Source organism: Streptomyces sp. CC0208, from assembly GCF_003443735.1.
Taxonomy (GTDB): domain Bacteria; phylum Actinomycetota; class Actinomycetes; order Streptomycetales; family Streptomycetaceae; genus Streptomyces; species Streptomyces sviceus.
Genome location: NZ_CP031969.1, coordinates 2,916,191 through 3,028,725 on the forward strand (window position 1 = coordinate 2,916,191; position 112,535 = coordinate 3,028,725).

Annotated in this window: 107 protein-coding genes, 2 tRNA genes, 1 pseudogene and 1 riboswitch (2 of these 111 running past the window's edge); of the genes and pseudogenes, 53 read left to right on the forward strand and 57 right to left on the reverse strand. The window is 70.5% G+C overall.

Annotated elements, in window-relative coordinates; genetic code table 11:
- Positions 1–2,622, reverse strand: partial view of a sensor histidine kinase gene (locus D1369_RS13085; RefSeq protein ID WP_037901419.1) — the 5' portion only. The gene continues 90 nt to the left of window position 1, outside the view; 2,622 of the gene's 2,712 nt are visible here — the first part of the coding sequence; it begins with the start codon at positions 2,620–2,622; its stop codon lies beyond the left edge, outside the window.
- A gap of 372 nt (positions 2,623–2,994) precedes the next feature.
- Here D1369_RS13085 and D1369_RS13090 point away from each other — a divergent pair, with 372 nt between their 5' ends.
- Positions 2,995–3,783, forward strand: coding sequence for a protein phosphatase 2C domain-containing protein (locus tag D1369_RS13090; protein ID WP_118082456.1), 789 nt, complete (start codon positions 2,995–2,997; stop codon positions 3,781–3,783).
- Positions 3,784–4,400: 617 nt separating this feature from the next.
- On the opposite strand, the gene D1369_RS13095 is transcribed toward D1369_RS13090, so the two are convergent.
- Positions 4,401–4,895 carry a MarR family transcriptional regulator gene (locus D1369_RS13095; protein ID WP_118082457.1) on the reverse strand — a complete coding sequence of 165 codons (495 nt, stop codon included), beginning with the start codon at positions 4,893–4,895 and terminating at the stop codon, positions 4,401–4,403.
- A gap of 233 nt (positions 4,896–5,128) precedes the next feature.
- On the opposite strand from D1369_RS13095, the gene D1369_RS13100 reads away from it, so the two are divergent.
- On the forward strand, positions 5,129–5,962 hold the full coding sequence (locus D1369_RS13100) for a lysozyme (protein ID WP_037901417.1): 834 nt from the start codon (positions 5,129–5,131) through the stop codon (positions 5,960–5,962).
- 101 nt (positions 5,963–6,063) lie between these two features.
- Here the strand turns inward: D1369_RS13100 and lon are convergent, their stop codons facing one another.
- Entirely contained in the window at positions 6,064–8,478 is a 2,415-nt protein-coding gene (lon, locus tag D1369_RS13105; RefSeq protein WP_007384668.1) for an endopeptidase La, read from the reverse strand.
- 180 nt (positions 8,479–8,658) lie between these two features.
- On the opposite strand from lon, the gene D1369_RS13110 reads away from it, so the two are divergent.
- A complete protein-coding gene (locus D1369_RS13110) occupies positions 8,659–9,318 on the forward strand; it encodes a GNAT family N-acetyltransferase (RefSeq protein ID WP_007384667.1) in 660 nt (219 codons plus the stop codon).
- A gap of 314 nt (positions 9,319–9,632) precedes the next feature.
- Positions 9,633–10,433, forward strand: coding sequence for a GNAT family N-acetyltransferase (locus D1369_RS13115; RefSeq protein ID WP_007384666.1), 801 nt, complete (start codon positions 9,633–9,635; stop codon positions 10,431–10,433).
- Positions 10,434–10,477: 44 nt separating this feature from the next.
- Here D1369_RS13115 and D1369_RS13120 read toward each other — a convergent pair whose 3' ends face one another.
- Positions 10,478–11,221: a rhomboid-like protein gene (locus D1369_RS13120; RefSeq protein WP_106433534.1), complete on the reverse strand. Its 744-nt coding sequence runs from the start codon at positions 11,219–11,221 to the stop codon at positions 10,478–10,480.
- A gap of 229 nt (positions 11,222–11,450) precedes the next feature.
- Between D1369_RS13120 and D1369_RS13125 the strand changes: the two genes are divergently transcribed.
- From D1369_RS13125 to D1369_RS13145, 5 genes are all read left to right on the forward strand, one after another.
- A complete protein-coding gene (locus D1369_RS13125) occupies positions 11,451–12,131 on the forward strand; it encodes a spermidine synthase (protein ID WP_007384664.1) in 681 nt (226 codons plus the stop codon).
- 123 nt (positions 12,132–12,254) lie between these two features.
- Entirely contained in the window at positions 12,255–12,992 is a 738-nt protein-coding gene (locus D1369_RS13130; protein WP_007384663.1) for a response regulator transcription factor, read from the forward strand.
- Positions 12,989–14,095: an ATP-binding protein gene (locus D1369_RS13135; RefSeq protein ID WP_007384662.1), complete on the forward strand. Its 1,107-nt coding sequence runs from the start codon at positions 12,989–12,991 to the stop codon at positions 14,093–14,095. Before D1369_RS13130 ends, D1369_RS13135 begins: the two co-directional genes overlap by 4 nt.
- Positions 14,096–14,389: 294 nt before the next feature.
- Complete coding sequence (locus D1369_RS13140) at positions 14,390–18,223, forward strand: multifunctional oxoglutarate decarboxylase/oxoglutarate dehydrogenase thiamine pyrophosphate-binding subunit/dihydrolipoyllysine-residue succinyltransferase subunit (RefSeq protein WP_118082458.1); 3,834 nt, start codon at positions 14,390–14,392, stop codon at positions 18,221–18,223.
- 87 nt (positions 18,224–18,310) lie between these two features.
- Positions 18,311–18,490 carry a DUF6104 family protein gene (locus D1369_RS13145; protein ID WP_003992906.1) on the forward strand — a complete coding sequence of 60 codons (180 nt, stop codon included), beginning with the start codon at positions 18,311–18,313 and terminating at the stop codon, positions 18,488–18,490.
- Between the two features lie 398 nt (positions 18,491–18,888).
- On the opposite strand, the gene D1369_RS13150 is transcribed toward D1369_RS13145, so the two are convergent.
- Complete coding sequence (locus tag D1369_RS13150) at positions 18,889–19,734, reverse strand: hypothetical protein (RefSeq protein WP_007384660.1); 846 nt, start codon at positions 19,732–19,734, stop codon at positions 18,889–18,891.
- Between the two features lie 146 nt (positions 19,735–19,880).
- Here D1369_RS13150 and D1369_RS13155 point away from each other — a divergent pair, with 146 nt between their 5' ends.
- Complete coding sequence (locus D1369_RS13155) at positions 19,881–20,915, forward strand: DUF4097 family beta strand repeat-containing protein (RefSeq protein WP_037903640.1); 1,035 nt, start codon at positions 19,881–19,883, stop codon at positions 20,913–20,915.
- A 1-nt stretch (position 20,916) separates the two neighbouring features.
- On the forward strand, positions 20,917–21,999 hold the full coding sequence (locus tag D1369_RS13160; RefSeq protein WP_007384658.1) for a PadR family transcriptional regulator: 1,083 nt from the start codon (positions 20,917–20,919) through the stop codon (positions 21,997–21,999).
- Positions 22,000–22,091: 92 nt separating this feature from the next.
- On the opposite strand, the gene D1369_RS13165 is transcribed toward D1369_RS13160, so the two are convergent.
- From D1369_RS13165 to D1369_RS13180, 4 genes are all read right to left on the reverse strand, one after another.
- Entirely contained in the window at positions 22,092–22,655 is a 564-nt protein-coding gene (locus D1369_RS13165; protein WP_037901416.1) for a Clp protease N-terminal domain-containing protein, read from the reverse strand.
- Entirely contained in the window at positions 22,655–22,864 is a 210-nt protein-coding gene (locus tag D1369_RS13170) for an HTH domain-containing protein (protein ID WP_007384656.1), read from the reverse strand. The genes D1369_RS13165 and D1369_RS13170 overlap by 1 nt, the downstream gene beginning before the upstream one ends.
- A 104-nt stretch (positions 22,865–22,968) precedes the next feature.
- Positions 22,969–23,934: a zinc-binding dehydrogenase gene (locus tag D1369_RS13175; RefSeq protein ID WP_007384655.1), complete on the reverse strand. Its 966-nt coding sequence runs from the start codon at positions 23,932–23,934 to the stop codon at positions 22,969–22,971.
- 604 nt (positions 23,935–24,538) lie between these two features.
- Positions 24,539–25,762: an NADP-dependent malic enzyme gene (locus D1369_RS13180; RefSeq protein ID WP_007384654.1), complete on the reverse strand. Its 1,224-nt coding sequence runs from the start codon at positions 25,760–25,762 to the stop codon at positions 24,539–24,541.
- A 645-nt stretch (positions 25,763–26,407) separates the two neighbouring features.
- Here D1369_RS13180 and D1369_RS13190 point away from each other — a divergent pair.
- From D1369_RS13190 to D1369_RS13200, 3 genes are read left to right on the forward strand one after another with little or no spacing between them, the layout of a single operon-like run.
- Positions 26,408–27,367, forward strand: coding sequence for an ABC transporter substrate-binding protein (locus tag D1369_RS13190; RefSeq protein WP_007384652.1), 960 nt, complete (start codon positions 26,408–26,410; stop codon positions 27,365–27,367).
- 30 nt (positions 27,368–27,397) lie between these two features.
- Positions 27,398–28,336, forward strand: a complete 939-nt coding sequence (locus D1369_RS13195; protein WP_007384651.1) for an amino acid ABC transporter permease — start codon at positions 27,398–27,400, stop codon at positions 28,334–28,336.
- 1 nt (position 28,337) lies between these two features.
- On the forward strand, positions 28,338–29,099 hold the full coding sequence (locus D1369_RS13200; RefSeq protein WP_007384650.1) for an amino acid ABC transporter ATP-binding protein: 762 nt from the start codon (positions 28,338–28,340) through the stop codon (positions 29,097–29,099).
- A 99-nt stretch (positions 29,100–29,198) separates the two neighbouring features.
- Here D1369_RS13200 and D1369_RS13205 read toward each other — a convergent pair whose 3' ends face one another.
- Positions 29,199–29,957, reverse strand: coding sequence for a class I SAM-dependent methyltransferase (locus D1369_RS13205; RefSeq protein WP_037901414.1), 759 nt, complete (start codon positions 29,955–29,957; stop codon positions 29,199–29,201).
- 99 nt (positions 29,958–30,056) lie between these two features.
- Between D1369_RS13205 and D1369_RS13210 the strand changes: the two genes are divergently transcribed.
- Positions 30,057–30,686: a CGNR zinc finger domain-containing protein gene (locus tag D1369_RS13210; protein ID WP_007384648.1), complete on the forward strand. Its 630-nt coding sequence runs from the start codon at positions 30,057–30,059 to the stop codon at positions 30,684–30,686.
- Here the strand turns inward: D1369_RS13210 and sodX are convergent.
- On the reverse strand, positions 30,590–31,027 hold the full coding sequence (gene sodX, locus D1369_RS13215) for a nickel-type superoxide dismutase maturation protease (protein ID WP_007384647.1): 438 nt from the start codon (positions 31,025–31,027) through the stop codon (positions 30,590–30,592). The genes D1369_RS13210 and sodX overlap by 97 nt on opposite strands.
- Before the next feature lie 145 nt (positions 31,028–31,172).
- Here sodX and sodN point away from each other — a divergent pair, with 145 nt between their 5' ends.
- Entirely contained in the window at positions 31,173–31,568 is a 396-nt protein-coding gene (gene sodN, locus D1369_RS13220) for a superoxide dismutase, Ni (protein WP_007384646.1), read from the forward strand.
- 75 nt (positions 31,569–31,643) lie between these two features.
- On the opposite strand, the gene D1369_RS13225 is transcribed toward sodN, so the two are convergent.
- The 5 genes from D1369_RS13225 to D1369_RS13245 form a co-directional block, all read right to left on the reverse strand.
- Positions 31,644–32,447: a phosphatidate cytidylyltransferase gene (locus D1369_RS13225; protein ID WP_202477087.1), complete on the reverse strand. Its 804-nt coding sequence runs from the start codon at positions 32,445–32,447 to the stop codon at positions 31,644–31,646.
- Positions 32,444–34,189 (reverse strand): histidinol-phosphate aminotransferase family protein, encoded by a 1,746-nt coding sequence (locus D1369_RS13230; protein ID WP_007384644.1) that lies wholly within the window; start codon positions 34,187–34,189, stop codon positions 32,444–32,446. The genes D1369_RS13225 and D1369_RS13230 overlap by 4 nt, the downstream gene beginning before the upstream one ends.
- A 141-nt stretch (positions 34,190–34,330) precedes the next feature.
- On the reverse strand, positions 34,331–35,203 hold the full coding sequence (gene ppk2 / locus D1369_RS13235) for a polyphosphate kinase 2 (protein WP_007384643.1): 873 nt from the start codon (positions 35,201–35,203) through the stop codon (positions 34,331–34,333).
- A gap of 25 nt (positions 35,204–35,228) precedes the next feature.
- A complete protein-coding gene (locus D1369_RS13240; protein WP_007384642.1) occupies positions 35,229–35,465 on the reverse strand; it encodes a hypothetical protein in 237 nt (78 codons plus the stop codon).
- 21 nt (positions 35,466–35,486) lie between these two features.
- A complete protein-coding gene (locus D1369_RS13245; protein ID WP_037901412.1) occupies positions 35,487–36,641 on the reverse strand; it encodes an inorganic phosphate transporter in 1,155 nt (384 codons plus the stop codon).
- A 103-nt stretch (positions 36,642–36,744) separates the two neighbouring features.
- On the opposite strand from D1369_RS13245, the gene D1369_RS13250 reads away from it, so the two are divergent.
- The 3 genes from D1369_RS13250 to D1369_RS13265 all read left to right on the forward strand — a co-directional run bounded on the left by D1369_RS13250 (position 36,745) and on the right by D1369_RS13265 (position 38,401).
- Complete coding sequence (locus tag D1369_RS13250; protein ID WP_037901409.1) at positions 36,745–37,140, forward strand: helix-turn-helix transcriptional regulator; 396 nt, start codon at positions 36,745–36,747, stop codon at positions 37,138–37,140.
- 9 nt (positions 37,141–37,149) lie between these two features.
- Positions 37,150–37,563, forward strand: a complete 414-nt coding sequence (locus tag D1369_RS13255) for a VOC family protein (protein WP_007384639.1) — start codon at positions 37,150–37,152, stop codon at positions 37,561–37,563.
- Between the two features lie 91 nt (positions 37,564–37,654).
- Positions 37,655–38,401: a VOC family protein gene (locus D1369_RS13265; RefSeq protein WP_007384638.1), complete on the forward strand. Its 747-nt coding sequence runs from the start codon at positions 37,655–37,657 to the stop codon at positions 38,399–38,401.
- 222 nt (positions 38,402–38,623) lie between these two features.
- Here D1369_RS13265 and D1369_RS43800 read toward each other — a convergent pair whose 3' ends face one another.
- From D1369_RS43800 to D1369_RS13300, 7 genes and pseudogenes are all read right to left on the reverse strand, one after another.
- Entirely contained in the window at positions 38,624–38,956 is a 333-nt protein-coding gene (locus D1369_RS43800; RefSeq protein ID WP_237557973.1) for a DUF952 domain-containing protein, read from the reverse strand.
- Between the two features lie 12 nt (positions 38,957–38,968).
- Positions 38,969–40,180, reverse strand: a pseudogene (locus tag D1369_RS13275) (sigma-70 family RNA polymerase sigma factor); the annotation flags it as partial.
- A complete protein-coding gene (locus D1369_RS13280) occupies positions 40,177–40,590 on the reverse strand; it encodes a YciI family protein (protein WP_007384635.1) in 414 nt (137 codons plus the stop codon). The pseudogene D1369_RS13275 and the gene D1369_RS13280, both read right to left, overlap by 4 nt.
- Positions 40,591–40,697: 107 nt before the next feature.
- A complete protein-coding gene (locus D1369_RS13285; protein WP_007384634.1) occupies positions 40,698–40,895 on the reverse strand; it encodes a hypothetical protein in 198 nt (65 codons plus the stop codon).
- Positions 40,896–41,144: 249 nt separating this feature from the next.
- Positions 41,145–41,750, reverse strand: coding sequence for a GNAT family N-acetyltransferase (locus tag D1369_RS13290; RefSeq protein WP_007384633.1), 606 nt, complete (start codon positions 41,748–41,750; stop codon positions 41,145–41,147).
- Positions 41,751–41,918: 168 nt separating this feature from the next.
- Entirely contained in the window at positions 41,919–43,001 is a 1,083-nt protein-coding gene (locus D1369_RS13295; RefSeq protein WP_240436177.1) for a family 2 encapsulin nanocompartment cargo protein polyprenyl transferase, read from the reverse strand.
- 596 nt (positions 43,002–43,597) lie between these two features.
- Complete coding sequence (locus D1369_RS13300) at positions 43,598–45,004, reverse strand: family 2B encapsulin nanocompartment shell protein (RefSeq protein ID WP_007384631.1); 1,407 nt, start codon at positions 45,002–45,004, stop codon at positions 43,598–43,600.
- A gap of 313 nt (positions 45,005–45,317) precedes the next feature.
- On the opposite strand from D1369_RS13300, the gene D1369_RS13305 reads away from it, so the two are divergent.
- A complete protein-coding gene (locus tag D1369_RS13305) occupies positions 45,318–45,908 on the forward strand; it encodes an N-acetylmuramoyl-L-alanine amidase (RefSeq protein ID WP_037901405.1) in 591 nt (196 codons plus the stop codon).
- Positions 45,909–45,930: 22 nt separating this feature from the next.
- Positions 45,931–46,824, forward strand: a complete 894-nt coding sequence (locus tag D1369_RS13310) for a pyridoxal-phosphate dependent enzyme (RefSeq protein WP_007384628.1) — start codon at positions 45,931–45,933, stop codon at positions 46,822–46,824.
- 44 nt (positions 46,825–46,868) lie between these two features.
- Here D1369_RS13310 and D1369_RS13315 read toward each other — a convergent pair whose 3' ends face one another.
- Positions 46,869–48,467, reverse strand: a complete 1,599-nt coding sequence (locus tag D1369_RS13315; protein WP_007384627.1) for a Na+/H+ antiporter — start codon at positions 48,465–48,467, stop codon at positions 46,869–46,871.
- Between the two features lie 86 nt (positions 48,468–48,553).
- Here D1369_RS13315 and D1369_RS13320 point away from each other — a divergent pair, with 86 nt between their 5' ends.
- The 3 genes from D1369_RS13320 (at position 48,554) to D1369_RS13330 (ending at position 50,651) form a co-directional block, all read left to right on the forward strand.
- A complete protein-coding gene (locus D1369_RS13320; RefSeq protein ID WP_007384626.1) occupies positions 48,554–48,814 on the forward strand; it encodes a UBP-type zinc finger domain-containing protein in 261 nt (86 codons plus the stop codon).
- A 260-nt stretch (positions 48,815–49,074) separates the two neighbouring features.
- Positions 49,075–49,488 carry an anti-sigma regulatory factor gene (locus D1369_RS13325; protein WP_004925829.1) on the forward strand — a complete coding sequence of 138 codons (414 nt, stop codon included), beginning with the start codon at positions 49,075–49,077 and terminating at the stop codon, positions 49,486–49,488.
- A 17-nt stretch (positions 49,489–49,505) separates the two neighbouring features.
- On the forward strand, positions 49,506–50,651 hold the full coding sequence (locus D1369_RS13330) for an RNA polymerase sigma factor SigF (protein ID WP_007384625.1): 1,146 nt from the start codon (positions 49,506–49,508) through the stop codon (positions 50,649–50,651).
- A gap of 248 nt (positions 50,652–50,899) precedes the next feature.
- Here the strand turns inward: D1369_RS13330 and D1369_RS13335 are convergent, their stop codons facing one another.
- Entirely contained in the window at positions 50,900–51,361 is a 462-nt protein-coding gene (locus D1369_RS13335) for a hypothetical protein (RefSeq protein WP_007384624.1), read from the reverse strand.
- A 170-nt stretch (positions 51,362–51,531) separates the two neighbouring features.
- Between D1369_RS13335 and D1369_RS13340 the strand changes: the two genes are divergently transcribed.
- Both D1369_RS13340 and D1369_RS13345 read left to right on the forward strand, forming a co-directional pair.
- The gene (locus D1369_RS13340; RefSeq protein WP_007384623.1) at positions 51,532–52,500 is read left to right on the forward strand and encodes a diacylglycerol kinase family protein; all 969 of its coding nucleotides are present in this window, start codon (positions 51,532–51,534) and stop codon (positions 52,498–52,500) included.
- A gap of 321 nt (positions 52,501–52,821) precedes the next feature.
- Positions 52,822–53,079, forward strand: coding sequence for a WhiB family transcriptional regulator (locus D1369_RS13345; protein WP_006142322.1), 258 nt, complete (start codon positions 52,822–52,824; stop codon positions 53,077–53,079).
- Between the two features lie 225 nt (positions 53,080–53,304).
- Here the strand turns inward: D1369_RS13345 and D1369_RS13350 are convergent, their stop codons facing one another.
- Together D1369_RS13350 and D1369_RS13355 are read right to left on the reverse strand one after the other, a co-directional pair.
- A complete protein-coding gene (locus D1369_RS13350; RefSeq protein WP_037901402.1) occupies positions 53,305–54,771 on the reverse strand; it encodes a PAS domain-containing sensor histidine kinase in 1,467 nt (488 codons plus the stop codon).
- Between the two features lie 392 nt (positions 54,772–55,163).
- Positions 55,164–55,805 (reverse strand): TetR/AcrR family transcriptional regulator, encoded by a 642-nt coding sequence (locus D1369_RS13355; RefSeq protein WP_007384621.1) that lies wholly within the window; start codon positions 55,803–55,805, stop codon positions 55,164–55,166.
- 93 nt (positions 55,806–55,898) lie between these two features.
- Here D1369_RS13355 and D1369_RS13360 point away from each other — a divergent pair, with 93 nt between their 5' ends.
- Together D1369_RS13360 and nagB are read left to right on the forward strand one after the other, a co-directional pair.
- Positions 55,899–56,651 (forward strand): SDR family oxidoreductase, encoded by a 753-nt coding sequence (locus D1369_RS13360; RefSeq protein ID WP_037901401.1) that lies wholly within the window; start codon positions 55,899–55,901, stop codon positions 56,649–56,651.
- A 251-nt stretch (positions 56,652–56,902) separates the two neighbouring features.
- Entirely contained in the window at positions 56,903–57,688 is a 786-nt protein-coding gene (nagB, locus tag D1369_RS13365; protein WP_007384619.1) for a glucosamine-6-phosphate deaminase, read from the forward strand.
- Between the two features lie 137 nt (positions 57,689–57,825).
- Here the strand turns inward: nagB and D1369_RS13370 are convergent, their stop codons facing one another.
- From D1369_RS13370 to D1369_RS13385, 4 genes are all read right to left on the reverse strand, one after another.
- Positions 57,826–59,310 (reverse strand): glycoside hydrolase family 3 protein, encoded by a 1,485-nt coding sequence (locus D1369_RS13370; RefSeq protein ID WP_007384618.1) that lies wholly within the window; start codon positions 59,308–59,310, stop codon positions 57,826–57,828.
- An 8-nt stretch (positions 59,311–59,318) separates the two neighbouring features.
- Complete coding sequence (locus tag D1369_RS13375; protein ID WP_007384617.1) at positions 59,319–60,170, reverse strand: carbohydrate ABC transporter permease; 852 nt, start codon at positions 60,168–60,170, stop codon at positions 59,319–59,321.
- Positions 60,167–61,147 carry a sugar ABC transporter permease gene (locus D1369_RS13380; RefSeq protein ID WP_007384616.1) on the reverse strand — a complete coding sequence of 327 codons (981 nt, stop codon included), beginning with the start codon at positions 61,145–61,147 and terminating at the stop codon, positions 60,167–60,169. The genes D1369_RS13375 and D1369_RS13380 overlap by 4 nt, the downstream gene beginning before the upstream one ends.
- A gap of 173 nt (positions 61,148–61,320) precedes the next feature.
- Positions 61,321–62,604: an extracellular solute-binding protein gene (locus tag D1369_RS13385; protein WP_007384615.1), complete on the reverse strand. Its 1,284-nt coding sequence runs from the start codon at positions 62,602–62,604 to the stop codon at positions 61,321–61,323.
- A gap of 306 nt (positions 62,605–62,910) precedes the next feature.
- Here D1369_RS13385 and D1369_RS13390 point away from each other — a divergent pair, with 306 nt between their 5' ends.
- The 9 genes from D1369_RS13390 to D1369_RS13430 all read left to right on the forward strand — a co-directional run bounded on the left by D1369_RS13390 (position 62,911) and on the right by D1369_RS13430 (position 72,907).
- On the forward strand, positions 62,911–63,675 hold the full coding sequence (locus D1369_RS13390) for a GntR family transcriptional regulator (protein ID WP_007384614.1): 765 nt from the start codon (positions 62,911–62,913) through the stop codon (positions 63,673–63,675).
- Positions 63,676–63,749: 74 nt separating this feature from the next.
- Positions 63,750–65,885, forward strand: a complete 2,136-nt coding sequence (locus D1369_RS13395; protein WP_007384613.1) for a carbon starvation CstA family protein — start codon at positions 63,750–63,752, stop codon at positions 65,883–65,885.
- The gene (locus tag D1369_RS13400; RefSeq protein WP_007384612.1) at positions 65,860–66,057 is read left to right on the forward strand and encodes a YbdD/YjiX family protein; all 198 of its coding nucleotides are present in this window, start codon (positions 65,860–65,862) and stop codon (positions 66,055–66,057) included. The genes D1369_RS13395 and D1369_RS13400 overlap by 26 nt, the downstream gene beginning before the upstream one ends.
- Positions 66,058–66,193: 136 nt before the next feature.
- Positions 66,194–66,445 (forward strand): DUF3311 domain-containing protein, encoded by a 252-nt coding sequence (locus D1369_RS13405; protein ID WP_007384611.1) that lies wholly within the window; start codon positions 66,194–66,196, stop codon positions 66,443–66,445.
- Positions 66,442–68,052, forward strand: coding sequence for a sodium:solute symporter family protein (locus D1369_RS13410; protein WP_007384610.1), 1,611 nt, complete (start codon positions 66,442–66,444; stop codon positions 68,050–68,052). The genes D1369_RS13405 and D1369_RS13410 overlap by 4 nt, the downstream gene beginning before the upstream one ends.
- Positions 68,053–68,124: 72 nt before the next feature.
- Positions 68,125–68,625 carry a GNAT family N-acetyltransferase gene (locus D1369_RS13415; protein ID WP_037901399.1) on the forward strand — a complete coding sequence of 167 codons (501 nt, stop codon included), beginning with the start codon at positions 68,125–68,127 and terminating at the stop codon, positions 68,623–68,625.
- 77 nt (positions 68,626–68,702) lie between these two features.
- Positions 68,703–68,785, forward strand: a riboswitch (cobalamin riboswitch).
- Positions 68,786–68,932: 147 nt separating this feature from the next.
- Positions 68,933–71,323: a ribonucleoside-diphosphate reductase subunit alpha gene (locus D1369_RS13420; protein ID WP_007384608.1), complete on the forward strand. Its 2,391-nt coding sequence runs from the start codon at positions 68,933–68,935 to the stop codon at positions 71,321–71,323.
- Positions 71,323–72,336, forward strand: a complete 1,014-nt coding sequence (locus D1369_RS13425; RefSeq protein ID WP_037901398.1) for a ribonucleotide-diphosphate reductase subunit beta — start codon at positions 71,323–71,325, stop codon at positions 72,334–72,336. Before D1369_RS13420 ends, D1369_RS13425 begins: the two co-directional genes overlap by 1 nt.
- A gap of 88 nt (positions 72,337–72,424) precedes the next feature.
- Positions 72,425–72,907: a hypothetical protein gene (locus D1369_RS13430; RefSeq protein WP_118082459.1), complete on the forward strand. Its 483-nt coding sequence runs from the start codon at positions 72,425–72,427 to the stop codon at positions 72,905–72,907.
- Here the strand turns inward: D1369_RS13430 and D1369_RS13435 are convergent.
- Together D1369_RS13435 and D1369_RS42885 are read right to left on the reverse strand one after the other, a co-directional pair.
- Positions 72,900–73,676 carry a hypothetical protein gene (locus D1369_RS13435; RefSeq protein WP_202477085.1) on the reverse strand — a complete coding sequence of 259 codons (777 nt, stop codon included), beginning with the start codon at positions 73,674–73,676 and terminating at the stop codon, positions 72,900–72,902. The genes D1369_RS13430 and D1369_RS13435 overlap by 8 nt on opposite strands.
- 27 nt (positions 73,677–73,703) lie before the next feature.
- On the reverse strand, positions 73,704–73,874 hold the full coding sequence (locus tag D1369_RS42885) for a hypothetical protein (protein WP_158680160.1): 171 nt from the start codon (positions 73,872–73,874) through the stop codon (positions 73,704–73,706).
- A gap of 92 nt (positions 73,875–73,966) precedes the next feature.
- Here D1369_RS42885 and D1369_RS13440 point away from each other — a divergent pair, with 92 nt between their 5' ends.
- Complete coding sequence (locus D1369_RS13440) at positions 73,967–74,932, forward strand: helix-turn-helix domain-containing protein (protein WP_037901394.1); 966 nt, start codon at positions 73,967–73,969, stop codon at positions 74,930–74,932.
- 4 nt (positions 74,933–74,936) lie between these two features.
- On the opposite strand, the gene D1369_RS13445 is transcribed toward D1369_RS13440, so the two are convergent.
- The 10 genes from D1369_RS13445 to D1369_RS13490 form a co-directional block, all read right to left on the reverse strand.
- Positions 74,937–76,307, reverse strand: coding sequence for a cytochrome P450 (locus tag D1369_RS13445; protein WP_007384602.1), 1,371 nt, complete (start codon positions 76,305–76,307; stop codon positions 74,937–74,939).
- Positions 76,304–77,389 carry an epi-isozizaene synthase gene (cyc1, locus tag D1369_RS13450; RefSeq protein WP_007384601.1) on the reverse strand — a complete coding sequence of 362 codons (1,086 nt, stop codon included), beginning with the start codon at positions 77,387–77,389 and terminating at the stop codon, positions 76,304–76,306. Before cyc1 ends, D1369_RS13445 begins: the two co-directional genes overlap by 4 nt.
- 281 nt (positions 77,390–77,670) lie before the next feature.
- Positions 77,671–78,321 carry a peptide deformylase gene (gene def, locus D1369_RS13455; RefSeq protein WP_007384600.1) on the reverse strand — a complete coding sequence of 217 codons (651 nt, stop codon included), beginning with the start codon at positions 78,319–78,321 and terminating at the stop codon, positions 77,671–77,673.
- A 58-nt stretch (positions 78,322–78,379) separates the two neighbouring features.
- The gene (locus D1369_RS13460) at positions 78,380–79,360 is read right to left on the reverse strand and encodes a hypothetical protein (RefSeq protein ID WP_118082460.1); all 981 of its coding nucleotides are present in this window, start codon (positions 79,358–79,360) and stop codon (positions 78,380–78,382) included.
- Positions 79,361–79,464: 104 nt separating this feature from the next.
- Positions 79,465–80,721, reverse strand: a complete 1,257-nt coding sequence (locus tag D1369_RS13465; protein WP_007384599.1) for an HD domain-containing protein — start codon at positions 80,719–80,721, stop codon at positions 79,465–79,467.
- On the reverse strand, positions 80,718–82,043 hold the full coding sequence (locus D1369_RS13470) for an HD-GYP domain-containing protein (protein ID WP_037901391.1): 1,326 nt from the start codon (positions 82,041–82,043) through the stop codon (positions 80,718–80,720). The genes D1369_RS13465 and D1369_RS13470 overlap by 4 nt, the downstream gene beginning before the upstream one ends.
- A gap of 112 nt (positions 82,044–82,155) precedes the next feature.
- Positions 82,156–82,467 (reverse strand): mycothiol system anti-sigma-R factor, encoded by a 312-nt coding sequence (gene rsrA / locus D1369_RS13475; protein WP_007384597.1) that lies wholly within the window; start codon positions 82,465–82,467, stop codon positions 82,156–82,158.
- On the reverse strand, positions 82,464–83,147 hold the full coding sequence (sigR, locus tag D1369_RS13480) for an RNA polymerase sigma factor SigR (protein WP_007384596.1): 684 nt from the start codon (positions 83,145–83,147) through the stop codon (positions 82,464–82,466). The genes rsrA and sigR overlap by 4 nt, the downstream gene beginning before the upstream one ends.
- 257 nt (positions 83,148–83,404) lie before the next feature.
- Positions 83,405–84,034 carry an alpha/beta family hydrolase gene (locus D1369_RS13485; RefSeq protein WP_007384595.1) on the reverse strand — a complete coding sequence of 210 codons (630 nt, stop codon included), beginning with the start codon at positions 84,032–84,034 and terminating at the stop codon, positions 83,405–83,407.
- A gap of 9 nt (positions 84,035–84,043) precedes the next feature.
- Complete coding sequence (locus D1369_RS13490) at positions 84,044–84,859, reverse strand: SOS response-associated peptidase (protein ID WP_037901390.1); 816 nt, start codon at positions 84,857–84,859, stop codon at positions 84,044–84,046.
- Positions 84,860–84,909: 50 nt separating this feature from the next.
- Here D1369_RS13490 and D1369_RS13495 point away from each other — a divergent pair, with 50 nt between their 5' ends.
- From D1369_RS13495 to D1369_RS13510, 4 genes are all read left to right on the forward strand, one after another.
- Positions 84,910–85,623, forward strand: a complete 714-nt coding sequence (locus tag D1369_RS13495) for a M50 family metallopeptidase (RefSeq protein WP_007384593.1) — start codon at positions 84,910–84,912, stop codon at positions 85,621–85,623.
- Between the two features lie 85 nt (positions 85,624–85,708).
- Positions 85,709–87,034 (forward strand): 3-phosphoshikimate 1-carboxyvinyltransferase, encoded by a 1,326-nt coding sequence (gene aroA / locus D1369_RS13500; RefSeq protein WP_007384592.1) that lies wholly within the window; start codon positions 85,709–85,711, stop codon positions 87,032–87,034.
- A 12-nt stretch (positions 87,035–87,046) separates the two neighbouring features.
- On the forward strand, positions 87,047–88,057 hold the full coding sequence (rsgA, locus tag D1369_RS13505; protein ID WP_007384591.1) for a ribosome small subunit-dependent GTPase A: 1,011 nt from the start codon (positions 87,047–87,049) through the stop codon (positions 88,055–88,057).
- A 134-nt stretch (positions 88,058–88,191) separates the two neighbouring features.
- The gene (locus D1369_RS13510; protein WP_007384590.1) at positions 88,192–88,515 is read left to right on the forward strand and encodes a multidrug efflux SMR transporter; all 324 of its coding nucleotides are present in this window, start codon (positions 88,192–88,194) and stop codon (positions 88,513–88,515) included.
- Positions 88,516–88,558: 43 nt separating this feature from the next.
- Here D1369_RS13510 and D1369_RS13515 read toward each other — a convergent pair whose 3' ends face one another.
- Positions 88,559–89,167 carry a TetR/AcrR family transcriptional regulator gene (locus tag D1369_RS13515; RefSeq protein ID WP_037901389.1) on the reverse strand — a complete coding sequence of 203 codons (609 nt, stop codon included), beginning with the start codon at positions 89,165–89,167 and terminating at the stop codon, positions 88,559–88,561.
- Between the two features lie 233 nt (positions 89,168–89,400).
- Between D1369_RS13515 and hisN the strand changes: the two genes are divergently transcribed.
- The 6 genes from hisN to D1369_RS13545 all read left to right on the forward strand — a co-directional run bounded on the left by hisN (position 89,401) and on the right by D1369_RS13545 (position 94,228).
- Positions 89,401–90,201, forward strand: coding sequence for a histidinol-phosphatase (hisN, locus tag D1369_RS13520; protein WP_007384588.1), 801 nt, complete (start codon positions 89,401–89,403; stop codon positions 90,199–90,201).
- Positions 90,202–90,352: 151 nt separating this feature from the next.
- Complete coding sequence (locus tag D1369_RS13525) at positions 90,353–90,763, forward strand: CBS domain-containing protein (RefSeq protein WP_007384587.1); 411 nt, start codon at positions 90,353–90,355, stop codon at positions 90,761–90,763.
- Positions 90,764–90,838: 75 nt separating this feature from the next.
- Positions 90,839–91,255 (forward strand): Fur family transcriptional regulator, encoded by a 417-nt coding sequence (locus D1369_RS13530; protein WP_007384586.1) that lies wholly within the window; start codon positions 90,839–90,841, stop codon positions 91,253–91,255.
- Positions 91,256–91,461: 206 nt separating this feature from the next.
- Complete coding sequence (locus D1369_RS13535) at positions 91,462–92,229, forward strand: ABC transporter ATP-binding protein (RefSeq protein WP_007384585.1); 768 nt, start codon at positions 91,462–91,464, stop codon at positions 92,227–92,229.
- On the forward strand, positions 92,226–93,086 hold the full coding sequence (locus D1369_RS13540; RefSeq protein WP_037901388.1) for an ABC transporter permease: 861 nt from the start codon (positions 92,226–92,228) through the stop codon (positions 93,084–93,086). The genes D1369_RS13535 and D1369_RS13540 overlap by 4 nt, the downstream gene beginning before the upstream one ends.
- Positions 93,083–94,228: an ABC transporter substrate-binding protein gene (locus tag D1369_RS13545; protein ID WP_007384583.1), complete on the forward strand. Its 1,146-nt coding sequence runs from the start codon at positions 93,083–93,085 to the stop codon at positions 94,226–94,228. The genes D1369_RS13540 and D1369_RS13545 overlap by 4 nt, the downstream gene beginning before the upstream one ends.
- 48 nt (positions 94,229–94,276) lie before the next feature.
- Here D1369_RS13545 and D1369_RS13550 read toward each other — a convergent pair.
- From D1369_RS13550 to D1369_RS13565, 4 genes are all read right to left on the reverse strand, one after another.
- A tRNA-Met gene (locus D1369_RS13550) sits at positions 94,277–94,350 on the reverse strand.
- Between the two features lie 77 nt (positions 94,351–94,427).
- Positions 94,428–96,236 (reverse strand): SEL1-like repeat protein, encoded by a 1,809-nt coding sequence (locus D1369_RS13555; RefSeq protein ID WP_118082461.1) that lies wholly within the window; start codon positions 96,234–96,236, stop codon positions 94,428–94,430.
- A 206-nt stretch (positions 96,237–96,442) separates the two neighbouring features.
- Positions 96,443–96,516, reverse strand: a tRNA-Met gene (locus tag D1369_RS13560).
- Between the two features lie 55 nt (positions 96,517–96,571).
- Positions 96,572–99,532 (reverse strand): UPF0182 family protein, encoded by a 2,961-nt coding sequence (locus tag D1369_RS13565; protein WP_082319457.1) that lies wholly within the window; start codon positions 99,530–99,532, stop codon positions 96,572–96,574.
- A 164-nt stretch (positions 99,533–99,696) separates the two neighbouring features.
- On the opposite strand from D1369_RS13565, the gene D1369_RS13570 reads away from it, so the two are divergent.
- Complete coding sequence (locus D1369_RS13570) at positions 99,697–100,239, forward strand: PPA1309 family protein (protein ID WP_037903633.1); 543 nt, start codon at positions 99,697–99,699, stop codon at positions 100,237–100,239.
- A gap of 100 nt (positions 100,240–100,339) precedes the next feature.
- Here D1369_RS13570 and D1369_RS13575 read toward each other — a convergent pair whose 3' ends face one another.
- From D1369_RS13575 to D1369_RS13585, 4 genes are all read right to left on the reverse strand, one after another.
- Complete coding sequence (locus tag D1369_RS13575; protein WP_007384578.1) at positions 100,340–101,437, reverse strand: PDZ domain-containing protein; 1,098 nt, start codon at positions 101,435–101,437, stop codon at positions 100,340–100,342.
- Between the two features lie 61 nt (positions 101,438–101,498).
- Positions 101,499–101,663, reverse strand: coding sequence for a hypothetical protein (locus D1369_RS42890; RefSeq protein WP_162951013.1), 165 nt, complete (start codon positions 101,661–101,663; stop codon positions 101,499–101,501).
- Between the two features lie 123 nt (positions 101,664–101,786).
- The gene (locus D1369_RS13580) at positions 101,787–102,248 is read right to left on the reverse strand and encodes a molybdenum cofactor biosynthesis protein MoaE (RefSeq protein ID WP_007384577.1); all 462 of its coding nucleotides are present in this window, start codon (positions 102,246–102,248) and stop codon (positions 101,787–101,789) included.
- A gap of 175 nt (positions 102,249–102,423) precedes the next feature.
- Complete coding sequence (locus D1369_RS13585) at positions 102,424–103,539, reverse strand: SDR family oxidoreductase (RefSeq protein ID WP_007384576.1); 1,116 nt, start codon at positions 103,537–103,539, stop codon at positions 102,424–102,426.
- A gap of 192 nt (positions 103,540–103,731) precedes the next feature.
- Here D1369_RS13585 and D1369_RS13590 point away from each other — a divergent pair, with 192 nt between their 5' ends.
- On the forward strand, positions 103,732–105,180 hold the full coding sequence (locus tag D1369_RS13590) for a zinc-dependent metalloprotease (RefSeq protein WP_007384575.1): 1,449 nt from the start codon (positions 103,732–103,734) through the stop codon (positions 105,178–105,180).
- Positions 105,177–105,698, forward strand: a complete 522-nt coding sequence (locus tag D1369_RS13595; RefSeq protein WP_007384574.1) for an NUDIX hydrolase — start codon at positions 105,177–105,179, stop codon at positions 105,696–105,698. The genes D1369_RS13590 and D1369_RS13595 overlap by 4 nt, the downstream gene beginning before the upstream one ends.
- Positions 105,699–105,768: 70 nt before the next feature.
- On the opposite strand, the gene D1369_RS13600 is transcribed toward D1369_RS13595, so the two are convergent.
- From D1369_RS13600 to D1369_RS13615, 4 genes are all read right to left on the reverse strand, one after another.
- Positions 105,769–106,506 carry an AIM24 family protein gene (locus tag D1369_RS13600; RefSeq protein WP_007384573.1) on the reverse strand — a complete coding sequence of 246 codons (738 nt, stop codon included), beginning with the start codon at positions 106,504–106,506 and terminating at the stop codon, positions 105,769–105,771.
- A 17-nt stretch (positions 106,507–106,523) separates the two neighbouring features.
- The gene (locus D1369_RS13605; protein ID WP_007384572.1) at positions 106,524–107,201 is read right to left on the reverse strand and encodes an AIM24 family protein; all 678 of its coding nucleotides are present in this window, start codon (positions 107,199–107,201) and stop codon (positions 106,524–106,526) included.
- A 4-nt stretch (positions 107,202–107,205) separates the two neighbouring features.
- The gene (locus tag D1369_RS13610) at positions 107,206–108,795 is read right to left on the reverse strand and encodes a TerD family protein (RefSeq protein ID WP_118082462.1); all 1,590 of its coding nucleotides are present in this window, start codon (positions 108,793–108,795) and stop codon (positions 107,206–107,208) included.
- A gap of 115 nt (positions 108,796–108,910) precedes the next feature.
- The gene (locus D1369_RS13615; RefSeq protein ID WP_082319456.1) at positions 108,911–109,507 is read right to left on the reverse strand and encodes a M48 family metallopeptidase; all 597 of its coding nucleotides are present in this window, start codon (positions 109,505–109,507) and stop codon (positions 108,911–108,913) included.
- 261 nt (positions 109,508–109,768) lie between these two features.
- Here D1369_RS13615 and D1369_RS13620 point away from each other — a divergent pair, with 261 nt between their 5' ends.
- Positions 109,769–110,986 carry a TOMM precursor leader peptide-binding protein gene (locus D1369_RS13620; protein WP_037901378.1) on the forward strand — a complete coding sequence of 406 codons (1,218 nt, stop codon included), beginning with the start codon at positions 109,769–109,771 and terminating at the stop codon, positions 110,984–110,986.
- Complete coding sequence (locus D1369_RS13625; RefSeq protein WP_037901376.1) at positions 110,979–112,349, forward strand: AarF/ABC1/UbiB kinase family protein; 1,371 nt, start codon at positions 110,979–110,981, stop codon at positions 112,347–112,349. Before D1369_RS13620 ends, D1369_RS13625 begins: the two co-directional genes overlap by 8 nt.
- A 10-nt stretch (positions 112,350–112,359) precedes the next feature.
- Here the strand turns inward: D1369_RS13625 and D1369_RS13630 are convergent, their stop codons facing one another.
- On the reverse strand, positions 112,360–112,535 hold the 3' portion of the coding sequence (locus D1369_RS13630) for a hypothetical protein (RefSeq protein ID WP_007384565.1). The gene runs 22 nt beyond the window's last position; only the last 176 of its 198 coding nucleotides appear in the window; its start codon lies beyond the right edge, outside the window — the gene reads right to left on this strand; it ends in the stop codon at positions 112,360–112,362.

The following is a 112,535-nucleotide window of genomic DNA, read 5'->3' on the forward strand; positions in this document are numbered from 1 at the left end:
GCCGGTCTGTTCCTTGATCTCCGCCGCCACGTCGCGGTGGCCGGCCTCCGCCCCCCGGTGGAAGCCGCCGAGCCTGCGGCGGAGTGCGTCGGCGTCCACGGACGCGTTGCGCCGGCGTGGGGCCGGGGCGGTGGGCGCGGTGATCTTGGGCGTGCGCTTGGGGAGGCCCTTGTCGGTGAGGGGTTCCTCGTCGGCGCGGGTGTGTTCGGCCTCGGCTTCGCCGGCGGCCGCGGGTTCGGGTGCCGACGGCGCGTCCGGTGCGGGGGCCGGCTCCTCTTCTGCCGGGACCGGGGCCAGGAGTTCCATCGTCGTCTCGGCGGGAGTCTCCGCCTCCGCGTGGCGTACGGCGGTCTCGGCCAGGGACACCAGGGGGTCGTCGCCCTGCGAACGGGCGCTCAGGACGTTGGAGTTGACCTCGGCGTCCGCGCCGGGGAGGGAGAAGGAGTGGGTCGCGCCGGTGACCGGGCCGGTGCCGGCGGCCGGTACGGCGGAGGTGGGCGCGGCGGTGAGCAGCGGCTTGGGGAGGACCACCACGGCGGCCACACCTCCCTGCTTCTGCTCGCGCAGCTGCACGCGGACGCCGTGCCGGTGGGCGAGGCGGGCCACTACGTACAGGCCGAGGCCCAGTCCCTCGTCGCCCTCGTCGCCCTCGTCGTACGACTCGTAGGCGGCCTCGGGATCGAACTCGGCGAGGCGGGAGTTGAGGGTGGTCATCCGCTCGGCGGTCATGCCGATGCCCTCGTCCTGGACGGAGAGCATGACCTCGCCGCTCTCCAGGAGCCAGCCGGAGACCTCGACGGGCAGGTCGGGCGGGCAGAACGCGGTGGCGTTCTCCATCAGTTCGGCCAGCAGGTGCGAGAGGTCGTCCGCGGCGAAGCCGACCACGTGGGCGTGCGGCGGCAGGGCGGCGATACGGACGCGCTCGTAGCGCTCGATCTCACTGACCGCGGCGCGGACCACGTCGACGAGCGGGACCGGCCCGGCGCTCTGCTGCACGTGTTCGGTGCCGGCCAGGACGAGGAGGTTCTCGCTGTGGCGGCGCATGACCGTGGCGAAGTGGTCGAGCTTGAACAGGGTCGCGAGGCGCTCCGGGTCCTGCTCGCGTTCCTCCAGGCCCTCGATGACGGCGAGCTGCCGCTCGACGAGGCCGAGGGTGCGCAGCGCCAGGTTGACGAAGGTCGCCCCGATGGTGGTGCGCAGCCGCGTCAACTGGGCGGCGGAGTCGGCGAGTTCGCTCTTGAGCTGCTCGCGGGCGTCGGCCATCTTCTGCCGCTGGCCGACCAGGTGCTTGCGGTCGGACTCCAGGGTGGTGATCCGCTCGGCGAGCGCGACGGCGTGCGCGTGCAGGGCGTTGACGGAGCGGACGACCTGGGCGAACTCGTCGTTGCGGCCGGTGAAGGAGATCGCTTCCTCGGTGGCGGGGTCCTCGGCCCCGGCCAGCCGGGCGGAGCCGCGGCGCAGCACGGAGAGGGGCCGGGTGAGGGTGCGGGCCATGGCGGTGGCGATGCCGACGGCCAGCAGCATCAGGGCGCCGAGGATCGCGACCCGCAGCTCCAGCGCGGTGACGTCGTCGTCCCGGAGCTGTTCCAGCTCCTTGACCCGGCGGTCGAAGAGCGCGGACTCGGCGCCGCGCATGAGGTCGACGCGGGCGGACAGGGCCGCGTCGAGCTTGGCGGTGCTGGTGCCCAGCTCACCGCCGGTGAGGGTGGGCTGGTCGGTGAGGGCGGCGAGGTACTTGTCGGCGGAGTTGACCTCGGGGCCGGTGACCGTGGAGTCGTAGCGCGCCTTGGCGTCGGCGGGCGCGGAGTCCTGGAAGTCGGCGAGGGCCGCGTCGGAGCGCAGCCGGGCCTGCTGGGCGGCGGCGCTGAGCGCGTCGCGCTGGGCGGCGTCGGCCTTCGAGGAGACCTTCTCGGTGTTCGTCAGGCCGGTGATCGGGTCGTAGACGCTGCGGGTCGTCGTCGGCACGTTGAGCGCCGCGAGCAGCAGTCCGCGGGTGGCGGCGGCCTGCTGTACGGCGGAGTCCAGCTCGGCGAGGGAATAGGCGCCGGAGCCCGCGCGGGCCGGCATCCGCTCGGCCAGTTCCTCGGCGAGGTGGTGCAGTTCGGTGATGGCGGCGGAGTAGGCGTTGTGCGTCTCGAGGGCGGTGGTCTTGCCGGTGAGCGCGGAGCGCCGTACGGCGGCGATGTCGTCGAGGTCGGCGCGCAGGGTGGCGGACAGGTCGCTGTCGGCGCGCAGTTCCTCGGCCTGGCGGTCGACACGGGCGCTCGACTGCTCGCCTGGCGCCTTCGACCTGGGCCGTCCGGCCGCGATGTAGGAGGTGACCTCGTCGCGTTCGTCGGCGAGCGCGTGGGCGAGGTCGAGGGCGTCCTGGGTCTGCTCGGCGAGCGTCACCAGGTCCTGGGAGTCGTGGAGTTCGCCGGAGGCGGTGACGAGGGAGGGGGCGCCTGCCCCGGCTATCGCGGCGGCCACGACGGCGACGGCGAGAATCAGCCGGGTGCGGACGTGGGTGGGGCGGCCCTTGCCGACAGGAGTCCCGGGGTCGGCGGGCGTGGCGGGTGTGCGCTCCGCGCCTGTTCCGGAGGCCGTCTGCTTGCCTGTGCGACGAGGCCGCGTCTTCTGCACCGCTGCTCGCATTCCTGAACTCGTGATACCCATGGGCCCGGGGTGACGCTCCGTCAACTGGTGTACACACCGGGGTACGGTTCCCGACCCTCCCAGCGCCGGTGGGCGGTGGGCGCGCATCGCCTGAGCCGCCACCCGAAGGAGTGAACCCCGGAGGGGAGTTGGTGGGCAAGTTCCTGCGGCACACGCACGGGCCTGGTGCGGCAGGCCGGTTGGACGTCGGCGAGGACCGATGGCAGTATTCGCCACCACGCGCGCCCGGAGTCAGCCATTCCCTCCCAAATCTGGCGTCTGACCTGCGCGACTACGTCAATTCCGTGATCGTTGCCACCCTTTGACGGAGCTTGTGAAGGGCTCGTGCAGACTGGCCGAATGCGTACGGAACTTGCCTCGGAACCCGGCGATGTCCAGCGGCCCAACGAGGACTTCGCGAGTGTCGCGCTCCCCGCTTCCGGACAGGGCGGTGTACTGGTCGCCCTCGACGGGGTCACCCCGCCGACCGGTCCGACGGGCTGTCTGCATTCCGTCCCCTGGTTCACGGCCCGCCTCGGCGGCGCGCTGACCGAACTGGCCGTTTCGCTCGGGGATGTTCCGCCTGCCGAAGTGCTGTCCCGGGCGATCGTGCGCACAGCTGAGACACATGGTGAAGGTTGTGACCTTTCTCACCCGCGTACCCCGCAGGCGACGGTGGTGATGGCGCGGTGGTCCCCGGAGTGGGTCGAGTACCTGGTCCTGTCGGACTCGGCCCTGCTGGTGGAGGCGTCCGACGGCTCGGTCTCGGCCGTCCTGGACGACCGCCTCTCCCGGCTGCCCCGCGCCTCCCTGGCCACGGACGCGCTGATCGACGCCCACCTCCGCAACAAGGAGGGCGGCTTCTTCACGGCGGCGGCGGATCCGTCGGTGGCGGGGCGCGCGGTGACGGGGGTACTGCCGCGGTCGTCGGTCCGCGGCCTGCTGGCGCTGACGGACGGGGCGGCCCGATGGGTGGAGAAGTTCCACGAGGGCGGCTGGCGGGACTGCTTCACCTTCGTGCGCGAGGAGGGGGCGCAGGCGTTGGTGGACCGCGTCCGGGAGCTGGAACGGGCGGACGCGGAGACCCGGACCCATTTGGGCCGCAGCAAGACCCACGACGACGCGACGGTGGTGTACGCGGAGCTTTGAGGGCCGTCGATGGGGGGACGGCGCGGAACCATTCTTCCGCGCCTGGTGCACGCGACGGCTTGGGGGGCCGAGCGGTGGGCGGGGTGAGCGGTGGGCGGGGCGGGGTGAGCGGGGCGGGCCCAGCCGGGAAGGGGCGCCGGAGCGGACAGCCGTGCGATGTGGTCGACGGGGTCGCCCTGACCGCGCCGACCGGCGCGACGGCTCGGACGCCTAGCCGCTACAGACTCACCCCGAGCCATGTACAGCCGAGACAGCCGCCGGAACTGTGGGCGAGGGCGACCGGGCGAGCGGCGCGGGAACCGTGACCGCACCGATCGGCACGGCAGGCGCCGCCCGGTGCGGACTGCGATCCGGCGCGCTCGACTGCTTCAGCCCGCCACCGCCACGACACCCGCCCCGACCTGCTCGGCAACATCGACCCGGCACGTCACGACAGGCCCCCGCCCGGAACAGCCACACTCGACCACCCCGCCCCGGCACCACCACGACACCCGTCCGGCCGAAGCGGACGCCTGCTCGGCCCGCTCGGCGGCATCGCACCGGCGCCGGTACAAGGGACGCGCCCGCTCACTTCACCCGGCAGTACGGCCGCCCGTGCGGTGTTCGGGGGCGGCGGCCTACCTCTCCATGCCCCTGTTCAGCTGGTGCAACAGCCGCGCCAGTTCGGTGACCTCCCCCGGATCCCAGTGCGCCAGTCGGCCCGCGTACCGGGCCCGGCGTGCGTCGCGGACCCTCTGTACCCGGGAGCGGCCCTCCTCCGTGAGGTCCACCAGCCAGGCACGGCCGTCCGCCGGGTCGGGTTCGCGGGCGACCAGGCCCAGGTCGTCCAGAGCGCGCAGCTGTCGGGACATCGTGGCCTTGCCCACGCCGATGTAGGCGGCCAGTTCGGTGGCTCGCTGACGGCCGCATTCATCCAGACGGACGAGCAGTCCGTAAGCCGCCGACTCCAGGTCGGGGTGGACCTCACGGGCCATCTCCCCCTGGTTGGCCCGGGCGCGGCGCAGCAGGACGGTCAACTCGCGCTCCAGCGCCAGGAATCCGGGCTGGTTCACACCGCTCGGCGCCACATCGGGCCCGCCCCGGCCACCGCCGCCGTCTCCGTCTTCGTGCACGTCAGCCCCTGCCTTGAATTTCCCGGTCGTGAAGGTTTCCGCCAAATTGCGACACCACCGCAGCTCCGTAAGTATTTCGCAGGGCTGGACCAACGGCAGCCGCCGGTCCCTCTTCCCACCCCGTCGTCGCCCTGCGCAGCGTCGTCACCGAGAGGGGGCTGGCATGCCCACGTCAGCCCACCACGGCCTTCCAGTTCCCCGACCGAGCGTCACCGAGCCACTGGAGACACACCATGACCGTGCACAGACCCGAACGGATACGACCCCGACGTCTCTTCCTCGTCGGACTCCTGCTCACCGCGTTCTCCCTGCTCCACACGGCCCCCGCCCCGGCCGCAGAAGCCCCCGATGCCACCGCCACCCCGGCCCGCGGCTCCGCCCACATGGGAATGGGCGTCGTAGCGCATGACGGCGAGGACGGTATGCCCACCGGCACCCGCGCCACCCAGGCGGAGGGCGTCGACGTCGCCAGCTATCAGGGCAACGTCGCCTGGCCGACCCTGTGGAACAGCGGCGTCCGGTGGGCGTACAGCAAGGCGAGCGAGGGGACCTACTACACGAATCCCTACTTCTCCCAGCAGTACTCCGGCTCCTACGACGTCGGGATGATCCGCGGGGCCTACCACTTCGCCACCCCGGACACCACGAACGGCGCCACGCAGGCCGACTACTTCGTCGACCACGGTGGCGGCTGGTCCAAGGGCGGCAGGACCCTGCCCGGGGTGCTCGACATCGAGTGGAACCCGTACGGCGACGCCTGCTTCGACAAGACGCCGGGCGCGATGGTCAGCTGGATCCGTGACTTCCTGAACCAGTACAAGGCACGCACCGGCCGGCAGGCCGTCATCTACACCGCCACCAGCTGGTGGAACCAGTGCACCGGCAGCTACGCCGGCTTCTCCGCCACCCCGCTGTGGGTCGCCCGGTACGCCTCGACGGCCGGCACCCTCCCGGCCGGCTGGAGCACGTACACCATGTGGCAGTACACCTCGTCCGGGCCGACGGTCGGCGACCACGACCGGTTCGACGGCGCCCTGGACCGCGTACAGGCGCTCGCCAACGGCTGACCCTCCCCCGCGTACGGCGAAGGCCCGGGCCTCCCTCACGAGAACCCGGGCCTTCACCTCATCCGGTCACCGCGGGCGCAGCCCGCTCGTGGACCACGCCGTCACGCAGCGACCGGAACCTCCGGCGCGGCCCCGTTCGCCGCCGGGGACAGCGCCAGCTCCAGGACCTGGCGGACGTCGGTGACGGCGTGGACGTCGAGCTTGTCCAGCACCTCCGCCGGGACGTCGTCCAGGTCGGCCTCGTTGCGCTTCGGGATGATGACGGTGCTCACCCCGGCGCGGTGCGCGGCGAGCAGCTTCTGCTTCACCCCGCCGATCGGCAGCACCCGCCCGGTCAGCGAGACCTCGCCCGTCATCGCCACGTCCGTGCGGACCAGGCGGCCGGAGAGCAGCGAGGCCAGCGCCGTCGTCATGGTGACGCCCGCGCTCGGACCGTCCTTCGGCACCGCGCCCGCCGGGAAGTGGATGTGCACGCCCCGGTCCTTCAGGTCCCCCACCGGCAGTTCGAGCTCCGCGCCGTGCGAGCGGAGGAAGGACAGGGCGATCTGCGCGCTCTCCTTCATCACGTCACCCAGCTGGCCGGTCAGCGTCAGACCCGCCGCGCCCGTCTCCGGGTCGGCCAGCGACGCCTCGACGAACAGGACGTCCCCGCCCGCTCCGGTGACCGCGAGCCCGGTGGCGACGCCCGGGACCGCCGTACGGCGCTCCGCGGGGTCCTGCGCCGACTCGGGCACGTGGTGCGGTCGGCCGATCAGGCCGCGCAGTTCCTCGTCGGTGACCGTGAACGGCAGTTCGCGCTCGCCGAGTTCGTGCTGGGCCGCCACCTTGCGCAGCAGCCTCGCGATCGACCGCTCCAGGGTGCGGACGCCCGCCTCGCGGGTGTACTCGCCGGCGAGCTTGCGCAGCGCGCTCTCGTCGATGACGACCTCGTCCTTTTCCAGTCCCGCCCGCTCCAGCTGGCGCGGGAGCAGGTGGTCACGGGCGATGACGATCTTCTCGTCCTCGGTGTACCCGTCGAGCCGGACCAGCTCCATCCGGTCGAGCAGCGCCTCCGGGATCGCCTCCAGCACGTTGGCCGTGGCGAGGAAGACGACGTCCGACAGGTCGAGCTCGACCTCCAGGTAGTGGTCGCGGAAGGTGTGGTTCTGCGCCGGGTCCAGGACCTCCAGGAGGGCGGCCGCGGGGTCGCCGCGGAAGTCGGAGCCCACCTTGTCGATCTCGTCGAGCAGGACGACCGGGTTCATCGAACCGGCCTCCTTGATCGCCCGCACGATCCGGCCGGGCAGCGCGCCGACGTACGTCCGCCGGTGACCGCGGATCTCCGCCTCGTCCCGCACACCGCCGAGGGCGACGCGGACGAACTTGCGGCCCATGGCGTGCGCGACGGACTCGCCGAGCGAGGTCTTGCCGACACCGGGAGGCCCGACGAGCGCGAGCACGGCACCGCCGCGCCGCCCGCCGACCACGCCCAGGCCCCGGTCGTTACGGCGCTTGCGCACCGCCAGGTACTCGGTGATCCGCTCCTTCACGTCCTCCAGGCCCGCGTGCTCGGCGTCGAGGATCGCCTTGGCGCCCTGGATGTCGTACGCGTCCTCGGTCCGTTCGTTCCACGGCAGTTCGAGGACGGTGTCCAGCCAGGTGCGGATCCAGGAGCCCTCCGGGGACTGGTCGGAGGACCGCTCCAGCTTGTCGACCTCCTTGAGGGCGGCTTCCCGCACCTTCTCGGGCAGGTCGGCGGCCTCCACGCGGGCGCGGTAGTCGTCGGACTCCTCGCCCTCCTGCTCGCCGTTGAGATCGCGCAGTTCCTTGCGTACGGCTTCCAGCTGACGGCGGAGCAGGAACTCCCGCTGCTGCTTGTCGACGCCCTCCTGGACGTCCTTCGCGATGGTCTCGGCCACGTCCTGCTCGGCGAGGTGGTCGCGAAGCTGCTGGGTGGCGAGCTTGAGGCGGGCGATCGGGTCGGCCGTCTCCAGCAGTTCGACCTTCTGCTCGGTGGTCAGGAAGGGCGAGTAACCGGAGTTGTCGGCGAGGGTGGAGATGTCGTCGATGGCCTGCACCCGGTCCACGACCTGCCAGGCGCCGCGCTTGCGCAGCCAGGCGGTGGCGAGTGCCTTGTACTCCTTGACCAGTTCGGTCGCGTGCCCGGGCAGCGGGTCGGGGACGGTCTGCTCGACCGTGGTCCCCTCGACCCACAGGGCGGCGCCCGGGCCGGTGGTCCCCGCACCGATCTTCACCCTGCTCCGGCCGCGGATGAGCGCGCCGGGGTCGCCGTCGGCCAGCCGGCCGACCTGCTCGACGGTGCCGAGCACACCGGTGCTCGCGTAGGTGCCGTCGATGCGGGGCACCAGGAGGACCTTCGGCTTTCCGGGTTCCGAGCGGGCGGCGGCCTGGGCGGCCTCCACCGCGGCGCGGACGTCGGTGTCGTTCAGGTCCAGCGGGACCACCATTCCGGGCAGCACGACCTCGTCGTCGAGCGGCAGCACAGGCAGAGTGAGCGGTGTGGACGTCGAAGCCATGATCTCCCCTTCGGCAGTCAAGTTGAGCTATGCCGACTCAATGCACATGCGCCGTCGAATGTTCCCCAGCCGCTTGCCTGTTCGCTGTCGGCGATCACGACTGCCGGAATCGACGGTTCCGGACCTACCGTCATCTTGTAATAGACACATGTAGTCATCGGTCATTACAGGGGGTTTGTCGTGGACGGAGTCGTACAGGCGTGGGTGACCGGCTGGGTGGTGTCCCGCGGGGCTGCCCCGCCGGAGCCTGAGCCGTGGGGGTTCACCGTCGACGTGGGGCAGCTCGCGCAGGTCTCGCGGCATGTCTTCGAGGCGCTGGGCGACGGCGTGGACGAGGAGCTCGTGCGCAAGGTCGCGGACGGGGTGACGGGCGCCGGGGTGTGGCTCAAGGTGTTCCAGCACCCGGAGGTGGTCGGAGGCTGGCTCGGCGAGGGCTGGTGGGTGGATCCCGAGCCGGGGTATCTGATGACGGTTCCGCTGTCCGCAGCGGAGGGCGGACGTACGCGCGTCCCCGAGGGCTACCGGAAGCGCGTCTGGTCCGTCGGCGGTGTCACGCGCATGCTCGTCGCCGCGCCCGACGGCTCCCTCGCGGCGCGCGGCCAGACCGCCCCGACCGGCGCGACCGCCGTCTTCGACCAGATCGAGACCGCGCCCTCGCACCGGCGCCTGGGCCTGGGCAGCGTCGTCATGCGCACCCTCCAGGCCGCGGCGGCGGCCGCCGGGGCGCACACCGGCGTCCTCGCCGGAACCCCGGCGGGACGGGCGCTGTACGAGTCTCTGGGCTGGCATGTGGAGGCTCCGCTCACCAGTGCGAAGTTCGTGGGACCGGACGCTGGGTGACCGTCCGTCACCGCCCGCGGAAAACCCGGGGCGGCCGCGGAGGGCCTCTGTCATGCTGCGCCGGTGATCACCCCGATCCCTCCGGTGTTCCCGCCGGCCGCATGGCGGACAACACCCAGCCGGTCCTCGCTCTTCCCGGCGGCCTGGAGCGGTGGAACCCGCTGCCGACACCGACCGAGGACGAGGCACGCGCGTATCAGGCGGATGCGTCGACCTCGACCGGGGGCACGCCGGGATCGCGAGGCCTCTGCCGGGTAGCGGAGAAAGCCGGCTGCGACCCACACGACCTACACGACTGGGGGAACGAAACGACCATGCCCACCACCCACATACAGCCCCTCCTCTCCGCCTACGACGACCAGATGCGCGGCGCTCCCCCGACCCCGCCCGCCGGGGTGACGTACGAGCAGGACGGACCGCTGCTGCGGATCGTCGGCCAGTTCCGCGGGTTGGTGAGCGGGCCGCGTGACCTCGGCGTGGCGGGTGACGCGCTCGACGAACTCATCGCGCGGCAACGGGAGTTCTTCGCGGCGCGCGGTGAGGCCGTCGAGTGGAAGACCCGCTCCCACGACACCCCGGCCGACCTCACCGAACGACTGACCGCGGCCGGTTTCGTGCCCGAGGAGCGGGAGACGGTACTGGTCGGCCGGGCCGCCGAGATGGCCGTAGGAGAGCCCGTGCCGCCGGACGGCGTCACCGTGCGCCGGGTCACGGCGGACGCCGACATGCGGCGGATCGCCGCGATGGAGTCGGCGGTCTGGGGCCAGGACTGGAGCTGGCTCGCCGACGACCTGATCGGCCGGGTCGCCACCGCGCCGGACGACATCGCGGTGTACGTCGCCGAGGCGGACGGCGAAGTGGTGTGCGCCGCCTGGCTGGTGTTCCGCCCGGGCACGGAGTTCGCGAGCCTGTGGGGCGGTTCCACCCTGGCCGAGTGGCGGGGCAGGGGCATCTACCGCGCCCTGGTCGCCGTACGCGCCGCGCTCGCCGTCTCCCGCGGGGTCACCTGGCTGCACGTGGACGCGTCGGACGACAGCGCGCCCATCCTGCGCCGGCTCGGCCTGCACGCGGTGACCACGACCACGCCGTACGTCTGGACACCACCGGCCCGCTGACACGGGGTCACCGGGACGGCGGCGGCCTCGGGCCTGACCGGCGGCTAACCGGCGGCGACGGGCTGCCGGTCCGGGTACCGGCGCCGTACCAGCGGCCAGGTCGCGATCCCGATCGTCAGGGCGATCGGATGACCCCAGTCGGTCAGCGGGTCGGTGAACGCGATCAGATCGGTCACCAGCACCCAGCCGAAGAGAGCGAGCAACGGCCAGCGCAGCCACGGCCCGAGCAGCCCCGCCAGCGCGCCGAGGCTCGCGGCCACGCCGAAGCTGACGCCGTAGTCGAGGCGGTGCAGCGAACTGGCGGGCAGCTGCCCGACCAGGACCGCGAGGCCTACGGGGACCTCCGTCGCGAGGGTCGCCCCGATGTGCCCGAGCAGGAAGACACCGGCCGTGCGCACGCCACCGATCCGGCGCTCCAGCGCGGTGAGGACGACCAGCAGGGCGAGTGCGTACGGCGAGAGGACCCCGCCCGCGATCCACAACGCGCTGGCCACCAGCACCAGTACGGGCATGCGCACGAGGTGCGCGACATCGGTGCTGGAGCCCTGGTGCAGGGTGTGCGCGACGGCGGGGTCCAGCTGCGCGGCGACCAGGGAGACAACGACCAGGACGGCGCCGTAGACGAAGGTGAACGGCGTTCCGGTCGGGGTGGGGAGCAGCCGCAGGAGCCGGGGGACGCGAGAGCGGGTGTCCAGAGCGGCCGTCGGCGGCGAAGTCACCGGTGTCCCGGTGGCGTCCGTCTCGCCCCGTTCCCGCTGCCGGGGCATCCCGTCGAGCAGTCCGGCCACATCCGGAAAGGACGCGTCCTGTGCTTCCGGGGCAGTTGCTTCGGGAGCGGGTGCGTCGGAGGCGGCTGGGGGCGGCACGGTCCGTTCCAAGGTGAGCTGCTCCTTCCGTCCCACCCCACCCTTCGCGCCCCACCCGCCCGCTGTCTGTGACCTGCGCCACCCCTGCCCCGATTCACAGGGACTTCTCAAGGAACCCCGGCCCGGGTCCCGCACCTGCCAGGATGGGCCGATGCCCACCTCGTACGACATTCCTGAAGTCCTGGACCGTCGCGAGGGCCCGTACGGAGAGGTGGTCCTGCGGCGCCACGGCGAGTTGCTCCAGATCATCGCCAACGGCTGCTTCCTGATGGACACCTCCGACGGACGCTCGGAGCGGATGCTCGTCGACACGGCGCTCGCCGCGCTCGACGACCGGCCGGATCCGCACGTCCTCATCGGCGGCCTCGGCGTCGGCTTCTCGCTCGCACACGCGGCCGCGAACCCGCGCTGGGGCCAGATCACGGTCGTCGAGCGGGAACCGGCGATCATCGACTGGCACCGCGGCGCGGGCCCGCTCTCGGTCCTCTCGGCGCGGGCGCTCGCCGATCCCCGGACGAACATTGTGGAAACGGATCTAGTCGGATTCGTCAATGAGACATGCGCCACTTTTGACGCGCTGTGCCTCGACATCGACAACGGGCCCGACTGGACGGTCACGGACGGCAACCACGGGCTCTACGCGCGTACCGGACTCACAAGTTGCGCAAGGGTGTTGAAGCCGGGCGGCGTACTGGCCGTGTGGTCGGCGAAACCTTCTCCGGAATTTGAGCAATCACTGGCAAATGCCGGGTTCCAGCAGGTACGTACCGAGGAGATCCCGGTTGCCCGGGGAGTACCGGACGTCGTCCATCTCGCCGTCCGACCTGGATAGCAAAGGGGTGATGACTCCCCGTACTCTGCTTCCCTACGCCGATCATTCAAGCGTCAATCGCAGTCATGCGCAGACAAGGAATCACCCCACATGGTTCCGGAAAGCACTCCCCAGGGGCGGGCGATGGAGCAGACACACACCTCCCACAACGGTTCGACGGCCACCCAGGGCGCTCAGCGCCGGGTCCTGGTCGTCGAGGACGACCCGACGATCGTCGACGCCATCGCGACCCGCCTGCGCGCCGAGGGATTCCTCGTGCAAACGGCGGTCGACGGCCCGTCGGCGGTCGACACGGCCGAGGCCTGGCAGCCGGACCTGCTGATCCTCGACATCATGCTGCCCGGCTTCGACGGCCTGGAGGTCTGCCGCCGTGTGCAGGCCGCCCGTCCGGTGCCGGTGCTGATGCTGACGGCCCGTGACGACGAGACCGACATGCTGGTCGGCCTCGGCGTCGGCGCCGACGACTACATGACCAAGCCGTTCTCGATGCGGGAGCTGGCCGCGCGCGTGCACGTGCTGCTGCGGCGCGTCGAGCGGGCCGCACTGGCCGCCGCCACGCCCAGAAGCGGCATTCTGCGGCTCGGCGAGCTGGAGATCGACCACGCGCAGCGCCGGGTGCGGGTGCGTTCGGAGGACGTGCATCTGACGCCCACCGAGTTCGACCTCCTGGTGTGCCTGGCGAACACCCCGCGCGCGGTGCTCTCCCGTGAGCAGCTGCTGGCCGAGGTGTGGGACTGGGCGGACGCGTCCGGCACCCGCACCGTCGACAGCCACATCAAGGCGCTGCGCCGGAAGATCGGCGCCGAGCGGATCCGCACGGTGCACGGCGTCGGCTACGCCCTGGAGACGCCGACGCCATGAGCGAGGGTCCGGCCGGCCGGAGAAGTCCCAGGGAGCCCTGGGGTGGCGTGAGCCCGTTCTCGATCAAGACCAAGCTGGGCGCCCTGGTCGTCATCGCGGTCCTCATCACCACCGGGCTGATGATGATCGCGATGCGCACGGCGACGGAGCTGCGCTTCATCACGGTCTTCTCGATGATCGCCACACTGCTCATTACGCAGTTCGTGGCGCATTCGCTCACCGCGCCCCTGGACGACATGAACGCGGTCGCCCGGTCCATCTCGCACGGCGACTACACCCGCCGGGTCCGCGAGAACCGCCGGGACGAGCTGGGCGACCTGGCCCAGACGATCAACCGCATGGCGGACGACCTGGAGGCCCAGGAACGCCAGCGCAAGGAACTTGTGGCAAATGTCTCCCACGAGCTGCGCACGCCCATCGCGGGCCTGCGGGCGGTGCTGGAGAACATCGTCGACGGTGTCACCCAGGCGGACCCCGAGACCATGCGCACGGCCCTGAAGCAGACCGAGCGGCTCGGCCGGCTGGTGGAGACGCTGCTGGACCTGTCCCGCCTCGACAACGGCGTCGTACCGCTGAAGAAGCGCCGGTTCGAGGTGTGGCCGTACCTGTCGGGCGTACTGAAGGAGGCCAACATGGTCGCCACGGCGCGCGCGGGCATCGCCTCCGGATCCGGCAGCCACACGCGCAACGACGTCCATCTGCACCTCGACGTGTCCCCGCCGGAGCTCACCGCGCACGCCGATCCGGAGCGCATCCACCAGGTCGTGGCCAACCTGATCGACAACGCGGTCAAGCACAGCCCGGCACACGGACGGGTGACGGTCAAGGCGCGGCGCGGGGCCCTGCCCGAGTCGCTCGAGCTGGAGGTCCTCGACGAGGGTCCCGGCATTCCGCGCTCGGAGTGGCACCGCGTCTTCGAGCGGTTCAACCGCGGTCAGGTCATGCGGCCGCACGGTCCGGGCAGTGACGGCGGCACCGGGCTCGGGCTCGCGATCGCCCGCTGGGCGGTGGATCTGCACGGCGGCCGGATCGGAGTGGCCGAATCCGAGCGGGGCTGCAGGATTCTTGTCACCCTTCCGGGACTTCCCTCTCTGCCAAGTTGACGTAAAGTTCGAAGCGGAGCCACAAGATCCATCTCTGTTCCGCGCTGACGGACACGTGTGATCAGGCAGAGGGCCGCGCCGCAGTCGCGCAGAGCCCCACTCGGTGCTTCCCGCGGGCGGACGTACGTACCAGAACCACGCTTGTTTCCCGCCATTTCCACCCGCGAAACTCGCTGTTTGATGTGACTTACACGACGATGGACCGGCCCGGCCTGACCTTCCCGGTCTTGGGGGCGTAGCCTTTATTCCCGCTGTCCATCACCTTGTGAGAAGCGGAAGAGGGCGGTTGCCGCCGTGTCGCCACAGTCCCCCAGTAACTCGAGCATCTCGACCGACGCAGACCAAGCGGGCAAGAACCCCGCTGCCGCGTTCGGCCCGAACGAGTGGCTCGTCGACGAGATCTATCAGCAGTACCTCCAGGACCCGAATTCGGTAGACCGTGCCTGGTGGGACTTCTTTGCCGACTACAAGTCGGGGGCTCCGGCTCCGGCCTCGGCGGGTACCGCGGCCGCGGGGGCCGCGGAGACCACCACCGCCGCGTCCGCCGCCCCGGCGCCCAGCGCCCCGGCCCAGGTTCCCGCGCCGGCCCCGGCCGCTGCTCCGGCGGCCCAGCCGGCCGCCGCGGCTCCGGCCCCGGCCAAGGCAGCCCCGGCTCAGGCCGCCCCGGCCGCCGCTCCGGCTCAGGCCGCTCCGGCCGCCAAGCCCGCCGCCGCCAAGGCCGCCGCCGCGAAGCCGGCCGCCGAGGGTGCCTCCGCGGAGGGCCCCGAGCTGGTGACCCTGCGCGGCCCCGCCGCCGCGGTCGCGAAGAACATGAACGCCTCCCTGGAGCTGCCCACGGCCACGTCCGTGCGCGCGGTCCCGGTGAAGCTGCTCTTCGACAACCGCATCGTCATCAACAACCACCTCAAGCGCGCCCGGGGCGGGAAGATCTCCTTCACGCACCTCATCGGGTACGCGATGGTGCAGGCCATCAAGGCCATGCCGTCGATGAACTGGCACTACGCGGAGAAGGACGGGAAGCCCACCCTCGTCAAGCCCGCGCACGTCAACTTCGGCCTCGCCATCGACCTGGTGAAGCCCAACGGCGACCGCCAGCTGGTCGTCGCGGGCATCAAGAAGGCCGAGACGCTGAACTTCTTCGAGTTCTGGCAGGCCTACGAGGACATCGTCCGCCGCGCCCGTGACGGCAAGCTGACGATGGACGACTTCACCGGTGTCACCGTCTCCCTGACGAACCCCGGTGGCCTCGGTACGGTCCACTCCGTGCCCCGCCTGATGCCCGGCCAGTCGGTCATCATGGGCGTCGGCTCGATGGACTACCCGGCGGAGTTCCAGGGCACCAGCCAGGACACCCTGAACAAGCTCGGCATCTCGAAGGTCATGACGCTCACGTCGACCTACGACCACCGGGTCATCCAGGGCGCCGCCTCCGGCGAGTTCCTGCGCGTCGTCGCGAACTACCTGCTCGGCGAGAACGGCTTCTACGACGAGATCTTCGAGGCGCTGCGCATCCCCTACGAGCCGGTCCGCTGGCTCAAGGACATCGACGCCTCGCACGACGACGACGTCACCAAGGCCGCCCGCGTCTTCGAGCTGATCCACTCCTACCGGGTCCGCGGCCACGTCATGGCCGACACCGACCCGCTGGAGTACCGCCAGCGCAAGCACCCCGACCTGGACATCACCGAGCACGGCCTCACCCTGTGGGACCTGGAGCGGGAGTTCGCGGTCGGCGGTTTCGCCGGCAAGTCCCTGATGAAGCTGCGCGACATCCTCGGCGTGCTGCGCGACTCGTACTGCCGCACCACCGGCGTCGAGTTCATGCACATCCAGGACCCGAAGCAGCGCAGGTGGATCCAGGACCGCATCGAGCGCTCGCACACCAAGCCGGAGCGCGAGGAGCAGCTGCGCATCCTGCGCCGCCTGAACGCCGCCGAGGCCTTCGAGACCTTCCTGCAGACGAAGTACGTCGGCCAGAAGCGCTTCTCCCTGGAGGGCGGCGAGTCCGTCATCCCGCTGCTCGACGCGGTGCTGGACTCGGCCGCCGAGTCCCGCCTGGACGAGGTCGTCATCGGCATGGCCCACCGCGGCCGCCTGAACGTCCTGGCGAACATCGTCGGCAAGTCGTACGCGCAGATCTTCCGCGAGTTCGAGGGCAACCTCGACCCGAAGTCGATGCACGGCTCCGGCGACGTGAAGTACCACCTGGGCGCCGAGGGCACCTTCACCGGCCTGGACGGCGAGCAGATCAAGGTCTCGCTGGCCGCGAACCCCTCCCACCTGGAGACGGTCGACCCGGTCATCGAGGGCATCGTCCGCGCCAAGCAGGACATCATCAACAAGGGCGGCACGGACTTCACCGTCCTGCCGGTCGCCCTGCACGGTGACGCGGCCTTCGCGGGCCAGGGCGTGGTGGCCGAGACCCTGAACATGTCGCAGCTGCGGGGTTACCGCACCGGCGGCACGGTCCACATCGTCATCAACAACCAGGTCGGCTTCACGGCGGCCCCCGAGTCCTCGCGTTCCTCGATGTACGCCACGGACGTGGCCCGCATGATCGAGGCCCCGATCTTCCACGTGAACGGCGACGACCCGGAGGCCGTGGTCCGTGTGGCCCGTCTGGCCTTCGAGTTCCGCCAGGCGTTCAACAAGGACGTGGTGATCGACCTCATCTGCTACCGCCGCCGCGGTCACAACGAGTCGGACAACCCGGCCTTCACCCAGCCGCTGATGTACGACCTGATCGACAAGAAGCGCTCGGTGCGCAAGCTCTACACCGAGTCGCTGATCGGCCGAGGCGACATCACCCTGGAAGAAGCGGAACAAGCTCTCCAGGACTACCAGGGCCAGCTGGAGAAGGTCTTCACCGAGGTCCGCGAGGCCGTCACGGCCCAGCCGGCCGCCGGTCCCGTCTCCGACCCGCAGGCCGAGTTCCCGGTCGCCGTGAACACCGCGATCTCCGCGGAGGTCGTCAAGCGGATCGCCGAGTCCCAGGTCAACATCCCCGACACCTTCAACGTCCACCCGCGTCTGCTGCCGCAGCTGCAGCGCCGGGCGTCGATGGTCGAGGACGGCACGATCGACTGGGGCATGGGCGAGACGCTGGCCGTGGGCTCCCTGCTCCTGGAGGGCACCCCGGTCCGGCTGTCCGGCCAGGACTCGCAGCGCGGCACCTTCGGACAGCGGCACGCGGTCCTCATCGACCGTGAGACGGGCGAGGAGCACACCCCGCTCCAGTACCTGAACGAGGACCAGGCCCGCTACAACGTCTACAACTCCCTGCTGTCCGAGTACGCGGTCATGGGCTTCGAGTACGGCTACTCGCTGGCCCGCCCCGACGCGCTCGTGCTGTGGGAGGCGCAGTTCGGCGACTTCGTCAACGGCGCGCAGACGATCGTCGACGAGTACATCTCGGCGGCGGAGCAGAAGTGGGGCCAGACGTCCGGCGTCACCCTGCTCCTCCCGCACGGCTACGAGGGCCAGGGCCCGGACCACTCGTCCGCGCGCGTGGAGCGCTTCCTCCAGCTCTGCGCCCAGAACAACATGACGGTCGCGATGCCGACCCTGCCGTCGAACTACTTCCACCTCCTGCGGTGGCAGGTGCACAACCCGCACCACAAGCCGCTGGTGGTCTTCACCCCGAAGTCGATGCTGCGTCTGAAGGCCGCCGCGTCGAAGACGGAGGAGTTCACGACGGGCCAGTTCCGCCCGGTCATCGGCGACACGTCCGTGGACGCCGCCGCGGTCCGCAAGGTCGTCTTCGTGGCGGGCAAGCTGTACTACGACCTCGAGGCCGAGCGTCAGAAGCGCGGCATCACGGACACGGCGATCATCCGCATCGAGCGTCTGTACCCGCTCCCGGGTGCCGAGCTCCAGGCGGAGATCGCCAAGTACCCGAACGCCGAGAAGTACCTGTGGGCCCAGGAGGAGCCGGCGAACCAGGGCGCGTGGCCCTTCATCGCCCTCAACCTGATCGACCACCTGGACCTGGCGGTCGGCGCGGACATCCCGCACGGCGAGCGGCTGCGGCGGATCTCCCGCCCGCACAGCTCGTCCCCGGCGGTCGGTTCCGCCAAGCGGCACCAGGCGGAGCAGGAGCAGCTGGTGCGCGAGGTGTTCGACGCGTAACCCCTCTTCGGGGCAGTACGTGACCGGGCCGCATCCCTCTCCCGAGGGGTGCGGCCCGGCCGTTTCGGCGCACTTATCCTTGACGGCATGTACTTCACGGACCGTGGCATCGAGGAATTGGAGAAGCGGCGCGGCGAGGAGGAAGTCACCTTCGAGTGGCTCGCCGAGCAGCTGCGGACGTTCGTGGACCTCAACCCCGACTTCGAGGTGCCGGTGGAGCGGCTGGCCACGTGGCTGGCTCGGTTGGACGACGAGGACGACGAGTAGACCCGAAGTGACACGGGGCGCCCCTCGGGGCGCCCTTCGTACCGCACCGCCCGGGTCGGTCGAGCGGGCGCGTGATGTCGTACGACGGTCAGCTAAGGATCAGTCGCGCCGGTGCGTCAGGTGGTCCGACGCCCAGAGCCGATGCGGTGCGGGGCGCGCTACGGACCGCCCCCGCCATGAGCCAGACACCGACCAGCAACCAATGTGGTGCAAGGCGCGCTACGGACCGCCCCCGCATTCCACCACCCAGGTCAATCGCGCGGGTGCGTCAGGTCGTACGACAGCCCAAGCGCACCGTGCACGAGCAGCAGCGCCCCCGCCATGAGCTAGACACCGACAGCAGAGCCGACGCGGTGCAAGGCGCGCTACAGACCACCCCCCGCATTCCACCACCCAGGTCAATCGCGCGGGTGCGTCAGCTCGTACGACACCCCAAGCGCACCGTGCGCCAGTAGCAGCGCCCCCGCCGTGAGCCAGCCGCCGCTGCGGTGCCGTAGGCCCCAGACGGCCAGGGGGAGACCTGCCGCCATCTGGGCCAGGGCGAGGGTGCGGGCCCTCGGGTCGCCGGACCAGGGGAGCCAGGGCGTGAGGCGGCGGCCCACGACCGCTTCGAGTTCGCCGCGGACCGTGTCCTGCCGGCCCTCCCACTCGATCGGGCGGGTGTCCGGCCGGGCCCGGGCCGCCTCGCGCAGTCGATCGGTCGGTTCGCCGGGGGCGAGGCCGGCGGGGAGGGCCAGGCCCACGCGCGTGAGGACCGCGAGCAGGCCGCGCAGGCGGGTGCGGGCGTCGGCGGTGGGGTCCGGTTTCGTGAGGTGGTCGAGGGACTGGACGTCCAGGACCGGGTCGAGCGCCAGACGGGCCGCGAAGGTGCGCATGGCCTCGTCCTCACCGGCCGGGGTGCCGTTGGTGAGCCAGATGTAGCCCACGGGGCGGCGGAAGCCGGACGCGAGGGTATAGCCGCCGCGGTCCGCGTCCCACCACAGGGCGAGGACGGGCCAGGGAGCGCCGACGGCCAGCGCGGTGGCCCAGCCGGTCACGACACGGTCGACAGGCTCCTCACCGTGCCGCCACGGGCCGCCTTCCGGCACGAGGACGCTCCAGCCCTCCCCCGCGCGCGTGAGCAGCATCCGCTCGCGCAGCAGCGGGGCGACGGCGGCGACGGAATCCGGCGCGGCCCGGCAGAGCAGCAGGGCGCCGGGGGCGGGCCCGGTACGACCGGTACGGGAGGTGGCTGCCGTCGACATGCTCACACGCTAGGGCGATTCGCGAGGATTGGTCATATTTGCCACCTCCACCTCCCCAGAACGAGTGTCTTGACTTTCGACGTCCACGATATATCGTGAATTGCAGGAGACGCGATATGGCGCGTTGCTACGGGGAGGTCTGCACCATGTCCGAGTGGTCCGTCACGGAGCCCAGGAAGCTCACCTTCGACGAGCCCGTACGCGAACTCCACGTACGCATCGTCAACGGAACGGTGAACGTGGTGGGCACGGACGAAGGTTCCGCCCGCCTGGAGGTGTCCGAGATCGAGGGACCGCCTCTGGTCGTCACCCAGGAGGGCGGGACCCTCACGGTGGCCTACGAGGACCTGCCCTGGAAGGGCTTCCTCAAGTGGCTCGACCGCAAGGGCTGGCGGCGCAGCGCGGTCGTCTCGCTGGCCGTGCCGGCCGACACCCGCGTCGAGGTGGGCGTGGTGAGCGCCGCCGCCGTCGTGTCGGGGGTGCGCGGCCCCTCGGTGGTGAAGGGGGTCAACGGCGACACAACCCTCGTCGGCCTCTCCGGCTCCGTCCGCGCCGACACCGTTTCCGGGAATCTGGAGGCCCAGGCGGTCACCGGCGACCTGCGCTTCAACTCCGTCTCCGGGGATCTCACGGTCGTGGAGGGCTCCGGCCCCTCCGTGCGGGCCGACTCGGTCAGCGGCTCGATGATCGTCGACCTCGACCCCGAGGGTCCCACCGACGTCCGGCTGACCAGCGTCTCGGGTGAGATCGCCATCCGGCTCCCCCAGCCCGCGGACGCGGAGGTGGAGGCCAACACCGCGAGCGGGACGATCTCCAACGCCTTCGAGGGCCTGCGCGTGCGCGGCCAGTGGGGCGCCCACAAGGTCACGGGCCGCCTCGGCGCCGGCACCGGCAAGCTCCGCGCGACCACCGTCTCCGGTTCCATCGCCCTGCTGGGCCGCCCGCCCCGGGAGGACGAGGAGGAGCCATGGGAGACCGATCCCTTCGTGAAGGACGGGGACACGGGCGCGGGATCGGCCGACACCACCGACCCGGTGGACGGCGGACACGGCACCCCGGGGGACAATTCCCTCTCCGGCCAGGCCGAGGCCCCCGCCCCGGCGGACGACCCCACGGACGCCCGCGCGAACGACCCGACCCGCGGCCCGGCCGACGGCACGACCGACAAGAAGGTGCTCTGACATGCCTCCCGTCTTCGCCCACGGCCGCCTCCGCCTCTACCTGCTGAAGCTGCTGGACGAGGCCCCGCGTCACGGCTACGAGGTGATCCGTCTCCTGGAGGAGCGCTTCCAGGGCCTGTACGCCCCCTCGGCGGGCACCGTCTACCCCCGGCTCGCGAAGCTGGAGGCGGAGGGCCTGGTCACCCACACCACCGAGGGCGGCCGCAAGGTGTACTCCATCACGGACGCGGGCCGCGCCGAGCTGGCCGACCGCAGCGGTGAACTGGCCGACCTTGAGCTGGAGATCCGCGAGTCGGTCGCCGAGCTCGCCGCCGAGATCCGGGCCGATGTGCGGGGCGCGGCGGGTGACCTGCGGCGCGAGATGCGGGCGGCCGCCACCGAGGCCCGCCGGGGATCCGGCAGCGCCGGCAAGGGCGCGGGCACCGAATCCGAGGGCCCTTTCGGGGACTTCACGGAGTACGCCGACAACGAGTCGTGGCGTGTCGCCAAGGAGGAGATGCGCCGCGTCAAGCAGGAGTGGAAGGAGCAGGCCCGGCGCGCCAAGGACGAGAGCCGCCGCGCCCGCGAGGAGGCCCAGCGGGCCCGCCGGCAGGCCAAGGAGGCCCAGGACCGGGCCCGGGAGCAGGCGCAGGAGGAGGTGCAGCGGATCGCCCGGCGCGTGCAGGAGCAGGTCCAGGACCACTTCGCGCGTGGCGACTGGCCGACCGGGGTGCGCGAGGGCCTGACCGAACTGGCCAAGGAGTTCGGCGAGTTCGGCAAGGACTACGGCAAGGAGTTCGGGAAGGACTTCGGCTTCGGCCGGGGCGGCGCGAGGTCCGAGAAGGCGGACGGAACCCCGCCCGGCCCCCAGTACTCCCACACCCCGGAGGACTTCCCCGCCGAGTACGAGCCCTCCTGGGCCCACGAGGACCCCACCGGGGACCCGGCCCGCGACCTGGACCGTCTGCTCGACCGTTTCCGGGACGACATCCGTGACGCGGCCCGCGACCACGGCATCACGACCGACCAGTTCCACGACGCCCGCCGCCACCTGTCAACGGCGGCGGCCCGCATAGGGGCACTGCTGCGTGCACCGAAGGCGTGAACCGCCCGAACTCCGGCGGTACGACAGCTCCACCCCACGCACAGCTGCCGCACCGCCGGAGCGCTCGCCATGACGCCCCCGTCGCCCCCCCCTCAGCCGGCCTTCGCCTCTCCCCCGCCGTAGAGGACGCGCACAACCGACTCGTAGGTCACCCCGTGATCGGCGAGCACCTCTCCAGGCACCCCCGGCCTGACCGTCAGGGCCAGCAGGATGTGCTCGTCGCCGATATGGCGGTCCCGCCTGGCCACGGCGATACGCAGTGCCTTCTCCAGGATCTCCTTGGCATCCCGCCCGAAAGAGCGTCGCCCGGCCCGCCACCCTCCGCTCTTCCGGTCGCCGGACATCGCTCCGACCCCGTGCACCTCCTCCACCCGCGCGACGATCTCCGAGACGTCGATCCCGAGCCCGGCCAGCGCCTCGGCGTCCGCCTGGGACAGCCCGGCCCGCCGCCGCGCCTCACCCAGCGCCTCCCGTACGGCATCCCCGCGCTCCGCAAGCCCGAGAGCGGCCAGGGCGAAGGAGGCCCGGCCGGCCTCCCGGTCCAGCAGGGCGAGCAACAGGTGCCCGGCGTCCACGGCCCCCGCGCTCACCCCCTCGGCATGTTCGACCGCGCCCACGACCACGGCCCGGGCGTCCTTCGTGAACCGCTCGAACATCAATGCCTCCCGTACTTCTTGTGCACGGCCTGCCTGCTCACTCCGAGTTCCGCGGCGATCTCCTGCCACGACCAGCCCTGATTGCGCGCACTGCGCACCTGCACCGACTCCAGCTGCTCCAGCAGCCTGCGCAGCGCGGCGACGGCACGTAGGCCTACCCGGGGGTCACGGTCACCGGCGCGCTCGGCGAGATCCGTTGCTTCGGTCATGATGTCAACCTACGTTGACATGACCCACTCGTCAACCACAGTTGACAAAAGTCTGCGGCCGATCCGAACCCGGACCGGCCGCAGACGAGAAAGAAGAGGGGGGATCAACCGTTCGTGAGCACGACCTTCCCGAACTGCTCACCGGACGCGACCCGTTCGAAGCCCTCACGGGCACGGTCCATGGGCAGCACCTCGTCGATGACGGGCCGCACACCTGTGGCCGCGCAGAACGCGAGCAGGTCCTCCAGCTCGTCCTTGGTACCCATGGTCGAGCCCACGACCTTGAGCTCCAGGAAGAAGATCCGGGTCAGTTCGGCGTGCGAGGGGCGGTCACCGCTCGTGGCACCGGAGATGACCAGCGTGCCGCCGGGCTTGAGCGACTTCACGGAGTGCGACCACGTGGCCGCACCCACCGTCTCGATGACGGCATCCACCCGCTGTGGCAGCCGCGCGCCCGACTCCAACGCCTCCACGGCCCCGAGCTCCAGCGCCCGCTTCCGCTTGGCCTCGTCCCGGCTGGTGGCGAAGACCCGCAGACCCGCGGCCTTCCCGAGCACGATCGCGGCCGTGGCGACACCGCCGCCCGCCCCCTGCACCAGCACGGAGTCACCGGGCCGAACCCCGGCGTTCGTGAACAGCATCCGGTACGCGGTCAGCCAGGCCGTGGGCAGACAGGCGGCCTCCGCGAAGGAGAGCTCCTTCGGCTTGGGCAGCACGTTCCAGGTCGGCACGGCCACCTGCTCGGCGAACGTCCCCTGGTAGCGCTCGGTGAGGATGGACCGCGGCTCCTTGGGACCGACCCCGTGCCCGCTCTGCCCGATGACGGAGTGCAGGACGACTTCGTTGCCGTCCTCGTCGACACCGGCGGCGTCACAGCCGAGGATCATCGGAAGCTTGTCCTCTGCGAGGCCTACGCCGCGCAGGGACCAGAGGTCATGGTGATTCAGGGAAGCGGCCCTCACATCGACGACGCTCCAACCCGGACGGGCTGCGGGGGCCGGGCGCTCCCCCAATTCCAGTCCCGAGAGGGGGTTGTCGCGGTCGATTCGGGCGGCGTAGACAGCGAACATGACCTTGACGATAGGTCCGCCGACGGTGCGACGGAACCGGGACGCGTTGTGACACACGCCCTGTTGCGGTTTGGGCGGGGGGCCTGTGTGGGTGCCGGGTCAGGTTGTCGGGCGGGTGCGGGCAGCTGCGCTGGGCTTGGGCCGGGCGCCTATGGAGGTGCCGGTTCGGTTTTGGGGCGGCTGCAGGTCGTTGGGGGCTGGTCGCGCAGTTCCCCGCGCCCCTAGGGGGTTGCAGTCACCTGCGCCACGATGGACCGTTCGCCGCGTACGGCGGGAAGGGGACGGGGTGGGGGGTGTCCGCCCGCAGCGGCCGGCGTCCATTACAGGGCCCCTTCTGAAGCGACCGAGCCGCCGGACCGAGGACGGACACCCCCCACCCCGGCCCCGACCCCAAACCACACCGCACGCGCTACACAAGCCCCCACCGAACCCGCAGCTGCGCCGCAGGCATCAGGGGCGCGGGGAACTGCGCAAAAACGCCCGCCCCCACCAACCCGCACCCGCACAACCCGCCCCCGCCCCCCAATCAGCCCCACCCAAAGGCAAAAAACGGCCCCGCCCGGAAACCCACCCGGACGGGACCCCTCACACCAAGCACCACTACTCAGCGACGAGCAACACCCTCCGCCCGAGCCGCCGCAGCAACCGCCGCCGTGACCGCAGGAGCCACCCGCTCGTCGAACGGCGACGGAATGACATAGTCGGCCGCGAGATCGTCACCGACCACCGCCGCCAGCGCCTCCGCCGCCGCGATCTTCATGCCCTCCGTGATCCGCGAGGCACGCACCTGCAGCGCCCCCGCGAAGATCCCCGGAAACGCCAGCACATTGTTGATCTGGTTCGGGAAGTCGGACCGCCCGGTGGCCACCACGGCCGCGTACTTGTGCGCGACCTCGGGGTGCACCTCGGGGTCCGGGTTGGCCATCGCGAACACGAAGGCCCCCTTCGCCATGGAGGCGACCGCGGACTCCGCGACCGTACCGCCGGACACGCCGATGAAGACGTCCGCACCCGCGAGCGCGTCCTCCAGCGACCCGGACAGGCCCGCCTTGTTGGTGAACCCGGCCACTTCCCGCTTCACGGGCGTGAGGTCGTCCCGGTCACTCGACACGACACCCTTGCGGTCGGCCACCAGAACATCCCCGATGCCCGCCTCGACCAGCATCTTGGCGATGGCCACACCCGCGGCACCCGCACCCGAGATGACGGCACGCAGGTCTCCGATCGAGCGCCCGCTCAGCCGCGCCGCGTTCCGCAGGGCGGCCAGCGTCACGACCGCGGTCCCGTGCTGGTCGTCGTGGAACACGGGGATGTCGAGCCGCTCCTGGAGCCGCCGCTCGATCTCGAAGCACCGGGGAGCCGAGATGTCCTCGAGGTTCACGCCGCCGAAGGACGGCGCGAGTCGGACCACGGTCTCGATGATCTCGTCGACGTCGGTGCAGGCCAGCGCGAGCGGAACCGCGTCCACTCCGCCGAACTGCTTGAAGAGGATCGCCTTGCCCTCCATCACCGGGAGGGAGGCCTCGGGCCCGATGTCACCGAGCCCCAGCACGGCCGTACCGTCCGTCACGACGGCGACGACCGACGACTTCCACGTGTAGTCGTGCACGAGGTCCGGCTGCTCGGCGATGGCGCTGCACACCTTCGCCACGCCGGGCGTGTACGCGAGGGACAGGTCGTCCTTGTCACGGACCGGCACGGTGGCCTGCACAGCCATCTTGCCGCCGCGGTGCAGCGCGAACGCGGGGTCGAAGGAATCGAGGGGCTCGGCCCCTCCGTCCTGTCCCGTATCGCTGTCGCTGCGAGGATTGACGATCTCCGCTGCCACTTTGTCTTACCCCTTAGGTCTTCATGGTTTGAGGGTGGCCACTCCTGGTTGAGAAGTGGGCGGGCACCGCGTACGGCCCTGATCACTGATGCGTACGGGCCGGCACGCGACGGGCGCGCCGCACACGCGCCCTGAGCCCCGGATGAGGGGTGTAAAGAACCTTCTTACCGGACGACCGGCGTCGAGGACGAGTCCAATACGTCCAAGGTCACATGCCGGAACGTAAATCGATCATCGATCATCGGAGGGCGGTGACATGAATCATGGGAGGCCATCCGGACAAACCATCGGCAGGCCCTTGACGATCACCGGAGAGCCGATCAACCGGCCGCGGTCCGCCCCGGTCCGGCCCCTCGCTCCGCGTCCGGCACCGCAGATCTTCCGGCCGGAATGCCAGATTCCCGCAGATGGTCCGGCCGTGATGTACGGACATGGTGCGGTTCGGGGGCCACCCGTTATGCGATTTTGATGTGACCGGCGCCCTGAATGGTCCAGTCCGAATGGCAAGATGCCGTCATCAAACGAGGTCGCGGCACTCGAAGGCGTGTGCTCTCGTCGACCTGAGGAATGAAGGCAGCGCTGCCGGACTGATCGGCAGCCGCCCCGCCCATCGGCAACTCCACCCATCCGCCGGAGGAACCCACCATGACCGCAAGCTCCACCCGTCGTACGACCGCCGCGCGCACCAGGACAGCCGCGGTAGGTGCGATCGCGGTCGCAGGCGCCCTGATTCTCACCGGTTGCGGTGACCAGACGGACAGCGGCGGCAGCAGCAAGGAGTCGTCGTCGTCCAGCAAGGCCCCGCTGTTCGACAAGCTGCCCGCGAAGATCCAGAAGGCGGGTGTCATCAAGGTCGGCACCAACGCCGAGTACGCCCCCATGGAGTACCAGGAGGGCGGCAAGATCGTCGGCGTCGACCCCGACATCGCCGCCGCGCTGGGCAAGCAGCTGGGCGTGGAGTTCCAGTTCACCTCGGGCTCCTTCGACGGCCTGATCAGCTCCCTGAACTCCGGGCGCTACGACGTCGCCATGTCCTCCATCACGGACACCAAGGCGCGCCAGGAGGGTCTGGACGACAAGGGCAAGAAGCTGGGCCCGGGTGTCGACTTCGTCGACTACTTCACGGCCGGCACCGCCATCTACGTCCAGAAGGGCAACCCGAAGAAGATCGGCTCGATCGAGGACCTCTGCGGCCAGAAGGTCGCCGTGCAGCACGGCACCACCTACGAGCAGGCCCTGCAGAAGCAGTCCACGGCGTGCACGGCGGCCGGCAAGAAGAAGCTCGACATCGAGTCGTTCGACAACGACACCGAGGCCCAGACCCGCGTGAAGTCGGGCGGCGCCGTCGCGGGCGTCAACGACTACCCGGTGGCCGTGGACATCGCCCGCAAGGCCGATGGCGGCAACGCCTTCGAGGTCGTCGGCGAGCAGGTCGACGCCGGTCCGTTCGGCATCGCCGTGAACAAGGAGAACAAGGAGCTCACGAGCGCCCTGGAGGCGGCCGTGAACGCCATCATCCAGGACGGCACGTACAAGAAGGTCCTGGACAAGTGGGGCGCCCAGACCGGCGCCGTCGACAAGGCCGCGGTCAACGGCGGCAAGTGACGGACCCCGTACCACTGAAGGGCAGTCACTGTGACTGAGAAGATCGACAAGGAGCCGGCGGACACGCCACCGCGGGCCTCCCTCGCGCCGGAGACCATCAAGGCCATCCCGGTCCGCCACTACGGCCGCTACGTCAGCGCGGTCATCGTGCTGGCGCTGGTGGCCCTGCTGGTCAACGCGTTCGCCACCGCCGAGAAGATCCAGTGGAGCGCGGTCGGCGACAAGCTGTTCGACTCCACGGTCCTCGCCGGTGCCGGCCGCACCCTGCTCATCAGCATCCTGGCGATGATCGTGGGCGTGGTCCTCGGCGTCCTGCTGGCCGTGATGCGCCTCTCCAAGAACCCGGTGACGAGCTGGGTGGCCTGGGCCTACATCTGGTTCTTCCGCGGGACCCCGGTCTACGTCCAGCTCCTCCTCTGGTTCAACCTGGCGCTGATCTTCCCGATGCTGAATCTCGGTCCGATCTACAAGGACGAGATGACGGACGTGATGACCCCGTTCATGTGTGCCCTGCTGGGCCTCGGCCTCAACGAGGCCGCGTACATGGCGGAGATCTGCCGCGCCGGTCTGATGGCCGTCGACGAGGGCCAGACGGAGGCCGCGCACGCGCTCGGCATGAGCCACGGCAAGACCCTGCGCCGTATCGTGATCCCGCAGGCGATGCGGGTGATCGTGCCGCCGACCGGCAACGAGTTCATCAACATGCTGAAGACCTCGTCGCTGGTGTACGCGGTGACGTACAACGAACTGCTGCGCGCCACCTCGACCATCGGTTCGACCTCGTACGCCGTGATGGAGATGCTGTTCGTGGCGTCCATCTGGTACCTGGTCATGACCAGTGTGTTCAGCGTCTTCCAGTACTACCTGGAGCGCCGTTTCGCCCGCGGTTCGTCCCGGAGCCTGCCGCCGACGCCGTGGCAGAAGATCAGGGTCAACCTGATGGCCTTCAGTCGCGAGAGGAGCGTGTGACGTGACCGCCATGGTGAAGGCCGAGGCCGTCCACAAGTCCTTCGGCCTGGTGGAGGTCCTCAAGGGCATCGACCTGGAGGTGAAGACCGGCGAGGTCTTCTGCCTCATCGGCCCCTCGGGCTCCGGCAAGTCGACCTTCCTCAGGTGCATCAACCACCTGGAGAAGGTCAACGCCGGCCGGCTCTACGTCGACGGCGAGCTGGTCGGCTACCGCGAGAAGGGCGACAAGCTGTACGAGCTCAAGGACAGCGAGGTCGCCCTGCAGCGCCGGGACATCGGCATGGTGTTCCAGCGGTTCAACCTGTTCCCGCACATGACGGCCGTCGAGAACGTCATGGAGGCGCCGGTCCAGGTCAAGGGCACGAGCCGGGCCCAGGCCCGGGAGCGTGCGCGGGAGCTGCTGGAGAAGGTCGGCCTGGCCGACAAGGCGGGCAGCTACCCCGCTCAGCTCTCCGGCGGCCAGCAGCAGCGGGTGGCGATCGCCCGGGCGCTGGCGATGGACCCGAAGCTGATGCTCTTCGACGAGCCGACCTCGGCCCTCGACCCGGAGCTGGTGGGTGACGTCCTCGACGTCATGCGCGACCTCGCCGAGTCCGGCATGACGATGGTCGTCGTCACCCACGAGATGGGCTTCGCCCGCGAGGTCGGCGACAGCCTGGTCTTCATGGACGGCGGCGTGGTCGTCGAGTCCGGCGACCCCCGCGAGGTCCTGACGAACCCTCAGCACGAGCGCACCCAGGCGTTCCTGTCGAAGGTCCTCTAGCGGTACTACGTCGAAGGGGCGGTACGGGACATCCCGTACCGCCCCTTTCGCATGAGCGCATGAGCGCATGAGCGCGTAGCCGCCCGGCCGCCCGGCCGCCTACTTGAGCGCGAGCAGCAGTGTGTCCGACGGCGAGCACCACACCGGCCGGGCCTCCCCGAAGCCCTTGTCGCGCAGCACGCGTGCGTGCCACGCGGCGGACGGCATGTCCCCGTCGGCGTGCTCGCCGTAGATCTCGAAGCGGCGCGCCGTCGGTCCGGCGAGGACGGGGTCCTCGGCGGCGACCTGCCACCATGCCGCCCAGTCGAGGGCGCCGTCCCGCTTGGCCTGGTCCATCTGCGTGTGACGCTGCGCGCGTTCGGCCGCGTTGATCCGGGGGGTGGTCTCGTCGATCATGTGGTCGGCGTTCATGAAGACACCGCCGTCGCGGACGAGTTCCGCGATCCGGCCGTAGAGGGCCGCGAGGGGTTCGCTGTGCAGCCAGTGCAGGGCCGTGGCGGTCAGGACGGCGTCGTAGGAGTCGTACGGCAGTTTCGACGGCCAGTGCGGGTCCTTGAGGTCGGCCGTGACGAGGGTGACCCGCTCGTCGTCCGCGAAGGTGCCCTCGGCGATGGCGAGGAGCGCCGGGTCGAGGTCAACCCCGGTGCTCGTGGCCTCGGGGAACCGGGCGAGCAGCCTGGCCGTGATACTGCCTGTGCCGCACGCGAGGTCGAGCACGCGCGGCCGGGGCCCGACGAGGGCTTCGACCATGTCCAGCATGACCCGGAACCGCTCCTCGCGGTCCGGCATGTACCACTCCTGCTGCCGGTCCCAGCTCTCCTGCCAGGCCTGCCAGTCGGTTCCGAGACCAGTCGTCATGGGAGCCCCCTGTCCACTCACTGTCGTAATACCCTGGAAGCACGATCAGCTGTTACCCGACCGCACCACGACGATAGAACGCCTCCGTAAGGACTACAAGTGGAACTGGCCTATTACTCGGACTACGCCGTACGTCTGGTCAACAGCGAGGACCCGGCCCGGGGCAAGGACACCCTGACCTCGGTGGAGGCCGTCCGCGACCTGTTCGGCGGCAACGGCACGGGCGCCCGCCGTGCCACCGACGCCGACGTCACCCGGTTCCGTTCGGTCCGGGCCCGGCTGCGGTCGGTCTTCGAGGCGGCGGACAACGGCGACGAGACGCTCGCGGTGGACCTGCTGAACTCGCTCCTGCTGGAGTTCCCGGTGAGCCCGCAGATCTCCGGGCACGACTTCCGCGACGACGACGGCCGCCCGCTGTGGCACATGCACCTGGCGAACCACCCGTCCAACGCCACCGCCGGGTACGCGGCGATCGCGGCGATGGGTCTGGCCTTCCACCTCACCGAGTACGGCGTGGACCGGCTCGGCCTGTGCGAGGCCGCGCCCTGTCGCAACGCCTACCTCGACACCTCGACGAACCGCTCCCGGCGCTACTGCTCCGACCGCTGCGCCACCCGCGCCAACGTGGCCGCCTACCGCGCCCGCAAGCGCCTGGAGGCCGACCGGTCAGGCAGGACGGGCCGTACGGCGGACAGCGCCCAGCGCACGGCGGCCAGCGGCGAGCGCTGAGCGGGCCCGAACGGCCGGTACCTGAGCCGGGCCTTGCCCAGCACCAGCTCCTCCGGTACGACGCCGTAGTCCGTGCTGTCGCCGCCCGCGAACGCGTTGTCGCCGAGCACCCACCAGCCGCCCTCGCGCCGCTCCACGGCCCGTTTGACGACGAGCAGGTCCTGCTGGAAGGGATGCCGCAGGACCACGATGTCACCGGGGACGACCCTGGCCCCCCAGTGCACGACCAGTTGGTCCCCGTGCCGGAGCGTGGGCACCATCGACGGCCCGGTCACCTCGGCCACCCCCACGAAGGGCAGCAGCGGCCTCCCCCGCTCGGTCTCCTGCGACAGCTCCGGCATCCCCGGCACCTCCCCGGTACGTTCATCCACCAGTCTCAGTCTGACCCCGGACTTTTGTCCTAAGCCCATGGGGGCACCCGCGAATTCAGCTCTCCCAGGGAGTAATGTCGCACCTGAGAAGACGATCACGAGGAAGGAATGCTCCATGCTTTCCCGCCTGTTTGCCCCCAAGGTCAAGGTCAGCGCACACTGCGACCTGCCCTGCGGTGTGTACGACCCGGCCCAGGCCCGCATCGAGGCGGAGTCGGTGAAGGCCGTGCAGGAGAAGATGGCCGCCAACGACGACCCGCACTTCCAGGCGCGTGCCACGGTCATCAAGGAGCAGCGCGCCGAGCTCGCGAAGCACCACGTTTCCGTGCTCTGGAGCGACTACTTCAAGCCCCCGCACTTCGAGAAGTACCCGGAGCTGCACCAGCTGGTCAACGACGCCCTCAAGGCCCTCTCGGCCGCCAAGGCGTCGACCGACCCGGCCACCGGTCAGAAGGCTCTGGACTACATCGCCCAGATCGACAAGATCTTCTGGGAGACCAAGAATGCCTAGGGCGACAAGCTGACGGAAAGGGGCTCGACCGGCTCGCGGCCGGCGAGCCCCTTCTTCGTGCCGTGCTGCAGCACCTCAGCTCAGCACGAGCAGCACCGCCAGTGCCACGAGCAGGGAGTCGATCCGGTCCAGCAGGCCGCCGGAGCCCGGCAGCCAGTGGCCCGCGTCCTTGACTCGCGCCCCTCTCTTGATCATGGACTCCAGCAGGTCCCCGGCAGGTCCCCCGACCGCCACCGCGAGCGCCATCGGCCAGGTCAGCGCGGACAGTCCGGCGAGTACGCCGAGCCCGGCCGCGGCCCCCGCCAGGGTCCCGCTCCACCGCTTGGCCGGGGACAGCGGCGACAAGCGCGGCCCGCCCAGCCGTCGCCCGGCGAAGTACGCCGCGATGTCGGCGACCGAGACCGCCACGAACAGTGCCAGCCCGGTCGCCCCGAGCGGCACCAGCGCGGCCAGCACGCCCAGCCAGGCCAGCCCGAGCAGCCCGGCACCGAGCCGGCGCAGCCCCTGCTCGGCGTCGCCGCCCACCAACGGCACCGCGGCCACCGCCAGCGCTCCGACCGCCAGCGCCCGCAGCACCTCTCCGGGCGCCAGCCAGGCGGTCAGCACCACACCCGCCACCGCCGCGGCCAGCACCGCACGGTCCACCCGGCCCAGCAGCATCAGCCCGCCGAACTCCAGCACCGCGATCACCCCGACCACGACGGCGACGGCCGCGGTACCCGGCTCGCCCCACCAGAAGGCCGCGGTGACCAGCGGCACCCCGACCGCCCAGGCGCACCACCGGACCATGAGCTCGCGGCGCCGGGACACCGCCACCGCGACACCGCTCAGCGCCAGCGCCCCGCCGAGGAAGGGCGCCAGAGAGGCGACGGTGGTCATCGGCCGGAGCTCGTGGCGAGAGCCGGCCGCAACACGTCCAGTGCGGCCCGGCACGCGGCCACGATGCGCGCGTTCTCGGCGGTGTCCCGGACTGCGATGCGCACCGTACGGCCCTCGTAGCGCGGCGACAGCGGCGACAGATCGCGCAGGTACACGCCCTGGCGGCGGCACTCGTCCACCAGTCGCGCCGCACTGGGCCCGCCCGGCGGCAGGGTCACGGTGAGGAAGTTCGCCACCGACTCCTCGACCGTCACATCGTGCGCCAGGCCGGCGAGGTCCGCGGCCAGTCGACCGCGCAGCGCGTGCGTGGCGAGCCAGCGGTCGCGGTAGTACTCCGGGTCGCGCAGCGCCGCCACGGCGGCCAGCTGGGCCGGGAGACTGACCGGCCACGGCGGGGTCCACCGGCGCAGTTCCGCCGCGGTGGACGGTTCTGCCACCGCGTACGCGACCCGCAGCCCGGACAGCGCGTACATCTTCGACAGCGAGGTGCAGACGGTCACCCGCGGGTCCGTCGCGGCGAAGCCGGCCAGTGACTCCTCCAGGCCCACATAGCCCAGGTACGCCTCGTCGATCCACCAGTGCGTGCGGTCCGGCGCGGCCTCGATCAGCGCGCGCAGCCCGGACGCCGGCGCGTGCCGCCCCGTCGGGTTGTTCGGGTTGACCACCACCACGAGGTCGTAGCGGCCGGAGTCGACGACGGCGGACAGCCGGTCCGGGTCGATCCGCCAGCCGTCCTCGCGGCGCAGCGGGAACCGGTCCACCCGGCATCCGATCACCCGCTCCGTGACATAGGCGTACTCGCCGTAGCACGGGTCGGTCAGCAGCACCCGGCTCTGCGGGGTCAGCCGGCGGCCGAACGCCCGGAAGATCAGGTCGGACGAACCGGCGCCCACCGCCAGGGTCTCCGCGGGCAATTGCCGCAGAGCGGCGATCTCCGCCGTCAGGCCCTCGGCACCGGACGGCGGCGAGGTACGGGCGGCCCAGGCCGGGTCCTCCGCGAGGGCCGCCCGCGCTGCGGGGGCCGGCGGGAACCAGGCGTCGAGCACGTCGGCCATGACGATGTCGTGCCGCCGCTGCAGGGTGCGGAAGTCCGTGCCGACGGCGGTGAACGAGGCACCGCCGTGCTCGCAGCCGTCCGGCCGGGGCGCGAACGGCATGTCAAGGCGCCAATCCACCACGGACCGCAACCGCTCCAGCGCGCTGCCGTACCGCTCCCGTGCCCGCCTCGTCAGCTCGGGCACACCGCCGGTCAGCACCTCGAACGTCACCGCCCCGCTGCGGACCGTACGGCCGGCCGGGCGCAGGCCGACGGCCCGGTACATGTCGAGCACCTCGGTTCGCCCCATCGCCACCACCCGGCGCCCGCCGCGGGAGGCGATCCAGCGCAGCGCCGCGTACATCAGCAGGGGCGCCGCCAAGGTGCTGCGCCAGCGCGGCTCGACGGTGAGGATGCGCACCTCGAACACGTCGTGGCCGTCCAGCGCGGGCAGTTCGTCGCGGGTCAGGTACTTGTCCAGTCCGAACCGCCCCAGCCAGGGCGGGGTCAGGCTGACGAAGCCGATGCGGGTCGTTCCGCGTGCCGCGACGAGGTAGACGTTGTCACCGTCGAGACCGTCGCGCAGCCGCCCCGCCGGGTCCGGCGGATGCTGGCCCAACTCCTGTGCGTACACCCGGTGGCGCAGTTCGTGGATCCAGTCGAGATCCTCCGGAGTGGCTGAGCGCAGCTGCAGGTCACGAACCATGGGCTCCTCTTTCGACGCGGTGGATCGCATCATCGAGAAGCCGCCTCGCGCGGACCAGAGCCGGATACCGCCCCCGGCCTGAGTACGGGTACTCAGGCGTGGTCGCTGCCCGTGTGCTCCGGCTCCCCGCCCGCGTGGAACCTAGGCCTCGCCCGCCTCCAGCAGTCCCGCAGCCGCGCCCACGACCCGCGGATCGGGCGTGCCGACGACCTCGTCGTCCTTGTCGGTGTAGTCGAAGCGGGCCAGCACACTGCGCATGGCCTCGACGCGGGCCCGCTTCTTGTCGTTGCTCTTGACCACCGTCCAGGGCGCGAACTGGGTGTCCGTCTCACGGAACATGGCGACCTTCGCGGCGGTGTAGTCGTCCCAGCGGTCCAGGGAGGCGAGGTCCATGGGGCTGAGCTTCCACTGCCGTACGGGGTCGATCTGCCGGATGGTGAAGCGGGTGCGCTGCTCGCCCTGGGAGACGGAGAACCAGAACTTCAGCAGGTCCACGCCGTCGTCGACGAGCATCCGCTCGAACAGCGGGGCCTGCCGCATGAAGCGCCGGTACTCGTCGTCGGAGCAGAAGCCCATGACCCGCTCCACACCGGCCCGGTTGTACCAGGACCGGTCGAACAGCACGATCTCTCCCGCGGTCGGCAGATGTTCGACGTACCGCTGGAAGTACCACTGTCCGCGCTCGCGCTCGTTCGGCTTCTCCAGCGCGACCACACGTGCGCCCCGCGGGTTGAGGTGCTCCGTGAAGCGCTTGATGGTGCCGCCCTTGCCGGCCGCGTCCCGTCCCTCGAAGACGATGACGAGCCGGCGCCCGGTCTCCTTGATCCAGCTCTGCAGCTTCAGCAGTTCGATCTGCTGGAGCCGCTTGTGCCAGTCGTACTCCTTGCGCTCCATGCGGTGCGCGTACGGGTAGTTCTCCCGCCAGGTGTCGATCGGGCTGCCGTCCGGGCGGATGAGCACGGGGTCGTCGGGGTCGGTGTAGTCGACCTTCAGGTCGGTCAGCAGCGGGGTCACCTTGCTCCCCTCTCCTCTCGGTGGATCAGTGGAACTGCGGCACGATCAGATAGATGCCGTACGCCACCACCGCCGCGCAGGCGAGGAAGCACAGGCCGGCCTGGGCGATGCCGAGCGTGGACGTACCACCACCGCCATCCTCCCGCGCCCCCTCGAAGCGGGCGAGACCGAGCACACCGAGGGCGAAGACCACGACCACCGCGATGGTGACGCCGACGCTCACCGCGGTGACCTGGCCGAGTGCGGTCCAGTCGATGCTCATGACAGGAACTCCTAAGAGGGCTCAGGCGGCCGTGCCGACGCGGGCCGGCGGCTCGGTGCGGAGGGTGACCTCGTGGCCGTCGTTGACGTTGTGCGCGCTCACCGGGTTGCGGCGGGAGATGAGCACGATGCCCGCGGCGACGGCGGCACCGACCAGCGCGACGACGACCGTGCCGAAGTTGCCGCCGTGCTTGACGGCACTCGCGGAGAGGCCGCCGACCAGCGCGGCCGCCGGCAGGGTGATCAGCCAGGCCGCGACCATGCGCCCGGCGATGCCCCAGCGGACCTCCGCCAGCTTCCGTCCGAGGCCCGCGCCGAGGATGCTGCCCGAGGCGACCTGGGTGGTGGACAGGGCGAAACCGAGGTGGGCGGAGGTCAGGATGACCGTGGTGGAGGCGGTCTCGGCGGCGAAGCCCTGCGGGGACTGGATCTCGGTGAGGCCCTTGCCCATGGTGCGGATGATCCGCCAGCCGCCGAGGTAGGTGCCGAGGCCGATCGCGAGGCCCGCGGAGGCGATGACCCAGACCGGCGGCCCGGCGTCGTGGTCGAGGGCACCCGCCGAGATCAGGGTCAGCGTGATGACGCCCATGGTCTTCTGGGCGTCGTTGGTGCCGTGCGCGAGGGAGACGAGGGAGGCGGAGGCGATCTGGCCGAGCCGGAAGCCCTTGGTCACCGAGTCCTTGCGGGCGCGGGCGGTGAGCTTGTAGGCGAGGTAGGTGGCGATCAGCGCCGCCACGCCCGCCACCACCGGCGAGGCCACCGCGGGGATCAGGATCTTCTCGACGACCTTGTCGAAGTGCACACCGTGCGAGCCGGCCCCCACCCACACCGCGCCGATCAGCCCGCCGAACAGGGCGTGCGACGAGCTCGACGGCAGGCCGACCAGCCAGGTCAGCAGGTTCCACAGGATCGCTCCGACCAGCCCAGCGAAGATCATCCCGGGCGAGACCAGGGTGTCGTCCACGATGCCTCCGGAGATCGTCCTGGCGACCTCGGTGGACAGGAAGGCGCCGACGACGTTCAGCACGCCGCTGATCAGGACCGCGGTCCTGGGTTTGAGCGCGCCGGTCGCGATGGACGTCGCCATCGCGTTCGCGGTGTCGTGGAATCCGTTGGTGAAGTCGAAGGCCAGAGCCGTGACGATGACGACCGCCACGAGGAACGTGATGTGGTCCATGCCTCTCATGGGAACAAGCGCTTCCATACGGCGGACGAACATGAGGCAAAACCCGTTCCAGGACCCCGCGCCCAACTGGTGACCATCGTGCGATGCTGGCGTGATGGTGAGCGTCGAGGACCTGGTGCGGCTGCGGCAGGCGCGGGACCGGATGGACCGCGAGTACACCGAGCCGCTCGACGTGCCCGCGCTCGCCCGTACCGCGCTGATGTCCCCCGGCCACTTCCAGCGCAGCTTCCGCGCGGAGTTCGGGGAGACGCCGTACGGCTATCTCATGACCCGGCGCATCGAGCGCGCGAAGGCGCTGCTGCGGCGGGGCGACCTGTCCGTCACCGAGGTCTGCATGGCCGTGGGGTGCACCTCCCTCGGCTCCTTCAGCTCGCGCTTCACCGAACTGGTGGGTGAGACGCCGAGCGCCTACCGCGCCCGCGCCCACGAGGAGATCGCCGGGATACCGCCGTGCGTGGTCCGCAGGCACACCAGGCCCCGACGGGCCTAACGTGAAGCCATGGACATCAAACTCAAGAACTGCTTCATCGCCGTGGACGACCACGACAAGGCGATCGCGTTCTACCGGGACGTCCTGGGCATGGAGGTGCGGGGCGACGTCGGGTACGAGGGCATGCGCTGGGTGACGGTCGGCTCGCCGCTCCAGCCGGACGTGGACATCGTGCTGGAGCCGCCCGCCGCGGACCCGGACGCGTCCCCCGCGGACAAGGAGGCGATGGCACGGCTGCTGGCCAAGGGGTTGCTGCGCGGGGTCAACTTCACCACCACCGACTGTGACGCGTTGTTCGCCCGGGTCCGGGAGTCGGGGGCCGACGTCATCCAGGAGCCAACGGACATGCCGTACGGGGTGCGGGACTGTGCGTTCCGGGATCCGGCGGGGAACATGCTGCGGTTCATGGAGGTGCCGAAGTAGGGGCGCCTGCTGAAGGAGGGGCTCCTACCGAAGGAAGGGCGCCTGCCGAAGGAGGGACGCCTACCGAAGGCGGGGCGCCTACGATCACCGCATGACTACCCGCTGGACGTACGCCTTCGTCGACCGGCCCGTGGCCCGCTTCGCTCAGGCCTGCGACTTCTGGGCCGGCGCCACCGGCACACGGCTGTCCGAACCCCGGGGTGAGCGGCGGGAGTTCGTGACCCTCGTGCCGCCCGGCGGCGCCGACGCCTGCGTCAAGGCCCAGGCCGTCGCCTCCGGGCCCGGCGGTGCCCATCTCGACTTCTGCGTGGACGACGTACGGAAGTTCGCGAAGGCGGCGCAGGCGCTCGGCGCGCACGTGGTCGCCGACCAGGGCACGCTGGTGGTGCTCAGCTCCCCCGCCGGCCAGTTGTTCTGCGCCGATCCCTGGCGCGGGCAGTCGACCCGCCCACCGGTGATCCGCGGCAGCCGTCTCGACCAGGTCTGCCTGGACCTCCCGCCCTCCCTCCACGAGGCCGAAGTCGCCTTCTGGGCCGCCCTGTTGCCCGACTGGGAGTCGCTGCCCGGCGCACTGCCCGAATTCCATGTCCTCAAGCCGCCGGCCGGCCTCCCGGTCCGCATCCTCCTCCAGCGCCTCGGCGAGGAGCGCCCGGCCGCCGCCCATCTCGACCTCGCCTGCGCGGACATCGAGGCGACCCGGGCCGAACACGAGCGCCTGGGCGCCGAGTTCGTCGCCGAGGGCAGGAGGTGGACGGTGATGAGGGACCCGGCGGGCGGCCTGTACTGCCTGACGGGGCGGGACCCGGAGACGGGCGGGCTGCCTAGCGGGAGGAGATGAACGCGCAGGCGAAGAGTGTCGGACCCGCATCGGGGTCGGAGGTGGGGGTGGGGCACGTGGAAGGCCACTCCTCCGGAACCGCGGGCGTCGGAGTGTTCTCCTCCCAGCTGTACGGCCCCGGCGGCTCGGCCGAGTCCTGCAGCCAGAGCGTGAGCCCGCCCGCGACGACCACGAGCGCCACCCACACCAGCAGCGCCCAGCGCCATAACCGGCGGCCGGCGCTCACCCCCACGGCTCCACGTCGACGACCGCGTCCACCGGGATCGGCCCGTAGACGTGCGGGAACTCCTCGGCGCCGGGCTGGGGGGCCTCGTACTTCAGCGGTACGTCGAGCCGGGCGGGGTCGATGACGAGGAGCACCAGCTCGTCGGGGCCGTCGTAGGAGCCGTAGAGGAAGGCCGCGACCGGCGGCAGCTGCTCACGCGTCGAGCAGTGGATGAACCCCTCCTCCTGGAGGGTCCGGCCGCGCGTCGAGATCTCGTACGTGCCCCGGGCGCGGGCCTCCTCCCACAGGGAGCGTTCGGTCAGGTGCACGATGAGGTTCGCTGTGGACATGCCGACACGGTAAGGCCTCAGCCGGGCCGCCCGCCCCTGCAAATACCGCTGCTCGGGCAGGCTGAGGGTCTTCCCGGCCGCCGACTCGTACGCGGCCCGCGCCTCCTCGTACGCACCGGCCCGCTCCAGCAGATGCCCGCGTACGGCGTCCAGGCGGTGCCCCAACTCGTCGGTGAGCGAGTCCAGTTCCGCGAGCCCCGTCTCCGGCCCGTGCACCATCGCGACCGCGACTGCCCGGTTCAGCCGCTCCACGGGCCCCGGCACGAGCCGTACGAGCACGTCGTACAGACCGAGGATCTCCCGCCAGTCGGTCGCCTCCGGCGAGGGCGCCTCGTCGTGTACGGCGGCGATGGCCCCGCGGATCTGGTACGGCCCGGCATGGCGGCGGGCCAGCGCCCGGGTGACCAGCGCGACGCCCTCCTCGATCGCGGCCCTGTCCCAGCGGGCGCGGTCCTGTTCGTCGAGGGGGACCAGGTCGCCGTCCGGACCGGTGCGGGCGTCGCGGCGGGCGTCCGTCAGCAGCATCAGGGCGAGCAGGCCCGCGATCTCGCAGTCGTCGGGCAGGAGGCGGTGAACGGCGCGGGTCAGGCGGATCGCCTCGCCGGCGAGGTCGCGCCGCTGGAGGGCCGGTCCGGAGGTCGCCGTATGGCCCTCGTTGAAGATCAGGTAGAGGGTGTGCAGGACGGCCGGCAGCCGTTCCTCCCAGTTGTCCGGCCGCCCGAAGCCGACGCCCCGCACCTTCTGCTTGGCCCGGCTGACGCGCTGCGCCATGGTCGCCTCGGGGACGAGGTACGCGCGGGCGATCTCCGCCGTGGTCAGACCGCCGACCGCGCGCAGGGTGAGAGCGATCTGCGCGGACGCAGTGAGCTGCGGATGGCAGCACAGGAACAGCAGGGACAGGGTGTCGTCCTCGCGCGGCGCCCGGTCGGCGACCACCGTGTCGCGCACGCTCAGCGCCGCCACCCGCTCCTCCCGCGCCCGCCGGGCCTCCTCCGCGCGCAGCATGTCGGTCAGCCGCCGCGAGGCCACCTTGATGAGCCACCCGCGCGGATTGTCCGGCACCCCCGCCGACGGCCACTGCCCAGCGGCGGCGAGCAGGGCCTCCTGTACGGCGTCCTCGGCGGCGTCGAAACGGCCGTACCGCCGGACCAGCGCGCCGAGGACCTGCGGCGCGTGCAGGCGCAGCAGGTCCTCGGTCCCGGTGGCTCCTCGCACGGTTCTCAGATGTCCCCGGCGCCGTCCAGGATGGGCCGGATCACCACGGGGTACTCGGGGGCGCCGGCGGGCTGGGGGCACTGGGCGATGCGCTCGGCGATCTCCGTGACGCGCTCCAGGCTCTCGCACTCCAGCACCCAGTAGCCGCAGAGCAGCTCCTTGGTCTCGCTGTACGGCCCGTCGGTGATCACGGCCTTGCCGTCCGCGCCCCGGCTGACGTGCCGGATCTTCGCGGGCTCGGCGAGGCCCTGGCCGTCGAGCATCTCGCCGGTCTCGGACAGGTCGTCGTTGACGGCGCTCATGAAGGCGTACATCGTCTGGATCTCCTGCTCGCTCCAGGCCGGGGAGTGCTCGGAGCCCTTGCCGCGCATGGCGTCGTAGTCGGCCTGCGTTCCCTGCACCATGACCAGGTACTTCATGATTCCGCTCCTTCGGCTTCGGCCGCCCGTTTCGGCGGTTCTCACAGGGGACGTCGGAGCCGGGGACGGATTCTCTACAGGGAACGGGAAGTTTTCCCGACAGGGGTTCAGGACCTCTTCCCGGCGCGGGCGCCGCCGTGGTCCCCGCCGGACTCGGCGGCCTTGTCGGCGGACGCCTCGCACTCGGGGTTGTGGCACGGGCCGCTCGTCCACACGGGAACCCACGCACCCAGCGTCTTGTGACGCCGTACGACTGTCTCGACCGGCTGTCCGCAGACGGGACAGACGCGTTCGTCGCTGTCCATGTCCTCAGGGTAGGACGAAGGGGCCGCGGGCGCTTCCCTGAGTTCTAGTGGTCGTCGCAACACCCCAGCTCAAGGGGTGCGCTGGAGTTCGCCCGCGAGCTGGGAGCCGCCGCACAGGTAGCCGCCGAACCGGCTGTCCTGGAGCACCTGACGCTGCAACGGATCGTGGGGACGGTCGTCCCGGTGACCTGGTCGGGGGGCGCGGCGAGCTGCGCGACCAGCCCCACACAGCCGCAGCCCCCTCCCCGCCTATCGCGAGGTGCGCGGCTCGCGCCACATCGGCCACATCAGGGGGCCGTCGGGCAGCTGGAGCGGCCGCTCCACCAGCTCGAACCCGAGCCGCTCGTACAGCCCCCGGCTCCGCGCACTGCTCGCCTCCAGATACGCCGGCACCCCGTCTCGGTCGCACCGTTCCAGAACCGACCCGATGAGCGCGGTCCCGAGTCCCTCCCCCTGGCGCCCGGGGTCCACACCGATCATCCACAGGTACTCATGGGCCCGCCCGGCCGGATGCACCTCGGCCGTGAGCCGCCCGATCAGCTCGATGCGCTCATTGCCCGGATCGAGCGCCTCGCGCAGGGCCGCGAACTCGTCCTCGCCGTCGTGCTCGTCACCCCCGTCCGCCGGCACCGGCAGCCACAACGCGCAGGCGGTCCCGTCCTCCGTGACGTCCACCCGCCCGTCGGCCATCACGATGTCCACGAACGCGGCCATCAACCGGGGATGCGTCGTACGGCGGTACTCCTCCCCCGGAAAGATCCACCCACTGACCGGATCGTCCTGGAAGGCCTCGTCCAGCAGCCGCGTCACCCGTTCGCGATCGCTTCCGCCGGCCGTCCGTATCGCCACGCCCATGCCCCACCCCTTCAACGCAACCACCGTTGGCCACAAGGGTGTTGAGACTATCCGGTGAGCATGCGGAAGCGGGCCCCGCACACCGTGGGGATGTGCGGGACCCGTCGGCCGGAACCCCCGGGGGCCGCGCGGGGTCAGGACCGCGCGGTGCCGGGCGCTCCGGGGTCCTCAGGCGCTGCGCCGCGTCACGAACTCCGCGAGCGAGAGCAGGCCGCCCGCCGCCTCCGGATCGGGCACCGCGCGGGCCAGCTGCCCCATCGCCCGGGCCATCCGGTCAGCCGCCTGCGCCTGTGCCCAGTCGCGGCCGCCGGCCTCCTCGACGGCGAGGGCCGTACGCGCCAGGTCCTCCGCTGCGTACGGCGCCGCGTACAGCTCGGCCAGTTCCGCGGCCGCCGCCGTGCTGGAGGTGAGCGCGGCGACCACCGGGAGGGATTTCTTGCGGGCGGCGAGGTCCGCGCCGGCCGGTTTGCCGGTGCGGCTCGGGTCGCCCCATATGCCGATCACGTCGTCGATGAGCTGGAAGGCGAGGCCCGCCTCCCGGCCGAACGCGTCCAGCGCCCCGACGTCCTCAGCGGACGCCCCCGCGTACAACGCGCCGAGTGCACAGGCACACCCGAGCAGCGCGCCCGTCTTGGCCTCGGCCATCGCGAGCACCTGGTCGAGGGTGACCTCGCCGGGGCCGAGCGCCTGCATGGCGGTGTCCTCGTGCTGGCCCTCGCACAGCTCTACGACGCAGGCCGCGAGCCGGGCCGCTGCCGGTGCCGCGGCGGGGTGGGGGTCCTCGGCCAGCAGCCGGAGCGCCAGGGCCTGGAGGGCGTCCCCGGCGAGGATCGCGTCGGCGTCGCCGAACACGGTCCACGCGGTGGGGCGGTGCCGGCGGGTGGTGTCGCGGTCCATCACGTCGTCGTGCAGCAGCGTGAAGTTGTGGATCAGTTCCACCGCCACGGCAGCCCGGACGGCCGCCGCCCGCGCCTGCTCCCCACCGAGCGCGGCGGCCGCGGTGAGGACGAGCGCGGGCCGTATCGCCTTGCCCGCGTTGCCCGCCGCCGGGGTGCCGTCGGCGTGCTCCCAGCCGAAGTGGTGGAGCGCGACCCTGCGCAGGGAAGCGGGCAGCGACTCCAGCGCGGCCCGCAGCTCGGGATCGACCGACGCCCGGACCCGCTCCAGGATCACCGCGGCCTCCTGACCATCGAGCGCGTGCGTCTCCGGCCGGGCCTCGGACCCGTGACGTGGACGCGCTGCGGGCGGCAGGTGGGGCCCATGGAGCGGACGTGCCTCGGAGGGCGGGTCGGCCTCCTGGAACGGCTCCGCCTCGGAGGACGCGTCAGGCCCGTGAACCGGCCACGCCCCGGCCCCCTGGAACGGCTGCGCCTCGGAGGGCGGGTCGGCCCCCTGAACCGGCCACGCCCCGGACCCCTGGAACGGCTGCACCTCGGAGGGCGGGTCGGTCCCCTGAAATGACTGCGCCTCGGACCGCGCGTCGGGCCCGTGAAGCGGGCTCGCCTCGGCCCCGTCGAGTCGGCCCCTCTCCCCGGCCGGTGGCCCGACCCCGGGACGCTCGGCGGCCGGCGCCTCCATCCCCCCGGTGGCCGGCGCCCGCGCCTGCGTCCTTTCCGTCACCAGTGCCTGCGTGCCCGTCGTGAACTCGGCCATGGAACCCCCCTCGGTCAGTCCGCGGCCGGTGGCGCTTCCGCTGGGGGCGGGCGCGCTCTTCCGAGATGTCTCCCCTCCGAAGGCCGGCCGCAGTGCCTCCACCCCGGTGTTCGACGAAGGTGCCCCCACCCCGCTGTTCGACCGGGGTGTACCCGCCCCGGTGGGCGGGGACACGGCCCCCCGGCGCGGGGACGTCACCTCCAGCGGCCGATCTCGACGTTCTCCAGGACTCCGAGCGCGTCCGGCACCAGCACGGCCGCCGAGTAGTAGGCCGTCACCAGGTACTTGATGATCGACTGTTCGTTGATGCCCATGAACCGCACCGACAGGCTCGGCTCGATCTCGTCCGGGATACCGGCCTGCTGGAGGCCGATGACGCCCTGGTCGGCCTCACCGGTACGCATGGCGATGATCGAGGTGGTCCGCTCCGGGGTGACCGGGATCTTGTTGCACGGATAGATCGGCACCCCGCGCCAGGTGGGGATGCGGTTGCCGCCCGCGTCGATGGTCTCGGGGACCAGCCCGCGCTTGTTGAGCTCACGGCCGATCGCGGAGATCGCGCGCGGGTGGGCCAGCAGCAGCTTGGTGCCCCGGCGGCGGCTGAGCAGCTCGTCGAGGTCGTCGGGGCTGGGCACCCCGTCGTGCGGCTGGAGCCGCTGGTCGTACTCGCAGTTGTTCAGCAGCCCGAACTCACGGTTGTTGACGAGCTCGTGCTCCTGGCGCTCCTTGAGTGCCTCGACGGTCAGCCGGATCTGCTGTTCCGTCTGGTTCATGGGCTGGTTGTAGAGGTCGGCCACCCGGGTGTGGATGCGCAGAACGGTCTGGGCGATGCTCAGTTCGTACTCGCGGGGCCGGGCGTCGTAGTCGACGAAGGTGTGCGGGATGTCGGGCTCGCCGTCATGGCCCGCCGCGAGGTCGATCTCCTTCTCGCCGTACTTGTTGGTGCGCTGCGAGGGGATCGCCCGCTGTTCCCACAGGTGCTCGCGCAGGGCGTCGGAGCGCTCCGCCACCTGCTCGACATCCTGGCGGGGCAGCACCAGGACCGTGCAGGCGGTGGCCGCGCGGGCGGTGTACTCCCAGATGGCGTCCGGGTCCAGGAGCGCATGGTCGCCGAAGTAGGCGCCGTCGGCGAGGACTCCGAGGACCGCGTCGTCGCCGTAGGGTCCGGTGCCGACCTTCTCCACGCGGCCGTGCGCCAGCAGGTACACCTCCTCGGTCGGGCCGCCGAACGAGGCGATCACCTGGCCCGGGGCGAACTCCCGCTGCTGGCAGCGCTGGGCGAGCTCGGAGAGCACGTCGTCGTCCTCGTAGGACCTGAGCGCAGGCAGCTCGCGCAGCTCGTCGGGGATCACCTCGACCCGGTCCCCGGTCTTCACGAAGGTCACCCGGCCGTCGCCCACGGCGTAGCTCAGGCGGCGGTTCACCCGGTACGTACCGCCCTGGACGTTCACCCAGGGCAGCATGCGCAGCAGCCAGCGGGAGCTGATCTCCTGCATCTGGGGTGCGGACTTGGTGGTGGTGGCCAGGTTCCGCGCGGCCGCTGTGCCAAGGCTCTGCTGCGGCCGGTCCTGCTCGGTGCGGACCTCTTCGCCTACCGACATAAGGAATTGCCCTCCCGGTACATGCCCGGACGCGCTCTACGTCCGGGCATCGATGTGCAGGAGCAAGCCTTCCTCACGGATCGTGCCGGTGCTATTACACGAAAGAGGGGGAATGGATCATTGCGAGGCTGGGCATATGCGCGCTTCCTATCCGCTGACACGCAATCAATTTCGCTGTCATGAACGGAATTTGGCTGTCCGAATCAGCTCGCACGCTGTGCGAACCAGGAGTCGGAGTCCGCCGCTTTCGGTACAAGCACCGGTAGGGGCCGGCCGCGGTCGGCGGCGGGCACGCAGCACGAAGGAGGGAGCCATGGCCTCACCCATGTCCGCAGGCAGATTCCTGGCCGTCCTGCGGGCGGAGGGCGCCACCGTCGTCGAGGTCGGCGACTGGGAGCACCACAACCGCAACCACGTCGGCGCCTGGGGACCGGTGCACGGCGTGATGATCCACCACACGGTGACCAAGGGCAGCGCGGCGACGGTCGAGCTGTGCCGCAAGGGCTACACCGATCTGCCGGGCCCCCTGTGCCACGGCGTCATCACCAAGGACGGCACCGTCCACCTCGTCGGCTACGGCCGCGCCAACCACGCCGGTCTCGGCGACGACGACGTCCTGCGCGCGGTGATCGCGGAGAAGGCCCTTCCTGTCGACAACGAGGCCAACACCGACGGCAACCGCCACTTCTACGGCTTCGAGTGCGAGAACCTCGGCGACGGGGAGGATCCCTGGCCGGCCGCCCAGCTGACGGCGATCGAGCAAGTCTCCGCCGCGGTGTGCCGCTACCACGGCTGGACGGAACGGTCGGTCATCGGCCACCTGGAGTGGCAGCCGGGCAAGGTGGATCCGCGGGGCTTCACGATGGCCTGGCTGCGGGGCCGGATCCGGGAGCGCCTGAAGTGACCGCGCAGGTCACAATGGGGGCGTGACCGGCCTCGACACCCTGCGCCCCCGCCTGCCCTCACCCCTGCAGGAGCTGTCGGACCCCCGCTTCGCCCGGCACGGCCTGCGCCTTCTCCTCAAGCGCGACGACCTGATCCACCCCGAGCTCATCGGCAACAAGTGGCGCAAACTCGCGCCGAACCTCACCGCGGCCGCCGGCCGTACGGTCGTCACCTTCGGCGGCGCGTACTCCAACCACCTGCGCGCCACAGCGGCCGCCGGACGGCTCCTCGGTCTGCCCACGGTCGGCGTGGTCCGCGGTGAGGAACTCGCCGACCGCCCCTTGAACCCCTCCCTCGCCCGGTGCACGGCCGACGGCATGCGACTGCATTTCGTCGACCGGCCCACGTACCGCCGCAAGGCCGAACCGGACACCCTCGCGCGCGTGCTGCGCGCGGCCCAGGCCGAGGACGCGTACGTCGTCCCGGAGGGCGGCAGCAACTCGCTCGCCGTACGAGGATGCCGCGCACTCGGCGAGGAGCTGTCCGGGCGGGCCGACGCGGTCGCGATCGCCTGCGGCACCGGCGGCACCCTCGCGGGCCTCGCGGCCGGACTGGCCCCGGGCATGCGCTGCCTGGGCGTCCCGGTCCTCAAGGGTGGCTTCCTGAGCGCCGACATAGAGTCCCTGCAACGCCGTGCCTTCGGCGCCCGATGCGGTGACTGGACCCTCGACGACCGCTTCCACTTCGGCGGCTACGCCCGCACCACGCCCGAACTGGACGCCTTCACCGAGGACTTCGAGCACCGCCACGGCCTGCCCGTGGAACGTCTATATGTCGCCAAGTTGCTGTACGGACTTGTCACCCTCGCTGAGGAGGGCGCCTTCGCGCGCGGGACGGCCGTCGCGGCGGTCGTCACGGGCCGCCCCTTCCCCTGAGCCGGTCCCCCTCCCCGGACGCACCTCACCCCGACCCCGGGGCCTCACTCGGCCGCCTCCCGATAAGCCGCCGCCTCCTCCAGGTCCAGCCTGCGCAGCAGCGTTCGCAGCATCTCGTCGTCGATGTAACGCAGGTCCCGCAGCTTCACGAACACCGCGCGCTCGGCGCCGATCATCTCCCCGGACAGCCGCCGATACGTGTCGTCGACGGTTTCGCCGGTCACCGGGTTCACGGCTCCGAGGCGTTCCCACACGGCGTTGCGGCGGCGGTCCAGGACCGTGCGCAGACGGTCGGCGAGGGGCGGTGGGAGAGCGTTGCGCTCGTCGGCGAGGAGTTCGTCCAGGCGCCGTTCGGCGGCTCGCGAGGCCTGCGCCTGGGCGTTGGCCTCGGCGAGGGTCTCGGCCTGCTGGTCGCGGCCGGGGAGTTTCAGCAAGCGGATCAGTGGGGGCAGGGTGACGCCTTGGACGACAAGGGTGCCGATGACCGTCGTGAAGGTCAGGAAGAGGATCAGGTTGCGGCCCTCGAACGGCTCGCCGTCGTGCAGGTGCTCCGGGATCGAGAAGGCGATCGCCAGCGAGACCACGCCCCGCATCCCGGCCCAGGCGATGACGAAGGGCGCCTTCCAGGTGGGGTTGTCCTCACGCGCGCGGATCCGCGCGGAGAGCAGGCGCGGCAGGAAGGTCGCCGGATAGACCCACACGAACCTCGACACGACGACCACGAGGAAGACGGCGACCGCGTACCAGACGGCGCTGCCGCCCTCGTACTCCCCGAGCCCCCTTAGCACGACGGGCAGTTGCAGCCCGATGAGGGCGAACACCGACGACTCCAGGACGAAGGCGACCATTTTCCAGACGGCGTCCTCCTGGAGGCGGGTCGCGAAGTCGACCTCCCACGCGCGGTGTCCGAGGAAGAGGGCCACCACGACCACCGCGAGCACCCCGGACGCGTGGAACTGCTCGGCCGCCGCGTAGGCGACGAACGGGATCAGCAGGGAGAGCGTGTTCTGGAGCAGCGGCTCCTTGAGGTGGGTGCGCAGCCAGTGGATCGGCACCATGAGCACCAGGCCGACCGCGACCCCGCCGACCGCCGCGAGCAGGAACTCGCCGATGCCGCCCGCCCAGGTGGCGCCCTCGCCGACCGCGGCCGCGAGCGCGACCCGGTAAGCGGTGATCGCGGTGGCGTCGTTCACCAGGGACTCGCCCTGGAGGATGGTCGTGATCCGGGAGGGCAGGCCCACGCGGCGTGCCACGGCCGTCGCCGCGACCGCGTCCGGCGGCGCCACCACCGCGCCCAGCACGAGCGCCCCGGTCAGCGAGAGGCCCGGCACGATCCGGTACGCCGCCCAGCCGACGACAAGGGTCGCGAAGAGCACGTATCCCACCGACAGCAGCGCCACGGGCCGCATTTGTGCCCTGAGGTCGAGATAGGAGCTGTCGGTGGCCGCGGAGTGCAGCAGCGGCGGCAGGATGATGGGCAGGACCACGTCCGGGTCGAGGGTGTACTCGGGGACGCCGGGAACGTACGAGACCAGCAGGCCGACCGCTACCAGCAGCAGCGGCGCCGGAACCGGGGTGCGTCGGGCGGCCGCGGCGATCGCCGCGCTCCCCGCCACCAGCAACAGCAGTGGCATCACGTCCATGGCCCTCGCCCGCCCTCGCTCATCGTCGTGCGCCCCGCCCTCTTTTTCCGCGCGGCCGCCCGCGCGGCCGTCGTAACCTGGCAATCATGAAACAGTGCACGCACGCCGACGCGCTGCCGCACCCGGAGCCCGAGCCGCTCAGCGAGACGTGCCCGGAGTGTCTGAGGGACGGTACCCACCCCGTACAACTGCGCCTGTGCCTGTCCTGCGGTCACGTCGGCTGCTGCGACTCCTCACCGGGACAACATGCGACGAAGCACCACAAGGACTCCGACCACCCGGTCATGCGGACCCACGAACCCGGTGAGAACTGGCGTTGGTGCTTCGTGGACCATGTCCTTGTGTGACCCTGGACCCTCGGGTTCCAGGACGGTTCGACCGTCTGACGTCTGGGTACGTCAACCCGGCGCGTGTTCTTCCCAATTGGAGCCGCAAACCCCTAGACACGGAGCGTGTCCACAGTTTTACTGTGAGTGACGGCAAGGGGTTGGGGTCCCGGGGACAGGAAAGCCGAGAGCGCGGTAGCGTCACCGCTGAACCACACGTCGCGTTAATCCGGGGGGCGACCCTCGGCCCCCGTAAAGCTTGTACCACCTTGGAGGTGAGGGTGTCCCAGATCGCAGGCGAGCCCGCGACCCAGGACTTCGTGGAAGTCCGGCTGCCGGCCGCGGGTGCCTACCTGTCGGTGCTGCGGACGGCCACGGCCGGCCTCGCAGCCCGTTTGGACTTCACCCTCGACGAGATCGAGGACCTGCGCATCGCGGTGGACGAGGCCTGCGCGATCCTGCTCCAGCAGGCCGTGCCCGGCTCGGTGCTCAGCTGTGTCTTCCGCCTCGTCGACGACTCGCTGGAGGTCACCGTCTCGGCCCCCACCACGGACGGTCACGCACCGTCACGGGACACCTTCGCCTGGACCGTCCTCTCGGCCCTCGCGGGCAAGGTCTCGTCGGCCGTGGACGAGGACAAGACCGTTTCGATCAGCCTCTACAAACAGCGCGGCGCGGGACCCGGGCCGGCGTGAGGAACGGGGACGGGCCGGTGCGGGACGAAGAGCGCGGCACACGGGAGCTGCCGGCCGAGGGCGGACACCGCCCTCCCTGCCCGAGCGGCGCCGACGGCCTGGGCGGCGACGGCCCCGGCGGTTCCCGCCACATGACGGACGGCATCGACGGCATCCCCGAGCAGGCCCGCCCGCATCCGGAGGAAGACGTCGTCGACACGACGGCGACCGGCTTGCTGGACGACGGGCAGCGTGATCGGAAAGGTGCCGTGCAGGGTGCGCCTCCGGCAGGGCGGCCCGGGGTCCTCCCGGTGCCGACGGAGGCGAGGGCTCGTGGAAGGGCGACGGGCGGGACGATGAGCGAGCACGAGCGAAACGCAGAGGACGGCGCGGCGGGCGCGAACAACACGCCGGTCCCACGGCACGATCCACAGGACCGCAGCGGGGCGCGGGCCCTGTTCATCGAGCTGCGCGCCATGAAGGACGGCAGCCCGGAGTACGCGGAGCTGCGCAACCAGCTGGTCCGGATGCACCTGCCGCTCGTCGAGCACCTCGCCCGCCGCTTCCGCAACCGCGGCGAGCCCCTGGACGACCTGACCCAGGTCGCCACCATCGGCCTGATCAAGTCGGTCGACCGCTTCGACCCGGACCGCGGGGTGGAGTTCTCGACCTACGCGACCCCCACGGTCGTCGGCGAGATCAAGCGCCACTTCCGCGACAAGGGCTGGGCGGTCCGGGTGCCCCGGCGCCTTCAGGAACTGCGCCTGTCCCTGACGACGGCCACGGCGGAGCTCTCCCAGCAGCACGGCCGCTCCCCCACGGTCCACGAGCTGGCCGAGAAGCTGGCCATCTCGGAGGAGGAGGTCCTGGAGGGCCTGGAGTCCGCCAACGCGTACTCCACGCTGTCCCTGGACGTCCCCGACACCGACGACGAGTCCCCGGCGGTGGCGGACACCCTCGGCGCGGAGGACGAGGCGCTGGAAGGCGTCGAGTACCGGGAGTCGCTCAAGCCGCTGCTCGAGGACCTCCCACCGCGCGAGAAGCGGATCCTTCTGCTGCGCTTCTTCGGCAACATGACCCAGTCGCAGATCGCGCAGGAGGTCGGCATCTCCCAGATGCACGTCTCCCGCCTGCTGGCCCGCACCCTGGCCCAGCTCCGGGAGAAGCTGCTGGTGGAGGAGTAGGTCGCGGAGCCGCCCCGAGCGGCGGTTCCGCAGGGGCCCGGTTTTCCAGGACGGTCCAGGGGCCGAGGACGCATCCGCTCCGGCCCCGAGGCCATCGCCCGCGGGCCGGGAGCAGCCCGCCTACCGGTCCTGAGGTTCTGCGACCGCCCTCGGCCGACACTCGCGCACCGGACCCACGGCTACGACGCCCACCGGCGCCGCAAGCCGACAGCCGCAGCTCGCCCACCGCGGCCGCAGCCGGCCCGTCCCTACCGCGACCGCTGCCGCTTGCCGTCCTGTGCCCGCCCCGGCCCCCGGATTCCGAGCGCCTGGTTCGTGGCCGGGTTGATCAGGAGGATCAGCGCGGCCACCGCGACGACCGCGAGGGCGATGCCCGCCGGGATCGCCACGCTGTCGGCCTGGAGGAGGTTGTAGGCGACGGGAAGGGCCATGATCTGGGTGATGACGGCCGGCCCCCGGCTCCAGCTGCGCCGGCCGAGCAGCCCGCGTGCGGCGAGCAGCGGCAGCAGCGCGAGGACGATCAGCGTGACGCCCCCGGTGACGGCCGACTGCCGGTCGTCCGGGTCTCCGGCCAGACCCTCCACGAGCATCCAGACGCCTCCCGCGACGAGCGCGAGCCCTTCCAGGGCGGCCAGGGCGGCGGCGTACGTCAGGCGCCGCGGGCGGGGACCGGCGGTCTCGGGGGCAACGGGGGTCTGCTCACTGCTCACCCCTGAAGGGTAGCCCTCACCCCCGAAGCGCCCTTGGGTGAGGCGCGGGCAACGCACACCGCCGCGCGCGGGTTGCCCCACGCCCCCGTGGCAAGGTTCACGCACCGGAGTCTTACGTGATCCCTACCTCGGCCTGTGCCCGGTACCACCCAGTAGGTACGCTGCAACCCATGCGTGCACTTCTCGTGGTCAATCCGGCGGCAACCACCACAAGCGCACGTACGCGCGATGTCCTGCTCCACGCGCTCGCGAGCGAGATGAAACTGGAAGCGGTCACCACCGAGTACCGCGGCCACGCACGTGACCTGGGCCGGCAGGCGGCGGAGAGCAAGGACATCGACCTGGTCGTGGCCCTGGGCGGCGACGGCACGGTCAACGAGGTCGTCAACGGCCTTTTGCACGCGGGCCCCGCCCCCGAGCAGCTTCCCGGCCTCGCCGTGGTCCCCGGCGGCTCCACCAACGTCTTCGCCCGCGCCCTCGGCCTGCCCAACGACGCCGTCGAGGCGACCGGCGCCCTCCTGGACGCCCTGCGCGAGGGCAGCGAGCGCACGGTCGGCCTGGGTCTGGCCTCCGGCACGCCCGGCACCGAGGACGAGGCGGTGCCGGGACGCTGGTTCACCTTCAACGCCGGGCTCGGATTCGACGCCGGTGTGGTCGGCCGGGTCGAGCAGCAGCGCGAGCGCGGCAGGAAATCCACACACGCTCTCTACGTCCGCCAGGCTCTGCGCCAGTTCTTCGGCGAGGCGCACCGCCGGCACGGGACGATCACCGTGGAGCGTCCGGATGCGGAGCCGGTGACCGATCTGGTCCTTTCCATAGTCTCGAACACCTCTCCGTGGACCTTCCTGGGCAATCACCCGATGTACGCGTCGCCTAAGGCCTCGTTCGATAAAGGCCTCGACATGCTCGGTCTCAGCCGTATGACGACGACCGCGATCGCCCGATATGGCACCCAGTTGCTCACTTCGTCCCCCGAACGCGGCCCCCATGGCAAGCACGCCGTGTCCCTGCACGACCTGGACCGCTTCACCTTGCATTCGAAGGTGCCCCTGCCCCTCCAGATGGACGGCGACCACCTAGGGCTGCGTACAAGCGTGACGTTCACAGGCGTACGCCGTGCACTGCGTGTGATTGTGTGAGCAGAAGACGCTAAACTCCTTTCACTCGAACGTTTAGGCCAGGGTCCACCCCATGGAAGTACGGCTGTGACCTAGTCGACACCGAGGAATCAAAAAAAACTTTCCGGAAGGGGTTGTATCCGCCGCTGAGGTTTGCGAGTCTCTACGTGGCGGTCAGGACAGCCCGCAACACCAGCGTCCACAGACCACCGGAACCCCTCTTCAATCCACAGGACCACGCCGGGGAAGACTCGGCGATCGGCCCTTCACTTGTTGAGGGATTCGTGAAAGCGTTCACATTCACAAGCAACTTGCACGTAATACCAAGGAGAGGTAGCAGCCATGGACTGGCGTCACAACGCCGTTTGCCGCGAGGAAGACCCCGAGCTCTTCTTCCCCATCGGCAACACCGGTCCTGCGCTGCTGCAGATCGAGGAAGCCAAGGCCGTCTGCCGTCGCTGCCCCGTTATGGATCAGTGTCTGCAGTGGGCGCTCGAGTCCGGTCAGGACTCCGGCGTCTGGGGTGGTCTCAGCGAGGACGAGCGTCGCGCCATGAAGCGCCGTGCCGCCCGCAACCGGGCCCGTCAGGCTTCTGCCTGACATACCCACCCCGCAAAACAGCCTGAGCTTGGCGGCGCGTACACCGCGTACGCTTCTCCCGCCCCGAGCCGCAGCGCGCAGTACCCCCGATGCGCAGCACAAAGCTGGCAACGAGCATTTGAGCCCCGGACCCCTGAACGGTCCGGGGCTTTTTGCTGTGCCCCCGCCTATGTCCCGACCTATGTCGCGACGCGTGTCCCGACCGCGCCCCGCCCGTGCGGGGATCTACTTGTGCGCCTGCACCGGTACGTCCAGGATCACCCGGGTGCCGCCCTCCGGCGCCGGGACCATGTCGAACGAGCCGCCCAACTCGCCTTCCACCAGCGTCCGTACGATCTGCAGGCCCAGGTTGCCCCCGGTGTGCGGGTCGAAGCCCTCGGGCAGACCGACGCCGTCGTCCTGGACGGTGACGAGGAGACGGGCCTCCTTGGTGGTGCCGCCGCGGACGGCCGAAACCTCGACCGTGCCGGTCTCGCCCTCGCGGAAGCCGTGCTCCAGGGCGTTCTGGAGGATTTCCGTGAGGACCATGGACAGCGGGGTGGCGACCTCGGCGTCCAGGATGCCGAAGCGTCCGCTGCGCCGGCCGGTGACCTTGCCCGGCGAGATCTCGGCGACCATGGCGAGCACCCGGTCCGCGATCTCGTCGAACTCCACGCGCTCGTCCAGGTTCTGAGACAGCGTCTCGTGCACGATGGCGATCGAGCCGACCCGTCGTACCGCCTCTTCGAGGGCTTCCCGGCCGCGGTCGGACTCGATGCGCCGGGCCTGGAGGCGGAGCAGGGCCGCCACCGTCTGGAGGTTGTTCTTCACCCGGTGGTGGATCTCCCGGATGGTCGCGTCCTTGGTGATCAACTCGCGCTCGCGGCGGCGCAGTTCGGTCACGTCCCGTAGCAGGACCAGTGAACCGATGCGGGTGCCCTTGGGCTTGAGCGGGATCGCCCGGAACTGGATGACACCGTCGTGCGCCTCGATCTCGAACTCACGGGGTGCCCAGCCGCTGGCCACCTTGGCGAGCGCCTCGTCCACCGGGCCGCGGGTCGGGGCGAGTTCGGCGGTGGTCCTGCCGAGGTGCTGGCCGACGAGGTCGGAGGCGAGGCCCATGCGGTGGTAGGCGGACAGGGCGTTCGGGGAGGCGTACTGGACGATGCCGTCGGCGTCGAGGCGGATCAGGCCGTCGCCGACGCGCGGGGCCGCGTCCATGTCCATCTGCTGGTTGGGGAACGGGAAGGAGCCGGCCGCGATCATCTGGGCCAGGTCGGACGCGCTCTGCAGATAGGTCAGTTCGAGTCGGCTCGGGGTGCGGACGGTCAGCAGGTTGGTGTTGCGCGCGATGACACCGAGGACGCGCCCCTCCCGTCGTACCGGGATCGACTCGACGCGGACCGGGACCTCCTCGCGCCACTCCGGATCGCCCTCGCGCACGATCCGGCCCTCGTCGTGTGCCGCGTCCAGCAGCGGGCGGCGGCCTCGGGGGACAAGGTGGCCGACCATGTCGTCCTGGTAGGAGGTGGGGCCGGTGTTGGGCCGCATCTGGGCGACGGAGACATAGCGGGTGCCGTCGCGGGTGGGGACCCACAGGACGAGGTCGGCGAAGGAGAGGTCGGAGAGCAACTGCCACTCCGAGACCAGCAGATGCAGCCACTCGAGGTCGGAGTCGTCGAGGGCGGTGTGCTGGCGGACCAGTTCGTTCATGGAGGGCACGGGTGCGAGCGTACCTGGGGGTATGTGAGTGACCTAAAAACACCGTGCGCCGACGGGGTGCGGCCCGGCCCCGGAAACACCCGCGGGCCGCGGCGCCTGGGAAGGACCCTCAACCTTCCCGGCACCGCAGCCCGGAGCAATATCGGCCGTGGGGTGTGCGGTCCCGGTCGGCCGAGATGAGGACCCGGGGCAGTCAGGGCAGAGAGCTCCGGTTCCTCGGTCCGTCTTCCTGTGCGGGGAAGACGGAGGTCACACGTTCAATTGTGGACTAGACCACTAGGTGTGTCCATGCGGTGGAGCCTGTTTGTTGTTGGAGCTTTCCCTTACGGGAGTCACCTAGTCGGACGTCCTGACAACCTCCACGCAGCCTAACGCGTGTGGGTTCATGTGCGGGGCCAGATGGCCAGGGCAATTTCCGCGACTGCCTCCAGGTCCTGTCGGCTCGCGCCGTCGCGCGCCTGTTGGGACATGCCCTGGACCACCGCCCCGGTGTACCGGGCCAGCGCGGCGGCGTCGGTCCCGGCCGGCAGTTCCCCCGCCGCGATGTCCGCCCTGATACGGCTTTCGAAGGCGGCGATGCTGGCGTTGCGCCGCCCGCGCAGCGACTCCTCGACCTCCGGGGTGGAGCAGTTGGTGGCGGCGTGGATGACGAGGCAGCCGTGCGGATGGCCGGGGGCCGTGTACGCGACGGCGGCCTCCCTCAGCAGCCGCTCCATGGCGGCCCGGGCGGTGGGCTCCTCGGCGAGCGCGCGGTCGCTGAAGGAGCCGTACCGGACGCCGTACTCCCTGACGACCTCCTCGAACAGCGAGCGCTTGTCACCGAAGGCCGCGTAGAGGCTGGGGGCCCCGATGTCCATGACGCGGGTGAGGTCGGAGACGGACGTGGCCTCGTACCCGTGCTCCCAGAAGGCCAGGATCGCCTTCTCCAGGGCGGTCTCGCGATCGAACGACCGTGGGCGTCCGCGGGGCTTCGCTCTCCTGACCCCGGGCTCGACCTGCGTCTTCGTCTGCTCGCTGCCCACCATGGAGTGAATTGTATAGCGGGTACTAGAGAAAGGCGGTGGAGTGCCGGTACGGTTATTTCTGTATCGACTGCTAGAGAAATGAGGGGCGACAGCATGGGCGTGCTCACGGGCAGGACGGCTCTGGTGACGGGGGCGAGCAGGGGTATCGGGCGGGGCATCGCCGAGCGCCTCGGGCGGGACGGCGCGCGGGTGGCGGTGCACTACGGCAGGAGTGCGACGGCGGCGAAGGAGACGGTCGCCGCGATCGAGGCGGCCGGCGGCTCCGCCTTCACGGTCGGGGCGGACCTGGGGATCCCCGGAGCCGTCGACGCCCTCTGGGAAGAGTTCGACCGGCACGCGGACGGACTGGACATCCTGGTGAACAACGCGGGAATCGGCTCCTCACGCCCGATCGAGGAGATCGACGAGAGCGAGTACGACCGGCTCTTCACGGTCAATGTGAAGGCGCCGTTCTTCCTGGTCAAGCAGGGGGCGATACGCCTGCGGGACGGCGGCCGCATCATCAACATCTCGTCGGGACTCGCCCGCACGGCCGCCATGCCGCACAACATGGCCTACGCCATGACGAAGGGCGCGCTGGACGTGTTCTCCCGGGACCTGTCCAAGATCCTGGGCGTTCGGGGCATCAGGGTGAACTCGGTGGCACCCGGCCTGGTCGACACCGACAACACCGCCGCGTTCCTGCACGGCAGCGAGGACGGCTGGGCGCAGGCGGAGGCCTACTCGGCGCTGGGGCGGGTGGGGACCCCGGCCGAGGTCGCGGACGTGGTGGCGTTCCTCGCCTCGGACGAGGGGCGGTGGGTGACCGGGAGCTGGGTGGATGCCACAGGGGGGTCGATGCCGTGAGCCGTCCGGCAGGGCTCAGCGCGCCTCCGTCACCTGGTCGGGGCGGGCGGCGCGTCCGCGTCCCGGCCGCGCATGATGGTGAGGTGGCAGCCCTTGAGGAGGCGTCGTGACGGCCTCGGGGACCTGGGCCGCAGGACCCGATTCTGCTAGATTGGTCTAAACCACATGGGCCGTACCGGGGTCCGGTCGAGCCCTCTCTGTTCAGACCGTTGCCACAGACCAGACCCTTTCCTCAGATCGGCAGGCCCAGCGTGGAAGTTGTCATCGTTCCGGACGCCAAGGCGGGTGGCGAGCTCATCGCCGAGGCCATGGCCCAGCTGCTCCGGCGCAAGCCCGACGCCCTGCTCGGCGTGGCCACCGGCTCCACCCCGCTGCCCATCTACGAGGCCCTGACGGCGAAGGCGCGGTCCGGTGCCGTGGACGCCTCGCGGGCGCGGATAGCCCAGCTCGACGAGTACGTGGGGCTGCCGGCCGAGCATCCGGAGTCCTACCGTTCGGTGCTGCGGCGCGAGGTGCTGGAGCCGCTGGGGATACCGATGGCCTCCTTCATGGGGCCGGACGGGACGGCTCAGGACATCATCGGCGCGTGCCAGGCGTACGACTCGGCGCTGGCCGCTGCCGGGGGCGTGGATCTGCAGCTGCTCGGGATCGGGACGGACGGACACATCGGGTTCAACGAGCCGTGTTCGTCGCTGGCCTCGCGGACCCGGATCAAGACGCTGACCGAGCAGACGCGGGTGGACAACGCGCGGTTCTTCGAGGGGGACATCTCGCAGGTGCCGCACCATGTGATCACTCAGGGGATCGGGACGATTCTCGAGGCCCGGCATCTGGTGCTGCTGGCGACGGGTGAGGGGAAGGCGGACGCGGTGGCGGCGACGGTGGAGGGGCCGGTCGCCGCGGTGTGTCCCGCGTCGGCGCTTCAGCTGCATCCGCATGCGACGGTGGTCGTGGACGAGGGGGCCGCCTCGAAGTTGAAGCTGGCGGACTACTTCCGGCACACGTTTGTCAACAAGCCTGACTGGCAGGGGATCTAGGGCGGGGACCCGTCTGCCGGGTTCTGAGGGGTACCGGGTGCGGGTCGGCTGTGGCTGGTCACGCAGCTCCCCGCGCACCTGACGAAGACGGGTGCCGGCCCCCTCGAAGGGAACCGGCACCCGTCTTGTCGTAGGACCTACTCCCCCGCGATGGCCTCCGCCGCCGCCCTGCCGCACACCCTTGCCGCGCCGTGGGTCGCGATGTGCAGGGCTCCTCGGGCGGGGGCCTGCGGGAGGCCCATTTCGATCACGATCGTGTCGGGGCGGGTGCGCAGGACGGTGTCCAGGGCCGCCCTCATCCAGGGGTGACGGTGTTCGTCACGGACCACGGCCACGATGCGGCGGGGGCCGGCCGCGGCCAGCGTGGCGAGGCCCGCGTCCTCGCCGGCGAAGCTGCCCGTTTCCGTGCCGGGGAGCAGGCGGGCGAGTTCGGCGGCGACGCCCCAGGGCGTCTCGTCGCCGACGGCCACGTTGACGACCGGGGTGAAGGCGGCGACGTAGGGAGCCGTGGTGAGGGGGGTGAAGCCGTCCCGGCCGGTGATGTGCAACGCCCTTCGGGCGGCGCGCAGTCCCACCTCCTCGTCGGCCGGCAGCTGCGTGTCGGCTGCGCCGGCGGCCGTCCAGTGGGCCAGCGAGCGGACGCGTTCCGCCGCTTCCGCGAGCCGCTCCTCGGGGAGTTCGCCCGAGCGGACCGCCGAGACCAGGGCGTCGCGCAGGCGCCGTACCGTCTCGTCGTCGGCCAGGCCGCCGCCCACGCAGATCGCGTCGGCGCCGGCGGCGACGGCCAGGACGCTGCCGCGCTCGATGCCATAGGTGCCGGCGATGGCCTGCATCTCCATGCCGTCGGTGACGATGAGGCCGGTGTAGCCGAGTTCGCCGCGCAGCAGGTCGGTCAGCACCTTGTGGGACAAGGTGGCCGGGAGGTCCGGGTCCAGGGCGGGGACCAGGATGTGGGCGGTCATCACCGCGCGGGTGCCGGCGGCGATGGCCGCGCGGAAGGGCCGCAGTTCCCGCTCCAGGAGCACCGACTCGTCCACGTCGATGCGCGGCAGGGCGTGGTGGGAGTCGATCGCGGTGTCGCCGTGACCAGGGAAGTGCTTGGTGCAGGCCGCGACGCCCGCCGACTGCAGGCCGGCGACGTAGGCCGCCGTGTGCCGGGCGGCCAGCTCGGAGGCGGCGCCGAAGGAGCGCACGCCGATCACCGGGTTGGACGGGTTGGAGTTCACGTCGGCCGACGGGGCCCAGTTGAGGTTGACCCCGCAGACGGCGAGGCGGCGGCCGAGCTCAGCGGCCACCGCGCGCGTCAGGTCCACGTCGTCCACCGCGCCCAGCGCGTGGTTGCCGGGGAAGGACGAGCCGGTGCGCACCTCCAGGCGGGTGACGTCACCGCCCTCCTCGTCGATGGCGACCAGGACGTCGTCGCGTTCGGCACGCAACTGGGCGGTCAGGGCCGTCAGTTGTTCCGGGGAGGCGATATTGCGGCCGAACAGGCCGACCGAGGCGAGGCCCTCGCCGAGGCGGCGCAGCAGCCAGTCGGGGGCGGTGGTGCCGGTGAAGCCGGGTTGGAGGACGGTGAGGGCGTCCCGCGTCAGTGTGTCTGTGCCGCTGGCGAATGTCGTCATCGGGGGCGTTATCCCTTCACGGCGCCCGCGGTGAGACCCGCGGCCATCTTGCGCTGGACGAGGAGGAAGAGGACCACGATCGGCACGGCCATCATGGTGGAACCGGCCATCATCGGGGCGTATTCGGTGCCGTGTTTGGTGGTGAAGTTGCCGAGCCAGACGGTCGCGGTCTGGTTCTTCTGGCTGAGCAGCATGAGGGCGTAGAGGTACTCGTTCCAGGCCTGGATGAAGCCGTAGACCGAGGTGGCGACCATGCCGGGGGCCAGCAGCGGGAAGACCACCCGCAGGAAGGCGCCGGTGGGGGAACAGCCGTCGACCATCGCCGCCTCCTCCAGCTCCTTCGGGATGTTGACGATGAAGCCGCGCAGCGTCCACACCGTGAAGGGGAGGATGAAGGTCAGGTACGTGATGATCAGGCCCGACAGCTTGTCGTACTGATCGAGGTCGTTCAGGAGCAGGAAGACCGGGATGATCATCGCGACCAGCGGGATCATCTGGACCGCGAGGATGCCCACGATCACGATCTTCCGGCCGCGGAAGGAGAAGCGGGAGATGGCGAGGGCGCCGAGCGTGCCGACGACGATGCCGATCGCGACGACCGCCAGGGAGACGATCAGGCTGCGGCCGACCGGGCCCCAGAAGTCGGCGATGTCCAGTGCGCGGCTGAAGTTGGAGAAGGTGACGCCGGTCGGCAGCAGGCTCGGGTCCGGGTCGATCGCGTCCTTCGCCGGTTTGAAGGCCGTGTTGAGCATCCAGTAGACGGGGAAGCCGGCCGTCACGAAGACGAGGAGGCCGAGGAGGTTCCAGCCGGCCTTGGACTTCCCGCGGCGACGGCCGCCGGCCTGGGCGAGCGCGCTCATTCGACCTCTCCGATCTTCAGCATCTGACGCATGTAGACGGCGACGACCCCGAGCAGCAGGAGCACGGTGAGGAGGGCGATCGCCGAGCCCTGCGCGTAGTCGTTGACCACGAAGGCACGGTCGTAGGAGTAGGTGGTCAGGAGCTGGAACTCCTCCTCGGGGTGGCCGTTGCGCATCACGAACACCTGCGGGAAGACGCCCATGTCCCAGATCACCGACAGGGTCGTGAGCATCACGATGATCGGCTTGAGGACGGGCACGGTGACGTACCGGAAGACGCCCCAGGCGCTCGCGCCGTCCAGCCGGGCCGCCTCCTCCAGTTCCGCGGGGACCTGGGTGAGTCCGGCGCTGAGCGTGATGACGACGAAGGGCACCGCGCCCCACACCACGAGCAGCATGATCACGGCCAGGCCCTGGGGGCCGCTGGCGAACCAGTTGTGCCCGATCATCTCGACGCCGGGCAACTTGCTGAGCAGCGCGTTGAGGATGCCGTAGTCCGCGTCGAACAGCCACTTGAAGACCGTGGTGGCGACGATGATCGGCATGCCCCAGCTGGCCACCAGGGCGATGTTGACGAGGGTCTTCACCCAGCCGGAGACCCGCTGGAGCAGCAGGGCGATCAGCATGCCCGCGACCATGGTGAAGATGACGCAGCCGGCCGCGAAGACGATGGTCCGGACGACGACCGCCCAGAACTCGCTGTCGCCCAGCACGCCCGTGAAGTTGTCGAAGCCGACCCACTCGGCCGGCTGGAAGCCCCACAGCTGGGACTGCCCGAACTTCTGGAAGGACAGACCGACCAGCCGGACCAGCGGATAGCCGAGGACCAGCACCAGGATCAGCAGGCAGGGGGCGAGCAGCAGCCAGGGGGTGGCGCTGAAGGTCCGCCTTCTGCTCGGCGGGGCGGGCCTGGACGGCGGCGGTACCGACATCGGCGGCGGCACCTCGGTGGGGGTGGTCGTGTCTGCGGCACTCATGGCGCGCTCCTCAGCGGTCCCTCTGGTCGTACGAAGGCGAAGTCGCACGGGTCGTACGAAGGCGAAGTCGTACGGGTCGTACGAAGGCGAAGCCCGCACGTCGTACGGGACGAAGCCCGCACGGCCGTACGGGAAGCAGGGCCCCGTCGTTCTCGACGGGGCCCTGCCTGAGGTCACTTGGTGTTGATGACCTTGTCGATCGCGGCGTCCGCGTCCTTCGCGGCGGCCTCGACCGACTTCTTGCCGGTGCCGATGTTCTGGAGCATGGTCTGCAGGACCTGCGCCTTCTCGACCTGGCCCCAGCCGGGCGCCATCGGCACGAACCAGTTGGACTCGGCCGCGGTGGCCGGGACCGCGGTCGCCGGGTCGTTCTTCAGGGTGGCGAGGTCGGTCTTGTTGTTGGGCAGGTTGCCCTTGGCCATCAGGCCCTTCTGCCCGGAGGGACCGGTGAAGGCGTTGATCCACTCGGCGGCGACGGCCTGCGCCTTCGACTTCACCGGCACGGCGAGGTCCGAACCGCCCAGGAACACGGGCATGTTCTTGCCGGACGGACCCGGCATCACGAAGTTCTCGAGGTTGTCCTTGAGCTTGCCGGTCTTGTCGTTCTTCGGGTCGGCGGAGGTCGCGCCCTCCCAGGCCGCGCCGAAGATCATGCCGGACTTGCCCTGGCCGTAGACGATGTAGCGGTCGGACTCGTCCTTGGTCTTGTCGCCGTGCATGTACTTGTCGACGACGTTCTTGAACTCGGTGAGGCCCTTGACGGACTCCGGCGAGGAGAGGTTGCCCTTCCACTGGCCGCCCGACTCGACCGCGATGGAGCCGCCGGCGTCGTAGACGAAGGACATGGCCGCGTACCAGTCACGGGTGGGCTGGTACCAGGCGGAGAACTTGTCGCCCTCCTTCTTCTGGACCTTGTCCAGGGCGGCGGTGAGCTCCGCGTAGGTCTTCGGGGTGGACTTGACGCCGACCGAGGCGAAGACGTCCTTGCGCCAGTTGCCGACCCGGCCGCCCGCGTAGTACGGGACGCCGTAGGTCTTGCCGTCGTAGGTCACCGAGGCCTTGAGGCCGTCGAGCCAGGCGGACGAGTTGGTGAACGTCGACGTGTCCAGGGGCGCGAAGGCGCCCTTGACCATGTAGCCGAGCATCTCGGTGTTGCCCATCTCGACCACGTCGGGGGCCTTGTCGGTGGCGAGGACCGCGTCGAGCTTGGTGTTCTTGTCGGGCCAGCCGTAGTACTCGTGGTTGATCTTGATGCCGGGGTGCTTCTTCTGGACCGCCGCGTCCGCGGCCTTCACCAGCTGCGGCCAGTTGTTCTGGGCGTCGACGGTGAGCCAGACGGTCAGCTCCTTGGCGTCCGCGCCGCTGTTGTCCGAACTCCCGCTGTCGCTGCCCCCACACGCCGCGACGGTGACCACCATGCCCGCGATACCGATCGCGGCTATCAGCTTGCGCTTCACGCCACCCTCCTCAGGGATGCCCACACCTCCCGCCCACAGGCCGGGACCTGGACCAATGGTGTAGACCAGTAGGGGGAGCTTGGACCAGACCAGGAAGCCTGTCAAGGGTGCTCGAAAAGGCCCTGACCAGCCGTTATGCGACCTACATATGCAGGAACCATTAGTAAAGAAGCCAGCGAAAACAGCGGCGCCGGAGTACTCTCGTCCGCTAGACCACTTGCCTCTATGGACTAGACCAAAAGAGGTGGCGACGGTATACAGAAGGGATCACGAAGTGATCCGCATCCGGAGCCGGGAAGGCAGACCATGAGCAGCGACGTCAGCAGTGCGGAGACCGAGGGCGGGACAGGGGTCCGTACCGCGCGCGTGCCCAAGTACTACCGCCTGAAGAAGCACCTGCTCGACATGACGGAGACCCAGTCGCCCGGCACCCCGGTACCGCCCGAGCGCACGCTCGCCGCCGAGTTCGACACCTCCCGCACCACCGTGCGCCAGGCCCTTCAGGAACTGGTCGTCGAGGGGCGTCTGGAGCGCATCCAGGGCAAGGGCACCTTCGTCGCCAAGCCGAAGGTCTCCCAGGCGCTGCAACTCACCTCCTACACCGAGGACATGCGCGCCCAGGGCCTCGAACCCACCTCGCAGCTGCTCGACATCGGCTACATCACCGCCGACGACCGGCTCGCCGAGCTCCTCGACATCACCGCCGGCGGCCGGGTGCTGCGCATCGAGCGCCTGCGCATGGCGAACGCCGAGCCGATGGCCATCGAGACGACCCACCTCTCCGCCAAGCGCTTCCCTGCCCTGCGCAGGTCGCTCGTCAAGTACACCTCCCTCTACACGGCGCTCGCCGAGGTCTACGACGTCCACCTCGCCGAGGCCGAGGAGACCATCGAGACCTCCCTGGCCACCCCGCGCGAGGCCGGCCTGCTCGGCACCGACGTGGGCCTGCCGATGCTGATGCTGTCCCGCCACTCGTTCGACAAGACGGGCGAACCGGTGGAGTGGGTGCGCTCGGTGTACCGGGGCGACCGGTACAAGTTCGTGGCCCGCCTCAAGCGGCCCGTCGACTGATGCACGCCCTGTAGCGCAACCACGCTTCCTGCTCTACGGTCCTCCCGACTCCGTCTGGACGGGAGGACCGCCCCGTGCGTACCGCGAACGTCCGAACCATCGTCATCTGGACCCTCGTCGCCCTGGTCGGCGCCGCCGGCTGGTCCGTGCTCGCGCTCGCCCGGGGCGAGGACGTCTCCGCCGCCTGGATGGTCGCGGCGGCCCTCGGGTCGTACGCGATCGGCTACCGCTTCTACGCGAAGTTCATCGCGTACAAGGTCCTGAAGGTCGACGCGACCAGGGCCACCCCGGCCGAACGCCTCGACAACGGCATCGACTTCCACCCCACCGACCGCCGCGTCCTGCTCGGCCACCACTTCGCCGCGATCGCGGGCGCCGGTCCACTCGTCGGCCCGGTACTGGCCGCGCAGATGGGCTATCTCCCCGGCACGGTCTGGATCATCGCCGGCGTCATCTTCGCGGGCGCGGTCCAGGACATGGTGGTGCTGTTCTTCTCCACACGCAGGGACGGCCGTTCGCTCGGGCAGATGGCCCGCGAGGAGATCGGCCCGTTCGGCGGCGCGGCCGCGCTGATCGCCGCCTTCGCCATCATGATCATCCTGCTCGGGGTGCTGGCCCTGGTCATCGTCAACGCTCTCGCGGCCTCCCCGTGGGGCACCTTCTCCATCGCGATGACGATCCCGATCGCCCTGCTGATGGGCTTCTACCTGCGCGTGCTGCGCCCCGGCCGGGTCGCCGAGGTCTCCCTCGTCGGCGTCGGACTGCTGCTGCTCGCGCTGGTCGCGGGCCGCTGGGTCGCCGAGTCCTCGTGGGCCGGCGCCTTCACCCTGGCGCCCTCGACGCTGGTGGTCTGGCTGGTGGCTTACGGCTTCATCGCCTCGATCCTGCCCGTGTGGATGCTCCTGGCCCCCCGCGACTACCTCTCCACCTTCATGAAGATCGGCACGATCGCCCTGCTCGCCCTCGGGGTCGTCGTCACGCTGCCGACACTGAAGATGGACCCGGTGACGGACTTCGCCTCGCGCGGGGACGGTCCGGTGTTCGCGGGGTCGCTGTTCCCGTTCGTCTTCATCACCATCGCCTGCGGGGCGTTGAGCGGGTTCCACGCGCTGATCTCCAGCGGTACGACGCCGAAGCTGATCCAGAAGGAGACGCAGATCCGGATGATCGGCTACGGCTCCATGCTGATGGAGTCGTCGGTCGCGATCATGGCGCTGGTCGCGGCGAGCATCATCGACCCGGGGCTGTACTTCGCGATGAACGCACCCGCCGGGGTCATCGGGACGACGGTGGACAACGCCTCGCAGGTGGTGACGGGTTGGGGCTACTCCGTCTCCCCCGCCGACCTCGCCCAGGCGGCGAAGAACGTCGAGGAGGCGAGCCTGCTCTCCCGTACCGGCGGCGCCCCGACCCTCGCTGTCGGCGTCTCGGAGATCTTCTCCAAGGTCACCGGCGGGAGCCTCCGCGCCTTCTGGTACCACTTCGCGATCATGTTCGAGGCGCTGTTCATCCTGACCGCGCTGGACGCCGGGACGCGCGTGGGCCGGTTCATGCTCCAGGACATGCTGGGCAACCTCGTGAAGCCCTTCAAGGACATCAGCTGGAAGCCCGGCCTGGTCATCACCAGCGGGATCGTGTGCGCGCTGTGGGGCTACTTCCTGTGGGTGGGCGTCCACGAGCCCCTCGGCGGGATCAACCAGCTCTTCCCGATCTTCGGTATCTCCAACCAGCTGCTCGCCGCGGTCGCCCTGGCCGTCTGCACCACCCTGCTGGTGAAGTCGGGGCGCCTCAAGTGGGCCTGGATCACCGGGATCCCGCTCGCCTGGGACGCGACCGTGACCCTCACCGCCAGCTTCCAGAAGGTGTTCTCCGACGACCCCAAGGTCGGCTTCTTCAAGCAGCGGTCCGTGTTCCAGGACGCCATCGACGACGGCAAGGTCCTGCCGCCCGCCAAGAGCATGGACGACATGCACACCGTGGTCACCAACTCCACGGTCGACGGCATCCTCACCGCCGTCCTCGCCCTGCTGATCGTGGTGGTGATCGCCGACGCCCTGCGGGTCTGCGTCCGGCACGTCCGCCGTCCCGCGCTGTCCTCGCTCAGCGAGGCGCCGTACGTCGAGTCGAGGATCCTGGCCCCGGCCGGGCTGATCCCGACCCGCGCGGAGAAGGAGGTGGCGCGCGATGAGGTCGCTCCGACGGGCGTTTAGGGCCGTGCGCTGGTACGTCCGCGAGCTGACCGACGAATCGGCGTACGACCGCTATGTCGCCCATGTGCGCAAGGACCACCCGCGGGCGCCGGTGCCGACGCGGAAGGCGTTCGAACGCATGCGGACGGACCGTCAGGAAGGCGATCCCCGCCAGGGATTCCGCTGCTGCTGATGCTGCTGTTGATACTGATGCCGATGCTTCACAGAATCGACATACCGATATGCGGACGAGGTCTTCCGCTCACCTGACACCGTGACCTACATTGCCTGCGCGTTACAGGTGATCAGCGAGGGGACGGAGCCGCGGAATGTCGGACACACCTGAAGTGAGACCACCGGCGGTGACACCGGTGCGGGTGGTCATCGCCCTCTGCCTGCTCGCCCCGTTCGTGGCGATGCTGTGGGTCGGCTCGTACGCCAAGACCGACCCCACGTTCATCGGCATCCCGTTCTTCTACTGGTACCAGATGCTGTGGGTGCTGATCTCCACCGCGCTGACGATGACCGCGTACCAGCTCTGGCAGCGTGACCAGCGCGCCCGTCGTGGAGGTACCAAGTGAACGACGGCGTCAACGGCGTGGCTCTCACCGTCTTCATCCTCTTCTTCCTGGCCGTCACCGTCATGGGCTTCCTGGCCGCACGCTGGCGCAAGGCCGAGAACGAGCACAGCCTCGACGAATGGGGCCTGGGCGGCCGGTCGTTCGGCACCTGGGTCACCTGGTTCCTGCTCGGCGGCGACCTCTACACGGCGTACACCTTCGTCGCGGTGCCCGCGGCGATCTACGCGGCGGGCGCGGCCGGGTTCTTCGCGGTGCCGTACACCATCCTGGTCTACCCGCTGATCTTCACGTTCCTGCCCCGTCTGTGGTCGGTCTCCCACAAGCACGGGTACGTGACGACCTCGGACTTCGTGCGCGGACGCTTCGGCTCCAAGAGCCTGTCGCTGGCCGTGGCGGTCACCGGCATCCTCGCGACCATGCCGTACATCGCGCTCCAACTGGTCGGCATCCAGGCCGTCCTGGACGTCATGGGCGTCGGCGGCGGCGAGAACACCAACTGGTTCGTCAAGGACCTCCCGCTGCTGATCGCGTTCGGTGTCCTCGCGGCCTACACCTACTCCTCGGGCCTGCGCGCCCCCGCGCTGATCGCGTTCGTGAAGGACACGCTGATCTACATCGTCATCGCGGTGGCGATCATCTACATCCCGATCAAGCTGGGCGGGTTCGACGACGTCTTCGGCGCGGCGACCAAGAAGTACACGGACAAGGGCGTGGGCGGCCTGGTCCCGCAGGAGGCGGGCCAATGGACGTACGCCACCCTGGCGTTGGGCTCCGCGCTGGCGCTCTTCATGTACCCGCACTCGATCACCGCGACGCTCTCCTCCCGCAGCCGTGAGGTGATCCGCCGCAACACCACGATCCTGCCGCTGTACTCACTGATGCTGGGCCTGCTCGCGCTGCTCGGCTTCATGGCGATCGCGGCCGGGGTCGAGGTCGCCAACCCGCAGCTGGCGATCCCGCAGCTGTTCGAGAAGATGTTCCCGGACTGGTTCGCGGGCGTGGCCTTCGCGGCGATCGGCATCGGCGCCCTGGTGCCGGCGGCCATCATGTCGATCGCGGCCGCGAACCTCTTCACCCGCAACATCTACAAGGACTTCATCAAGCCGGACGCGACCCCGGCGCAGGAGACCAAGGTCTCCAAGCTGGTCTCGCTCCTGGTGAAGGTCGGCGCCCTGGTCTTCGTCCTCACCATGGACAAGACGGTCGCCATCAACTTCCAGCTCCTGGGCGGCATCTGGATCCTGCAGACCTTCCCGGCCCTGGTCGGCGGCCTGTTCACCCGCTGGTTCCACCGCTGGGCCCTGCTCGCCGGCTGGGCGGTCGGCATGATCTACGGCACGGTCGCCGCCTACGGCGTCGCCTCCCCGACCCAGAAGCACTTCGGCGGCTCGGCGAAGGAGATCCCGGGCATCGGCGAGATCGGCTACATCGGCCTGACGGCGTTCGTGCTCAACGTCGTGTTCACGGTGGTCCTGACCTTCCTGCTGAAGGCTCTGAAGGCCCCCGACGGCGTGGACGAGACCAGCCCGGAGGACTACACGGCGGACGCGGGCGACCCGGGGGTCGAGGTGGAACTCCCGCCGGCCACCGCGGGTGTGACCCACTAGTCATGGTGTGCGCGGGCCGTCGGAGTTCTCGTCCGGCGGCCCGTTGCCGCACCCGTCGTGCACACTCACCGCATGGACTTCCTGATCCGCCCCGCCGAACCCACCGACTACGCAACCCTCGGCGACATCACGGCAAGGGCTTACCTGAACGACGGCCTCCTGGCGTTCGGCGACGAAGACGACTGGTACTTCCAGGAACTCAAGAACGTGGCCAAGCGGGCCGCGGAGGCCGACGTACTGGTCGCCGCGGCGGACGACCGCATCCTCGGCGGAGTCACCTACGTCCCGTCCGGCGGCTCCCTGGCCGAACTCGCGCGCCCCGGAGAGGCCGAGATCCGCATGCTCGCCGTGGCCCACGAGGCCCGCGGCCAAGGCGTGGGGCAAGCCCTCGTCCAGGCCTGCATCGACCGCGCGACCGCCACAGCCACCGACGTCGTCCTGTGCACCCAGCCCACGATGCACAGCGCCCACCGCATCTACGAGCGCCTCGGATTCGTCCGCGTCCCCGAGCGCGACTGGAACCCGATACCGGGTGACGACTTCACGCTTCTCACCTACAAGTTGACGCTCTGAAGTCACCGCGACACAACATATGGGCCTGCTTCTCTCACCCGGCACAAGATGTATGCTCATGCTCGCTGTCGTCGCAGGGGAATCCGGTGCGAATCCGGAACTGTCCCGCAACGGTGTACTCATGCGTGCTTGAGCGCATATGAGCGTCAGTCCGAGGACCTGTCGACAGCACGCCCGTGCCATACCGGCCCGGGTGTCATGACGTCCGGGCCTCGTGGAATGGGCCGGTGGACGCGGCGCCGTGCGCGCTCGTGTGCTGCCCCCTGCCCTCCGCAAGGCCCCCGTGCCCAGCGAGGGAGAGCCCCACGTGACCATCGCGCCAGCCGACCCGGCTTCAGCGACCACCCCGGTGGACGAGGACGGTCCCGGAGCCGCGTTGCTGCGGACCCTGACCGCGCTGACCGCCGACCTCCCCGACGCCGACCCCGGCCGGGTCGCCGCCGCCGCGCTGCGCGGCCGGTCCGCTCGGGGGGCCTCCGCCGAGATGATCGCGGAGTTGCGCGAGCTGGCCACCGAGGCGGCGGCCGGCCTCATCTCCGAGGACCCCGCGTACAGCAGGCTGGCCGCCCGGCTGCTGACCGTCTCCATCGCCGCCGAGGCCGCCTCGCAGGGCGTCACCTCGTTCACCGGGTCGGTCGCCGTCGGCCACCGCGAAGGCCTCATCGCCGACCGGACCGCCGAGTTCGTGCGGGTCCACGCCGAGCGGCTCGACGCGCTGGTCGACACCGAGGCCGACGACCGCTTCGGCTACTTCGGGCTGCGCACCCTGTACAGCCGCTACCTCCTGCGGCACCCGATCACCCGCAAGGTCATCGAGACACCCCAGCACTTCATGCTCCGAGTGGCGTCCGGCCTCGCCGACGACACTGTGCTCGATTCAGAAACGGGCGCCCACGCCCTGGACGAAGTCGCCGCGCTCTACCGGCTCATGAGCCGTCTCGACTACCTCCCCTCCTCCCCCACCCTCTTCAACTCCGGCACCCGGCACCCCCAGATGTCGTCCTGCTACCTCCTCGACTCCCCGAAGGACGAGCTCGACTCCATCTACGACCGCTACCACCAGGTCGCCAACCTCTCGAAGCACGCCGGTGGCATCGGCATCTCGTACTCCCGCATCCGCTCGCGCGGTTCGCTGATCCGCGGCACCAACGGGCACTCCAACGGCATCGTGCCGTTCCTGAAGACCCTCGACGCCTCGGTCGCCGCCGTGAACCAGGGCGGCCGGCGCAAGGGCGCGGCCGCGGTCTACCTGGAGACCTGGCACTCCGACATCGAGGAGTTCCTGGAGCTCAGGGACAACACCGGTGAGGACGCCCGCCGTACGCACAACCTGAATCTCGCGCACTGGGTGCCGGACGAGTTCATGCGCCGGGTGAACGCGGACGCCGAATGGTCCCTCTTCTCGCCCGCCGACGTGCCCGAGCTGGTCGACCTGTGGGGCGAGGAGTTCGACGCGGCCTATCGCAAGGCCGAGGCGGAGGGTCTCGCGCGCAGGACCATCCCGGCCCGTGACCTCTACGGCCGCATGATGCGCACCCTCGCGCAGACCGGCAACGGCTGGATGACCTTCAAGGACGCCGCCAACCGCACGGCCAACCAGACGGCGCTGCCCGGCCACACCGTGCACTCCTCCAACCTCTGCACGGAGATCCTGGAGGTCACGGACGACGGGGAGACCGCGGTCTGCAACCTGGGGTCCGTGAACCTCGGCGCGTTCGTCGACACGACGAGCGGCGACATCGACTGGGAGCGGCTGGACGCCACCGTCCGCACCGCCGTGACCTTCCTCGACCGGGTCGTCGACATCAACTTCTACCCGACCGAGCAGGCCGGGCGGTCCAACGCCAAGTGGCGTCCCGTCGGGCTCGGCGCGATGGGCCTCCAGGACGTCTTCTTCAAGCTGCGCCTGCCCTTCGACTCCCCCGAGGCCAGGGCACTGTCCACGCGGATCGCCGAGCGCATCATGCTCGCCGCCTACGAGGCCTCCGCCGACCTCGCCGAGCGCAGCGGCCCGCTGCCGGCCTGGGAGAAGACCCGTACGGCGCAGGGCGTGCTGCACCCGGACCACTACGCCACCGACCTCGCCTGGCCCGAGCGCTGGGCGGCACTGCGCGAGCGCATGGCCGTCACGGGGCTGCGCAACAGCCTCCTGCTGGCCATCGCGCCGACCGCCACCATCGCCTCGATCGCGGGTGTGTACGAGTGCATCGAGCCGCAGGTCTCCAACCTCTTCAAGCGCGAGACGCTGTCGGGCGAGTTCCTCCAGGTCAACTCGTACCTGGTGGCCGAGTTGAAGAAGCTCGGCGTGTGGGACGCCCGCACCCGTGAGGCGCTGCGGGAAGCGAACGGCTCGGTGCAGGGCTTCGCGTGGATCCCGGAGGACGTACGGGCGTTGTACCGCACGGCGTGGGAGATCCCGCAGCGCGGTCTGATCGACATGGCGGCGGCGCGGACCCCGTTCCTCGACCAGGCCCAGTCCCTGAACCTCTTCCTGGAGACGCCGACGATCGGCAAGCTCTCCTCGATGTACGCGTACGCCTGGAAGTCCGGGCTGAAGACGACGTACTACCTGCGCTCGCGCCCGGCGACCCGTATCGCCCGCGCCGCACAGGCGACGGTCCCCGTCCAGCAGCCGGCCCCCGAAGACGCGGTCGCCTGCTCCCTGGAAAACCCCGAGTCCTGCGAGGCCTGCCAGTAATGACCAGCGAAGCCAAGAACCTTCTCGACCCGGGCTTCGAGCTGACCCTCCGCCCGATGCGCTACCCGGACTTCTACGAGCGCTACCGGGACGCCATCAAGAACACCTGGACCGTCGAGGAGGTCGACCTCCACTCGGACGTCACCGACCTCGCGAAGCTCAGCCCCGCCGAGCAGCACCTGATCGGACGGCTGGTCGCGTTCTTCGCGACGGGCGACTCGATCGTGGCGAACAACCTGGTGCTGACCCTCTACAAGCACATCAACTCCCCCGAGGCGCGCCTGTACCTGAGCAGGCAGCTCTTCGAGGAGGCCGTGCACGTCCAGTTCTATCTGACGCTCCTGGACACCTACCTTCCCGATCCGCAGGACCGGGCGGCGGCCTTCGACGCCGTCGAGAACATCCCCTCCATCCGCGAGAAGGCCGAGTTCTGCTTCCGGTGGATCAACGAGGTCGAGAAGCTGGACCGCCTGGAGTCCCAGGCCGACCGCCGCCGCTTCCTGCTCAACCTGATCTGCTTCGCCGCGTGCATCGAGGGCCTGTTCTTCTACGGTGCCTTCGCGTACGTCTACTGGTTCCGCAGCCGGGGTCTGCTGCACGGCCTCGCCACCGGCACCAACTGGGTGTTCCGCGACGAGACCATGCACATGTCCTTCGCCTTCGACGTGGTCGACACCGTCCGCAAGGAGGAGCCGGAGCTGTTCGACGACCGGCTCCAGCAGCAGGTCACCGACATGCTGGCGGAGGCCGTGGAGGCGGAGCTCCAGTTCGCGCGCGACCTGTGCGGCGACGGGCTGCCCGGGATGAACACCGAGTCGATGCGCCAGTACCTGGAGTGTGTCGCCGACCAGCGCCTGACGCGGCTCGGCTTCGCGCCGGTGTACGGCTCGGAGAACCCGTTCTCCTTCATGGAGCTGCAGGGTGTCCAGGAGCTGACCAACTTCTTCGAGCGGCGTCCGTCCGCGTACCAGGTGGCGGTGGAGGGCACGGTCGACCTGGACGAGGACTTCTGACCGGGTTCCGCCTTCTGACGGGCCTCCGTCAAAAGTCGGTGGATCCGGGTATGCGTGTGGCACGTCTCATCGACGAGGAGGCCACCCCATGCGCCCTACGACCCACCGCACCGCCCTCGCCCTCGCGGCACTGACCCTGCTGCTCGCGGGGTGCGGGACCGAGGCCGGAAGCGAAGGGGGCGGCGGCGACACCGTGTCGCCGCCGCCCTCGTCGTCGTCCCCGCCCTCGTCGTCACCGTCCGCGTCGCCGTCGCCGGACTGCACGTCCGCCTCGCAGCTGGACGCCGACGACAGCGGCAGCACGGTCTGCCTCGCGGTGGGCGACACCCTCCGCATCTCGCTGGACGGGACGAAGAGCCGCCCCTGGAAGCCGGTCACCGCCGAGGGCGCCGGACTGGAGCCCACCAACAGCGGGATCGTCCTGCTGCCCGGTGACGCGAGTTCCGCGTACAAGGCGGTCTCGGCGGGACAGGTGCGGCTGAGTTCACAGCGTCCGCTGTGCGCCACCGGGACCGGCGGCGTCTCCTGCAAGGGCATTCAGGAGTGGCGGGTCACCGTGGTGGTCACCTGAGGGCGACCGCGTCCCCGGCCGAGACCTTGAGCGAGGTCGTCGTGGTGCCGGGGAAGTACCAGCGCCAGCTGCCCGCCGCTGTGGCGGTCACCTTGGTGCTGAGCCGGCCCAGGTTGTCCGTCTTCACGGTCTTGACCGTGCCGTAGTGGGCGGCCCCGGCCGCGCGGAACTGGAGCCTGACCGTCTGGCCCGGGTAGCCGTGGTACTTCAGGTCCTCCCAGTTGGCCCGGGAGAGCTTGCCCTTGACGGTGAGCTGGGCGCCCTTGGCGACGGGTTCGGGGGACGCGTCCGTGGTGAGCTGCGCGGCGCGCTTGACCTTGTACTCGGCGATGTCGTCGTAGATCCAGTAGTCACCGTCGTTGGCGTTGACGGTGGCTGCCACCACCCAGACACCGGCAACCCTGTTGCTGTCGATGTCGTCGCTGTCGGCGATCCAGGCGGGGTCGACCGTCATCGTGCCCGTGCACACCGACGTCGTCGAGGTCTTCCTCACGCAGGACGAATCGTGATTCCAGCTGAAGAAGCCGTAGCCGTTGGACTTGTTGAACGTGCTGAGATGCGTGATCTTCTTGGCACCCGAGTCGTCCTTGATGGTGACCGCTATCGGGAACGTGACGGTCTGCGCCGTACCGACGATGACGTTGCCGCCCTTGTTCACGACGGTCTTGGTGACCCTGATGTCACCCTCGCCCTCGGCATGGGCTCCGGTGGCCGTGAGCAGGGCCAGGGCTGCCGCCCCGCCTGCCACGGCCCACAGTCTGTGTCTCATGTTCCTCCCCTGTTGATCCAGGAGAGATTAGACCGTTCGAGTGACCCCGTGTGCGGTCCGGTACTCGCGCGCCTTCCTGATCTGACGGTCGACGCGCTTGTCGTGCACGATCCCGACCACCGACGGGAGGATCAAGAGGACGAGGATGGCGAAAACAGTCAGCATGGCGATCAGTCCTTCTGTCTGTGCTGAAGTCATGTCACTACTCTCGCGCCGTTGACTCCTGACAAACAGTGGCAGGACTGCCGCACACCCTCGATTTACTGCCAGCAGTGAGGCACACTGGCAGCATGCTGAAGAACGTGGTCGCCGTCGTCCTGGACGGTGTGAACCCCTTCGAGCTCGGAGTCGTCTGCGAGGTCTTCGGGAGCGACCGCAGCGATGACGGGCTGCCGGTGTACGACTTCGCGGTCGCCTCGGCCGAGGGCCCCAGGCTGACCTCGCGGTCCGGCTTCGCCCTGCATGTCGAGCACGGCCTGGAGCGGCTGGAGACGGCCGACCTGATCGCCGTGCCGGCCTGCGCCCGCTACGAGACGCGGGACTTCCCGCCCGAGCTGCTGGAAGCCCTGCGCGACGGGGTCGACCGCGGGGCCCGGGTGCTCAGCGTGTGCTCCGGCGTCTTCGTGCTCGCCGCGGCCGGACTGCTCGACGGCCGGCGCTGCACCGTGCACTGGCACCACGCGGAGGAACTGGCGCTCACATATCCGCGGCTGACGGTCGAGCCGGACGTCCTGTACGTCGACGAGGACCCGGTGATCACCTCAGCGGGCACCGCCGCCGGCATCGACGCCTGTCTGCACATCGTGCGCAAGGAGCAGGGCCCCGAGGTCGCCAACAAGATCGCCCGGCGGATGGTCGTACCGCCGCACCGGGACGGCGGACAGGCGCAGTACATCGAGCGGCCGCTGCCCCGGTCGAAGTGCGACACCGTCGGCGAGGTGCTCGTGTGGATGGAGCAGCACCTCGACGAGGAGGTCACCGTCGAGCAGCTCGCCGAGCGGGCGCACATGTCCCCGCGCACCTTCGCCCGCCGCTTCCAGCAGGAGACGGGGACGACTCCCTACCGCTGGATCCTGCGTCAGCGTGTGCTGCTGGCCCAGCGGCTGCTGGAGGCGACGGACGAGACGGTGGACGCGATCGCGGGCCGTGCCGGGTTCGGCACCGCGGCCGCGCTGCGTCACCAGTTCCTGCGCGCGGTGGGCACCACCCCGAACGCCTACCGGCGCACCTTCCAGGGTCCGGAGGCCGCCGCCTGACCCGTCACCGGGACACGGGCCGCACCAGGAGCCGGTTCGGCCGCAGGGTGATGCCGGGCCGGGGGGTGTCGTCCGAGCCGGCCACCTGCTCGAAGCGGTACTTCCGGGCCAGCGCCGCCGTGAGCAGCGTCAGCTGGGCCATCGAGAAGTGGTCGCTCGGGCACTTCCGGTTGCCGGTGCTGAACGGGCTCATGGCGTGTTTCGGAACCGCTTTGGCCCGCTCGGGACTCCAGCGCAGGGGGTCGAACACCGCGCTGTCGTCGAAGGACTTCGCGTCGCGCTGGATCGCGTACGGGCTGTAGACGATGTCGGCTCCGGCCGGAATGCGATAGCCACCGAGTTCGGTGTCCCGTACCGCCCGCCGCGTCAATATCCATACCGCGGGCCACAAACGCATGGTCTCGACCACCACATAGTTCGTGTACCTGAGTGACCGTACGTCCTCGAATGCCACAGGACGGCCACCGGTGACCGATTCGACTTCCGCGCACACCTTGTCCGCGTGTTCGGGGTGTTCGGCGAGCACCTGAAGCAGCCACATGATCGTGGACGCGACGGTTTCGCCGCCGGGGGTCAGTATCGCGACGACCTGGTCGTGGATCTCCTGTTCCCCGATGGGGTCGCCATTCGCGTCCTTCGCCGCCAGCAATGCCGTCAGCAAATCGTCCGGCTTTTGACCAGATGCCCGTCGTTCGGCGACGATCTCGTCGACCACCCGATGCAGATCGGCCAACGCGCGGTTGAATGCGAGGTTGGCCGGCAGCGGCAGCCTGTACAGCGGGCCCGCGGGTATCACCATCCGCCGGTACATCCCCCGGAAGACGGTCGTGAGCGCGACACACAGCCGTTCGGCGCGCTCGTCCATGTAGGCGCCGCGCAGCAGACAGCGGGCCGCGATGCGCACGGCGACCCGGAAGGACTCCAGGGTGGCGTCGACCGTCTCGCCGGGCTGCCAGCGCTCGGCCAGCGCCTGTGCCTCCTCCTCCATGACCGGGCCGTACGCCGGTATCGCGTCGAGCCGGAACGCGGGCTGGATGATGCGCCGTTGACGCCGGTGCTGCGGGCCGTTGGCGGTGGCCACGCCCTCCTTGCCGACCAGGCCCTCCAGGGACTCCCACAGCGGCCCGGCGATGATGAAGTCGGGGTTGAGGGCCACGGCTCCGGTCAGTTCCGGGGTGGTGGGCGCGTACACCGTCTTGGGGCCGAGCCGGAGGCGGACGACCTCGCCGTGGCGCCGCAGGCCGGACAGGAAGCTCAGGGGATCACGGGCCAGACGCAGGCCGTGGCCGAGGACGGGGACGCCCCCGCCCGCGAGCGGCGGCTCACCCGACTCGGGAGCCACCGTGGCTTCGGTTTTCACGGATTCGACGGTCATTTCTCACCTGCCGCTTCGTTGTTGACGTACGGGGGCGTGGACCGGTCGTCCCAGCTGTCGACCATGTAACGGCCGGACTCGTGGTGGAACCAGTAGACGGCGCTGAACCAGTTGCGCATATTGCGGACACAGGCCCGGACGGCGGTGCTCAGTTCCTTTCCCCGCACGGTGCCGTCGTCGAGACCGTCGGCGAAACGGAGGGCGTCGTCCTCGGCCACGAGGAATGCGTCCACGCATTTCCCGATCAGCCGCCGCATTTCCCGGATCGCCTCTTCGAGGGTCAGCCCCTGGTGCTTGATGAGACTGATGCCGAGATTGTGGACCTCGTCTCCCGCGATTTCCTTGGGGAGCGAGCAGAGGTCGTTGTACCAGGCGGCGAATTCCTGGCTGAGCAGGGCCGCCCGTTGGAACGCAGGGTTTTTCCTCACCCCGTCCGGGAGTTCGCATCCCGCACTGGGCTCCAGCAGATCCGTCCAGATCCAGTGCGCGAAGGTGAGGCGGCGCAGGGCCAGGTATTCCTCGACCGTGGGAATGATTCCCTTGGTGCGATTGCGGAATTCGCGGTCGTAGGCCTCGATCACCTCGTGGAAGTGCCCGGCGAACCGGGTGTTCCAGCTCTGCGGCAGGAACGAGTACAGCCGCACCATGCAGTCGGCGAAGGCGGCGACCAGCGGATCCTCGTGGCGCAGATGATCCCGCGGGGAGTCGAGCGCCGCGTGCAAACGGAACCTCAGCCGCCGCCACGCGCCCGGACGGCGGTGGACGATGTCACGGTCGTGCCGGTCGTCCCAGACGAAGAACCACGCGCTGTAGTCCGCTATCGCCTGGAGGACCTCGTCGGGGGCGCCGAGGTAGTACCCCGCCATCAGGTCCGTGTAGCACAGTCCGTCGGCATATTCGGCCACCTTGTCCGCCGGCATGAGCCGTTTTTCCAGAAGCCAGGTGCGTGTCTTCTCCTGGAGCCTGGGCCAATACGGGTGCAGTTGCCTGGGAAACGCTGCCTCGATCACCGGGAGAGAGAGCGACGGTGGAACCGCGATCGCCGTCGGCGTCGATGTGGTGCTGTGTGGGAAAGCAGGCACGAACAAACCCCTTCCAGCCGCCAGTTGGCGCACGCCCCTGCCGCTGAACCAGGCGTGCGCCGTTGCGTATCCCCGCACTTCCCATTCAGCACCACAACTGACCATTCTGGGAACGGATTTGCTTCATTCACTCCCCCCCGGTGTCGAGATTCTCCCCATGTGTGACGCAGACCGGATCACTAAGTGAGCGGATCCGATCGAACGTGCGACGCACACGCGAACGGCGCCTGTTCGGGGAGTGATTCCTGAACAGGCGCCGTGCGTACGGGGGTTGTGGGACGTCAGTCGTTGGCGACCACGGGGTAGCGGGGCTCGTTCTCGGCCATCTGCCGCAGCGCGTCCTTGCGTTCACGCTTGGAGAGCCGGTCGATGTAGAGGTAGCCGTACAGGTGGTCGGTCTCGTGCTGCAGACACCGGGCGAAGTAGCCGGTACCGCGGACCTTGATCGGGTTGCCCTTCTCGTCCTGCCCGGTGACCTCGGCGTAGTCGGGGCGGGCGAGCGGGGCGTACGCGGTGGGCACCGACAGACAGCCCTCGTTGCTCTCGTCCAGCTGGCGCCGGTCGGCGGGCAGGTCCACGAGCTTCGGGTTGCAGACGACACCCACGTGCCGCCGGCCCTCGTCGTCCTGGCAGTCGTACACGAAGACCTTCAGGTCGACGCCGATCTGGTTGGCGGCGAGGCCGACACCCTCGGCGGTGCGCTGGCTGGCGAACATGTCCGCGACCAGCTGGTCGAGCTCCTCACCGAACTCGGTGACGTCCTTGCACTCCTTGTGCAGCACGGGGTTCCCGACGACGGTGATGGGCCGCGAGGTGCCGCGCTCACGCCAGGCGTTCTCCCGCTCCTCGGTGTCCTCGGTGTCGATGACGAACCCCTCGTCGTCGACGGGGAGCACGCCCGCGTGCTGCTGATCGGTGTCCTGCTGGGCCATGACCGACTTATGCCTTCCTGGAAAACTGGGATTCGGTGCTCAAGAGTACGGCGATGTGTCAGCAGACCTCTTCGAGATCACGCCAGTCCCGGGAGTCGGGGCTGTCGGCCACCCACCCGTCCAACAACCCCCGGACCAGCGAAGCCGGCGCAGCCACCCCGCACTCCCGCTCCGGCACCCACAGCTGCCCGTCCGTACGGTGCCCCAGTGGCCCGGGATGCCCCGGCTCGCTGTGATCGTGCGGGTCCAGGTGCTCCCCGTCGCCTTCGTCGGACGGCATCCGCGACTCGGAGCACATCCGGCACAGCAGCCGCACCGACGACGACCAGTCCTCCGCCGCGAACCCGGCGTCGGCCGCCAGCTGCTCCAGCGCGTCCCGGTCGGCCTCGGTGGCGGCCTCCAGCAACACCACCCAGGTCGGCACCGGCGACGGCGCCCACAGCTCGATCTCGTCGAAGACGGGATACGCGTGCCCGGACGCCGTGGTCCGCTCGCCGTGCGGCACCCCGTCGTGCAGCACGACCTCGCCCCAGCGCCGCCCGGAGGACGGCAGCGGGATGGACAGCACCTCGATACGGGCCGGGTCGAGCCGCCGCCCCCAGACCACCTCGGCCTCGCCCTCGGGAGACAGCCGTACGGCCGCGCTGCCGAGGTCCATGCCGAGCGGCTCACCCGCCGCGGTCGCCCCTCCCGGCACCCGCAGTCCGTACGCCTGCCAGGCCCGCCGGGCCAGCGGCCAGTCCTGGAGCGCGGTCGCGGCGATGCCGACGTTCCACCAGTCGGGTGCCCCGGTCTCCCGGTCGAGCAGCGCCACGGCACGCAGCCCGGCGGCCCGCGCCTGCTCCCAGTCGTGCCGGAACTTGTGCAGGAGGGCGAGGTTGAACCAGGACTCGGACAGCCACGGCTCCAGGTCCGCGGCACGTGTCAGCAGCGCGCCCGCGTCCTCGTACCGACCGTCGCCGATCAGCGTGAACGCGCGGTCCGTGGCCTGCCGCCAGGAGGCGGAGGGCCGGTGCCGTCCCTTGCCGAAGATCCTCACGATTCCCGCCTGCCGGTTCCGTCGAGTGGGCTGGCTGTGCCCCCGGACACCCTCTCTCTCGCATCCAACCACGTGCGCTTGGAAGGGCGCTCATTACCCATGGGTTACCCCGTCACGGGCGAGGTCAGACAGTCTCTCGACAGTACCCGGGCCAGCGCTTCCACGACCTCCGGAGCGTAGTCCCCCGCGGTGCCCAGGCGCAGCTCCTCGAGCGCCGTCAATGGCCCGCCCGGTCCGGCGTCCCGCGCCTTCTCCTCGTAGGCGTTGACGGCCCGCACGATCCGCGCCGCGAGCGGCTGCTCCCGGCAGGGGTCGGCCTGCCGCTCCACGACCACGGCGACGGCCGCGTCGACGCCCGTCTGCCGTACGACGGCCCCGCCGAGCAGCGCGATGCGGCGCTGCTCGGCGAGGGGCAGGGCGGCGGTGGCTCCCGCGGGGACCGGGTCGACGAGGCTCAGCTGACCGATGTCGTGCATGAGGGCGGCGTATTCCAGGACGGTGAGCTCGGGCCGGGACATCCCCAGGTCGCGCCCGACCTCCCGGCTGAGCGCGGCGACCCTGCGGGCGTGCCCGGCGGGCGTGTACCCGGCGATCTCGGTGGCGCGGGCGAGGGAGGCGATGGTCTGCCGGTAGGTGCAGCGGACGGCGGCGTACCGGCGGACGGAGAGCTGGGTGAGCAGCAGCGGCACCGAGAAGACGGGCAGCGCCCACAGTCCCGCGACGGCCACCGCGAGCGCCATCACGGCCCCGGTGGCGACGACGGCGGACCCGATGCCGAGCAGGGCACGCAGCTCGTCCCGGAGCAGCGGGCCGAAGGGCCAGCGGGTGCGGGAGTGCGCGAGGGCGGCCGCGAGCACGGCGTCGCACAGCGCGGTCAGCGAGAGCAGGGCGAGCAGGAGCAGGGCGTAGGCGGGTCCGTCCCACTGTGTGAACGTGCCCTGGTTGTAGAGGGGTTGGAAGCACACGGCGGCGAACCCGACGGTGAGGACACGGCGGGCGAGCTGGTCGGCGGTGGGGCCCTGGCCGCGTCCGACGTGCGGCACGCTGCCGACGAGGGAGGCGGCGAGGACGACGGTGACGACCTGGGCTGCGCCGTGCTGCGTGGGCGTGCTGGCGTTCTCGCCGAGCAGGGCGTACGACAGCGCCCCGGCGGCACCGAGCGGGGCGGCCTCCCTGACGTGGGGGCCGCTGCGCCGGTTGAGTTCACCGACGGTGATCAGCATGCCGAAGGCGAGGGCGGTGCCGCGCTCCTCGAGACCGGTCCACAGGACGGAGGCGAGGGAGCCGAGGGCGAGGAGGGCGGCGCAGGTATGGACGAGGGTGAGGAGCGGCGGCCGGCGGAGCGTCCTGGGCGCGCTCACCGGCGTACCCCCGGCCGCCCCGCGCTGGTCGGTCGGGGATGTGGCACACCAGCCTCGTCCACCTCGTCCGCCTCGTCCGCGGTCACCGCCGGATGCCAGCCGTGCCGGGACAGGGCGCGGACGAGGGCCGTCACCATCCGCGGGTCGAACTGGCTGCCCGCGCACCGCTCCAGCTCCTCCAGCGCGGTCCCGACGGGCCGGGCGCGCCGGTAGGAGCGGGTGGACGTCATGGCGTCGAAGGCGTCGGCCACGGCCACCACCCGTGCCGACTCCGGAATCTGGCCGCCCCTGAGTCCGTACGGGTACCCGCTCCCGTCCAGTCGTTCGTGGTGGTGCAGGACGGCGGCCCTGGCCTCCCCGAGGAAGGAGATGCCCCGGACCATCTCGTGCCCGTACTCGGGATGCAGCTCGATGACCCGCCGCTCCTCCGGCGTCAGCGGGCCGTCCTTCCTGAGCAGCCGCGTCGGCACCCCGAGCTTCCCCACGTCGTGCAGGATCCCGGCGAACCGCAGCACCTCGATGCGGGCGTCGTCCATGCCGAGCTCCCGCGCGATCATCATCGACGCCTGTCCGACCCGCTCGCTGTGCCCGCGCGTGTACTCGTCCTTGATGTCGACGGCCTGCACCAGCGCCCGGATGGTGGCCTGGTGGGCGGCCCGCTCCCGGTGGTACTGCGCGAACACCCACCCCGACACACACATCGGCAGCAGCACGAGCAACGCGGCGACGGGACCGTAGGGACTGCGCCACAGCACGGCCATCATGAGTCCGGCCAGCCCGTGCACGGCGACGGGAGCGAGGGAGCGCAGAAACAGTCCGCGCCAGGACCGCCGTACGGGAATCCGCTCGGCGAGGGCCAGGATTCCTCCGTCCAGCAGGCTCAGCACCAGGCAGAAGACGAGCACCGCGACCCCGGCCGGGGCCAGCGCGTACGGGAAGTCGGAGGATTCGACCGCGTCCGGGCCGCCCATCGCCCCGTGCACCCGTGCGGCCGCCCACACGCTCACCGCGAGCTGCGCGGCCCGCCAGAGCCGGCGCAGGCCACGCGGGCGCCGCTCGACCGGGGACAGCAGTGCCCCCGGCAGCGCCACGAGGGCGGCGGCCGGGGGCGGCAGCAGAAAGGCGCCGGCGAGCAGGACGGGATAGAAGGTGCCGGCGAACCGCCACCGGGCGGCGGCCTGCTCGCATCCGGCGGACAGCGCGGCGAGCAGGGCGAGCGCCCACCAGGGGGTGCGGACGGCCGGCAGCGGCAGCAGACAGAGCAGTGCGGCTACGGCGACGCAGGCGACGTACGCACGCGCGCGTGCCGGTACCGCCTCCATGTCGCCCCTCCAGCCCAGTCCGCACAGCTGCCAGGAGCGTAGGACGGTGAGGGGAGGCGGCGCGGGGTGATCACCTGCTGATTAGCACGTTCGAGTGAACGGCGACCGGTGGTCAGGACTCCTGCGGAGTCACCGGCGAGGCCGTCACGTCGTGCTCGGGCACGGTCTGTCCCGAACGGATCAGATCGAGCCGCCCGAGGACCTTGGAGCGCAGGTCGCTGGGCACGTCGTCATGACCGCAGCACCGCTTGACCAGCTTCTTCACGGCCTCTTCGAGGCCGTACTTCTCCAGACACGGCGAGCACTCGCTGAAGTGCTGCTTGAACTTGGCGCGATCGACGTCCGGCATCTCGCTGTCGAGGAACTCGTAGAGATGATCGAGTACCTCACTGCAGTCCGTCTCGTGCGGCTCTCCGCAGCTCATGAGCCCGAGCCTTTCGCTTCGTTCGACTCCCCGGCACCGGCCGGCACGAGCCCGCGCTCACGCGCGTAGTCCTCCAACATGCCGCGCAGTTGACGGCGACCGCGGTGCAGGCGGGACATCACCGTACCGATGGGTGTCCCCATGATGTCCGCGATCTCCTTGTACGCAAAGCCCTCTACGTCAGCGAGGTAGACGGCGATGCGGAATTCCTCGGGGATCGCCTGCAGCGCTTCCTTCACGTCCGAGTCGGGCAGGTGGTCGAGGGCCTGCGACTCGGCGGAGCGCAGACCGGTCGACATGTGCGACTCGGCACGCGCGAGCTGCCAGTCCTCGATCTCCTCGGCCGCGGAGCGCTGGGGTTCGCGCTGCTTCTTGCGGTACGAGTTGATGAACGTGTTGGTGAGGATCCGGTACAGCCACGCCTTGAGGTTGGTCCCCTCGCGGAACTGGTGGAAGGACGCGTACGCCTTGGCGTACGTCTCCTGCACCAGGTCCTCGGCGTCGGCCGGGTTGCGCGTCATGCGCAGCGCGGCCGAGTACATCTGGTCGAGGAATTCGAGCGCGTCCCGCTCGAAGCGCGCGGTGCGCTCCGCAGTCGACTCCGTGCTCGCGCCCTGGCCCTCGGGCTGCTCCGCCTGGCCGTTGTCGGTCCCAGCGTCGATCCCAGTGACCGGACCCACCTCCTCAAGATTCCGGGCAGCAACGAAACCGGTGCCACCGGAATTGGAGGATAGACGACTACCCGTCCCGGCCGCCCCTCGAATAGGGGTGGTCTTGGCCGCATGCAGCACCGTCCAGTCCAGGTCAGCGCGGCTGCTACGGCTCGGGCAGAAGGTCGAACCCATGCGGCTGACTTCCTCTCCTACGACGGTCTGCGCTGTTCCTCAGCGCTTCTGACCGTCTCAACAGAGGTTCACGACTCAGCATTCCCTGGCTTTTACCTCAGTGACCCGACCCACTTCACGACCGCGTCCGTGATGACCGTCACGGCCTCGTCCTGGGTGATCTCCGCCCGCTTCGGTACGGCGAAGCCGTGATCGCCGTAGGGCACCTCGACCAGTTCGAACGATCCGTCCGGGAATTCGCCGGGCTTTCCGAACGGGTCGTTGCCGCCCTGTACGACCAGGGTGGGCACCCCGGATCCGAGCAACTCGTCGGCGCGCGACTTCTCCGGCCTGCCCGGCGGGTGCAGCGGGAAGCTCAGGGCGAGCACCGCGGCGGCGCCCAGTTCCACGGCCGTACGGCAGGCGACGCGGGCTCCCGCGCTGCGCCCTCCGGAGACCACCGGGAGGCCGGGCTTCACGAGAGCGGGCCACAGGCCCCGCCATCCCACGTCCAGCGTCTTCGGTGCGGGGGCGAGCTTCTTGCATGCCACCCGCCAGGGCTGCTCGACCAGCGCCACGCTCGCTCCGTGGCCGGGGAGCACCCGGGCGAGCGCCTGGAGGTCCCGCGCCTCGATGCCGCCGCCGGCGCCATGGCTGACGGCCAGCACGAGCCGTGGCTTCTTCGCCGGGTGCCAGGTGATGCGGGCGTCCCCGGCCCCGGTGCTGATGATCTCGGTCTTCACACCAGAAGGCTAGAAGAGTGTGCCCTCCTCGGGCCCCTCCAGCTCCTTCAGCAGTTCCGGTCCGTTGTTGCGGACGTTGCTGACGGCGGTGGAGACCGGGTAGGCCCGCATCAGCCCCTCGGGCGGCGGCGCGAGCAGGGAGCGCAGGTCGTGGAGGTCGGTGCGGGACGGGTCGAGCCAGGTGTCCCAGCGGTCCGGGGTCAGCATCAGCGGCATCCGGGGGTGGATGTCGGCGAGGGAGCGTGGGCCCTCAGCCGGGGACACGGCCAGCGGGCCGGTCTCCGCCTCGGTGGTGATCACGGAGCAGGTCGCCCACCAGGCCTGCGGGTGGTCGTCGGGCAGGGTCTTGTCCCGCCAGAACTCGTACAGCCCGGCCATCGCGAACACCGAACCGTCGGCGGGCAGCACGAAGTAGGGCTGCTTGCGCGGCCGCTTCTTCCTGCCCTCGACCTCCAGCTCCCGCTCGCCGACGCCGGTGACCCACTCGTAGTAGCCGTCGGCGGGGATGACGCAGCGGCGGGTGGCGAAGGCCCTCTTGTACGACGGCTTCTCGTGCACGGTCTCCGCGCGCGCGTTGATCATCCGGGCCGCGCCCTCGGGAGTCTTCGACCAGCTCGGGACCAGGCCCCACTTCAGCTTCCGCAGCTGCCGAACCGGTCGCGGGTCGGACACGTCCTTAAGAGGACGGTCAAGGACGGCGTAGACCTCCTTGGTCGGGGCCACGTTGTAGTCGGGCTCCAGGGATTCCTCGGGTTCCCACGTCTCGATCTCAAAGATTCCCGCGAGATCCTCGGGCCCACGACTGGCTGCATACCGTCCGCACATACGTGCCACACTGCCAGACTCCGTACGAGGAGAGGGAGCCACCGGGAAACATGGACACCAGCACAGCGACCTCACTCTGGGACGAGCTCACCGGCCTCCAGCCCGACCCCGACCTGTGGGTGGTGTTGGGCACCATGGCGGCGGCGCTCGCCGTAGTGGTCCCCCATACGCTGTGGCGGCTCTCGCGCAACGCCATCACCATCGCCCACGAGGGCGGCCACGGTCTGGTCGCCCTGTTGACCGGACGTCAGCTCACCGGCATACGGCTGCACTCCGACACCAGCGGCCTCACCGTCAGCCGGGGCAAGCCGCACGGCATCGGCATGATCCTCACCGCCGCGGCCGGCTACACCGCTCCCCCGCTGCTCGGTCTCGGCGGCGCCGCCCTGCTCGCCGCCGGCCGCATCACCCTGCTGCTGTGGGCGGCGACGGCCCTGCTGGTGGCGATGCTGGTGATGATCCGCAACGCGTACGGGGCGCTGACGGTGCTGGTCACCGGCGGCACGTTCGTGGTGGTGTCCTGGCTCGCCGGGCCCCAGGTGCAGGCGGCGTTCGCGTACGCGGCGGTGTGGTTCCTGCTCCTTGGCGGGGTGCGTCCCGCTTTCGAGCTACAGGCGAAGAGGGCGCGGGGCGGGGCGGGTGACTCGGACGCGGACCAGTTGTCCCGCCTGACGCACGTACCCGCGGGACTGTGGCTGTTCCTGTTCCACGCGGTGAGTGTGTGCTCACTGATAGGCGGCGGCAGGTGGTTGCTGCAGGTGTGACACGGTCCCGAGGACGCCCGTCCCAGGCGTGCTCCCGGCCCGACGGCACCGCACCGGGAGCACGACCCCCTACTAAAGTGGCCCCATGGCTTCGAACCCCTCAGACACCGCCCTCTGGCCCGCCCCCCACGCGAGCGCAGCCGTCGACGCGACGGTCCACGTACCGGGGTCGAAGTCGGTCACGAACCGGGCTCTCGTCCTGGCCGCCCTTGCCAGCGAGCCGGGCTGGCTGCGCCGCCCCCTGCGTTCCCGCGACACCCTCCTCATGGCGGCGGCCCTTCGCGAGATGGGCGTGGGCATCGAAGAGGGAGTCGGTCCCGACGGCACCGGTGAGACCTGGCGGGTCCTGCCGGCAGGCCTCCGCGGCCCCGCCACGGTGGACGTCGGCAACGCGGGCACCGTCATGCGCTTCCTCCCGCCCGTCGCCGCGCTGGCGGACGGCCCGATCCACTTCGACGGCGACCCGAGGTCGTACGAGCGCCCCCTGACCGGTGTGATCGACGCCCTGCGCGCCCTCGGGGCGCGGATCGACGACGACGGCCGCGGCGCGCTGCCGCTCACCGTGCACGGCGGCGGCGCCCTGGACGGCGGACCGGTCGAGATCGACGCGTCCTCGTCGTCCCAGTTCGTGTCGGCGCTCCTGCTGTCCGGCCCGCGCTTCAACCAGGGCGTCGAGGTCCGGCACACGGGCTCGGCGCTGCCCTCGATGCCGCACATCCGGATGACCGTGGACATGCTGCGCGCGGTGGGCGCCCAGGTGGACACCCCGGAGTCGGGCGGCGAGCCGAACGTCTGGCGGGTCACGCCGGGCGCCCTGCTGGGCCGGGACCTCACCGTCGAACCCGACCTGTCCAACGCCCAGCCGTTCCTGGCGGCCGCCCTGGTGACCGGCGGCAAGGTCGTCATCCCGGACTGGCCGGCCCGCACCACCCAGCCCGGTGACCGGCTGCGCAAGATCTTCACCGAGATGGGCGGTTCCTGCGAACTCACCGAGTACGGCCTGGTGTTCACCGGTTCGGGTGCGATCCACGGCATCGACGCCGACCTCGGCGAGGTCGGCGAGCTGACCCCCGGCATCGCGGCCGTGGCGGCCCTCGCGGACTCCCCCTCCACCCTGCGCGGGGTGTCCCATCTGCGCCTGCACGAGACGGACCGGCTGGCCGCGCTCACCAAGGAGATCAACGAACTCGGCGGTGACGTCACCGAGACGGCCGACGGCCTGCACATCCGCCCGCGCCGGTTGCACGGCGGGATCTTCCACACCTACGAGGACCACCGCATGGCCACGGCCGGCGCGGTCATCGGCCTCGCGGTCGAGGGCGTGCAGATCGAGAACGTCGCCACGACGGCCAAGACGCTGCCGGACTTCCCCGACATGTGGAGCGGGATGCTCGGGAGCGAGAAGGCGTAGGGGACACACGCCATGCGCCGCTACGGCAAGCACACCGACGAGGACGACATCCGCAGCCGCCCCAACCGCAAGGGCAACCGGCCGCGCACCCATATCCGGCCCAAGCACGAGGACGCGTCCTGGGGCATGGTCCTCACCGTCGACCGGGGCCGGCTGACGGTCCTGGTCGACGACCGGATCGTCATGGCGATGAAGGCCCGCGAACTGGGCCGCAAGGCGGCGATCGTCGGCGACCGGGTGGCCCTCGTCGGCGACCTGTCCGGCCAGAAGGACACCCTCGCGCGGATCGTCCGCATCGAGGAGCGCACGTCGGTCCTGCGCCGCACGGCCGACGACGACGATCCCTACGAGCGGGTGGTCGTCGCCAACGCCGACCAGCTCGCCATCGTCACGGCCCTCGCCGATCCGGAGCCTCGCCCCCGCCTCATCGACCGCTGCCTGGTGGCGGCCTTCGACGGCGGGCTCACCCCGCTCCTGGTCATGACCAAGTCGGACCTCGCCCCGCCGGACAAACTCCTGGAGCTCTACGGCGACCTGGACATCCCCTACGTCGTCACCAGTCGCGAGGAACTGGAGAGCGGCGCCGCGGTGGACCGGGTGCGCGAGCAGCTCGACGGCAAGATCACGGCCTTCGTCGGGCACTCGGGCGTCGGCAAGACGACCCTGGTGAACGCGCTCGTCCCGGAGGACCGCAGGCGCCTGACCGGCCATGTCAACGCGGTGACCGGCCGCGGCCGGCACACCACGACGTCGGCGCTGGCGCTGCCTCTGGCGGGCGACGACGGCTGGGTGATCGACACCCCGGGCCTACGGTCGTTCGGGCTGCACCACGTGGATCCGTCCCGGGTGATCCACGCGTTCCCCGACCTGGAACCCGGGACCGAGAACTGTCCGCGCGCGTGCAGCCACGACGAGCCGGACTGCGCGCTGGACGCGTGGGTGGCCGAGGGCCACGCCGATCCGGCCCGCCTGTACTCCCTGCGCCGGCTGCTGTCGACGCGGGAGCGGACGGAGGGCGACTGAGGGAGGGCGCCCGAGGGGACTGAGGGAGGGCGCCGGAGGGGACTGAGCTCCGCGTTGTTTGGCTGTACGCGAGTTCGGTAAGTGCATAATCGCACCGAGCCGGGCATGCGGCCGGACATACGGGAGGACAGCACATGGCGTGGCTGCTGGTGGTGGTGGCCGGGTTGCTGGAGACCGGTTTCGCCGTGTGCCTGAAGCTCTCCCACGGTTTCACCCGGCTGTGGCCGACCGTGGCCTTCTGCATCTTCGCGCTCGGCAGCTTCGGCCTGCTGACGCTGTCCCTGAAGAAGCTGGACGTCGGCCCCGCGTACGCGGTGTGGACCGGCATCGGCGCGGCGGGCACCGCGATCTACGGGATGATCTTCCTCGACGACCTGGTGTCCACGCTGAAGATCGTCTCGATCAGCCTGGTGATCATCGGAGTGATCGGACTCCAGCTCTCGGGCTCGCAGCACTAGGCACCGGTCACGCCGGAGCCACCGGTCACGCCGGAGCCACCGGTCACACCGGCTGCCGGTGCAGCGCGCTGCGCACCAGGTCCGCGACCCCGCCCTCACCCGGCGGGGCCGCCACGCAGGACAGGGCGAGCCGGACGGCGAGTTCGCAGGAGCGGGCGAGGTCGGGGATGTCCGACTTGTGGACGCCGGGGCCGGCGAGGACCGAGACGGCACGGTCGCGCACCAGTGCCACGAAGTCGCCCGGTGACGGCAGCGCTCCGTCGGCCCGGCGCTGGGCAGGCACGGCGGAGGAGGACGGCACCGCCGAGAGCGTCGGCGAGGGCAGCCGCTCGCTCCAGCAGCCGGTGAGCATGGCCCGTACCAGCGCGTTCTCCCGGGCGGAGGCGGTGGTCCACTCGGCGGTCGCGGTCAGCCGCTCCCGGGCGTCGCCGTGCGAGGTGAGCGCCCGGTCGACGCCGACGAGATACCCGTCGGCCTCTCGTCTCACCAGCGCGCGGGCCAGCCCTTCCTTGCTCCCGAACTCGTTGTACAGCGTCTGCCGGGACACTCCGGCCGTCACCGCGACATCCACCATCCGCACGGCGGACCACGGCCGACGCGCCAACGCCGCATAAGCGGCATCCAGCAGCGATTCCCGCGCAGCAGGCATCATCGCCTCCCAGGGAGCAAGCAGCCCTGCGCCCAGATTTGACGCGCGGGGAAGCACTGTCAAGGGGTCACGCGGGCACGAAGAGGCGCGCGCGGCGGCGTCCGACCGCCACGGGCCGGCGAAACCCCGGTCCGTCGACTCGGACCCCACCCACGGACCTCACACGGACCTCACCCACGGGTCCGCGCCCCCGCCCCGCTGGCCCCCTGCCGACAGCGGCAGATACCGTTCGGACCATGCCGGACTACCTCGACGACCTCCGCCTCGCCCACGTCCTCGCGGACGCGGCCGACGCGACCACCATGGACCGCTTCAAGGCACTGGACCTCAAGGTCGAGACAAAGCCGGACATGACCCCCGTCAGCGAGGCGGACAAGGCGGCGGAGGAACTCATCCGCAACCACCTCAAGCGCGCCCGCCCCCGCGACGCCATCCTCGGCGAGGAGTACGGCGTCGAGGGCACCGGCCCACGCCGCTGGGTCATCGACCCCATCGACGGCACCAAGAACTACGTCCGGGGGGTTCCCGTCTGGGCCACCCTGATCTCCCTGATGGAGGCGGCGGAGGGCGGCTACCAGCCCGTCGTCGGCGTGGTCTCCGCCCCCGCCCTCGGCCGCCGCTGGTGGGCCGCGAAGGGCCACGGCGCCTTCAGCGGCCGCAGCCTCACCTCCGCGTCCCGCCTCCACGTCTCCCAGGTCGGCAAGCTCTCGGACGCCTCCTTCGCCTACTCCTCCCTCACCGGCTGGGAGGACCAGGGCCGCCTGGGCGGCTTCCTGGACCTGACCCGCGAGGTGTGGCGCACGCGCGCGTACGGCGACTTCTGGCCGTACATGATGGTCGCCGAGGGCTCGATCGACCTGTGCGCGGAACCGGAACTCTCCCTCTGGGACATGGCCGCGAACGCGATCGTCGTCACGGAGGCCGGCGGCACCTTCACCGGGCTCGACGGCCGCCCCGGCCCGCACAGCGGCAACGCCGCCGCGTCCAACGGCCTGCTCCACGACGAGTTCCTGGGCTATCTCAACGAGCGCTACTAGCAGCTCACAGATGAGCGCGCACGCCCTCAATCGGCTGTGCGCGCCCCCTTGTTGACCCTCGCTTTACCTGCGACTCTGAGGGGACCCTCATTTGTGAACTTGTGAACCAATGAACGAACTCATTGGTTCCCCAGGAGGTGACTGCGAACCCATGCTCGTCCGCGACGCCATGAGCACGGTGGTCCTCACCATCGGCCCCGCCCACACGCTCCGCCAGGCCGCCGCCCTGATGTCCGCCCGCCGGGTGGGCGCGGCCGTGGTCCTCGACCCTGACGGCACCGGCATCGGCATTCTGACCGAGCGCGACATCCTGAACTCCGTGGGGCTGGGCCAGAACCCGGACACGGAGCACGCCCACGCCCACACCACCACCGACGTCGTCTTCGCCACCCCGACCTGGACCCTGGAGGAGGCCGCGCAGGCGATGGCCCACGGCGGCTTCCGGCATCTCATCGTGCTGGACCACGGCGAGCCCACGGGCATCGTCTCGGTCCGCGACATCATCCGCTGCTGGGCACCGGCGCCGCAGCGCGTGCCGGCCACCACCGGTTCATCACATTAGACTTAATCCAAATCGAGTAGCCCTCCAAACTCACACCCGTTCGGATTCTGGTCTCCAGCTGTTACGCTGGTGCGCATGAGCGACCTTTTGGAACGACTGCGCGGCCGCGGATGGCGGATGACCGCACAGCGGCGCGTCGTGGCCGAGGTCCTCGACGGCGAACACGTCCACCTGACGGCCGACGAGGTCCACGCACGCGCCGTGGCCAAGCTGCCCGAGATCTCCCGGGCGACCGTCTACAACACGCTGGGCGAGCTGGTCTCTCTCGGCGAGGTCCTCGAAGTCGCCACCGACAAGCGCGCCAAGAGGTACGACCCGAACGCCCACCGGCCGCACCACCACCTGGTCTGCGCCCAGTGCGGCGCCATCCGGGACGTGCACCCCACGGGCGACCCGCTGACCGAGCTCCCCGACTCGGAGCGCTTCGGCTTCACCGTCTCGGGCGTCGAGGTGACGTACCGGGGCGTGTGCCCGAACTGCGCGGCGGCGTAACGGCCTTCACCGAAGCCCCGGCATCCTTCGCGGACGCCCGGGGCTTCGTGCTGCCCACAGCCATTCCCGCGGTCCATTCCCGCGGCCCCTTCGCGCGGTCCCTTCGCGCGGTCCATTCGCGCGGTCCATACCCTTCCTGAATCTGACGGGCCGTCATATCGTCGTGCGGCCACCCCTCTCCGTACCGAACTCCGCAAGGAGCAACCGTGGGAGATCCGCACCCCAAACTCCACGCCACCGCCCTGACCCGCACCTTCGGCCGCCCGCCTCGCTCCGTCGACGCTCTCGGCCCCCTCGACCTCAGCCTCGCCCCTGGCGAGTTCGTCTGCCTGGTCGGCCCCTCGGGCTGCGGCAAGTCGACGCTGCTGCGCATCGCCGCGGGCCTGCTCCGCCCGAGCGCGGGGACCCTGGAAATCCGCACCTCCACACCCCGCCCGGCGGCCATGATCTTCCAGGACTACGGCATCTACGACTGGAAGTCCGTCCGCGCCAACGTCCGCTTCGGCCTGGACATCCAGCGTGTCCCGCGCCGCGAGGCGAATGCCCGGGCCGACGAGTGGCTGGCCCGCATGGGCCTCGCGGACTTCGCCGACGCGTACCCGGCGACCCTCTCGGGAGGCATGCGCCAGCGCGTGGCGATCGCACGCGCACTGGCCGTGGAGCCCGAACTCCTCCTGATGGACGAGCCGTTCGCCGCCCTGGACGCCCAACTCCGCATGATCCTCCAGGACGAGCTGCTGGAGATCACGCAGACCCTGCGCACCACCACCCTCTTCATCACGCACAGCCTGGAGGAGGCGATCGTCCTCGGCGACCGCGTCCTGGTGATGTCCGCCCGCCCCGGCCGCCTGATCGCCGAACACCGCCCGCCGTTCCCCCGCCCGCGCACCGGCGACATCCGCTCGGCCCCCGAATTCACTTCCCTGAAGAGCGAGTTGTGGGACCTGCTGCGCAAGGAGGCGATACCGGCATGACGACCGTGGCTCCCGAGAAGGTCTCCTTACTCGTCCGCCGCCCGGGCCCGGAAGAACTGCATCCGGTACGCGCCCACCGGCGCAGACGAGCCCTGGAACTGTCCCTGTCGACAGCCGTCCCCCTGCTCCTTGTCCTCCTGTGGCAACTGGCCGCCGCTCAGGCCTGGCTGGACGACCGGGTCTACCCCGCGCCCTCCACCATCCTCGCCGACGGCTGGGACCGCGCGGCGGCCGGCGAGCTGTGGCCGGACGTGTGGGCGACCCTGAAGCGCGTCCTGGCCGGCTACGCGCTCGGCACCGCGACGGGCTACGCCCTGGGCCTCCTGATGGGTTCCCTGTCCCTGGTGCGAGCGGCCCTGGAACCTCTCCTGGACGCCCTGTACGTCGTCCCGAAACTGGCCCTCCTCCCCGTCTTCCTGAACATGTTCGGCCTGGGCGAGGGCCCGCAGATCGCCCTGGTGGCCACGACGGTCTTCTTCTTCGTGTGGATCTCGACCATGTCGGCGGTGATCTCCATCCCCTCCGGCCACCGCGACGCGGGCCAGGTCTTCGGCGCCTCCCCCTGGCAGATGTTCCGCCACGTCCTGCTGCCCGCCTCCCTCCCGTCCGTCCTGGTCGGCGCCCGGATCGCGGCGGGCGTGGCGGTCCTGGTGATCGTCGCCTCGGAACAGATCGCCGCGACCGACGGCCTGGGCCACCTGATCTTCGACTCGCGCGCCCTCTTCCAGAACGACGTGATGTTCGTCGGCATCGTCTGCGTGGCGGTCCTCGGAGTCCTCTTCTCCGAACTGGTCCGCGTCCTGGGCCGCCTGCTCACCCCGTGGGCACCGAGGGACCGCGGAAGGGGCCAGTCGTGAAAACACGCTTCTACGGCGCGGTGCTCACCGCAGTCGCCCTGTTGACGTCGACAGCCTGCACGGCGTCACACGATGCCGCGAGCCCGGAGTCCAAGGCGGGCGGGGGCGGGACACGGACCGTCCGCCCGGTGGCGGGCTGCGGCACCGGCGCCCGGACGGACCCCGCCGACCTCTCCCCGACCCGCGCCCCGGCCCGCTGCGATTCCGGCGCTCCCGCACCCCACCCCCTGGCGAAGCCCCGCAAGCTGACGATCGCGACGGGCACGCTGAGCGCGGAGTACGTGGCACCGCTCCAAGTCGCCCTGGACAAGGGTGAGTTCAGGAAGGAGGGGCTGGACGTCACGCTGAAGGTGCTACCGACCCCCGACTCCCTGCCCCTCCTCGCCAAGGGCGACATCGACGCGTTGTGGGCGGCTCCCGAGGCGGCGGTCATGAACGGCGTCCGGGGCGGTTTCGACATCCGCTGGGTCGCGGCCAACTTCTCCCCCGACCCGAAGTCGAAGAGCGGCCTGTGGGTCCGGCTGAAGGACGGCGAGAGCGGCGACCGGGTGAAGATGGCCGGCCGCAGGATGGGCACGATGATCGGGAAGGGCTCGGTGATCGCGTACCCCATGGAGAAGGCCCTCGGCAGACACGGCGGCGGCCTCGACGAGATCCGGTACCAGCAGCTCGGTTCGGCCGACGTCCTCACGGCCCTCCAGAACGGCGGCGTCGACTCAGCCTGGCTCCTGGACCCGGTCTGGCGCACGGTCGACGGCAAGCCCGGCTACGCCTTCCTGGGCGGCCAGCCGCTCGGCGAGCCCCTGGGCGGCATGCTGTACGGCCCGGGCCTGCTGAACGACGACGTGGACGCGGGGGTCGCCCTGCTGCGGGCGTACATCCGCACGGTGAACACGTACTTCGCGGCCGACTACAAGACGGATGCGACCTTCGTCACCTACCTGGCGAAACTCCTGAAGACCGACGAGGCGGTTCTCAGGTCCACCCCGTCCCTGCGCATGGACTGGGAGATCCGGGCGGGCACGACGGATCGCCTGCAGGCGGCGTACAGGGCGCAGGGCGTGGTGGAGGGCGAGGCCCTGCCGGAGTCGAAGACGGTGGACAGGGCCCTGTACGAGGAGGCGGTGGGCCACCGCCCCTGAAAACACCGAGGGCCGGAACCCTTTCGGATTCCGGCCCTCGGCCTTCAGTAGCGGGGACAGGATTTGAACCTGCGACCTCTGGGTTATGAGCCCAGCGAGCTACCGAGCTGCTCCACCCCGCGTCGTTGAATGCAACGTTACGTGAAGGGGGAGGCCAGAGGCAAATCGCTTGTTCGAGGGCGGCCCCGCACCGCGCTCACTACGCCGACAGCTCCTCGCGCAACGCGTCCCGCAGCCGAGCCGCCCGCTCGGAGACCTCCGCAGGTCCGAGGGCCACCGCCCGGTCGGCCCAGCGCTGTCCCTCGGCCAGCTCTCCCCGACGCGCGTAGACGAGGGCCAACCGCAACGCCGCCCGCCCGTGCCCCGCGTCGGCGGCCCGGGCCCACCACACGGCGGCCTCCGGCTCGCTCCCCTCCCGGGCGAGCAGCAGTCCCAGGTTGAACGCCCCGTTTCGGGATCCCGCCTCGGCGGCCTCCCGGTACCACCGGGCCGCCTCCACGACGTCACCCCGGGCGGCGGCGAGCATGCCCACCCGTACCTGCGCGCGGCGGTGCCCCTGGGAGGCCGCCCGCTCGTACCACTCCTCGCACTCGCTCTTCTCCTCGTGCACCGGCTCCCCGAGCGAGTGCTCGGGCGCCGGCGGCCGCCGCGCGTCCAGCACGGTCGCGAGCCGGTACGCGGCCTCCGCGCTGCCCCCTCCCGCGGCACACCGCAGGTGCCGCTCGGCGCCGGCCTCGTCCCCCTCCCGCAGCCGGGCGATGCCCACCTGGAGCGCGGCCTCGGTGTGCCCGGCGGCGGCGGCCCGCTCGTACCAGCGCAGGGCGACGGCCTCCTCGCCGCGTCCGGCGAACAGGATGCCGAGGTTGAACGCGGCGTCCACGCTCCCGGCCTCCGCGGCCTTGGAGAACCAGGGCTCGGCCCCGGCCGTGTCCCCGCCCTGCAGCAGCAGGATGGCGAGCGCGTTGGCCGCCTCGCGGTGTCCCGCGTACGCGGCCCGCCGGTACCACTGTTCGGCCTGCGCGGTGCGCCCCTGCTCGGCGCAGAGCAGCCCGAGGTTGTACGCGCCGTTGTCGTCGCCTGCGTCCATCGCGGCCCGGTACCACCGCTCGGCGGTCTGCGGCTCGCCGCGCTCGGCGTGCAGGGCGCCCAGCGCGTTGGCCGCGTTGCCGTCGCCGTCCTGGGCGGCGCGCAGCCACCACACGGCGGCGCTCTCGGTGTCGCCCGCGTCCCGCAGCAGGAACCCGAGCGCGCAGGCGGCCCGCGCCTCGCCGTCCTTGGCGGACGTCAGGTACCAGCGCCCGGCCTCCTTGAGCGCACCGCGCCGCTCCAGGATCGCCCCGAGATGCAGCGCGGCCCGCCGGTGCCCGCGCGCGGCGGCCTGCCGGTACCACAGCTCGGCCTCGGCCCCGGCGCCGTGGTCGTCCCCGACGTCCCCCTCGGGACCCAGTCGGCGGTCGAGCGCGCGGGCCAGTCGGTAGGCCGCCTCCCGGTGTCCTCGCTCGGCGGCGATCCGCATCCACTGCTCGGCGCCCGCGTCCTGGCGGTGCTCCAGCAGGTCGGCGAGCGCGTAGGCGCCCAGCGCGTGTCCCTGCTCGGCGGACTGGCGCAGCCAGTACTCGGCGGCGGGCTCGTCGCCCCGCTCACGATGGTGGCGCCCCAGCGCGTGCGCGGCCGCGGCGGACCCGGCGACGGCGGCGATCCGCCACCAGCCGGCGGCGTCGTCGGCGTATCCGCGCTGGTGCAGCAGGACACCCAGGTTGTTGGCGGCGGCCCGGTCGCCGGCGGCGGTGGCGGCACGCAGATGGGGCTCGGCTCCGTCGAGGTCGCCGCGGCGCAGCAGGAGGGCGCCGAGGACACTCATCGCCTCGACGTCACCGGCTTCGGCGGCCAGGCGCTGCCGGACCTCCTCGGCGGCGTCGTCAGCCGCCTCCCCGACCCCGTCCCGCCCGGAAGGTTGCACAAAACGCCCTGTCTCGAACAGAGTTGCCTTGTCCCCCATAACGTCCATCGTCGCACCACCTGCAACCTGGGTACACCTGGTATACCGCAGCCAGTGAGGTCACTTCAGCGTTTTGTCGACATGCCCACAGAACGACAAGTGAAACACAGTTCCCGCCAACTGCCCCCGGCGGCAGGGCCGTCGGATTCTCGGCACATGCGTTCGCACATCACGAAGGCCCGGATCCTTTTCAGGATCCGGGCCTTCGATTCCAGTAGCGGGGACAGGATTTGAACCTGCGACCTCTGGGTTATGAGCCCAGCGAGCTACCGAGCTGCTCCACCCCGCGCCGTTGTGTTGCAACCGTACCACGGCGCGGGGGTGGGCTTTTGCCCAGCGGCCGGTCAGCCGCTGGGACTGCTGCTCGGACTGCTGCTCGGACTACCGCTGGGACTGCTCCGGGGGCTGGGACTGGCACTGGGCTTCGCGCTGCTGCTGCCCTTGTCCGCCGTGGCCTGCGCGTCCTCGGCACGCCTGAGCGCGTCCTTCAGATCCTCCTGGGCCCGGCCGTACGCCTCCCAGTCACCCTTCTTCAGGGCTTCCTGACCGGCGTCGAAGGCCTTCTGGGCGTCGTCCAGCGCCTGTTGGACCGTCGGGTTGGTGGAGGTCGGCGGCGGCTTGGTCGTGTCGCCGCCGTCGTCCGGTGGCCGAGTGGTCGAACCGTCCGCTGCGAACACCTTGTCCAGGGCTTCGTCGAGGGTGTCCTCGAAGGCGGTGTTGCCTCCGTAGGTCACCAACACCTTCCGCAGCAGCGGGTACTTGAGTCCACCACCGCGTACGTAGACCGGCTCCACATAGAGCAGTCCTCCGTCGAGCGGCACCGTCAGGAGATTGCCGTACTCCACATTGGAGTCGCCTCTGTTGAGGAGGCTGATGGTCTCGGCGATGTCCTGTTCGGAGTTGAACTGGCTCTGCACCTGTTTGGGCCCGTTGACCGTGGTGTTGGTCGGCAGTTTCAGGATTCTGATCTTGCCGTAGTCAGTGGTGCCCGCCTCGGCGTCGACCGACATGAAGGCGCTGAGGTTGTCCCGGCCGTTGGGCGTGAACGTCGTCGTGAGCGAGAACGCCTGTGCCGACTGGTCGGGCATCTTCATGCTCAGGTAGTACGGCGGCACCGCGTCGCCCGACTTGTTGGTCGGGTCGTCCGGCACCTGCCACACCTCGCTGCCGCTGAGGAAGGTGTCCGCGTCCTCGACGTGGTAGCGGGCCAGCAGCTCACGCTGGACCTTGAACAGGTCCTGCGGGTACCGCAGATGGGCCATCAGGTCGGTGGAGATGTCCTTCCTCGGCTCCACCGTGCCCGGGAACGCCTTCATCCAGGTCTTGAGGACCGGGTCCTTGGTGTCCCACTGGTAGAGCTTGACCTGGCCGGTGTACGCGTCGACGGTCGCCTTCACCGAGTTGCGGATGTAGTTGACCTGGTTCTGCTGGGCCACGACCGCGCGCTGGTTGTTCGTCGCGGTCAGCGAGTCGGCCGTGGTGTCGCCGAGGGTCGTGCGCGAGGAGTACGGGTAGCCGTTGGTCGTCGTGTAGGCGTCGACGATCCACTGGATCTTGCCGTTCACCACCGCCGGGTAGGCGTCGCCGTCGATGGTCAGCCAGGGGGCGACGGCCTCGACGCGCTGCTTGGGCGTGCGGTTGTACAGGATCCGCGAGCCCTCGCCGATCGCTCCGGAGTAGAGGATCTGCGGCTCGCTGAACGCCACCGCGTACGCGGCCCGGTTGACCGGGTTGGAGAGGTTGACCCCGCTCTTGGCCTTGTAGCTGTAGGTCTTCTCGCCGGAGTCGTCGGAGTAGTCGATCTCCTTCTGGGGACCGCCGACGATCGAGTACTCGGTGGTCTTCTCGCCGTAGTAGACGCGCTGCTGGTACGTCCCGAGGTCGCCCTGAGACGGCAGGTTGGACTCGGTGAAGACCGGCCGGCCCTCGGCGTCGGCCTCGGTGCCCTTCGCGGCGACCACGCCGTAACCGTGGGTGTAGCGGAAGTGGTCGTTGATCCAGTTGTTCTTCGGGATACCGGCGAGGTTCAGCTCGCGCAGCCCGATGACCGTGTCCTGATCCTTGCCGTCCTTGCTGTAGCGATCGACGTCCAGGTTGGTCGGGAACGCGTAGTAGTTCCGCATCTGCTGGAGCTGCTGGAACGTCGGCGAGACGACGTTGGGGTCCACGACCCGGATGCTCGCCGTGGCGTCGACGTCGTCGCGCAGCTTGGTCTGGTCCGTCGTGGTGGCCTTGCCGTCGTACTCCTTCACCGAGGCGTCGTCGATGCCGTACGCCTCACGCGTCGCCTTGAGGTTCTTCTCGACGTACGGCGCTTCCTTGGCCTGCTCGTTCGGCTGGACCTGGAACTTCTGGACGATCGCGGGGTAGAGCCCGCCGATCAGGATCGCCGAGAGCACCATCAGGCCGAAGCCGATCACGGGCAGCTGCCAGGTGCGCCGCCACAGGGTGGCGAAGAACAGCAGCGCGCAGATCACCGCGATGCAGAACAAAATCGTCTTGGCCGGCAGATAGGCGTTCGCGTCAACGTACCTGAGGCCCGTCCAGCTGTCGGTCGCCTTGAAGTCGCTGGACTTGACCGCGAGGCCGTACCGGTCGAGCCAGTACGCGACCGCCTTCAGGGCGACGAAGATGCCGAGCAGCACCGACAGGTGGCCGGTCGCGGCGGCCGTGGCCCGCGCGCCCGGGGAGGTGACCCGCAGACCGCCGTACAGGTAGTGGGTGAGCGCGGCGGCGATCACCGAGAGGATCGCGGCGGCGAAGCCGAAGCCGAGCAGGAACCGGTACCAGGGCAGGTCGAAGGTGTAGAAGGAGATGTCGAGGTGGAACTGCGGGTCCTTCTGGCCGAAGGAGACGCCGTTGACCCACATCAGCCAGGTCCGCCACTGGCTGGAGGCGGAGGCACCGGCGATCAGGCCCACCAGGGAGACGATCCCGAGCAGCAGCCACTTCTTGTACGGCGCGATGCTCATCCGGTAGCGGTCGAGGTTCTGCTGCTCCATCGACATGGCGCTCAGCGGCGGCCGCAGTCGGTGGGCCAGCCAGATGTTGAAGCCGACCGCGAGGGCCATCAGCAGTCCGAAGACGAAGAACAGCCCGATCTTGGTCCACAGGGTGGTGGTGAACACGGACGAGTAGTTCACCGAGCGGTACCAGAGCCAGTCCGTCCAGAAGCCCGCGAACATGGTGAACGCCATGCCGAGAACGGCAAGGACGCCCAGCGTCATGAGCAGGGTCCTGGCCCGCCGGGACGGGCGGCCCACTCTCATCCGCGGCCCTGTCGGGCCTCCGCCGCGGTCCGGCATCTGGAAAGCCAAGGTGCGCACCTCGAAGTTCGCTGTCGATCCGTCAGGCCCTCGTGTTCGCGGGCCCTGGGTGGCCCCCCGTGATCGCGGGCCCACACCTATGCAACTTACTCACCGTTTACTCGGTTCCCGATTCAGGTGACGAACGAGGCAGGATTGTGACCATGTCCAACACCCCCATGGCGGCGAGCCCGCTCACCCGGGCCGTACTCGAGATCGACGAGTACGCCTCCGGCCTCGGCTGGGACCAGCCCGCCCGCCTCTTCGCCCTCGTAGACACCGCCCGGCTGCGGGCCCAGGAACCCGCTCTCGCGAGCCAGCTCGGTCTGCAGGACGCGCAGGCGCCCTCGGGCTTCACCCCCATCGAGCAGGACGAGATTCCCGCGGGCAAGCCGCTCGACGAGTTCCTCGGCACCATCGCCTGGCCCGACGCCGTCGTCGGCTGCGCACTCACCGTGGAGCGCCTGATGCTGCCGCCGTCCGCCGAGGCGTCCGTCCCGCAGGGGCTGAGCGAGGGCAAGCTGGCGAAGTGGGTCGCCGAGCACCCGGACCGTCAGGAGGTCCGCATGACGGTCGCGGTCCTGCGCGACGGCACCCGGGACTCGGCCCTGCGGCTGCGCGAGAAGGACTCCCCGACCGAGGTCCTCACGGGCCGCGACCTGGTGCCCGGCCTGGCGGAGGCCCTGTCGGCGACCTTCGCGGACTGAGGTTTCTCCAGACCTGCCAGGTCCTCCGGATCCTGCGGTACGACAACGGGGGCGCCCTCGGTGCGAGGGGCGCCCCCGTCGTCGTACGCGCGCGTGCCGGTCAGCCCTTGGTCGTGCACTTCGGCAGGTCGGAGGTGCGACCCTCGCGGATGTCCTTGAGGGCGCCGAGGGCGTCGTCGATGGTCTTCACCTTGACCAGGGTGAGCCCGCCCGGGGTGTCCTTGGCGGCGGCCGCGCAGTTGTCGGCGGGCGTCAGGAAGTACTGGGCGCCCTTGTCGCGCGCGCCGACCGTCTTCATCTCGATACCGCCGATCGGGCCGACCTTGCCCTCGTCGTCGATCGTGCCGGTGCCGGCGACGAACGTGCCGCCGGTCAGGCTGCCCGGGGTGAGCTTGTCGTAGATGCCGAGCGCGAACATCAGACCGGCGCTCGGTCCGCCGACGTCGGCGAGCTTGATGTCGACGGTGAAGGGGAAGGTGTGGTCGGTCCCTGCGGCGATCCCGACGATGGCGCGCTTCTCGCCCTCGTCGTCGGACGCCCTGGTCGTGATCGTGACCTTCTCGGTCTTCGTGGCCGGCCGGTTCGCCTTCTCGGCGGCGGCCTGTTCCTTCGCGGGCACCACGGTGAAGACGACGTCCTCGCCCGGCTTGTGCTTCGTCACCAGCTTCGCGACATCGCCCGGCGCCTTCACGGCCGTACCGTCGACGGCCTTGACGACATCCCCCGCGTGCAGCTTGCCCTCGGCCGGGGAGTCCTTGACGACGGTCGAGACGATCACCCAGGACCGCACCGGGACGTGCAGTTCCTTCAGGGCGGCGACCTTGGCGCTCTCCTGGGACTGGCTGAACTCCTCGGCGTTCTCCTGGGTCGATTGCTCCTCGGTCTTGCCGTCCGGGTAGAGGGTGTCGTGGGGTACGACCTTGTTGTCGTGCGCGAGCCAGCCGTAGACGGCCTCGACGAGGTTCATCTTGTAGTCGGCGCTGGTGACCCGGACGGTGGTCATGTTCAGGTGACCGCTCGTCGGATATGTCTTGCGCCCGGAGATCTGCAGCACCGGCTCGCCGCCGTGGTCGCCGAGGGTGTTCACCGTGGGGCCCGGTGACATCTCGGCGTAGGGCACTTTGATGAAGACTCCCGCGCAGAGAAGCGCGATCAGCATCAGGGTGGAGGCGAGCATCGTCGCGGTGCGGCGTGGCATGGCACGACAGTACGGGACGCTCCTGTCGGACCCTCGTCAGGGCGCCGCCATGACGAGGACGTCAGGTGCCGGAGTGCGACTTCTCCATCGCGGCGCGGAAACGGGCGTACCCGTCGAGCTCGGGGCCGTCGCTGCGCGCCTTCCGGGTCCGGTTGGCCCAACTGCCCCACAGCCCGGCGACGACCGCGGCCAACAACGGAATCAACAACCAGACGAGCGCCCCCATGCCGACCTCCCGACCTCACACTGAGCGACCGCAGAAAACTGACTGATCAGCAGATTATCCATCCGCACTGACAACGCTCACGGCAGGGGTGCGGTTACGCAACCTGAGAGGTGGAGGAAGGGTTCAGCAGGCGCCGACCCATTCCTCCGTACCGTCAGAAAACGTCTGGTGCTTCCAGATCGGCACCTCGTGCTTGAGATCGTCGATCAGCTTCCGGCAGGCCTCGAAGGCCTCGCCCCGATGGGGACACGACACGGCGACGACCACGGCCAGATCCCCCACCCCGAGATCCCCCACCCGGTGCACTGCGGCGAGCGCCCGCACCGGGAACTCGGCCACGACCTTCTCCGCGACCCGCCGCATCTCGGCCTCGGCACTGGGGTGGCACGAGTACCCGAGCTTGTCGACGTCGGCGCCGCCGTCGTGATTCCTGACGGTCCCGACGAACAGGGCGGTCCCACCGGCGGCGTCGTCCCCGACCGCGCGGAAGACCTCGTCGAGGGAGAGCGGGGTCTCGCGGATACCGATGAGCTTGATCGGCTCATCGGCGGTCTGCTCACCGGGATGATCGTTGATAGGCGCCATGACTCCATCGTGCCGCACGGCTCGGACAACCCGGAATAGAACTTTCACCAGGCACACGCGCGTGGACGACTGGAGACTCGTACAGTGCCCCGCCGAGGGGCGCGGGGACCCGCGCGACCAGCCACGACCGACACGCCACCGCCCGACTGCCTTCAAGCGGCACTCCACGAAGCGCTCAGATCCTCCGCCGAGCCTTCCGAGCCCGCCGTACGACAGCCGCCGCGCCCAGCAGCGCCACCGTCGCCCCGGCCGCGCCCGCCGCCGTCGCGTCCTTGCGCCCCAGCCGCCGCCCGGCGACCGTGTGCCGCCCCGCGACCTCCTCCAGCAGCACCGCGAGCACCTCCTCGTTGGTCCACCGCGGCCGCCACCCGGCGTCATGCAGCCGGCTGCCGCTCACCACCCACGGGTACATCGTGTATGCCAGGTCCCCCGCGGGAGACGGCGTCAGACCGATGCGGTGCAGCCGGGCCGCCGCCCCCAGCGCGACCGCCGACGGCAGCTCCATCCGGCGGATCCCGCTGAGCTCCTCGATCTCCTCCTGCTCCAGCCATCCGTCGCACCCGACGGCGAGCTCCCCGTCGACCTTCTCCAGGACGGCATGCTCCAGTGCGCTGCACAGGTCCTCGACGTGGCAGAACTGCCAGGCGGGCCGGGACCCGGCCACGACCAGCAGCCGCGGCGACTCGAAGTACCGGGTCAGAGCGGTGTCCGTGCCCCCGCCCACCAGCACCGCGGGCCGCACCACGGTGACGTTCAGCCCCGGATGCGCCCGAGGCGCCCGCCGGGCGAGTCGCTCGATCTCCAGCAGGTCGCCGACCCCGGTCGCCTCCGCGGTGGCCCGCAGCTCGGCGTCCTCCGAGAGAGGCAGCTCGTTGTCCGGGAGCGCCCCGTAGACCATCGCCGAGGTGCACAGCACGACCCGGTGCACGCCCGCGGCCGCCGCGGCGGTCAGCACGGTCTGCGTCCCGCGCACGTTGTAGGCCGTACGCGCCGCGGGGTCTGTCTCCAGGTCGAGGTCGAGCGCGAGATGCACCACGACGTCGGCGCCGCGCAGCTTCTCCGCGATGGCCGGATCGCGTACGTCCAGGATGTGCCACTGCGCCTCGGCGCACTCACCGCGCCGCTCGTCGAGCGCGATGACCTGCTTGATCTCCTCCGAGGCGGCCAGCCGCTCGGTGAGCAGCGCTCCGATGCCGGACGCGGCGCCGGTGACCGCGACGACTGGCCCGCGCGCGGCGGGATTGGTTGACTGGTTTCGCGCTGCGCGAACCTGCGGATCAGGGGAACTCACCGGGCGTCTCCAGCGGTTGTCTTCAGTAGGAACGCGAGTGACGCGTACGTACCAGGTGGCATCCATCCTGCCGCAGGCGGAGAGTCGGCGGAGCACCGAGGCCCGAACGGCCGTCGGTGTCTACGCTGGGGGGTGTTATCGGGCAGCCGCGCCGCCGGAGGCAACCGGTGGCCTTACCAGCCGAGGAATCCCGTGAGTGACACCCCATTCGGATTCGGCCTTCCGCCGGAGGAGCCGGACGACGGCGACGAGGGCAAGAAGAAGGACCAGGAGAGCGGTGGTGGTCAGGGACCGGCCAACCCGTTCGGTTTCGGCGGTCTGCCCGGAGCCGGAGGCTTTGGCGGCCCCGGTGGTCCTGGTGCCGACAATCCGCTCGCTGCCATGTTCGGATCGCTGAACCCCACCGACCTGGGCGCCGCCTTCCAGCAGCTGGGCCAGATGCTCTCGTACGAGGGCGGCCCGGTGAACTGGGACATGGCCAAGCAGATCGCCCGCCAGACGGTCTCCCAGGGCACCTCGGACGGCACCAAGGACGCCAGCGTCGGTCCCGCCGAACGCACCGCGGTCGAGGAGGCCGTGCGCCTGGCGGACCTGTGGCTCGACGACGCGACATCGCTGCCGTCCGGTGCGGGCTCCGCCGTGGCGTGGTCCCGCGCGGAGTGGGTCGAGGCGACCCTGCCCGCGTGGAAGGAGCTCGTCGACCCGGTCGCCGAGCGGGTCGGCACCGCCATGGGTGACGTCCTGCCGGAGGAGATGCAGGCCATGGCGGGCCCGCTGATCGGCATGATGCGCTCGATGGGCGGCGCCATGTTCGGCACCCAGATCGGGCAGGCCGTCGGCGTGCTCGCGGGCGAGGTCGTCGGATCCACCGACATCGGCCTGCCGCTGGGCCCGGTGGGCAAGGCCGCGCTGCTTCCGGCGAATGTCGACGCCTTCGGCAAGGACCTGGGGGTGCCCAAGGACGAGGTGCGGCTGTACCTCGCCCTGCGCGAGGCCGCCCACCAGCGCCTCTTCGCACACGTGCCGTGGCTGCGCTCGCACCTGTACGGCGCGGTCGACGGGTACGCGCGCGGGATCAAGGTCGACACCGCCAAGCTGGAGGACGTGGTCGGCCAGTTCGACCCGCAGAACCCCGAGCAGCTTCAGGACGCCCTCCAGCAGGGCATGTTCCAGCCGGAGGACACCCCGGAGCAGAAGGCGGCCCTGGCCCGGCTGGAGACCGCGCTGGCCCTTGTGGAGGGCTGGGTGGACGCGGTGGTCCACGCGGCCGCGAAGCCGCGTCTGTCGTCCGCGGACGCGCTGCGCGAGACCCTGCGCCGCCGGCGCGCCTCGGGCGGCCCGGCCGAGCAGACCTTCGCCACGCTGATCGGTCTGGAGCTGCGCCCGCGCCGTCTGCGGGACGCCTCCCGTCTGTGGGCCTCGCTCACCGACGCGCGCGGTGTCGACGGCCGTGACGGCCTGTGGTCCCACCCGGACATGCTGCCGACCGCGTCCGACCTGGACGACCCGGACGGCTTCGTGCACCGCGAGCAGCTGGACTTCTCCGAGCTGGACAAGATGCTCGGCGAGGCCGCGGAGAACCCCGACCGCAAGAAGCCCGACCTCGAGAAGAAGGACGACTCCGAGGACGACACCGAGTGAGCCTTCATGACGACGCCGTCCTGGTCCTCAAGGGATACGAGGACCAGGCGGATCTTCGCCAGGCCTACCTGGACCACCTGGCGGCCCACCCGGACGGCGTGTGGAAGGCCTGCGAGAAGGGCCACGTCACAGCCAGTGCCCTGGTCGTCGACCCGGAGCGCGGGCAGGCTCTGCTGACCCTCCACAAGAAGCTGGGCATGTGGCTCCAGATGGGCGGCCACTGCGAACCGGCCGACACCTCCCTGGAGGCGGCGGCCCTGCGCGAGGCGACGGAGGAGTCCGGCATCCCGGGCCTGAAGCTGCTGCCGGGCGGCCCGGTACGCCTGGCCCGGCATCCGATCCCGCCGCCGTGCCACTGCCACTTCGACGTCCAGTACGCGGCGCTCGCCCCGGCCGGCGCCGTGGAGACCGTCAGCGACGAGTCGCTCGACGTACGGTGGTTCGCCTACGACGAGGTGGCGGACGTGGCGGACGGCTCGGTCGTACGACTGCTGGAAGCGACCCGCGCGAGGCTGTGAGCGCATGAGTCGCGGCGATGGCCGCATGTGTAAGGGGCGCCCGGCAATGGCAGGCGCCCCTTACGCATCGCTAGCTGTTGCTGCCCCCGAGGGAGTTGCCGCGCATGCCGAACTGGCCGAGCATCCCGGCGTTGCGCATGCCCTGCGGCGGCAGCAGCTCACTGGGCTGGACCAGGACATGGCCCGTGCCGCCGAAGTGCATCTCCCAGCCCTCGCCGGTGGTGCCCCTGCGGCGCCACACTCCGGAGGTGGAGGTGGGCGCCTGGAGCTGGGTGCGCAGGGACGTGGACCAGGCGATGACGGCGTCGGAGTCGACGCAGACGTTCTTGTCCGGTCCCACCTCGAGGACCAGCGGCTCGCCGGAGGTCATCAGGACGACCTGGCCGGCGCCGGACAGCTCCAGGTTGTAGGCGCCCGCGGCGGCCACCTCGACGGCGCTGTCCACGGCGACGATACCGACGCCGAGTGAGCCGTCGAAGGCCAGCACGTAGGAACTGTCGACCGTGATGCCGGAGCCGACCTCCATGATGTGCAGGTGCTGGGCCAGGTTGGCCAGGTAGACGACGCCGTTGCCCTTGCAGCGCATGAGGTCGAGGCCCTCGCCGGTCATCCGCTCGACGTTGCGCCAGCTGCGGTTGCGGTACTGGCTGTCGAACTCGACCTGGCCCTCGAAGGCCACCATGGCGCCCTGTCGGGCCAGGATCGGGCTGCTGCCCTGGGTGACGTCGGTCCTCAGAAGCTGCGGGTTCTGCAGGGTGTAGCGCCCGGTCGACTCGACCGGGACGTGTGCGAAGAGTGTGCTGTGCATGGTGCCTGGTGCTCCCCTCAGCCCCGGATCTTGAATCGGTCGCCGGTGTCCTCGCTCGGCTGGACGACGACGAAGCCCTGTCCCTTGAAGCCGATCTGGAAGGCCTCGCCGCTGCCGCGGCCGATGAGGGCGCTCGCCTTGACGGTGCGGCGGGCCTTCATCTCCAGGCCGGTCGTCCAGGCGACGAGCGCGTCCGGGTCGACGTACGTCTCCCGTTCGGCGCAGTCCAGGGCCATCGGGATGCCCCGGCTGACCAGGGCGACCCAGCCGGTGCCCTTGATGACGAGGTTGGTCAGGCCGGAGCCGGAGAGCTTCGCGAGGCCCTTGACCGGCTCGATGGCCAGGTCCAGCGAGGCGTCGCAGGCCAGCAGGGTGGCGCCGTTCACGGACAGCGCCTCGCCGCCCAGGTGCAGGACGAGGATGTCCCCGCCGTAGTCGGCCAGGTAGAGATCGCCGTCGCCGCGGGCCAGCATCAGCTTGCCGCCCTCACCGGAAACCATCTCCTCGGCCGAGCGGCGCAGGCTCGCGGGCGCCCCGTCGAACTGCACATAGCCGTCGTAGGCGATCATCGAGCCGGCCTTGGCGATCAGGTCCTGCCCGGTGACCATGGTGACCTTGAGCGTCTTGGAACTGTGCACACTCATGCGGACGCCGGTCGCGGCGGCGCGGTGCGCACTCAGAGTCTGGGAGTCCATGGCCTCACACCTCGAAGGGCTGTACGACGACGAAGTTGCCGGGGGCGCCGCGGAACTGGAGGTTCACGGCCTCGGTGGTCTGCCGGGCGTACCCGGAGCGGCGCAGCCTGAGCGAGGTCGTGGTGACCGCCTGCGCACCGGCGGACCAGGCGATGACGGCGTTGCCGTCGACATAGGTGGCCGCGCCGACGGGCAGGACGACGGGCACGCCTCGTGTCTTGACGACGACCGCGCCCGTGCCGGAGAAGAGCATGCTGAAGAAGCCTCCGCCGGGCAGTCCCGCGCCCTCGATGCGGCGGACCTCGGTCTCGAGGGACTCGTCGAAGGCGAGCACGCCCTGGGCGCTGGTGTAGATCTGCTCGCCCTGGAGGCGGATGACGAAGACCCGGCTGGCCTCGTCGGCGAGGAACACCTCGCCGTTGCCGGTGCAGCGCATCAGGGACATGCCCTGGCCGGTGAGCGCCCCGGTGAGCTTGCCGAGCAGGCCCGAGCCCTTGTGGGCGAAGTCGATGTCGCCCTGGTAGGCGACCATGCTGCCCTGCTTGGCGAGGATGGGGGCGTCCTTGGTGAGGGTTGCCCGGACCAGGTTCGGGTTCTGCTCGGTCCAGCGGTCGCCGACGGGGGCTTCCGCGTACTTCGTCAGAACGACCCGGACGTTGGCCTCGGGCGGCACGGGGGCGAGCTGGGTGCCGCCGCCGAAGGGCTGGGCCTGGCCGGGGAAGGCTCCGGGAGCACCGGGCGGCGCGAACTGGCCGGGGACAGCGCCCGGGGGTGTGAACTGACCCGCGGGTGCGCCGGGGGGCGCGTACTGGCCCGCCGGAGGTGCGCCGGGCGGCGTGAACGTCTGCCCCGGAGGAGTGAACGTCTGCGGGCTCGTCGGCGCGGCGGGCGCGGTCGGGGCGGGCCCGGCGACCGTCGGTGCGGTGTGGACGGAAGGGGCGGGCGCGGGGGCCGGCGGCGCACCGAACGAAGGGGCCGGTGCGGGCGCCTGCGGCGGCGGTGCGAAGGCCGGCGCCTGGGACTGGGCCGGGACGGCGGGCTGCCGGGGCGCGGCCTCGGGCTCCTCCTCGGCGACCTCGCCACCGAAGTTCTTCAGCAGGGCGTCCAGACCGCCGTCGAACCCCTGACCGACCGCGGCGAACCGCCAGACGTCCTTCAGATACAGGTCGCCCAGCATCACGGCACGCTCGGTGGAGAACTCGCTGCCGTCGAACGAGTACCGGGCCACTTCCTCGCCACCGGCGACGATGCGGAGATAGCCGGGGGCGATCTGCGACATCTGGCCGGCGCCGTCGATCGTCGCCGTGAACGACAGCTTCTGGATCTGCGACGGAATCCGGTCGAGCGTGACCCGGAACGACTCCGTGTCACCCGACTGCGCGCCCAGGAGCTGGATGGAGTCCTCAGGGGACTTCGGCTGGTTGAAGAAAATGAAGTACCGGTCGTCCGAGAGCCGTTCGTCGGCGTCGAGGCCGAAGCAGCTGATGTCGAAGGTCAGTCCGGGGCCGGAGATCTGTACTCCTACATACAGGTCCGTGCCCGCGGTCAGGTCACTGATCTTGGCCTTGTGGCCGCGTTGGAATTCCCTGGCCATGCGTAACGACCGTCCCCCATCCCGAATGCGAGTGCGTCGCGACAGGCTAACGGCAAACTCGGACACCGGCTCAGGTCGGTACAGATCCGGTACAAAAACCCGTTCGGGTCATCGGTCACTCTCCGCGGACGCCGGGGAGATGCGGCAATCGGTCCGCGGCGACCACGCCTTCGAGATAGCCCTTGGCCCGCTCGGTGCGGGGATATGCCTCCAGCAACCGCCAGAAACGGGGCCCGTGCCCGGGCACGAGCAGATGCGCGAGCTCATGGAGCAGGACGTAGTCGACGACGTACTCCGGCATGCCCTGGAGCCGGTGCGAGAGCCGGATGCTGCCCTCCGACGGGGTGCACGAACCCCAGCGGGTGTTCTGGTTGGTGACCCAGCGGACCGAGGCGGGCCGCGCCCGGCCGTCGAAGTACTGGGCCGACAGCCGCTGCGCGCGCTCGGAGAGCTCGGTGTCGTCGAGGACCCGTTTGCTCTCCTGGGCGGCCAGCTTGTCGAGCATGACACTGACCCAGCGCTGCTCCTCTGCCTCGGACATCCGGGCAGGGATGAGCACGATGGTGCGATCGCCCTCGCGGTACGCGGAGACCGTCCGCCGTCGGCGGCTGCTCCTGCGCACCTCGATCGCGCTCGCCCCCGAGCCGCTCGTCGGCTGGCTCGTCGTGCTGCGCTGTGGCGTTCCGGCGCTGTGCAGTGGGTCGGCGGGCACGCCCTGACGTTACCCGCTGCACACGGGGGAAGTCCCGACTCCGGGACGGTTCGGCTCCGATCGCCCGCCATGCGTCCGATTTGTACGACGAATGGCCCTCACCTGTGGACAACTTTCGGCACCTGCCTCCCGGAGCCGGGCATGCTGGCATCGCCGCCACAGCCGCGACCGACCGTCGCGGCGGGCTCCGGCGGCCGACGGGATGTTCTACGAGGGCTACGGGGGCCTGTCATGCAAGCAGTGGTTCCGCTCGCACCGGAAATGGTTCCGCAGATGAAACCCGCGCTCCGGCGCGGCTGGCGCGATCTCAACACCGTGCAGTTCGGGATGACCCCGGCGCACGCGCTCACGCTGGGCCCGATCGACACGGCCACAGGCAGCTTCCTCGACCTGCTCAACGGCACGCGCGGTCTCGCGCTGCTACGGCAGGAGGGACACCGTATGGATCTGCCCGACGGCCACGTCGACACGCTGGTGGGACGACTGGCACGGGCCGGGCTCGTCGACGACGCGAGGGGCGGCGGGCCGGCCGCGGACTCGCTGCGGGAGAAGAAGGAGGTCCTGGACCGGCTGGCACCCGACCTGGCGTCCCTCTCGCTGACCACGTCGGAGCCGGGTGACGCGATGAGACTCCTGGCCGCCCGCCGCTCGCTGCGGGTGCAGGTCAAAGGGGCGGGCCGGGTGGGCGTGGTGCTGGCCGCACTGCTCTCGGGCGCCGGCGTCGGAGAGGTCGACGTGCGCGACGGCGGCCGGGTCGAGCCGGGGGACGTCGCCCCGGGCGGGCTTCCCGCCACGTCGGTCGGCGACAACAGGGGAACCGCCGCACGCCGGGCGGTGACCGCGGCGGCTCCGGGACGCCCGCCGCGCCATGGCTCCCGGGCCTCGATGACGGCGGACGATCCCGGGTTCTCCCTGGTCGTCCTTGCCCCGCGGGACGACGTCGACGTCCACGCGCCCGCCCCGGCCGCCGGCGAACCTCTCGTCCGCTCCGGCACACCGCATCTGTATGCCGGTGTGGTCGAGGCGACGGGAGTGGTCGGCCCCCTTGTCCTGCCGGGCGAGACGGGCTGCGCGGGCTGTCTGCACGAGACGCGGACCGACCGCGACCAGGCCTGGCCCCGGCTGGTGGCCCAGTGGCGATCGGGCGGCAGACGACTTCCGGCGCGCCCCTGTGACCTGGCGCTCGCCACGACGGTCGCCGGCCTCGCGGCCGCGCACGCGCTCGCCTTCCTGGACGGCCGCCTCCCGTCGAGCGCGGGCGCCCGCTGGGAGGTCTCACTGCCCGGTATGACCTGGCACGCACAGCCGGTCTGGCCGCATCCCGCCTGCCCGTGCGGGGCCGCGGAGAAAGGTAAGGGAGAACACACCTCCAAGGAGGAGGCTGCGCACGAGACAATGGCAGAGCTACGGTCGTCGGAGGAGTTGTGCCGCAAGGCAACCGCGCCACGGCCTGCTGGGACCTGGAGGGCGCATGTCTGATCTTCCCCGGAAGGCGGTCACCCGGACCGCGAAACTCGCCGCGCTCCCGCTCGGCTTCGCCGGGCGGGCCACCTGGGGACTCGGCAAGCGGATCGTGGGCGAGTCCGCGGAGATCGTCGGCCGCGAGCTGCAACAGCGCACCGCGGACCAGTTGTTCAAGGTGCTCGGGGAGCTCAAGGGCGGCGCCATGAAGTTCGGCCAGGCCCTGTCCGTCTTCGAGTCGGCGCTCCCCGAGGAGGTGGCGGGCCCCTACCGCGCGGCCCTGACGAAGCTCCAGGAGGCCGCGCCGCCGATGCCCACCCGCACCGTGCACACGGTGCTCGAGGAGCGGCTGGGCGAGGACTGGCAGGAGCTGTTCGCCGAGTTCGACGACAAGCCCTCCGCGGCGGCGTCCATCGGCCAGGTGCACCGGGCCGTGTGGCACGACGGGCGCGAGGTGGCGGTCAAGGTCCAGTATCCGGGGGCCGGTGAGGCCCTGCTGTCCGACCTGACCCAACTGGGCCGCTTCGCCCGCCTGTTGGGGCCCCTGGTGCCCGGCATCGACATCAAGCCCCTGATCGCCGAGTTGCGCGACCGGGTCTCGGAGGAGCTCGACTACGGTCTGGAGGCGCAGGCCCAGCAGACCCATGCCGAGGAGTTCGCGGACGATCCGGACGTCGTGGTGCCGGCCGTGGTCCACCAGAGCGAGCAGGTCCTGATCACGGAGTGGATCGAGGGCGTCCCCCTGTCGGAGGTGATCTCGGAGGGCACTCAGGAGCAGCGCGACCGCGCCGGGCAGCTTCTGGCCCGGTTCCTCTTCTCCGGCCCCGCGCGCACCGGCCTGCTGCACGCCGACCCGCACCCGGGCAACTTCCGGCTTCTGCCCGGCGGTCCTGACGGCGAGGAGGACTGGCGCCTGGGCGTCCTGGACTTCGGCACGGTCGACCGGCTCCCGGGTGGTCTGCCGGACACCATCGGCACCTGTCTGCGCATGACGCTGGACGGTGAGGCGGAGGCCGTCTACGAACTGCTCTGCACGGAGGGCTTCGTCAAGGAGTCCATAGAGCTGGACCCGGACGCCGTCCTCGACTACCTCCTGCCGATCATCGAACCGGCCGAGGTCGACGAGTTCACCTTCAGCCGAGGCTGGATGCGCAGCCAGGCCGGCCGGATCGCCGACCCCCGCTCCCCCGCCCACCAACTGGGCAAACAGCTCAACCTGCCCCCGGCCTACCTCCTGATACACCGGGTCACCCTCAGCACCATCGGCGTCCTGTGCCAACTGGGCGCGACGGTGCGACTGCGCGAGGAACTGGAGGAGTGGCTGCCGGGGTTCGTGCCGGAGGTGGACGAGGACGAGCAGGAGACGGCCGCGGAGGCCTGAGGCGGACGGCCTACCACCAGGCCGAGTCGAGCCGCCCCTCGATGGATCTGAGGTTCTCCCGGGAGCAGGTGTCGCAGAAGTACTGGCGGACGCCGTTCTCCAGGGAGCAGGTCCAGGTGGGCCGTGAGCCCTCGGCCCGCCTGCCGCAGCGGGCGCACACGAGAGGCTCCGTCTCGACGTCGCCGT

Excerpts from the sequence above, each read along its gene's own strand:
- D1369_RS13090 (WP_118082456.1), top strand. The coding sequence starts at position 2,995 with ATGCGTACGGAACTTGCCTCGGAACCCGGCGATGTCCAGCGGCCCAAC.
- D1369_RS13100 (WP_037901417.1), top strand. The coding sequence starts at position 5,129 with ATGACCGTGCACAGACCCGAACGGATACGACCCCGACGTCTCTTCCTC.
- lon (WP_007384668.1), bottom strand. The coding sequence starts at position 8,478 with ATGGCTTCGACGTCCACACCGCTCACTCTGCCTGTGCTGCCGCTCGAC.
- D1369_RS13115 (WP_007384666.1), top strand. The coding sequence starts at position 9,633 with ATGCCCACCACCCACATACAGCCCCTCCTCTCCGCCTACGACGACCAG.
- D1369_RS13125 (WP_007384664.1), top strand. The coding sequence starts at position 11,451 with ATGCCCACCTCGTACGACATTCCTGAAGTCCTGGACCGTCGCGAGGGC.
- D1369_RS13130 (WP_007384663.1), top strand. The coding sequence starts at position 12,255 with ATGGAGCAGACACACACCTCCCACAACGGTTCGACGGCCACCCAGGGC.
- D1369_RS13135 (WP_007384662.1), top strand. The coding sequence starts at position 12,989 with ATGAGCGAGGGTCCGGCCGGCCGGAGAAGTCCCAGGGAGCCCTGGGGT.
- D1369_RS13145 (WP_003992906.1), top strand. The coding sequence starts at position 18,311 with ATGTACTTCACGGACCGTGGCATCGAGGAATTGGAGAAGCGGCGCGGC.
- D1369_RS13150 (WP_007384660.1), bottom strand. The coding sequence starts at position 19,734 with ATGTCGACGGCAGCCACCTCCCGTACCGGTCGTACCGGGCCCGCCCCC.
- D1369_RS13155 (WP_037903640.1), top strand. The coding sequence starts at position 19,881 with ATGTCCGAGTGGTCCGTCACGGAGCCCAGGAAGCTCACCTTCGACGAG.
- D1369_RS13160 (WP_007384658.1), top strand. The coding sequence starts at position 20,917 with ATGCCTCCCGTCTTCGCCCACGGCCGCCTCCGCCTCTACCTGCTGAAG.
- D1369_RS13165 (WP_037901416.1), bottom strand. The coding sequence starts at position 22,655 with ATGTTCGAGCGGTTCACGAAGGACGCCCGGGCCGTGGTCGTGGGCGCG.
- D1369_RS13170 (WP_007384656.1), bottom strand. The coding sequence starts at position 22,864 with ATGACCGAAGCAACGGATCTCGCCGAGCGCGCCGGTGACCGTGACCCC.
- D1369_RS13175 (WP_007384655.1), bottom strand. The coding sequence starts at position 23,934 with ATGTTCGCTGTCTACGCCGCCCGAATCGACCGCGACAACCCCCTCTCG.
- D1369_RS13190 (WP_007384652.1), top strand. The coding sequence starts at position 26,408 with ATGACCGCAAGCTCCACCCGTCGTACGACCGCCGCGCGCACCAGGACA.
- D1369_RS13205 (WP_037901414.1), bottom strand. The coding sequence starts at position 29,957 with ATGACGACTGGTCTCGGAACCGACTGGCAGGCCTGGCAGGAGAGCTGG.
- sodX (WP_007384647.1), bottom strand. The coding sequence starts at position 31,027 with ATGCCGGAGCTGTCGCAGGAGACCGAGCGGGGGAGGCCGCTGCTGCCC.
- sodN (WP_007384646.1), top strand. The coding sequence starts at position 31,173 with ATGCTTTCCCGCCTGTTTGCCCCCAAGGTCAAGGTCAGCGCACACTGC.
- D1369_RS13225 (WP_202477087.1), bottom strand. The coding sequence starts at position 32,447 with ATGACCACCGTCGCCTCTCTGGCGCCCTTCCTCGGCGGGGCGCTGGCG.
- D1369_RS13230 (WP_007384644.1), bottom strand. The coding sequence starts at position 34,189 with ATGGTTCGTGACCTGCAGCTGCGCTCAGCCACTCCGGAGGATCTCGAC.
- D1369_RS13240 (WP_007384642.1), bottom strand. The coding sequence starts at position 35,465 with ATGAGCATCGACTGGACCGCACTCGGCCAGGTCACCGCGGTGAGCGTC.
- D1369_RS13245 (WP_037901412.1), bottom strand. The coding sequence starts at position 36,641 with ATGGACCACATCACGTTCCTCGTGGCGGTCGTCATCGTCACGGCTCTG.
- D1369_RS13250 (WP_037901409.1), top strand. The coding sequence starts at position 36,745 with ATGGTGAGCGTCGAGGACCTGGTGCGGCTGCGGCAGGCGCGGGACCGG.
- D1369_RS13255 (WP_007384639.1), top strand. The coding sequence starts at position 37,150 with ATGGACATCAAACTCAAGAACTGCTTCATCGCCGTGGACGACCACGAC.
- D1369_RS13265 (WP_007384638.1), top strand. The coding sequence starts at position 37,655 with ATGACTACCCGCTGGACGTACGCCTTCGTCGACCGGCCCGTGGCCCGC.
- D1369_RS43800 (WP_237557973.1), bottom strand. The coding sequence starts at position 38,956 with ATGTCCACAGCGAACCTCATCGTGCACCTGACCGAACGCTCCCTGTGG.
- D1369_RS13280 (WP_007384635.1), bottom strand. The coding sequence starts at position 40,590 with ATGAAGTACCTGGTCATGGTGCAGGGAACGCAGGCCGACTACGACGCC.
- D1369_RS13285 (WP_007384634.1), bottom strand. The coding sequence starts at position 40,895 with ATGGACAGCGACGAACGCGTCTGTCCCGTCTGCGGACAGCCGGTCGAG.
- D1369_RS13290 (WP_007384633.1), bottom strand. The coding sequence starts at position 41,750 with ATGGGCGTGGCGATACGGACGGCCGGCGGAAGCGATCGCGAACGGGTG.
- D1369_RS13300 (WP_007384631.1), bottom strand. The coding sequence starts at position 45,004 with ATGTCGGTAGGCGAAGAGGTCCGCACCGAGCAGGACCGGCCGCAGCAG.
- D1369_RS13305 (WP_037901405.1), top strand. The coding sequence starts at position 45,318 with ATGGCCTCACCCATGTCCGCAGGCAGATTCCTGGCCGTCCTGCGGGCG.
- D1369_RS13315 (WP_007384627.1), bottom strand. The coding sequence starts at position 48,467 with ATGGACGTGATGCCACTGCTGTTGCTGGTGGCGGGGAGCGCGGCGATC.
- D1369_RS13320 (WP_007384626.1), top strand. The coding sequence starts at position 48,554 with ATGAAACAGTGCACGCACGCCGACGCGCTGCCGCACCCGGAGCCCGAG.
- D1369_RS13340 (WP_007384623.1), top strand. The coding sequence starts at position 51,532 with ATGCGTGCACTTCTCGTGGTCAATCCGGCGGCAACCACCACAAGCGCA.
- D1369_RS13345 (WP_006142322.1), top strand. The coding sequence starts at position 52,822 with ATGGACTGGCGTCACAACGCCGTTTGCCGCGAGGAAGACCCCGAGCTC.
- D1369_RS13350 (WP_037901402.1), bottom strand. The coding sequence starts at position 54,771 with ATGAACGAACTGGTCCGCCAGCACACCGCCCTCGACGACTCCGACCTC.
- D1369_RS13355 (WP_007384621.1), bottom strand. The coding sequence starts at position 55,805 with ATGGTGGGCAGCGAGCAGACGAAGACGCAGGTCGAGCCCGGGGTCAGG.
- D1369_RS13360 (WP_037901401.1), top strand. The coding sequence starts at position 55,899 with ATGGGCGTGCTCACGGGCAGGACGGCTCTGGTGACGGGGGCGAGCAGG.
- D1369_RS13370 (WP_007384618.1), bottom strand. The coding sequence starts at position 59,310 with ATGACGACATTCGCCAGCGGCACAGACACACTGACGCGGGACGCCCTC.
- D1369_RS13375 (WP_007384617.1), bottom strand. The coding sequence starts at position 60,170 with ATGAGCGCGCTCGCCCAGGCCGGCGGCCGTCGCCGCGGGAAGTCCAAG.
- D1369_RS13380 (WP_007384616.1), bottom strand. The coding sequence starts at position 61,147 with ATGAGTGCCGCAGACACGACCACCCCCACCGAGGTGCCGCCGCCGATG.
- D1369_RS13390 (WP_007384614.1), top strand. The coding sequence starts at position 62,911 with ATGAGCAGCGACGTCAGCAGTGCGGAGACCGAGGGCGGGACAGGGGTC.
- D1369_RS13400 (WP_007384612.1), top strand. The coding sequence starts at position 65,860 with ATGAGGTCGCTCCGACGGGCGTTTAGGGCCGTGCGCTGGTACGTCCGC.
- D1369_RS13405 (WP_007384611.1), top strand. The coding sequence starts at position 66,194 with ATGTCGGACACACCTGAAGTGAGACCACCGGCGGTGACACCGGTGCGG.
- D1369_RS13415 (WP_037901399.1), top strand. The coding sequence starts at position 68,125 with ATGGACTTCCTGATCCGCCCCGCCGAACCCACCGACTACGCAACCCTC.
- D1369_RS13425 (WP_037901398.1), top strand. The coding sequence starts at position 71,323 with ATGACCAGCGAAGCCAAGAACCTTCTCGACCCGGGCTTCGAGCTGACC.
- D1369_RS13430 (WP_118082459.1), top strand. The coding sequence starts at position 72,425 with ATGCGCCCTACGACCCACCGCACCGCCCTCGCCCTCGCGGCACTGACC.
- D1369_RS13435 (WP_202477085.1), bottom strand. The coding sequence starts at position 73,676 with ATGAGACACAGACTGTGGGCCGTGGCAGGCGGGGCGGCAGCCCTGGCC.
- D1369_RS42885 (WP_158680160.1), bottom strand. The coding sequence starts at position 73,874 with ATGACTTCAGCACAGACAGAAGGACTGATCGCCATGCTGACTGTTTTC.
- D1369_RS13440 (WP_037901394.1), top strand. The coding sequence starts at position 73,967 with ATGCTGAAGAACGTGGTCGCCGTCGTCCTGGACGGTGTGAACCCCTTC.
- D1369_RS13445 (WP_007384602.1), bottom strand. The coding sequence starts at position 76,307 with ATGACCGTCGAATCCGTGAAAACCGAAGCCACGGTGGCTCCCGAGTCG.
- def (WP_007384600.1), bottom strand. The coding sequence starts at position 78,321 with ATGGCCCAGCAGGACACCGATCAGCAGCACGCGGGCGTGCTCCCCGTC.
- D1369_RS13470 (WP_037901391.1), bottom strand. The coding sequence starts at position 82,043 with ATGGAGGCGGTACCGGCACGCGCGCGTGCGTACGTCGCCTGCGTCGCC.
- rsrA (WP_007384597.1), bottom strand. The coding sequence starts at position 82,467 with ATGAGCTGCGGAGAGCCGCACGAGACGGACTGCAGTGAGGTACTCGAT.
- D1369_RS13490 (WP_037901390.1), bottom strand. The coding sequence starts at position 84,859 with ATGTGCGGACGGTATGCAGCCAGTCGTGGGCCCGAGGATCTCGCGGGA.
- D1369_RS13495 (WP_007384593.1), top strand. The coding sequence starts at position 84,910 with ATGGACACCAGCACAGCGACCTCACTCTGGGACGAGCTCACCGGCCTC.
- aroA (WP_007384592.1), top strand. The coding sequence starts at position 85,709 with ATGGCTTCGAACCCCTCAGACACCGCCCTCTGGCCCGCCCCCCACGCG.
- rsgA (WP_007384591.1), top strand. The coding sequence starts at position 87,047 with ATGCGCCGCTACGGCAAGCACACCGACGAGGACGACATCCGCAGCCGC.
- D1369_RS13510 (WP_007384590.1), top strand. The coding sequence starts at position 88,192 with ATGGCGTGGCTGCTGGTGGTGGTGGCCGGGTTGCTGGAGACCGGTTTC.
- D1369_RS13515 (WP_037901389.1), bottom strand. The coding sequence starts at position 89,167 with ATGATGCCTGCTGCGCGGGAATCGCTGCTGGATGCCGCTTATGCGGCG.
- hisN (WP_007384588.1), top strand. The coding sequence starts at position 89,401 with ATGCCGGACTACCTCGACGACCTCCGCCTCGCCCACGTCCTCGCGGAC.
- D1369_RS13525 (WP_007384587.1), top strand. The coding sequence starts at position 90,353 with ATGCTCGTCCGCGACGCCATGAGCACGGTGGTCCTCACCATCGGCCCC.
- D1369_RS13530 (WP_007384586.1), top strand. The coding sequence starts at position 90,839 with ATGAGCGACCTTTTGGAACGACTGCGCGGCCGCGGATGGCGGATGACC.
- D1369_RS13540 (WP_037901388.1), top strand. The coding sequence starts at position 92,226 with ATGACGACCGTGGCTCCCGAGAAGGTCTCCTTACTCGTCCGCCGCCCG.
- D1369_RS13555 (WP_118082461.1), bottom strand. The coding sequence starts at position 96,236 with ATGGACGTTATGGGGGACAAGGCAACTCTGTTCGAGACAGGGCGTTTT.
- D1369_RS13565 (WP_082319457.1), bottom strand. The coding sequence starts at position 99,532 with ATGCCGGACCGCGGCGGAGGCCCGACAGGGCCGCGGATGAGAGTGGGC.
- D1369_RS13570 (WP_037903633.1), top strand. The coding sequence starts at position 99,697 with ATGTCCAACACCCCCATGGCGGCGAGCCCGCTCACCCGGGCCGTACTC.
- D1369_RS13575 (WP_007384578.1), bottom strand. The coding sequence starts at position 101,437 with ATGCCACGCCGCACCGCGACGATGCTCGCCTCCACCCTGATGCTGATC.
- D1369_RS42890 (WP_162951013.1), bottom strand. The coding sequence starts at position 101,663 with ATGGGGGCGCTCGTCTGGTTGTTGATTCCGTTGTTGGCCGCGGTCGTC.
- D1369_RS13580 (WP_007384577.1), bottom strand. The coding sequence starts at position 102,248 with ATGGCGCCTATCAACGATCATCCCGGTGAGCAGACCGCCGATGAGCCG.
- D1369_RS13600 (WP_007384573.1), bottom strand. The coding sequence starts at position 106,506 with ATGCACAGCACACTCTTCGCACACGTCCCGGTCGAGTCGACCGGGCGC.
- D1369_RS13605 (WP_007384572.1), bottom strand. The coding sequence starts at position 107,201 with ATGGACTCCCAGACTCTGAGTGCGCACCGCGCCGCCGCGACCGGCGTC.
- D1369_RS13610 (WP_118082462.1), bottom strand. The coding sequence starts at position 108,795 with ATGGCCAGGGAATTCCAACGCGGCCACAAGGCCAAGATCAGTGACCTG.
- D1369_RS13620 (WP_037901378.1), top strand. The coding sequence starts at position 109,769 with ATGGTTCCGCAGATGAAACCCGCGCTCCGGCGCGGCTGGCGCGATCTC.
- D1369_RS13625 (WP_037901376.1), top strand. The coding sequence starts at position 110,979 with ATGTCTGATCTTCCCCGGAAGGCGGTCACCCGGACCGCGAAACTCGCC.